The organism is Thermobifida halotolerans (assembly GCF_003574835.2).
In the GTDB taxonomy this organism is placed as follows: domain Bacteria; phylum Actinomycetota; class Actinomycetes; order Streptosporangiales; family Streptosporangiaceae; genus Thermobifida; species Thermobifida halotolerans.
Window position 1 is genome coordinate 229,933 of sequence record NZ_CP063196.1, and the last position, 115,343, is coordinate 345,275.

101 protein-coding genes and 2 pseudogenes (2 of these 103 only partly in view) are annotated in these 115,343 nt (G+C 71.0%); 61 read left to right on the forward strand and 42 right to left on the reverse strand.

Features of this window, described 5'->3' with window-relative positions:
• From infB to dapB, 9 genes are all read left to right on the forward strand, one after another.
• On the forward strand, positions 1 to 2,963 hold the 3' portion of the coding sequence (gene infB, locus NI17_RS00980; protein ID WP_068687781.1) for a translation initiation factor IF-2. It extends 52 nt beyond the left edge of the window; the window shows 2,963 of its 3,015 coding nt (coding positions 53-3,015); its start codon lies beyond the left edge, outside the window; its stop codon occupies positions 2,961 to 2,963.
• 119 nt (positions 2,964 to 3,082) lie between these two features.
• Positions 3,083 to 3,376, forward strand: coding sequence for a DUF503 domain-containing protein (locus NI17_RS00985; protein WP_068687782.1), 294 nt, complete (start codon positions 3,083 to 3,085; stop codon positions 3,374 to 3,376).
• 4 nt (positions 3,377 to 3,380) lie between these two features.
• Complete coding sequence (rbfA, locus tag NI17_RS00990; RefSeq protein WP_068687783.1) at positions 3,381 to 3,827, forward strand: 30S ribosome-binding factor RbfA; 447 nt, start codon at positions 3,381 to 3,383, stop codon at positions 3,825 to 3,827.
• Positions 3,828 to 3,830: 3 nt separating this feature from the next.
• Positions 3,831 to 4,712: a tRNA pseudouridine(55) synthase TruB gene (gene truB, locus NI17_RS00995; protein WP_068687784.1), complete on the forward strand. Its 882-nt coding sequence runs from the start codon at positions 3,831 to 3,833 to the stop codon at positions 4,710 to 4,712.
• Positions 4,713 to 4,838: 126 nt separating this feature from the next.
• Positions 4,839 to 5,786, forward strand: a complete 948-nt coding sequence (locus NI17_RS01000) for a bifunctional riboflavin kinase/FAD synthetase (protein WP_068687960.1) — start codon at positions 4,839 to 4,841, stop codon at positions 5,784 to 5,786.
• A gap of 249 nt (positions 5,787 to 6,035) precedes the next feature.
• Positions 6,036 to 6,305: a 30S ribosomal protein S15 gene (gene rpsO, locus NI17_RS01005; RefSeq protein ID WP_068687785.1), complete on the forward strand. Its 270-nt coding sequence runs from the start codon at positions 6,036 to 6,038 to the stop codon at positions 6,303 to 6,305.
• Positions 6,306 to 6,721: 416 nt separating this feature from the next.
• Entirely contained in the window at positions 6,722 to 9,016 is a 2,295-nt protein-coding gene (locus NI17_RS01010) for a polyribonucleotide nucleotidyltransferase (RefSeq protein ID WP_068687786.1), read from the forward strand.
• 124 nt (positions 9,017 to 9,140) lie between these two features.
• A complete protein-coding gene (locus NI17_RS01015; protein ID WP_068687787.1) occupies positions 9,141 to 10,478 on the forward strand; it encodes a M16 family metallopeptidase in 1,338 nt (445 codons plus the stop codon).
• A 57-nt stretch (positions 10,479 to 10,535) separates the two neighbouring features.
• Positions 10,536 to 11,276 (forward strand): 4-hydroxy-tetrahydrodipicolinate reductase, encoded by a 741-nt coding sequence (gene dapB, locus NI17_RS01020; protein ID WP_199859899.1) that lies wholly within the window; start codon positions 10,536 to 10,538, stop codon positions 11,274 to 11,276.
• A 48-nt stretch (positions 11,277 to 11,324) separates the two neighbouring features.
• Here dapB and glpK read toward each other — a convergent pair whose 3' ends face one another.
• From glpK to NI17_RS01035, 3 genes are all read right to left on the reverse strand, one after another.
• On the reverse strand, positions 11,325 to 12,827 hold the full coding sequence (gene glpK, locus NI17_RS01025; protein WP_068687788.1) for a glycerol kinase GlpK: 1,503 nt from the start codon (positions 12,825 to 12,827) through the stop codon (positions 11,325 to 11,327).
• Between the two features lie 231 nt (positions 12,828 to 13,058).
• On the reverse strand, positions 13,059 to 13,928 hold the full coding sequence (locus NI17_RS01030) for a 1,4-dihydroxy-2-naphthoate polyprenyltransferase (RefSeq protein WP_068687789.1): 870 nt from the start codon (positions 13,926 to 13,928) through the stop codon (positions 13,059 to 13,061).
• A 99-nt stretch (positions 13,929 to 14,027) separates the two neighbouring features.
• The gene (locus NI17_RS01035) at positions 14,028 to 14,570 is read right to left on the reverse strand and encodes a GNAT family N-acetyltransferase (protein ID WP_068687790.1); all 543 of its coding nucleotides are present in this window, start codon (positions 14,568 to 14,570) and stop codon (positions 14,028 to 14,030) included.
• 165 nt (positions 14,571 to 14,735) lie between these two features.
• Here NI17_RS01035 and NI17_RS01040 point away from each other — a divergent pair, with 165 nt between their 5' ends.
• The 10 genes from NI17_RS01040 (at position 14,736) to NI17_RS01085 (ending at position 25,219) form a co-directional block, all read left to right on the forward strand.
• Entirely contained in the window at positions 14,736 to 15,113 is a 378-nt protein-coding gene (locus NI17_RS01040; protein WP_068687791.1) for a phage holin family protein, read from the forward strand.
• A gap of 123 nt (positions 15,114 to 15,236) precedes the next feature.
• Positions 15,237 to 16,214: a 4-hydroxy-tetrahydrodipicolinate synthase gene (gene dapA / locus NI17_RS01045; RefSeq protein WP_084012353.1), complete on the forward strand. Its 978-nt coding sequence runs from the start codon at positions 15,237 to 15,239 to the stop codon at positions 16,212 to 16,214.
• Entirely contained in the window at positions 16,211 to 17,896 is a 1,686-nt protein-coding gene (locus NI17_RS01050; protein WP_068687793.1) for a ribonuclease J, read from the forward strand. The genes dapA and NI17_RS01050 overlap by 4 nt, the downstream gene beginning before the upstream one ends.
• Positions 17,897 to 17,981: 85 nt before the next feature.
• Complete coding sequence (locus tag NI17_RS01055) at positions 17,982 to 20,480, forward strand: DNA translocase FtsK (protein WP_068687794.1); 2,499 nt, start codon at positions 17,982 to 17,984, stop codon at positions 20,478 to 20,480.
• Positions 20,481 to 20,627: 147 nt separating this feature from the next.
• A complete protein-coding gene (locus NI17_RS01060; RefSeq protein ID WP_068687795.1) occupies positions 20,628 to 21,386 on the forward strand; it encodes a helix-turn-helix domain-containing protein in 759 nt (252 codons plus the stop codon).
• A 119-nt stretch (positions 21,387 to 21,505) separates the two neighbouring features.
• Positions 21,506 to 22,957, forward strand: coding sequence for a 30S ribosomal protein S12 methylthiotransferase RimO (gene rimO / locus NI17_RS01065; RefSeq protein WP_068687796.1), 1,452 nt, complete (start codon positions 21,506 to 21,508; stop codon positions 22,955 to 22,957).
• Positions 22,954 to 23,565, forward strand: a complete 612-nt coding sequence (gene pgsA / locus NI17_RS01070; protein ID WP_068687797.1) for a CDP-diacylglycerol--glycerol-3-phosphate 3-phosphatidyltransferase — start codon at positions 22,954 to 22,956, stop codon at positions 23,563 to 23,565. Before rimO ends, pgsA begins: the two co-directional genes overlap by 4 nt.
• A 5-nt stretch (positions 23,566 to 23,570) precedes the next feature.
• Positions 23,571 to 24,068, forward strand: coding sequence for a CinA family protein (locus tag NI17_RS01075; RefSeq protein ID WP_068687798.1), 498 nt, complete (start codon positions 23,571 to 23,573; stop codon positions 24,066 to 24,068).
• 158 nt (positions 24,069 to 24,226) lie between these two features.
• On the forward strand, positions 24,227 to 24,583 hold the full coding sequence (locus tag NI17_RS01080) for a helix-turn-helix domain-containing protein (protein ID WP_068687799.1): 357 nt from the start codon (positions 24,227 to 24,229) through the stop codon (positions 24,581 to 24,583).
• Positions 24,584 to 24,751: 168 nt separating this feature from the next.
• A complete protein-coding gene (locus tag NI17_RS01085) occupies positions 24,752 to 25,219 on the forward strand; it encodes a Dps family protein (protein WP_068687800.1) in 468 nt (155 codons plus the stop codon).
• Positions 25,220 to 25,289: 70 nt separating this feature from the next.
• Here the strand turns inward: NI17_RS01085 and NI17_RS01090 are convergent, their stop codons facing one another.
• Together NI17_RS01090 and NI17_RS01095 are read right to left on the reverse strand one after the other, a co-directional pair.
• Positions 25,290 to 25,742, reverse strand: a complete 453-nt coding sequence (locus NI17_RS01090) for an RrF2 family transcriptional regulator (RefSeq protein WP_068687801.1) — start codon at positions 25,740 to 25,742, stop codon at positions 25,290 to 25,292.
• A 233-nt stretch (positions 25,743 to 25,975) separates the two neighbouring features.
• On the reverse strand, positions 25,976 to 26,443 hold the full coding sequence (locus NI17_RS01095; RefSeq protein WP_234401573.1) for a GNAT family N-acetyltransferase: 468 nt from the start codon (positions 26,441 to 26,443) through the stop codon (positions 25,976 to 25,978).
• 89 nt (positions 26,444 to 26,532) lie between these two features.
• On the opposite strand from NI17_RS01095, the gene NI17_RS01100 reads away from it, so the two are divergent.
• The 6 genes and pseudogenes from NI17_RS01100 to rny all read left to right on the forward strand — a co-directional run bounded on the left by NI17_RS01100 (position 26,533) and on the right by rny (position 32,815).
• On the forward strand, positions 26,533 to 26,727 hold the full coding sequence (locus NI17_RS01100; protein ID WP_068687803.1) for a DUF3046 domain-containing protein: 195 nt from the start codon (positions 26,533 to 26,535) through the stop codon (positions 26,725 to 26,727).
• A 244-nt stretch (positions 26,728 to 26,971) separates the two neighbouring features.
• Positions 26,972 to 28,480, forward strand: a pseudogene (locus tag NI17_RS24585) (LAGLIDADG family homing endonuclease); the annotation flags it as partial.
• 6 nt (positions 28,481 to 28,486) lie between these two features.
• Positions 28,487 to 29,743: pseudogene (locus tag NI17_RS24590) on the forward strand (intein-containing recombinase RecA); the annotation flags it as partial.
• A gap of 45 nt (positions 29,744 to 29,788) precedes the next feature.
• Positions 29,789 to 30,535, forward strand: a complete 747-nt coding sequence (locus NI17_RS24595; RefSeq protein ID WP_424565561.1) for a hypothetical protein — start codon at positions 29,789 to 29,791, stop codon at positions 30,533 to 30,535.
• The gene (gene recX, locus NI17_RS01110; protein WP_068687805.1) at positions 30,528 to 31,097 is read left to right on the forward strand and encodes a recombination regulator RecX; all 570 of its coding nucleotides are present in this window, start codon (positions 30,528 to 30,530) and stop codon (positions 31,095 to 31,097) included. The genes NI17_RS24595 and recX overlap by 8 nt, the downstream gene beginning before the upstream one ends.
• A gap of 203 nt (positions 31,098 to 31,300) precedes the next feature.
• Complete coding sequence (gene rny / locus NI17_RS01115) at positions 31,301 to 32,815, forward strand: ribonuclease Y (RefSeq protein WP_369974929.1); 1,515 nt, start codon at positions 31,301 to 31,303, stop codon at positions 32,813 to 32,815.
• A gap of 43 nt (positions 32,816 to 32,858) precedes the next feature.
• On the opposite strand, the gene NI17_RS01120 is transcribed toward rny, so the two are convergent.
• From NI17_RS01120 to NI17_RS01140, 5 genes are all read right to left on the reverse strand, one after another.
• Positions 32,859 to 34,844 carry a S9 family peptidase gene (locus NI17_RS01120; RefSeq protein WP_068687807.1) on the reverse strand — a complete coding sequence of 662 codons (1,986 nt, stop codon included), beginning with the start codon at positions 34,842 to 34,844 and terminating at the stop codon, positions 32,859 to 32,861.
• Between the two features lie 155 nt (positions 34,845 to 34,999).
• Positions 35,000 to 36,010, reverse strand: a complete 1,011-nt coding sequence (locus NI17_RS01125; protein WP_084012354.1) for an amino acid ABC transporter permease — start codon at positions 36,008 to 36,010, stop codon at positions 35,000 to 35,002.
• Positions 36,007 to 36,681 carry an amino acid ABC transporter permease gene (locus NI17_RS01130; RefSeq protein WP_068687808.1) on the reverse strand — a complete coding sequence of 225 codons (675 nt, stop codon included), beginning with the start codon at positions 36,679 to 36,681 and terminating at the stop codon, positions 36,007 to 36,009. The genes NI17_RS01125 and NI17_RS01130 overlap by 4 nt, the downstream gene beginning before the upstream one ends.
• Before the next feature lie 69 nt (positions 36,682 to 36,750).
• Positions 36,751 to 37,617 (reverse strand): glutamate ABC transporter substrate-binding protein, encoded by an 867-nt coding sequence (locus tag NI17_RS01135; RefSeq protein WP_068687962.1) that lies wholly within the window; start codon positions 37,615 to 37,617, stop codon positions 36,751 to 36,753.
• A gap of 57 nt (positions 37,618 to 37,674) precedes the next feature.
• Positions 37,675 to 38,418, reverse strand: coding sequence for an amino acid ABC transporter ATP-binding protein (locus NI17_RS01140; protein WP_068687809.1), 744 nt, complete (start codon positions 38,416 to 38,418; stop codon positions 37,675 to 37,677).
• Positions 38,419 to 38,671: 253 nt separating this feature from the next.
• Here NI17_RS01140 and miaB point away from each other — a divergent pair, with 253 nt between their 5' ends.
• The gene (gene miaB, locus NI17_RS01145; protein ID WP_267887159.1) at positions 38,672 to 40,132 is read left to right on the forward strand and encodes a tRNA (N6-isopentenyl adenosine(37)-C2)-methylthiotransferase MiaB; all 1,461 of its coding nucleotides are present in this window, start codon (positions 38,672 to 38,674) and stop codon (positions 40,130 to 40,132) included.
• A gap of 61 nt (positions 40,133 to 40,193) precedes the next feature.
• On the opposite strand, the gene NI17_RS01150 is transcribed toward miaB, so the two are convergent.
• The 6 genes from NI17_RS01150 to miaA all read right to left on the reverse strand — a co-directional run bounded on the left by NI17_RS01150 (position 40,194) and on the right by miaA (position 45,938).
• The gene (locus tag NI17_RS01150; protein WP_068687810.1) at positions 40,194 to 40,823 is read right to left on the reverse strand and encodes an ATP-binding cassette domain-containing protein; all 630 of its coding nucleotides are present in this window, start codon (positions 40,821 to 40,823) and stop codon (positions 40,194 to 40,196) included.
• A gap of 17 nt (positions 40,824 to 40,840) precedes the next feature.
• Positions 40,841 to 42,907: a bacteriocin-associated integral membrane family protein gene (locus NI17_RS01155; RefSeq protein ID WP_068687811.1), complete on the reverse strand. Its 2,067-nt coding sequence runs from the start codon at positions 42,905 to 42,907 to the stop codon at positions 40,841 to 40,843.
• A 77-nt stretch (positions 42,908 to 42,984) separates the two neighbouring features.
• The gene (locus NI17_RS01160; protein ID WP_119267965.1) at positions 42,985 to 43,287 is read right to left on the reverse strand and encodes a lactococcin 972 family bacteriocin; all 303 of its coding nucleotides are present in this window, start codon (positions 43,285 to 43,287) and stop codon (positions 42,985 to 42,987) included.
• Between the two features lie 21 nt (positions 43,288 to 43,308).
• The gene (locus NI17_RS01165; RefSeq protein ID WP_084012357.1) at positions 43,309 to 43,575 is read right to left on the reverse strand and encodes a lactococcin 972 family bacteriocin; all 267 of its coding nucleotides are present in this window, start codon (positions 43,573 to 43,575) and stop codon (positions 43,309 to 43,311) included.
• Between the two features lie 584 nt (positions 43,576 to 44,159).
• Positions 44,160 to 44,909, reverse strand: coding sequence for a VOC family protein (locus tag NI17_RS01170; protein WP_068687812.1), 750 nt, complete (start codon positions 44,907 to 44,909; stop codon positions 44,160 to 44,162).
• A 99-nt stretch (positions 44,910 to 45,008) separates the two neighbouring features.
• On the reverse strand, positions 45,009 to 45,938 hold the full coding sequence (gene miaA, locus NI17_RS01175; RefSeq protein ID WP_119267966.1) for a tRNA (adenosine(37)-N6)-dimethylallyltransferase MiaA: 930 nt from the start codon (positions 45,936 to 45,938) through the stop codon (positions 45,009 to 45,011).
• An 86-nt stretch (positions 45,939 to 46,024) separates the two neighbouring features.
• Between miaA and dapF the strand changes: the two genes are divergently transcribed.
• The 4 genes from dapF to NI17_RS01195 all read left to right on the forward strand — a co-directional run bounded on the left by dapF (position 46,025) and on the right by NI17_RS01195 (position 51,215).
• On the forward strand, positions 46,025 to 46,849 hold the full coding sequence (dapF, locus tag NI17_RS01180) for a diaminopimelate epimerase (RefSeq protein ID WP_068687814.1): 825 nt from the start codon (positions 46,025 to 46,027) through the stop codon (positions 46,847 to 46,849).
• Positions 46,846 to 47,856, forward strand: a complete 1,011-nt coding sequence (locus NI17_RS01185) for an ABC transporter permease (protein WP_211329472.1) — start codon at positions 46,846 to 46,848, stop codon at positions 47,854 to 47,856. Before dapF ends, NI17_RS01185 begins: the two co-directional genes overlap by 4 nt.
• A 167-nt stretch (positions 47,857 to 48,023) precedes the next feature.
• Entirely contained in the window at positions 48,024 to 49,730 is a 1,707-nt protein-coding gene (locus tag NI17_RS01190) for an ABC transporter family substrate-binding protein (protein WP_234401576.1), read from the forward strand.
• An 834-nt stretch (positions 49,731 to 50,564) separates the two neighbouring features.
• Positions 50,565 to 51,215 (forward strand): hypothetical protein, encoded by a 651-nt coding sequence (locus NI17_RS01195; RefSeq protein WP_068687816.1) that lies wholly within the window; start codon positions 50,565 to 50,567, stop codon positions 51,213 to 51,215.
• 49 nt (positions 51,216 to 51,264) lie between these two features.
• Here NI17_RS01195 and aceB read toward each other — a convergent pair whose 3' ends face one another.
• Positions 51,265 to 52,863: a malate synthase A gene (gene aceB / locus NI17_RS01200; protein WP_068687817.1), complete on the reverse strand. Its 1,599-nt coding sequence runs from the start codon at positions 52,861 to 52,863 to the stop codon at positions 51,265 to 51,267.
• 304 nt (positions 52,864 to 53,167) lie between these two features.
• Here aceB and hflX point away from each other — a divergent pair, with 304 nt between their 5' ends.
• Together hflX and NI17_RS01210 are read left to right on the forward strand one after the other, a co-directional pair.
• Entirely contained in the window at positions 53,168 to 54,634 is a 1,467-nt protein-coding gene (hflX, locus tag NI17_RS01205; RefSeq protein ID WP_243597584.1) for a GTPase HflX, read from the forward strand.
• A gap of 275 nt (positions 54,635 to 54,909) precedes the next feature.
• The gene (locus NI17_RS01210; RefSeq protein ID WP_068687819.1) at positions 54,910 to 56,115 is read left to right on the forward strand and encodes an amidohydrolase family protein; all 1,206 of its coding nucleotides are present in this window, start codon (positions 54,910 to 54,912) and stop codon (positions 56,113 to 56,115) included.
• A 358-nt stretch (positions 56,116 to 56,473) separates the two neighbouring features.
• Here the strand turns inward: NI17_RS01210 and NI17_RS01215 are convergent, their stop codons facing one another.
• The 7 genes from NI17_RS01215 to NI17_RS01245 all read right to left on the reverse strand — a co-directional run bounded on the left by NI17_RS01215 (position 56,474) and on the right by NI17_RS01245 (position 65,014).
• Positions 56,474 to 57,259: a phosphotransferase gene (locus tag NI17_RS01215; protein WP_068687820.1), complete on the reverse strand. Its 786-nt coding sequence runs from the start codon at positions 57,257 to 57,259 to the stop codon at positions 56,474 to 56,476.
• Between the two features lie 250 nt (positions 57,260 to 57,509).
• Positions 57,510 to 58,478 carry a DNA polymerase III subunit delta gene (holA, locus tag NI17_RS01220; RefSeq protein WP_068687965.1) on the reverse strand — a complete coding sequence of 323 codons (969 nt, stop codon included), beginning with the start codon at positions 58,476 to 58,478 and terminating at the stop codon, positions 57,510 to 57,512.
• Between the two features lie 58 nt (positions 58,479 to 58,536).
• Complete coding sequence (locus NI17_RS01225) at positions 58,537 to 59,394, reverse strand: oxygenase MpaB family protein (RefSeq protein ID WP_068687821.1); 858 nt, start codon at positions 59,392 to 59,394, stop codon at positions 58,537 to 58,539.
• A gap of 69 nt (positions 59,395 to 59,463) precedes the next feature.
• Positions 59,464 to 61,821, reverse strand: coding sequence for a ComEC/Rec2 family competence protein (locus NI17_RS01230; protein WP_068687822.1), 2,358 nt, complete (start codon positions 61,819 to 61,821; stop codon positions 59,464 to 59,466).
• Entirely contained in the window at positions 61,818 to 62,972 is a 1,155-nt protein-coding gene (locus NI17_RS01235; protein WP_234401577.1) for a ComEA family DNA-binding protein, read from the reverse strand. Before NI17_RS01235 ends, NI17_RS01230 begins: the two co-directional genes overlap by 4 nt.
• A 605-nt stretch (positions 62,973 to 63,577) precedes the next feature.
• Positions 63,578 to 63,847 (reverse strand): 30S ribosomal protein S20, encoded by a 270-nt coding sequence (gene rpsT, locus NI17_RS01240; protein ID WP_068687823.1) that lies wholly within the window; start codon positions 63,845 to 63,847, stop codon positions 63,578 to 63,580.
• Positions 63,848 to 64,042: 195 nt separating this feature from the next.
• A complete protein-coding gene (locus NI17_RS01245) occupies positions 64,043 to 65,014 on the reverse strand; it encodes a hypothetical protein (protein WP_068687824.1) in 972 nt (323 codons plus the stop codon).
• Between the two features lie 181 nt (positions 65,015 to 65,195).
• Between NI17_RS01245 and lepA the strand changes: the two genes are divergently transcribed.
• Entirely contained in the window at positions 65,196 to 67,040 is a 1,845-nt protein-coding gene (gene lepA / locus NI17_RS01250) for a translation elongation factor 4 (RefSeq protein WP_068687825.1), read from the forward strand.
• Positions 67,041 to 67,124: 84 nt separating this feature from the next.
• Here lepA and NI17_RS01255 read toward each other — a convergent pair whose 3' ends face one another.
• From NI17_RS01255 to NI17_RS01270, 4 genes are all read right to left on the reverse strand, one after another.
• The gene (locus NI17_RS01255) at positions 67,125 to 68,000 is read right to left on the reverse strand and encodes a sugar ABC transporter permease (protein ID WP_068687826.1); all 876 of its coding nucleotides are present in this window, start codon (positions 67,998 to 68,000) and stop codon (positions 67,125 to 67,127) included.
• Positions 68,000 to 69,607: an ABC transporter permease subunit gene (locus tag NI17_RS01260; RefSeq protein ID WP_068687827.1), complete on the reverse strand. Its 1,608-nt coding sequence runs from the start codon at positions 69,605 to 69,607 to the stop codon at positions 68,000 to 68,002. Before NI17_RS01260 ends, NI17_RS01255 begins: the two co-directional genes overlap by 1 nt.
• Positions 69,608 to 69,613: 6 nt before the next feature.
• Positions 69,614 to 70,858 carry a sugar ABC transporter substrate-binding protein gene (locus tag NI17_RS01265; RefSeq protein ID WP_068687828.1) on the reverse strand — a complete coding sequence of 415 codons (1,245 nt, stop codon included), beginning with the start codon at positions 70,856 to 70,858 and terminating at the stop codon, positions 69,614 to 69,616.
• A gap of 230 nt (positions 70,859 to 71,088) precedes the next feature.
• Complete coding sequence (locus tag NI17_RS01270; protein ID WP_119267852.1) at positions 71,089 to 72,720, reverse strand: glycoside hydrolase family 13 protein; 1,632 nt, start codon at positions 72,718 to 72,720, stop codon at positions 71,089 to 71,091.
• A 103-nt stretch (positions 72,721 to 72,823) separates the two neighbouring features.
• On the opposite strand from NI17_RS01270, the gene NI17_RS01275 reads away from it, so the two are divergent.
• The 3 genes from NI17_RS01275 (at position 72,824) to hemW (ending at position 75,837) form a co-directional block, all read left to right on the forward strand.
• Positions 72,824 to 73,867 carry a LacI family DNA-binding transcriptional regulator gene (locus tag NI17_RS01275; RefSeq protein WP_199859900.1) on the forward strand — a complete coding sequence of 348 codons (1,044 nt, stop codon included), beginning with the start codon at positions 72,824 to 72,826 and terminating at the stop codon, positions 73,865 to 73,867.
• A 10-nt stretch (positions 73,868 to 73,877) separates the two neighbouring features.
• Complete coding sequence (locus tag NI17_RS01280; protein WP_068687967.1) at positions 73,878 to 74,534, forward strand: MOSC domain-containing protein; 657 nt, start codon at positions 73,878 to 73,880, stop codon at positions 74,532 to 74,534.
• A gap of 70 nt (positions 74,535 to 74,604) precedes the next feature.
• Positions 74,605 to 75,837 carry a radical SAM family heme chaperone HemW gene (gene hemW, locus NI17_RS01285; protein ID WP_068687831.1) on the forward strand — a complete coding sequence of 411 codons (1,233 nt, stop codon included), beginning with the start codon at positions 74,605 to 74,607 and terminating at the stop codon, positions 75,835 to 75,837.
• Between the two features lie 59 nt (positions 75,838 to 75,896).
• On the opposite strand, the gene NI17_RS01290 is transcribed toward hemW, so the two are convergent.
• From NI17_RS01290 to NI17_RS01300, 3 genes are all read right to left on the reverse strand, one after another.
• Entirely contained in the window at positions 75,897 to 76,421 is a 525-nt protein-coding gene (locus tag NI17_RS01290; RefSeq protein ID WP_068687832.1) for a DUF4870 domain-containing protein, read from the reverse strand.
• A 172-nt stretch (positions 76,422 to 76,593) separates the two neighbouring features.
• Positions 76,594 to 77,214 (reverse strand): DUF4870 domain-containing protein, encoded by a 621-nt coding sequence (locus NI17_RS01295; RefSeq protein WP_234401578.1) that lies wholly within the window; start codon positions 77,212 to 77,214, stop codon positions 76,594 to 76,596.
• Between the two features lie 60 nt (positions 77,215 to 77,274).
• Positions 77,275 to 78,111: a DUF3097 domain-containing protein gene (locus NI17_RS01300; protein ID WP_068687834.1), complete on the reverse strand. Its 837-nt coding sequence runs from the start codon at positions 78,109 to 78,111 to the stop codon at positions 77,275 to 77,277.
• Between the two features lie 227 nt (positions 78,112 to 78,338).
• Between NI17_RS01300 and hrcA the strand changes: the two genes are divergently transcribed.
• Genes hrcA through NI17_RS01315 form a run of 3 tightly spaced genes read left to right on the forward strand, consistent with a single transcriptional unit; the run spans position 78,339 to position 81,241 of the window.
• Positions 78,339 to 79,352, forward strand: coding sequence for a heat-inducible transcriptional repressor HrcA (gene hrcA, locus NI17_RS01305; RefSeq protein WP_068687835.1), 1,014 nt, complete (start codon positions 78,339 to 78,341; stop codon positions 79,350 to 79,352).
• On the forward strand, positions 79,353 to 80,498 hold the full coding sequence (dnaJ, locus tag NI17_RS01310; protein WP_068687836.1) for a molecular chaperone DnaJ: 1,146 nt from the start codon (positions 79,353 to 79,355) through the stop codon (positions 80,496 to 80,498).
• The gene (locus tag NI17_RS01315; RefSeq protein ID WP_068687837.1) at positions 80,495 to 81,241 is read left to right on the forward strand and encodes a 16S rRNA (uracil(1498)-N(3))-methyltransferase; all 747 of its coding nucleotides are present in this window, start codon (positions 80,495 to 80,497) and stop codon (positions 81,239 to 81,241) included. Before dnaJ ends, NI17_RS01315 begins: the two co-directional genes overlap by 4 nt.
• A 356-nt stretch (positions 81,242 to 81,597) precedes the next feature.
• Here NI17_RS01315 and NI17_RS01320 read toward each other — a convergent pair whose 3' ends face one another.
• Positions 81,598 to 82,269: a hypothetical protein gene (locus NI17_RS01320; protein WP_068687838.1), complete on the reverse strand. Its 672-nt coding sequence runs from the start codon at positions 82,267 to 82,269 to the stop codon at positions 81,598 to 81,600.
• Positions 82,266 to 82,796, reverse strand: coding sequence for a SigE family RNA polymerase sigma factor (locus NI17_RS01325; protein WP_068687839.1), 531 nt, complete (start codon positions 82,794 to 82,796; stop codon positions 82,266 to 82,268). Before NI17_RS01325 ends, NI17_RS01320 begins: the two co-directional genes overlap by 4 nt.
• Positions 82,797 to 83,146: 350 nt before the next feature.
• On the opposite strand from NI17_RS01325, the gene NI17_RS01330 reads away from it, so the two are divergent.
• The 6 genes from NI17_RS01330 to era all read left to right on the forward strand — a co-directional run bounded on the left by NI17_RS01330 (position 83,147) and on the right by era (position 88,015).
• Positions 83,147 to 83,551, forward strand: a complete 405-nt coding sequence (locus tag NI17_RS01330) for a histidine triad nucleotide-binding protein (RefSeq protein WP_084012375.1) — start codon at positions 83,147 to 83,149, stop codon at positions 83,549 to 83,551.
• Positions 83,552 to 83,744: 193 nt separating this feature from the next.
• Positions 83,745 to 84,791: a PhoH family protein gene (locus NI17_RS01335; protein ID WP_068687841.1), complete on the forward strand. Its 1,047-nt coding sequence runs from the start codon at positions 83,745 to 83,747 to the stop codon at positions 84,789 to 84,791.
• A 68-nt stretch (positions 84,792 to 84,859) separates the two neighbouring features.
• Positions 84,860 to 85,324 carry an rRNA maturation RNase YbeY gene (gene ybeY, locus NI17_RS01340; protein ID WP_068687842.1) on the forward strand — a complete coding sequence of 155 codons (465 nt, stop codon included), beginning with the start codon at positions 84,860 to 84,862 and terminating at the stop codon, positions 85,322 to 85,324.
• The gene (locus tag NI17_RS01345; RefSeq protein ID WP_068687843.1) at positions 85,321 to 86,643 is read left to right on the forward strand and encodes a hemolysin family protein; all 1,323 of its coding nucleotides are present in this window, start codon (positions 85,321 to 85,323) and stop codon (positions 86,641 to 86,643) included. Before ybeY ends, NI17_RS01345 begins: the two co-directional genes overlap by 4 nt.
• Positions 86,644 to 86,664: 21 nt before the next feature.
• On the forward strand, positions 86,665 to 87,015 hold the full coding sequence (locus tag NI17_RS01350) for a cytidine deaminase (protein ID WP_068687844.1): 351 nt from the start codon (positions 86,665 to 86,667) through the stop codon (positions 87,013 to 87,015).
• A gap of 31 nt (positions 87,016 to 87,046) precedes the next feature.
• Complete coding sequence (era, locus tag NI17_RS01355; RefSeq protein ID WP_068687845.1) at positions 87,047 to 88,015, forward strand: GTPase Era; 969 nt, start codon at positions 87,047 to 87,049, stop codon at positions 88,013 to 88,015.
• Positions 88,016 to 88,332: 317 nt separating this feature from the next.
• Here era and NI17_RS01360 read toward each other — a convergent pair whose 3' ends face one another.
• Positions 88,333 to 89,121, reverse strand: coding sequence for an IclR family transcriptional regulator (locus tag NI17_RS01360; RefSeq protein WP_170163040.1), 789 nt, complete (start codon positions 89,119 to 89,121; stop codon positions 88,333 to 88,335).
• Positions 89,122 to 89,660: 539 nt separating this feature from the next.
• On the opposite strand from NI17_RS01360, the gene NI17_RS01365 reads away from it, so the two are divergent.
• Entirely contained in the window at positions 89,661 to 89,984 is a 324-nt protein-coding gene (locus tag NI17_RS01365; protein WP_068687846.1) for a hypothetical protein, read from the forward strand.
• Positions 89,985 to 90,008: 24 nt separating this feature from the next.
• Here NI17_RS01365 and NI17_RS01370 read toward each other — a convergent pair whose 3' ends face one another.
• Positions 90,009 to 90,941 (reverse strand): DMT family transporter, encoded by a 933-nt coding sequence (locus NI17_RS01370; RefSeq protein ID WP_068687847.1) that lies wholly within the window; start codon positions 90,939 to 90,941, stop codon positions 90,009 to 90,011.
• 67 nt (positions 90,942 to 91,008) lie between these two features.
• On the opposite strand from NI17_RS01370, the gene NI17_RS01375 reads away from it, so the two are divergent.
• Both NI17_RS01375 and leuA read left to right on the forward strand, forming a co-directional pair.
• Positions 91,009 to 91,632, forward strand: coding sequence for a TetR/AcrR family transcriptional regulator (locus NI17_RS01375; protein ID WP_068687848.1), 624 nt, complete (start codon positions 91,009 to 91,011; stop codon positions 91,630 to 91,632).
• A 272-nt stretch (positions 91,633 to 91,904) separates the two neighbouring features.
• Positions 91,905 to 93,608, forward strand: coding sequence for a 2-isopropylmalate synthase (leuA, locus tag NI17_RS01380; protein WP_068687849.1), 1,704 nt, complete (start codon positions 91,905 to 91,907; stop codon positions 93,606 to 93,608).
• 73 nt (positions 93,609 to 93,681) lie between these two features.
• Here leuA and NI17_RS01385 read toward each other — a convergent pair whose 3' ends face one another.
• Positions 93,682 to 94,539 carry a CAP domain-containing protein gene (locus NI17_RS01385; protein ID WP_068687850.1) on the reverse strand — a complete coding sequence of 286 codons (858 nt, stop codon included), beginning with the start codon at positions 94,537 to 94,539 and terminating at the stop codon, positions 93,682 to 93,684.
• A 187-nt stretch (positions 94,540 to 94,726) separates the two neighbouring features.
• Here NI17_RS01385 and recO point away from each other — a divergent pair, with 187 nt between their 5' ends.
• From recO to NI17_RS01405, 4 genes are all read left to right on the forward strand, one after another.
• A complete protein-coding gene (gene recO, locus NI17_RS01390; RefSeq protein WP_068687851.1) occupies positions 94,727 to 95,458 on the forward strand; it encodes a DNA repair protein RecO in 732 nt (243 codons plus the stop codon).
• Complete coding sequence (locus NI17_RS01395; RefSeq protein ID WP_068687852.1) at positions 95,455 to 96,306, forward strand: isoprenyl transferase; 852 nt, start codon at positions 95,455 to 95,457, stop codon at positions 96,304 to 96,306. The genes recO and NI17_RS01395 overlap by 4 nt, the downstream gene beginning before the upstream one ends.
• Entirely contained in the window at positions 96,306 to 97,106 is an 801-nt protein-coding gene (locus NI17_RS01400; RefSeq protein WP_068687853.1) for an SGNH/GDSL hydrolase family protein, read from the forward strand. Before NI17_RS01395 ends, NI17_RS01400 begins: the two co-directional genes overlap by 1 nt.
• 157 nt (positions 97,107 to 97,263) lie before the next feature.
• The gene (locus tag NI17_RS01405; protein ID WP_068687854.1) at positions 97,264 to 98,061 is read left to right on the forward strand and encodes an SGNH/GDSL hydrolase family protein; all 798 of its coding nucleotides are present in this window, start codon (positions 97,264 to 97,266) and stop codon (positions 98,059 to 98,061) included.
• Between the two features lie 18 nt (positions 98,062 to 98,079).
• Here the strand turns inward: NI17_RS01405 and NI17_RS01410 are convergent, their stop codons facing one another.
• From NI17_RS01410 to NI17_RS01425, 4 genes are read right to left on the reverse strand one after another with little or no spacing between them, the layout of a single operon-like run.
• Positions 98,080 to 98,469, reverse strand: coding sequence for a Fur family transcriptional regulator (locus NI17_RS01410; protein WP_068687855.1), 390 nt, complete (start codon positions 98,467 to 98,469; stop codon positions 98,080 to 98,082).
• Positions 98,466 to 99,359 (reverse strand): metal ABC transporter permease, encoded by an 894-nt coding sequence (locus NI17_RS01415; RefSeq protein WP_068687856.1) that lies wholly within the window; start codon positions 99,357 to 99,359, stop codon positions 98,466 to 98,468. The genes NI17_RS01410 and NI17_RS01415 overlap by 4 nt, the downstream gene beginning before the upstream one ends.
• Positions 99,352 to 100,158 (reverse strand): metal ABC transporter ATP-binding protein, encoded by an 807-nt coding sequence (locus tag NI17_RS01420; RefSeq protein ID WP_199859901.1) that lies wholly within the window; start codon positions 100,156 to 100,158, stop codon positions 99,352 to 99,354. The genes NI17_RS01415 and NI17_RS01420 overlap by 8 nt, the downstream gene beginning before the upstream one ends.
• A gap of 34 nt (positions 100,159 to 100,192) precedes the next feature.
• The gene (locus NI17_RS01425; protein WP_068687858.1) at positions 100,193 to 100,552 is read right to left on the reverse strand and encodes a DUF6703 family protein; all 360 of its coding nucleotides are present in this window, start codon (positions 100,550 to 100,552) and stop codon (positions 100,193 to 100,195) included.
• A 143-nt stretch (positions 100,553 to 100,695) separates the two neighbouring features.
• Between NI17_RS01425 and NI17_RS01430 the strand changes: the two genes are divergently transcribed.
• Positions 100,696 to 100,995 carry an antibiotic biosynthesis monooxygenase family protein gene (locus NI17_RS01430; protein ID WP_068687859.1) on the forward strand — a complete coding sequence of 100 codons (300 nt, stop codon included), beginning with the start codon at positions 100,696 to 100,698 and terminating at the stop codon, positions 100,993 to 100,995.
• 160 nt (positions 100,996 to 101,155) lie between these two features.
• Positions 101,156 to 102,544: a glycine--tRNA ligase gene (locus tag NI17_RS01435; protein WP_199859902.1), complete on the forward strand. Its 1,389-nt coding sequence runs from the start codon at positions 101,156 to 101,158 to the stop codon at positions 102,542 to 102,544.
• Between the two features lie 74 nt (positions 102,545 to 102,618).
• Here the strand turns inward: NI17_RS01435 and trhA are convergent, their stop codons facing one another.
• Positions 102,619 to 103,263, reverse strand: a complete 645-nt coding sequence (trhA, locus tag NI17_RS01440) for a PAQR family membrane homeostasis protein TrhA (protein WP_369975113.1) — start codon at positions 103,261 to 103,263, stop codon at positions 102,619 to 102,621.
• A 493-nt stretch (positions 103,264 to 103,756) separates the two neighbouring features.
• On the opposite strand from trhA, the gene ppdK reads away from it, so the two are divergent.
• The 7 genes from ppdK (at position 103,757) to NI17_RS01475 (ending at position 114,901) form a co-directional block, all read left to right on the forward strand.
• Positions 103,757 to 106,432 (forward strand): pyruvate, phosphate dikinase, encoded by a 2,676-nt coding sequence (gene ppdK / locus NI17_RS01445; RefSeq protein WP_068687862.1) that lies wholly within the window; start codon positions 103,757 to 103,759, stop codon positions 106,430 to 106,432.
• Positions 106,433 to 106,743: 311 nt separating this feature from the next.
• A complete protein-coding gene (locus NI17_RS01450; RefSeq protein ID WP_119267840.1) occupies positions 106,744 to 107,742 on the forward strand; it encodes a YdcF family protein in 999 nt (332 codons plus the stop codon).
• Between the two features lie 95 nt (positions 107,743 to 107,837).
• On the forward strand, positions 107,838 to 109,070 hold the full coding sequence (locus NI17_RS01455) for a deoxyguanosinetriphosphate triphosphohydrolase (RefSeq protein ID WP_119267841.1): 1,233 nt from the start codon (positions 107,838 to 107,840) through the stop codon (positions 109,068 to 109,070).
• Positions 109,071 to 109,292: 222 nt separating this feature from the next.
• The gene (locus NI17_RS01460; protein ID WP_243597585.1) at positions 109,293 to 110,309 is read left to right on the forward strand and encodes an arabinan endo-1,5-alpha-L-arabinosidase; all 1,017 of its coding nucleotides are present in this window, start codon (positions 109,293 to 109,295) and stop codon (positions 110,307 to 110,309) included.
• A 93-nt stretch (positions 110,310 to 110,402) separates the two neighbouring features.
• Positions 110,403 to 112,265 (forward strand): DNA primase, encoded by a 1,863-nt coding sequence (gene dnaG, locus NI17_RS01465; RefSeq protein ID WP_119267843.1) that lies wholly within the window; start codon positions 110,403 to 110,405, stop codon positions 112,263 to 112,265.
• 71 nt (positions 112,266 to 112,336) lie between these two features.
• The gene (gene rpoD / locus NI17_RS01470) at positions 112,337 to 113,455 is read left to right on the forward strand and encodes an RNA polymerase sigma factor RpoD (RefSeq protein ID WP_068687866.1); all 1,119 of its coding nucleotides are present in this window, start codon (positions 112,337 to 112,339) and stop codon (positions 113,453 to 113,455) included.
• 102 nt (positions 113,456 to 113,557) lie between these two features.
• Positions 113,558 to 114,901 carry a glycoside hydrolase family 18 protein gene (locus tag NI17_RS01475; protein WP_068687867.1) on the forward strand — a complete coding sequence of 448 codons (1,344 nt, stop codon included), beginning with the start codon at positions 113,558 to 113,560 and terminating at the stop codon, positions 114,899 to 114,901.
• Between the two features lie 13 nt (positions 114,902 to 114,914).
• Here the strand turns inward: NI17_RS01475 and NI17_RS01480 are convergent, their stop codons facing one another.
• Positions 114,915 to 115,343: the 3' portion of a pyridoxamine 5'-phosphate oxidase family protein gene (locus tag NI17_RS01480; RefSeq protein ID WP_068687868.1), read on the reverse strand. Its footprint extends 36 nt past the window's final position; only the last 429 of its 465 coding nucleotides appear in the window; its start codon lies off the right edge, out of view; the stop codon is at positions 114,915 to 114,917.

Consider the following 115,343-nt stretch of genomic DNA (forward strand, 5'->3'; position numbering starts at 1 on the left):
AGGCTGTCCTGGCCAAGCTCCAGGAGATGGGCGAATTCGTACGTTCGGCGTCCTCGACGATCGAGGCGCCGGTGGTTCGTCGACTCAAAGAGGCTTTCAACGACAACAACGGCTCCGGCGGAGCGAAGGGCGGTGGGGCGAAGAGCGGCCCCAGGCCGCGTCCCCGTCCCGAGCCCTCCAGGGCCCCGGCGTCGGCCGGTGGCGACACAGCACGTCCGGCGGCTCCCAAGCCCGGCCCCAAGCCGGGACCGCGTCCCGCCGTCAACGCGCCCGGCGGTTTCCGGGCGCCCACCACCCCTGAGGGCAACACGCCGCGTCCTGCGGCTCCCAAGCCGGGCCCCCGCCCGGGACCCCGTCCCGGTGGCGGTGCCGGCAAGACCGGCCAGTCCGGTGACCGCGGCCCCCGCCCCGACCGCGGGCAGCGCGCCGACCGCTCGGAGCGCCAGCCCCGACCCGAGTCGGGCAAGGGGTCCCGTTCCGGCCCCCGTCCCGGCCCGCGTCCGGGGAACAACCCGTTCACCTCGACCGCGACCGGCATGGGCGCCAAGCCCGCGCCCCGTCCGGGACCCCGCCCCGGCGGAGCCCAGGGCGGCGGAAACACCGGTGGGGCCCGTCCCGGCCCGCGTCCGGGTCCCGGTGGTGCGGGTGGACCGCGCCCCGGTCCCAACGCCGGCGGCCCGCCGCGTCCCCAGGCCCCCCGTCCGCAGGCGCCCCGTCCGGGTCCCGGTGGTGCGGGTGGACCGCGCCCCGGCCCCAACGCCGGCGGCCCGCGTCCCGGTCCGCGCCCCGGCCCGCGTCCCGGCGGTCCGCGGCCCAGCCCGATGAACATGCCCGCGTCCCGGCCGACCCCGCCCGGTGGCGGTGGCGGTGGCGGCGGCCGCGGTGGCACCGGCGGTCGCGGTGGCGGCGGCCGTTCCGGTCGCGGCGGCCCGGTCGGCGCCGGACCGCGCAGCGGTGGCGCGCCCGGTGGCGGCGGCCCGCGTCCCGGCGGCTTCGGCGGCCGTCCCGGCGGCGGTGGTCGCGGTCGCGGCGGCACCGCGGGTGCCTTCGGCCGTCCCGGCGGCCGTCCGGGTCGTGCCCGCAAGTCCAAGAAGCAGCGCCGCCAGGAGTTCAACGACATGCAGGCGCCGTCGTTCGGCGGCGTCAAGATCCCCAGTGGCAACGGCAAGGTGATCCGGCTGTCCCGCGGGGCCTCGCTGTCGGACTTCGGTGACCGCATCGACGTCAACCCGGCGTCGCTGGTCCAGGTCGTCATGATGCAGCTGGGCGAGATGGTCACGGCCACGCAGTCGCTGCCGGACGAGACGCTGCAGCTGCTGGGCGAGGAGCTCAACTACACGGTTGAGGTCGTCAGCCCCGAGGACGAGGACCGCGAGCTGCTGGAGTCCTTCTCGATCGAGTTCGGTGAGGACGAGGGCGGCGAGGAGGACCTCAGGGCGCGTCCGCCGGTCGTGACCGTCATGGGTCACGTCGACCACGGTAAGACGCGACTGCTCGACGCGATCCGCAACACCAACGTGGCCAGCGGCGAGGCGGGCGGCATCACCCAGCACATCGGCGCCTACCAGGTGTCGACCACGGTGGACGGTGAGGACCGCAAGATCACCTTCATCGACACCCCGGGTCACGAGGCGTTCACCGCCATGCGTGCCCGCGGTGCGCAGGCCACCGACATCGCGGTGCTGGTGGTCGCGGCCGACGACGGCGTCAAGCCGCAGACGGCCGAGGCCATCGACCACGCCAAGGCGGCCGACGTGCCGATCGTGGTGGCGGTCAACAAGATCGACGTCGAGGGCGCCGACCCGCAGAAGGTGCGGGCCCAGCTCACCGAGTACGGTCTGGTCGCCGAGGAGTACGGCGGCGACGTCCAGTTCGTGGACATCTCCGCCAAGCAGAACATCAACATCGACGGCCTTCTCGAAGCCGTGGTCCTGACCTCCGACGCGGCGCTGGACCTGCGGGCCAACCCCGACATGCCGGCACAGGGCCTGGCCATCGAGGCCTACCTCGACCGGGGCCGCGGCTCCATGGCCACCGTGCTGGTGCAGCGCGGGACGCTGCGCGTCGGCGACTCGATCGTCTGCGGCGACGCCTACGGGCGCGTCCGCGCGATGCTCGACGAGAACGGCAAGCAGGTCAAGGAGGCCGAGCCGTCGCGGCCGGTCCAGGTCCTCGGACTGACCAACGTGCCCAGCGCGGGCGACAACTTCCTGGTGGTCAAGGACGACCGGGTGGCCCGCCAGATCGCGCAGCAGCGCGAGGCGCGGGAGCGGTTCGCGCAGCAGGCCAAGGCCAGCCGCCGCGTCACCCTCGACAACTGGCAGAAGACCCTGGAGGAGGGCAAGCGCGACGAGCTGCTCCTCATCATCAAGGGCGACATGTCCGGTTCCGTCGAGGCTCTGGAGGAGTCCCTCCTCAAGATCGACGCGGGCGGCGACGAGGTCGCCATCCGGGTCATCGGCCGCGGTGTCGGAGCGATCACGCAGAACGACATCAACCTGGCCGCCTCGGCGGGCGCGATCATCATCGGCTTCAACGTTCGGCCCGAGGGCAAGAACAGCGAACTGGCCGACCGCATGGGCGTGGACATCCGCTACTACTCGGTCATCTACCAGGCCATCGACGAGGTGGAGGCGGCCCTCAAGGGCATGCTCAAGCCCGAGTACGAGGAGGTCCAGCTCGGTACCGCGCAGATCCGCGAGGTCTTCAAGGTGCCGCGCATCGGCAACGTCGCCGGTGTGATCGTCCGCGACGGCATCATGAAGCGCAACGCCAAGGCCCGGCTCATCCGCGACGGAGTGGTTGTCTCCGACAACCTCAACGTCGACTCGCTGCGCCGGTTCAAGGACGATGTCACCGAGGTCCGCGAGGGCTTCGAGTGCGGTGTCGGCGTCGGGTACAACGATCTGCGCGTCGACGACGTCATCGAGACGTTCGAGATGCGGGAGAAGCCGCGCGACTGACCCCTCCGGTCCGTTCCGGGCCCCGGCGCGCCGCGCCGGGGCCCGGTTCCCCGGTTCCACGGTCGGCCGCACCGAGAAGCGGCATCCGAGAACTACACAGACATCCACGGGGTGAGTACGTGTTCGTCGGCGCCTTGACGCTGGACCTGCTGTTGGGGGACATCCGTTCCCTGAAACAGAAGCGTTCCGTGGTGCGGCCCATCGTGGCCGAACTCCAGCGCAAGCACAGTGTCTCGGTCGCCGAGACCGGCAACCACGACCTGTATCGGCGCTGCGAGATCGGAGTCGCGGTGGTCGCCACCACCGCGGCGCACTGCACGGCTCTGATGAACTCCTGCGAGCGCCTGGTCGCCGACCACCCCGAGGTCGAGTTGCTGTCCGCCCGACAGCGGCTCTTCAACGACGAGGAATAGAGCGATGGTTGACGCCGCACGCGCGAGCAAACTCGCCGACCGCATCCAGCGGATCGTGGCCGAAATGCTGGAGCGCCGCATCAAGGATCCGCGTCTGGGGTTCGTGACCGTCACCGACGCGCGGCTCACCAACGACCTGCGCGACGCCACCGTCTACTACACGGTGTTCGGCAGCGACGTGGAGAAGGCCGAGACCGCGGCGGCACTGGAGAGCGCCAAGGGGCTGATCCGCTCCGAGGTCGGCCGCCGCACCGGACTGCGGCACACCCCCAGCCTGACCTTCGTCTCCGACGAGGTGCAGGCCAACGCCCAGCACATCGAGGAGTTGCTGGCCAAGGCCAAGATGGCCGACGCCGAGGTGGCACGTGCCGCGGCCAACGCCCGCCCCGCCGGTGACGCCGACCCCTACCGGACGGCGCACGACCGCGAGGACGAGGGCGAGGACGACTGACCCATGACCGACGGCGTCGTCATCGTCGACAAACCGGCCGACTGGACCTCCCACGACGTGGTCGCCCGGGTGCGCCGCCTGGCCAAGACCCGCAGGGTCGGCCACGCGGGCACCCTCGACCCGATGGCCACCGGGGTGCTGGTGCTGGGCGTCGGCAGGGCCACCAGACTGCTGGGGCACCTCGCCCTCACCGAGAAGGTCTACACGGCGACGATCCGGCTGGGACAGACCACCACCACCGACGACGCCGAGGGAGAGCCGCTGGAGCGCCGCGGCGCCGACCAGGTCGACGAGGCGGCGGTCCACGCCGGGACCAAAGCGCTCACCGGCGTGATCCGGCAGGTTCCACCGCAGGTCAGCGCGATCAAGGTGAACGGTCAGCGCGCCTACCGGAAGGCCCGCGCGGGGGAGGCGGTCGATCTCAAGGCGCGCGAGGTGACGGTCCACGAGTTCGCCGTCACCGGGCTTCGCCGCATCCCCGACCCCGACGGCGGCTTCGTCGACGTCGACGCCCGGGTCACCTGCTCCAGCGGCACCTACATCCGTTCCCTGGCCCGCGACCTCGGCGCGGATCTCGGTGTGGGCGGGCACCTCACGGCGCTGCGCCGCACCCGGGTCGGCCCCTACGGACTGGACCGGGCCGCGACCCTGGACGAGCTGGCCGCCGAGTTCACCCTGATGCCGCTGGCGGACGCGGTCGCCGCAGCCTTCCCGGTCCGCCGCCTCACCGAGGCGGAGGCCCGCAGGGTGGCCCACGGCAACCGGATCTCCCCGAGCGGAAGCCCCGGACCGGTCGGCCTGTTCGCCCCGGACGGCAGCGTGCTGGCCCTGGCCGAGGACCGTCCCGGCTACGGCAAACCCATCGTGGTCTTCGCCGGGAACTGAACCGGACAGGAGCGGGGCGGTCCCGGCCCCCTCCTCCGGAGGGGTGCGGCGGCGAGTAGCATGGCGCGGGGCGGCCCCTGACCCGTCGTCCCGTCCTCGGCGGCCACTTTGATGGGAGCGGTGAGCGTGCGGTTGTGGCGCGGACTGGACGAGGTGCCCCCCGACCTGGGACGCTCGGTCGTGGTCGTCGGAACCTTCGACGGCGTCCACCGCGGCCACCAGCGCGTCCTGGAACGGGCGCGGGAGCACGCGGACCGGCTGGACCTGCCGCTGGTCGCGGTCACCTTCGATCCGCCTCCCGAACTGGTGCCGGGAGCGCCCGAGCCCGCCGTGGTCCTCACCGGAGCCGACCGCAGGGCCGAACTGCTCTCCGAGCACGGCGCGGACGCGGTGTGCGTGCTGCCGTTCACCCCCGAACTCTCCCGCTGGTCCGCTGAGGACCTCGTCGGCCGGGCCCTGGTCGGCAGGATGCGTGCCGCGGCGGTCGTGACCGCCCCGGACCTCCACCTCGGACACGGCACGGACGCGGACGTCGACACACTGCGCGCCCTCGGCAAGGAGTACGACTTCACGGTCGAGGAGGTGCAACCGCCCGCCGACGCCGAACCGGTCACCACCGCCCGGGTGCGCTCCCTCGTCACCGCGGGAGACATCGCCGGGGCCAACGCCGCGCTGGGACGGGCGCACCGCGTCGAAGGCGTGGTCGTCCACGGAGCCGCCCGGGGACGGGAGCTGCTCGGCTTCCCCACCGCGAACCTGGAGTGCCCGCCGAACGCGGCCGTCCCCGCCGACGGCGTCTACGCGGGCTGGCTGCTGCGGCTCGACGGCACCGAGGGGGAGTCCAGGTGGGCGGCGGCGATCTCGGTGGGCACCAACCCCACCTTCGAGGCAAGCGCCCGCACCGTCGAGGCCTACGCCCTGGACCGCGACGACCTGGAGCTGTACGGGCTGCGCATGGCGGTGGAGTTCGTCCACCGCATCCGCCCGATGCTGCGCTTCGACGGAGTCGAGGCGCTGATCGAGGCCATGGGCCGCGACGTCGAACGCTGCCGGGAACTGCTGCTGGGCGGGTGAACCGGACGCGCGGCCGAAAGACGGCCGGAGTCGCCGCGTACGGGTAGTAAGCTTTCCTGGGTGGTCGGCCGCAGCGCCGGCCAACGGTCGTGCGCACACACCGTGTCGCGGGGTCCGCGACACGTCCGACCGCACAGCAACCCGAGACGACTGTGGGCGCGCATGGTTGTCGGCTTTCGACGGCCCCACCGGGCCGCTCCTCGAAAGAAACCCAAAGGTCCGCGCGCCGAGAACGTGAGAAGGAGCGTCGTGTCGATCGACACCGCCACCAAGAACAAGATCATCGCCGAGTACGCCACCACGGAAGGCGACACCGGCTCTCCCGACGTCCAGGTCGCGCTGTTGACGCACCGCATCATCCAGCTCACCGAGCACCTCAAGGAGCACAAGCACGACCACCACAGCCGCCGTGGTCTGCTGCTGCTGGTCGGTCGTCGGCGCCGTCTCCTCCAGTACATCGCGAGGAAGGACATCAACCGCTACCGTCGGCTGATCGAGCGTCTCGGTCTGCGTCGCTAGCCGGTTTCCACGGCTCGGGGGAGTGGCCGCCGCCGCTCCCTTTTTCTTAGTAGTGTGGAGCCGTTACCGACCGCCGGGACAGGGTAGTACCCCGTCACGGCGGTCGGACGACAACTGAAAGAGCAGGTACTTCCCGCGCCCCTACCCTCGACTGCTTCCGGTCATGGTGGCGCCTTCCGGTGGGCGGAGCAACCGGTCCGCCCCACGGTGTCGAGGCCGGTCCTCGGTAGTGGTTCTCCGACACACCCTCGTCCGGGTTCTTCGGAGGACTTCGATCGATGGCCGGCCGTCAGAGCCATCGCAGCGCGGACGTGTGCCACGCACGTCGTGCCGCGGAGTCGCGGCGACTCCCATGGCGGGAACTCTCATACGGGGCACGGACGCGGGAGCTTCGTTATCCGTGTAGGAGGTCGCCCATGGAGGGCGTGTATTCCGCCGAGGCCGTCATCGACAACGGCCGCTTCGGCACCCGTACCATCCGCTTCGAGACCGGTCGACTGGCGCGCCAGGCAGCCGGATCGGCCACCGCTTTCCTCGACGACGAGACCATGGTCCTGTCGGCGACGACCGCGTCGAAGCGACCCAAGGAGACACTCGACTTCTTCCCGCTGACCGTCGACGTCGAAGAACGCATGTACGCCGCGGGGCGCATCCCCGGCTCGTTCTTCCGCCGTGAGGGCCGTCCCTCCGAGGACGCCATCCTCACCTGTCGACTGATCGACCGGCCGCTGCGGCCGTCCTTCCAGAAGGGGCTGCGCAACGAGATCCAGATCGTCGAGACGATCCTGGCGCTGCACCCCGAGCACCTCTACGACGTGGTCGCCATCAACGCCGCCTCGATGTCCACCCAGCTCGCCGGGCTACCGTTCTCCGGCCCCATCGGCGGCGTGCGCGTGGCGCTCATCGAAGGCCAGTGGGTGGCGTTTCCCACCCACAGCGAACTGTCCAACGCCACCTTCGACATGGTCGTGGCCGGCCGGGTGCTGGACAGCGGCGACGTCGCGATCATGATGGTCGAGGCCGAGTCCACCTCAAACACCCTCAAGCTCGTCCGGGAAGGCGCCGTCGGCCCCAACGAGCAGACCGTCGCCGAGGGCCTGGAGGCCGCCAAGCCGTTCATCAAGGTGCTGTGCCGGGCGCAGCAGACGGTGGCCGACGCCGCGGCCAAGGAGACCGCCGAGTACCCGATCTTCCTCGACTACCAGGACGACGCCTACACCGCCGTCGAGGGAGCGATCCGCTCCGAACTGGCCTCCGCGCTCACCATCGCCGACAAGCAGGAGCGGGAGACCGAACTCGACCGGGTCAAGGCGCTGGCCGCCGAGAAGCTCGCCGAGGATTTCGAAGGGCGCGAGAAGGAGCTCGCCGCCGCGTTCCGCGCGCTCACCAAGAAACTGGTGCGTGAACGCATCATCAACGAGAAGGTCCGCATCGACGGCCGCGGCACCAAGGACATCCGCTCCCTGACCGCCGAGGTCAACGTCGTACCCCGGGTGCACGGCTCGGCCCTGTTCGAGCGCGGCGAGACCCAGATCCTGGGCGTCACCACGCTGAACATGCTGCGCATGGAGCAGACCATCGACACGCTCAACCCCGAGCGGACCAAGCGCTACATGCACAACTACAACTTCCCGCCGTACTCCACCGGCGAGACCGGCCGGGTGGGCTCGCCCAAGCGCCGCGAGATCGGCCACGGCGCGCTCGCCGAACGCGCCCTCATCCCGGTGCTGCCCTCGCGCGAGGAGTTCCCCTACGCCATCCGCCAGGTGTCGGAGGCCATCGGCTCCAACGGCTCCACCTCCATGGGCTCGGTGTGCGCCTCCACGATGTCGCTGATGGCGGCGGGCGTGCCGCTCAAGGACATGGTCGCGGGCATCGCCATGGGACTGATCAGCGAGGGCGGCGAGTACGTCACCCTCACCGACATCCTCGGCGCCGAGGACGCCTACGGCGACATGGACTTCAAGGTCGCCGGCACCCGCGAACTCATCACCGCGCTGCAGTTGGACACCAAACTCGACGGCATCCCCGCCGAGGTGCTGGCCGCCGCGCTGCAGCAGGCCCGCGGGGCGCGCCTGGCCATCCTCGACGTCATGGCCGAAGCCATCGAGCGTCCCGCCGAGATGAGCCCGCACGCGCCGCGCATCCTCACCGTCAAGGTGCCCGTCGACAAGATCGGCGAGGTCATCGGCCCCAAGGGCAAGATGATCAACTCGATCCAGGACGACACCGGCGCCGAGATCACCATCGAGGACGACGGCACCATCTACATCGGCGCCACCGACGGTCCCTCCGCCGAGGCCGCCCGCGACACGATCAACAGCATCGCCAACCCGACGATGCCCGAGGTCGGCGACCGCTACCTCGGCACGGTCGTCAAGACCACCGCGTTCGGCGCGTTCGTGTCGCTGCTGCCCGGCAAGGACGGCCTGCTGCACATCTCGCAGATCCGCAAACTGCACGGCGGCCAGCGGATCGAGAACGTCGAAGACGTCATCAGCATCGGCGACAAGATCCAGGTCGAGATCCGCGAGGTCGACGACCGCGGCAAGCTCTCCCTCGTCCCGGTCGAGGTCGTCGAGGCCGAGAACGCCAGCGGTGAGGAGTCCGGGAACGGAGCCAGGAAGCCGGAGGGCGAGGGAGGCGGAAACGAGCAGCCGCGCCGTCGCCGCCGCACCCGCTCCTCCAGTCGCTCCAACGAGAACACCTGAGTGATCCGCCCGGGACGCTTCCGGGACTGAGAACTCGTCGGGCGGCCGTACCGTGGGGACGGCCGCCCCTCCCGTCTGCGGACGGGGCGACCACACCGTTTCCGTTCTCGCTGAAGAAGGAGCCATGACGACAGTTCCGATCGCGGCCGAGCAGGAACCAGGCACCACCGTCACCCTGCTGCAACCGCAGGGCGGCAGCGGCCTGGTGCGCCGCACCGTGCTGCCGGGCGGCCTGCGGGTGGTCACCGAGACCATGCCGGGGGTGCGCTCCGTGGCCTTCGGGATCTCGGCCACCACCGGGTCACGCGACGAGGACGCGGCGCACGCGGGCTCCGCGCACTTCCTGGAACACCTGCTGTTCAAGGGAACCGAGCGGCGCACCGCCCTGGACATCTCCGCGCTGCTCGACGGGGTGGGCGCCGACTACAACGCCTACACCACCAAGGAGCAGACCACCTACTACGCCAAGGTCCTCGACCGCGACCTGCCGCTGGCGATCGACGTCATCAGCGACATGGTCGCCAACTCGGTGCTCGCCCCCGCCGAGGTGGAGACCGAACGCGGCGTGATCCTCGAAGAGATCGCCATGTACGAGGACGAGCCCGCCGACGTGGTCGACGACGTGTTCGCCGCCCACTTCTTCCGGGGCTCCCCGCTCAGCCGTCCCATCCTGGGCACCAACGACACCATCCGCGCGCTGCCCCGGGACCGGATCTTCGAGCAGTACCGGAGCGGCTACGTGCCCTCCGAACTCGTCGTGGCCGCGGCGGGCAACCTCGACCACGACCTGGTGGTGCGCAGAGTCGCCGAGGCGTTCCGCGACAAACTCGACGCCGCCGGGGACGCGCGCCCCTCCCCGCCCCGCATCGGCACCGAAGCGCCCGCCACCACCCCGGGAACGGCACTGGTCAGCCGCGACACCGAACAGGCCCACCTGATCCTGGGCCGCGAAGGCGTCAAACGCACCGACCCGCGCTGGTACGCCCTGCGGGTGCTCGGCGCGGTCCTCGGCGGCGGCATGTCGTCCCGCCTGTTCCAGGAGGTGCGGGAGAAGCGCGGCCTGGCCTACGCCGTGCACGGCTACTCCTCCAGCTACTCCGACACCGGCCTGTTCCAGGTGTACGTGGGCTGCCTCCCCGACAAGATCGACGAGGTTCTCGACGTCTGCCGCGGCGAACTGGCCAGGGCCGCCGCCCACGGCGTCGACGCCGACGAGCTGGCCCGCGCCAAGGGACAGATCCGCGGCTCCTGGGTGCTGGGCACCGAGGGGACCAACTCGCGCATGAGCCGCCTGACCGGGCACGAACTCGGCCGGACCCGGCACCTGTCCCTCGACGAGGACCTCGCGCTGTTCGACGCCGTCACCTCCGACGACGTCAGCGAGGTCGCCGCCGACGTGCTCAACCGCCCCGAAACCCTGGCGGTGGTCGGCCCCTACGAGGAGGACCGCGCCTTCGACTGACCCGTCCCGCGGCCCGGCACGGTCCGGGCCGCGGACACTTCCGGTACGGTGAGACCCGTGATCAAGGTAGGAGTGTTCGGCGCCCTCGGGCGCATGGGGTCGGAAGTCGTCAGGGCCGTCGAAGCGGAGGCCGACACCGAACTGGTGGCCGGAATCGACAGCGCGGACGAGCGCGAGAAGGTGCTCGGAGCCGACGTGGTGGTCGACTTCACCCACCCCGACGTGGTGATGGACAACCTGCGCTGGCTCGTCGACCACGGCATCCACGCCGTCGTCGGCACCAGCGGCTTCGACGAGGCCAGACTGGCCGAGGTGCGCGCACTGCTCGACGCGCGCCCGGGCGCCAACGTCCTCATCGCCCCCAACTTCGGCATCGCGGCCGTACTCATGATGAACTTCGCGGCCAAGGCCGCGCCCCACTTCGAGTCGGCCGAGATCATCGAACTGCACCACCCGAACAAGGCCGACGCGCCCAGCGGAACCGCCTACCGCACCGCCGAACTGATCGGTGCGGCGCGCGCCGAAGCCGGTCTGGACGCCGCACCCGACGCCACCACCTCCGAACTGCCCGGCGCCCGCGGCACCCAGGTCGAGGGGGTGCGGGTGCACGCGCTGCGGATCACCGGAATGATCGCCCACCAGGAGGTGGTCTTCGGCACCCACGGCGAGACGCTGACCATCCGCCACGACTCGATGAACCGCGAGTCGTTCATGCCGGGCGTGCTGCTGGGCATCCGCAGGGTCGCCGCCCTGCCCGACCGTCTCACCCTCGGCCTGGAGTCCCTGCTCGGCCTCTGACGCGCGGAGGCCTCCGGGGCGGCCTCCGGGGGCCTCCCGGTTCGGGACCTAGTCCCGCGCCTCGTCGGAGTCCACCCAGCCGAGGGTGCGCCGCACCGCCTTGGTCCAGTGGCGGTACTCGCGGTCACGCACCTCCGGGTCGATCTTCGGGGTCCACGCGGCGTCCCGCCTCCAGTTGGCGCGCAGGCTGTCCAGGTCGGGCCAGTACCCCACCGCCAGCCCCGCCGCGTAGGCCGCGCCCAGGCAGGTGGTCTCCGACACCATCGGCCGCACCACCTCCAGATCCAGGACGTCGGCCAGCGTCTGGTCCAGCAGCGCGTTGGCGACCATGCCGCCGTCCACCTTCAACGAGGTCAGCGGGATGCCCGAGTCGCTGTTCATCGCGTCCACCACCTCGCGGGTCTGCCACGCGGTGGCCTCCAGCACGGCACGGGCCAGGTGCGCCCTGGTGACGTAGGAGGTCAGACCGGCGATCACCCCGCGGGCGTCGCTGCGCCAGTGCGGTGCGAACAGCCCCGAGAACGCGGGAACGATGTAGCAGCCCCCGTTGTCGGTCACGGTCGACGCCAACTCCTCGATCTCGGCCGCGTGGGAGATCATGCCCAGGTTGTCGCGCAGCCACTGCACCAGGGAGCCCGCCATCGCGATGGACCCCTCCAACGCGTACACCGCGGGCTCCTCGCCGATCTGGTAGCCCAGCGTGGTCAGCAGCCCGTTCGCGGAGACCACCGGCTCGGTCCCGGTGTTGAGCACCAGGAACGCGCCCGTGCCGTAGGTGCCCTTCACATCCCCGGGGGCGAAGCAGGTCTGCCCGAACAGCGCGGCGTGCTGGTCGCCCAGCGCGGCGGCCACGGGCACCCCCTCCAGGGGGCCGGTGGCCGTGCCGTACACCTCGGAACTGGACCGGATCTTCGGCAGCATCACCTCGGGGATGCCCATGGCGTCCAGGATCTCCGGATCCCAGCGCAGCGTGCGCAGGTTCATCAGCATGGTGCGGCTGGCGTTGGTGACGTCGGTGACGTGCCGCCCGGTGAGGTTCCACACCAGCCACGAGTCCACGGTGCCGAACAGCACCTCGCCGCGTTCGGCGCGCTGGCGCAGCCCCGGCACCCGGTCCAGCAGCCAGCGCAGCTTCGGACCGGAGAAGTAGGTCGCCAGCGGCAGCCCGCAGCGCTCCCGGAACCGGTCCTGGCCCCGCTCCCCGCCGAGTTCGGCCAGCAGGCGGTCGGTGCGGGTGTCCTGCCACACGATCGCGTTGTGCACCGGCTCACCGGTCTCCCGGTCCCACACCACGGTGGTCTCACGCTGGTTGGTGATGCCGACCGCGGCCAACCGGTCCGGGGACAGCCCGCCCGCCGCGAGCGCCTCGCCGACCACCGCGACCACGTTGGTCCAGATCTCCGCGGCGTCGTGCTCCACCCAGCCGGGACGGGGGAAGATCTGGCGGTGCTCGCGCTGCCCGACGGAGACGACCTCCCCGCGCCGGTCGAAGACGATGCAACGGCTCGACGTGGTGCCCTGGTCGATCGCCGCCACGTACTGTTCGGTCACCGGACCCCGCCCTTCCACTCGCATGGCACGTTCCACGGTCGCTTCCGACGTTAGCGGGATCACACCCACAGGGGGAGTCCGGCGACTCCGGAAGCGGTGAAGGAGACCCCGGTGAAGGGGGTGTGCCGGCGGCGGAGGCCCTTCGACAGCGTCCCGTCCTCCCCTCGGGGCCGGGAGTTCACGCCCCCCGGGCAGGGAGCCGTGGGAACCCCCGACCCCCCGGCAGCGCACTCACCCCAGGGCGAGCCCCACCGTGAACAGCGCGCCGAAGACCAACTGGAGCCGCCCCGTCTCACCCAGGCCGCGGACCAGGTCCGCCCCGACCTCGCCCCGCAGCACCCGAGCGCACGGCCGCACCGCCAGCGGCGCGGCCAGCAGCACCAGCAGCACCCACCAGGAGCCCGCCGCCGCGGCCAGCGCGGCGGCGAACGCGCCCACGACACACCCGACGAACAGCAGCCGGGCCCGCCGGTCCCCCAGCACCACCGCCAGCGTCCGCTTGCCGCTGACCGCGTCGGTGGGCAGGTCACGGATGTTGTTGACCACCAGCATCGAACACGACAGCGCCCCCACCGCCGCCGCCGCGGCCCACCCCCGCCACGGCACCGACCCCGCCTGCACGAACACCGTCCCGGCCACCGCCACCAGACCGAAGAACACGAACACCGAGACCTCGCCCAGCGCCCGGTAGCCGTACGGGTTCGACCCCCCGGTGTAGAACCAGGCGGCGGCGATCGCGACCGCCCCCACCAGCAGCAGCCACCAGGAGGACACGGCCGCCAGCACCAGCCCGACGACCGCGGCCACCGCGAAACACGCCCACGCCGCCGCGAACACCCGCCGGGGCGCGGCCAACCGGGTCCCGGTCAACCGCAGCGGCCCCACCCGGTTCTCGTCGGTGCCGCGCACCCCGTCGCTGTAGTCGTTGGCGTAGTTCACCCCGACCTGCAACGCCACCGCCACCAGCAGTGCCAGCAGCGCCTTCCACCACACGGCGGCGCCCAGACCGAAGGCCACCCCGGTGCCCACCGCCACCGGGACGACCGAGTTCGGCAGGGTACGCGGACGGGCACCCGCCACCCACTGGCTGACCGTGGCCACCTGTCGGCCTCACTTCCCCACCCCGCCCGCCACCGCGGACGGGAGCCACACACGTCCTCTTGCTCGGCTCCACCGTATCGCCGCCCGCCGCGGCACCGGTCAGCGGCTGATGGCCGCGTGCAGCCGCACCATGGGCACCAGCACCCCCGTGTCCAACTCCCGGCGCGCCCCGTCCGCCGCCCAGCCCGCCCGCTCCACGAACGCGCGCAACGGGTTGTCCCGCTCCAACGTCCACACGTACACCGCCTGGAAACCGTCGTCGAGCAGGTGGTCCACCACCGCGTGCAGCAGGCGGCTGCCGTGCCCGCGCCGCGCGAACACCGGAGCCACGTGCAGCGCGTAGATCTCGGCGTCGGTGCCCGGCCAGCGGTCGTCGTCCTGCGCCGGGCCGATCGCCGCGAACCCCGCCACCGTCCCCTCGTCGGTGGCCACCAGCAGCCGGTGCCGCGACGTCGGAGGCGCGGCCACCGCCGCCCGCCACCGCTCCACGAACGCCGCCCGCGCCTCGGCGCCCGACATCTCCGCCAGCACCTCCTCGGGCAGCGCCCCCCGGTACATCTCCCGCCACGCCGCCACCTGGACGTCCACGATCGCTTCGACGTCCCCTTCACGGGCGGGCCGGACAAACCGCTGTGTCGACACGGCAGGTTCCCTCTTCACTCGACGTCCTGTGGTGCGCGCCCATCGTCCCAGCCCCACCGGGAACCGCACACCCCGGAGGCGGCACCGGGGTGCGGCCTTGAGAATCCCCCGAATATTCGTTCCAGGGCTGCAACCGGACCGGGTCGGCATGGCAGCATCGAAGACGTGAGCATCATCCTTAGAGTCATCGTCAACGCCATCGCGCTGTGGGCCGCGGTGCTCCTGGTCGACGGGATCGACGTCACCACCGACGACACGGTCACCATGATCCTGACCTACCTGGGCATCGGCGCGCTCTTCGGCATCGTCAACGCCGTCATCAAACCGATCGTCAAAACGGTCGGCTGCGTCTTCTACATCGTCACCCTCGGCCTGGTCGCCCTGGTCGTCAACGCCCTGCTGCTGTGGCTCACCGGATGGTTGGCCGGAGTGATGGGCATTCCCTTCGTCATCGACGGCTTCTGGGCGGCGTTCTGGGGATCGATCATCGTCGCGGTCGTCAGTTGGCTGCTCAGCCTGTTCGTCGGAGGAGACGACGACTGACCCGCCGGCCGCGGCGGCCCACGCGGCACCGCACCCGGCCCCACGGACCGGAGCGCGCCACGTCCACCCCCTGAACGGGGAGGTTGGCGCGCTCTGTCCGCCTTTCACGGTACCGTTTGCAATATGGTAGGCAGTACTACGCCGAACGCGCCCTTCGGCCAGATGTTGACCGCGATGATCACCCCCATGCACGACAACGGGGACGTCGACTACGACGGGGTAGCCCGACTCGCGGCCTACCTGGTCGACGAGCAGCGCAACGACGGCCTCGTCATCAGCGGAACCACGGGGGAGTCCGCCACCACCAGCGATGACGAGAAGGATCGCATCCTGCGCACCGTCGTCGAGGCGGTCGGCGACCGCGCCACCATCGTCGCCGGGGTGGGCACCAACGACACCCGACACAGCATCAGGCTGGCCAGGGCCGCCGAACGCGCCGGAGCCGACGGACTGCTGGTCGTCACCCCCTACTACAACCGGCCGCCCCAGGAGGGGCTGCTGCGGCACTTCACCGCCGTCGCCGACGCCACCGAACTGCCGGTCATGCTCTACGACATCCCCGGCCGCACCGGCACCCCCATCGCCTCCGAGACGCTGGTCCGCCTCGCCGAGCACCCCCGCATCGTCGCCAACAAGGACGCCAAGGACGACCTCGGCGCCAGCTCCTGGGTGATGGAGCGCACCGGTCTCGCCTACTACTGCGGCACCGACATGCTCAACCTGCCGCTGCTGTCCGTCGGCGCGGTCGGCTTCGTCAGCGTGGTGGGACACATCGTCGGCGGGGACCTGCACGACATGATCGACGCCTACCACTCCGGCGACGTCGCCCGCGCCCTGGCCATCCACCGCCGCCTGACCCCCGTCTACACCGGCATCTTCCGCACCCAGGGCGTCATCACCACCAAGGCCGTCCTCACCATGTTCGGCCTGCCCGGCGGAGCGGTGCGCACCCCGCTGGCCGACGCCTCCCCCGAACTGCAGGCACTGCTGCGCGAAGACCTCGCCGCGGCCGGGGTGAAGGGCCCCATCGGCCTCGCCCCGCACCAGGCCGTCCCGGCCAGCGCGGTGGGAGTGGAACGACTCACGGAGGGATCGGCATGAGCCACCCGCACCCCGAACTCGGACCCCCGCCGCCGCTGCCCCGCGACGCCCTGCGGATCGTGCCCCTGGGCGGCCTGGGGGAGATCGGCCGCAACATGACCGTCTTCGAGTACGACGGCAGACTCCTCGTCATCGACTGCGGCGTGCTCTTCCCCGAAGAGGAGCAGCCCGGCGTCGACCTGATCCTCCCCGACTTCGAGTACATCCGGGACCGCCTCGACGACGTCGAGGCCATCGTGCTCACCCACGGACACGAGGACCACATCGGCGGCGTCCCGTTCCTGCTGCGCGAACGCAACGACATCCCGCTGGTGGGCTCCCGCCTCACCCTGGCGTTCCTCTCCGCCAAACTCGGCGAGCACCGCATCAAACCCGAACTGGTGCAGGTCGCCGAAGGGGAACGGCACACCTTCGGCGCCTTCGACCTCGAATTCTTCGCGGTCAACCACTCCATCCCCGACGCGCTCGCGATCGGCATGCGCACCCCCGCCGGAAACCTGCTGCACACCGGCGACTTCAAGATGGACCAGCTGCCCCTGGACAACCGCATCACCGACCTCGGCGGATTCGCGCGCTTCGGAACCGAGGGCGTCGACCTGCTGCTGTCGGACTCCACCAACGCCGAAGTGCCCGGCTTCGTCACCAGCGAACGCGACATCGCCTCCGTCGTCGACAACGTCTTCGCCAAAGCCGAGAAACGCGTCATCGTCGCCTGCTTCGCCTCCCACATCCACCGGGTGCAGCAGGTCCTCGACGCCGCCCAGGCCCACAACCGCAAGGTCGCCTTCGTGGGCCGCTCCATGGTCCGCAACATGAACATCGCGCGGGAACTCGGCTACCTGAAGGTCCCCGGCGGCCTGCTCGTCGACTCGCGCGACCTCGACGAACTGCCCTCCGACGAGGTCGTGCTGGTGTGCACCGGCTCCCAGGGCGAACCCATGGCCGCCCTCAGCCGCATGGCCAACCGCGACCACCAGATCCACATCGAACCCGGCGACACGGTCATCCTGGCCTCCTCGCTCATCCCCGGCAACGAGAACTCGGTCAACCGGGTCATCAACGGCCTCACCCGATGGGGCGCCAAAGTCGTGCACAAGGGCAACGCCCTGGTGCACGTCTCCGGGCACGCCCCCGCCGGAGAACTGCTGTACGTGCTCAACATGGTCCGGCCCCGCAACATCATGCCGATCCACGGCGAATGGCGGCACCTGCGCGCCCACGCCCAACTCGCCGTACTCAGCGGAATCCCCGAGGACCGTGTCGTCATCGCCGAGGACGGCGTCGTCGTCGACCTCCACCAGGGCAGGGCCCGCGTCTCCGGCTTCGTGCAGGCCGGATACGTCTACGTCGACGGCACCTCCGTCGGCGACGTCACCGAAGCCGCCCTCAAGGACCGCCGCATCCTCGGCGAGGAGGGCTTCATCTCCGTGATCATCGTGGTGGAGTCCACCACCGGCAAACTCATCGGAGAACCGCAGATCCACACCCGCGGAGCGGGCATCGACGCCGAGGCCTACGACGACGTCATCCCCAAGATCCAGGAAGCCCTGGAACGGGCCGCCGCCGAAGGAGTCAACGACACCACCCAACTGCGCCAGCTGGTCCGCCGCAGCATCGGACGCTGGGTCAGCGCGAGCTACCGGCGCAGGCCCATGCTGGTCCCCGTGGTGATCGAGGTCTGACCCCGCCCCACGCCCCCCGGGCCCGGCCGCGACACGCCCCGGCCGGTGCCTGAAGTCGCCGTGCCTCCCTTAGTAGGCTGCGCCCATGGCCACCCGCGCGCCCAAACCCTCCCAACGTTCGGGCGGCGGATCGGGCAGGAAACCCCCGGCCCGCCGTCCCACGAGCCAGTCGTCCCGCCCCCGCCAGCCCGCCAAACGGACCCCGCCCCCACGCCAGCAGCCCTCCGAAGGACCCATCGCGCTGCTGTTCACCTGGCTTGGGCGCGCTCTGCTGCTGGTGTGGCGGCTGCTGGCGCACACCGTCGGATTCCTGGTCCGCGCCGTCGGACGCGGAGCCCGCGACCTCGACCCCGACCTGCGCCGCGACGGAATCGGAATGATCCTGCTCGCGGTGGGCCTCCTCATCGCCGCCGCCGTGTGGTGGGACAGCGAGGGCCCCCTCCTGGAGGTCACCCGCCTGGTGGTCGTCGGCGCCGTCGGCGTCTTCTCCCCGGTGATCCCCCTGCTGTGCCTGCCGTTCGCATGGCGCCTCATGCGCACCCCCGGCGCCCGGACCGCCGACACCGGCCGCATCGTCATCGGCTCCGCGGCACTGCTCACCGGGCTCCTCGGCCTCCTCCACATCGGACGCGGCGTCCCCTGGCCCTCCCAGGGCATGGAACGGATCCAGAACGCGGGCGGACTCATCGGATTCGCCGCCTCGGGCCCCCTCAGCGTGCTCATCACGCCCTGGCTCACCGGCGCACTGCTGTTCCTGCTCATGGTGTTCGGCCTGCTCGTCGTCACCGCCACACCCATCCGCCGCATCCCCGAACGGTTCCACCAACTCCTCGACAGCCTCATGAGCGGCGACGACGGCCCCTCCGCCGGCATCGACATCCTCGACAAGCCCGGCGAGGCAGCCCCGCGCAAACGCCGTCGCGCCCCCAGAACCAGGTCCGGTGGCACCGCCACCGAACCCCGCACCCACGCCGGAGACCACGAGCGCCCCTACGACACCCCCGTGGTCGAAGCGGCCCAGGACGAGCAGACCGCACCCGACCACGAACCCACCGTCCCCGACCCCACCCCCGCGCCCGCCACCGCCGAACAACTGTCCATCCCCACCCGGGTGGTCGACGGCGACTACGCGCTGCCGCCCCCGCAACTGCTGAACCCCGGAAGCCCTCCCAAACAGCGCACCAAGGCCAACGAGACCGTGGTCGAGGCACTCACCGGCGTCATGGAGCAGTTCGCCATCGACGCCCACGTCACCGGCTTCACCCGCGGACCCACAGTCACCCGCTACGAGATCGAACTCGGCCCCGCCGTCAAGGTCGAGAAGGTCACCGCCCTCGCCAAGAACATCTCACTCGCCGTGAAAAGCGCCGACGTGCGCATCCTCTCGCCGATCCCCGGCAAGTCCGCGATCGGCGTGGAGATCCCCAACACCGACAAGGACCTCGTCAGCCTCGGAGACGTCCTGCGCTCACCCGCCGCCACCTCCGACGACCACCCCATGCTGGTCGGCCTCGGCAAGGACGTCGAAGGCGCCGACGTCGTCGCCAACCTCGCCAGGATGCCGCACGTCCTCGTCGCGGGCGCCACCGGCGCGGGCAAGTCCACCTGCATCAACGGGCTCATCACCTCGGTCATGATGCGCGCCCTCCCCGACGAGGTACGCCTCATCCTCATCGACCCCAAACGGGTCGAACTGACCATGTACGAGGGCATCCCCCACCTCATCACCCCCATCATCACCAACCCCAAGAAGGCGGCCGACGCCCTGCAGTGGGTCGTCGGCGAGATGGACCGCCGCTACGACGACCTCGCCACCTCCGGCTTCCGCCACATCGACGACTTCAACGCGGCCGTGCGCTCCGGCGAACTCACCGCGCCCCCCGGCAGCGAACGCGTCTACGAGCCCTACCCCTACCTGCTCGTCGTCGTCGACGAACTCGCCGACCTCATGATGGTCGCCCCACGCGACGTCGAAGACGCCGTCGTGCGCATCACCCAACTGGCCCGCGCCGCGGGCATCCACCTCGTCCTGGCCACCCAACGCCCCAGCGTCGACGTGGTCACCGGCCTCATCAAGGCCAACGTGCCCTCACGCCTGGCCTTCGCCACCTCCAGCCTCTCCGACAGCCGCGTCATCCTCGACCAGCCCGGCGCGGAGAAACTCGTCGGCAAGGGCGACGCGCTGTTCCTCCCCATGGGCTCCTCCAAACCCATCCGCCTGCAGAACGCCTGGGTGTCGGAGAAGGAGATCCGCGCCGTCGTCGACCACTGCAAGAAACAGGCCGAACCCACCTACCGCGAGGACGTCGGAGTCGCCGAGGCCAAGAAGAAGGAGGTCGACGAGGAGATCGGCGACGACCTCGACCTGCTCCTGCAGGCCATCGAACTGGTCGTCACCACCCAGTTCGGCTCCACGTCCATGCTGCAACGCAAACTCCGCGTCGGCTTCGCCAAGGCCGGACGGCTCATGGACCTCATGGAGAGCCGCGACATCGTCGGCCCCAGCGAAGGCTCCAAGGCCCGCGACGTCCTGGTGAAACCGGAGGAGCTCCCCCAGGTGCTCGCCGCCCTGCGCGCCTCCTGAGCACGGGTGTGCGGCGCCCCGACCGCCGCACGCCCCACCGCCCCTGACCGTTTTTTGACCCCGCGCACGGGCGCGCCCGCCCTCCTCCGACCCCGAACGCCGACACAGTAAGCAGTGGGCAAACAACGTTGCGCAGGGGAGGTGGGCATGGCGACGATCGGTCAGGGCCTCGTGGACGCCCGGAGGAGACGCGGACGCTCGGTCCACCAACTCAGCGAGGCCACCCGCATCCCCCCGACCGTCATCCACGCCATGGAACGCGACGACTTCACCGCCTGCGGCGGAGACTTCTACGCGCGCGGACACCTGCGCACCCTCTGCGCGGTCCTCGACATCGACCCCGACCCCCTGCTGCGCCGCTTCGACGCCGAACACGCCGAAGCCCCGCCGCAGCCCCGAGACGTCACCGAGATCCTCGCCCCGCCCCACGACCGCACCGAAGGACGCCAGTGGGGCTGGACCGCCGTCGTGGCCTCCGCCGTCGTCGCCCTGGCCGTCTCCGCCTGGCCCGGTCCCGACCGACCGGCCGACCGGGACACCGCCCCAGCGGCCCACCACGCCGACACGGCCACGGACCGGACCCGCCCCGCCGAACACGACCAACCGCCGACACACGACACCGACCGGGCCACCGCGGCCCCGCACGGCACCCCGGTCACCCTCCGCGTCACCGCCCACCGACGCACCTGGATCAGCGTGACCGACGCCTCCGGAACCAACCTCTTCACCGGAGTCCTCACCCGAGGACAGACCCGCGACTGGACCGCACCCCGGCAACTGCGCCTGCACCTCAGCGACGCGGGCGGCGTACGCCTGTGGGCCAACGGCGAAGCACTCGGCACGCCCGGAACCAGCGGCGAGGTGACCCGACTCACCTTCACCGCCGACAACCGCCGCCGCGACTGACCACCCGCACCCCACGGCGGAACCCGACCCGACTCCCGGAGCCACCCGTACCGGACAAACACCTAGGCTGGAAGCAGGCGGCACCGCCGCACCCGCGTCTTCCCCTAATCTTGGAAGCTATGTCATCGCGCCGTACTGTCTCGCTCGTCACCCTCGGGTGCGCGCGCAACGAGGTCGACTCCGAAGAACTCGCCGGACGGCTGGCCGCCGACGGCTGGACCCTGGTCGACCCCGACGACGGAGAGAACGCCGACGTCGTCGTCGTCAACACCTGCGGCTTCATCGAGGCCGCCAAACAGGACTCCATCGAGACGCTGCTCAACGCGGCCGAGGACGGCACCAAGGTCGTCGCCGCGGGCTGCATGGCCGAACGGTACGGGGCGGAACTGGCCGAAGCCATGCCCGAAGCACAGGTCATCAGCTTCGACGACTACACCCAGATCAGCCGGCGCCTCGACGACGTCCTCGCCGGACGCCCACTCGTCCCCCACACCCCCCGCGACCGCCGCACCCTGCTGCCCATCTCCCCGGCCGAACGCCCCGCCACACCCGACACCCACGTCCCCGGCCACCTGTCGTTCCACGACGACATCACCCCCCTGCCCGAAGGCGTCGCCCCCGCCTCCGGACCCACCGTCCCCCGCCTCCGCCTCACCGGAGGCCCCGTCGCCAACCTCAAGATCGCCTCCGGCTGCGACCGCCGCTGCGCCTTCTGCGCCATCCCCGCCTTCCGCGGCGCCTACATCTCGCGCCGACCCGACGACGTCCTCCGCGAGGCCGAATGGCTCGCCGACCAGGGCGTCCGCGAACTGTTCCTGGTCAGCGAGAACTCCACCTCCTACGGCAAGGACCTCGGCGACCTGCGCGCCCTGGAGAAACTGCTGCCCCGCCTCGCCGAGGTGCCCGGCATCGAACGCGTCCGGGTCAGCTACCTGCAACCCGCCGAAGTCCGCCCCGGACTCGTCGACGTACTCACCGGCACCCCCAAGGTCGTGCCCTACTTCGACCTGTCCTTCCAGCACGCCAGCGGCCCCCTGCTGCGCCGCATGCGCCGCTTCGGCGACCGCCCGCGCTTCCTGGAACTGCTCGACACCATCCGCTCCCGTACCCCCGAGGCGGGCGTCCGCTCCAACTTCATCGTCGGCTTCCCCGGCGAGACCGAGGCCGACTTCGCCGAACTGGTGGCCTTCCTGGAGCAGGCCCGCCTCGACGCCATCGGAGTCTTCGGCTACTCCGACGAGGACGGCACCGAAGCGGCCGGACACGACGGCAAACTCCCCGAAGAGGTCATCACCGCCCGAGTCGAACACCTCACCCAGCTCGCCGAGGAACTGATGGCCCAACGCGCCGAGGAACGCGTCGGCTCCACCGTCGACGTGCTCATCGAAACCGAACTGGACGAAGGCGCCTACGAAGGACGCTCCGCCCACCAGGCTCCCGAGGTGGACGGCAGCACCATCGTCTACGCCGACACCCGACCGCGCGTGGGCGACATCGTCCCCGCCACCGTGCTCACCGCCATGGGAGTCGACCTCGTCGCCGAACACCAGGAAGACACCGATACCCCGTGAGTAAGCCGGACCCCGCTGCGCCCACCGGCCGTGTCCCGGTGCTGAACATCGCCAACATCCTGACGATCAGCAGGATCGCCATGGTGCCGCTGTTCGTCGCCCTCATGCTCCAGGACGGCGTCTGGTGGCGCCTGGCGGCCTTCGCCGTCTTCGTCGTCGCCGCGATCACCGACCGCGTCGACGGCGAACTGGCCCGCCGCCGCAACCTGGTCACCAACTTCGGCAAGGTCGCCGACCCCATCGCCGACAAGGCCCTCACCGGAGCCGCGCTCGTGCTCCTGTCCTGGACCGGCGACCTGTGGTGGTGGGTCACCATCGTCATCCTCGCCCGCGAATGGGGCATCACCGCACTGCGGTTCGCCGTGATCAGACACGGAGTCATCCCGGCCAGCCGCGGCGGGAAACTCAAGACGGTACTCCAGATCGTCGCGATCAGCGTCTACCTGTTCCCCCTGCCCGACCAGTGGTACCTCCAGTACCCCGCACACGCCGTCATGGCCGCCGCGGTGGCGGTCACCCTGTGGACCGGCGCCGACTACGTCGCCAAGGCCCTGCGACTGCGCAGACAGGCCCGCGCCGGACACCCCGACGGCTCCGGGGAGGGCTGAACCCGATGCCCGACCACGCGCCCCACCTCGCCGCCCGCCTCCAGACCCTGCTCGCCCACCACGGCCACACCCTCGCCGTCGCCGAGTCGCTCACCGGCGGAATGATCGGCGCCACCCTCACCGCGGTCCCCGGAGCCTCCGCCGTCTTCCGCGGCGGAGCCGTCGTCTACGCCACCGACACCAAAACCAGCCTGCTCGGAGTTTCGGCCACCCTCCTGGCCGAACACGGGGCCGTCCACCCCGACGTCGCCGAGGCCATGGCCCGGGGCGCGCGCCGGGTGTTCACGGCCACATTCGGCCTCGCCGTCACCGGCGTCGCCGGACCCGACCCCCAGGACGGGCAGCCCGTCGGCACCGTCTACGCCGCCACAGCCCTTCCCGACAACCGCTGCAACCTGCGAAAACTCCAACTCCACGGGGACCGTGCGGCCATCCGGGACCAGACCGTCACGGCGGCGCTCACCCTCCTGCTGGACGACGTGTCACAAACCACCGTGAATTAACGGCCGCCAACCCGTTCAAGCCGTCGATCTCGGGGAACAAAACCTCACCAAGATCGTGTTATCCCTCCAGCGAACAAGGAAGCTATGAGGTGCGACGATCGGGCTTCGGGCAGGTACGGTGTTTTTATGAAGGTCGCTACCGGTAGGAGGGAGCGCGAATGATGGTCCTGCTTCGTCACCTGCTTGGTGACGTGCTACGGCAGCTTCGGCAGCGGCAGGGCCGCACTCTCCGCGAGGTGTCGGCCGATGCCCGGGTGTCGTTGGGTTATCTGTCAGAGGTCGAACGCGGACAGAAGGAGGCTTCCTCCGAACTGCTCGCCTCGATCTGCGGCGCGCTGGGGGTTCCCCTCTCCCAAGTTCTTCGAGAGGTCTCCGACCAGTTGGCGCTCGCCGAACTCCAGGAGGCGGCGCTCAGCGGATCGGTCCCCGCCGGATCCACTCCCAGCCCCGACCGTCTCGGCATCGACCCCATCCCCGATCGCGTTCCAGAGGTTGTCGACATGGTGGGCGTGTAGCACACGCCCACACGGAAAGAACGGGTCGGCCGCACACCGCGGCCGGCCCGTTCGCGTCACCCCCCACCAGGCACGATCCCGTCACCCAGGCGCGCCCACCGGGTTTTCCCGCGACGCCTCCGGGCAGTGGACCCCCAGCCGTCCCACGACAGACAAGGGGGATCAACCATGGCGAAGATCCACGGAGCGCTCAGCGAAGACGCCCGCAAGGTCACCGGCCAGGCGCTCCAGGCCGCGATCGTCGACCTGATCGACCTGTCGCTGCTGGGCAAGCAGACGCACTGGAACGTCATCGGCCGCAACTTCCGCTCCATCCACCTGCAGCTCGACGAACTCGTCGAGGCCGCCCGCAACCACACCGACATCCTCGCCGAACGCGCCATCGCCATCGGAGTCAACCCGGACGGACGCTCCCGCAGGGTCGCCGAGGACACCCGCCTCCCCCAACCCGACCCCGGCTACCTCCATGACGACAAGGTCATCGCGCTCGCCGTCGAAGCGCTCAGCGGCGCGGTCGACCGCTTCCGCGAGCACATCAGGGCCACCGAGGACGCCGACCCCGTCACCCAGGACCTCCTCATCGCGGCAGCCCAGGACCTCGAACAGCAGCACTGGATGTTCGAGGCGATGCGCTGAGGCAGCGCACCCGCCGAAACAACCGCGGCCCCCGCTCTGCGGGGGCCGCGCCGTGTGTTCGCGGGACGGGTCAGCTCATCCACGCCTCGGGGTTCTCCGCCAACGAGCGGACCGAGTCCGGAAGCGTCGACGTGGACACGTGCTCCAGGGTCACCGACTCCAGGATGGCCCGCTCACTGGCCCGCAACGCGATCCACACCTGCTGCAGACTGCGCGCGGCGCCGCCGTAGTCGACATGCTCGGGGCGCTCACCCCGCACGTTCGCCAACGGCCCGTCCACCGCGCGAATGATGTCGGCCAGCGAGATCTCCGCGGCCGGACGCGCCAGCCAGTACCCGCCGACAGGACCCCGCTGGCTGCGCACCAGACCGGCGCGCCGCAGCTGGGTCAGGATGTTCTCCAGGAATTTTCCGGGTATGGCTTGGGCACGCGCGAGCTGCTCGGCCGTGACGGGACCCCCACTGGCGGCCGCGAGCTCGGCCGCGGCACGCAGCGCGTAATCAACCCGGGCGGAAAGGCGCATGCTGCGATTATGCCGTGAACCGCAGAGGGCTCGGGCCAAGAGGACGGCCGGAACCCGGCCGTACGGCGTCGTCGTGTCTCATCGCCAGTTCTCCCACCGGAAATCTCGGCATCCGACGCGCCTGCCGCCACTGACCACCACAGAGCCGAGGAGGCGGACACGTCACCGTCCGCTTCCAGACTACCGACGCCGCCGACCGCTCCCACCGCCCGGACCGCGACACGAGGCCCCGCTCAGCGGAGGTCCCGCCGCATCACCACCCGGGGCACCACCGCGATCCCGGTCTTTGCCTCCGACCGCCACTGCTCGGCCAGTTGCGGCCCCCACTCCGCCTCGGGAAGCTCCGCGAAGCCGTGCCGCGCATACCAGGGCGCGTTCCAGGGCAGGTCCCGGAAGGTGGTCAACGTGATGCGCCGGTGGCCCAGCCGCCGCGCCTCCGCGCAGGCCGCCTCCAGCAGGGCGGTCCCGATCCCGCGCCGCCCGTGGTCGGGACGGACCGCGATCTGCTCCAGGTGGGCGTCGCCGTCCAGCACGGTCAGCGCCGCCAGTCCCACCGGGGGGCGTCCCGCCACCAGCACGGGCGAGCAGTGCTCCAGCATCAGCGTCGGATCGTCGGGCGGCAGCCGCAGTCCCACCGATTCGAACAGCCGGTCGGCGGCCAGACTCACCTCGACCAGCCGCCGCCGATCTTCCGGTTCCATCGGCCGTATCGTGAATTCCATCCCGTCAGCATGCCCCGTCCCGCTCCCGAGTGGTAGCGGATTCGGCGGGGACCGATACTGGAGGAGAGATGAGACTCTCCCACTTCTGGCAGCGCATGGGCGAGCAGTTCGGCGAGACCTACGCCGAGAGCCTGGCGCGCGACTACGTCATCGAGGAACTCGGCTCCCGAACCGTCCGTCAGGCCCTCGACGACGGCGTCGACGCCAAGGAGGTGTGGCGCGCCGTGTGCCGGACCTTCGACCTGCCCGCCAACGTCCACTGACCCCGGGCCGAACCCGAACGGAACACGCAATCGAACAGAGGTTCGGGTAGGATGGTGGGGTACCCGAGCCTGGAGTGGTTCTGGAGCGGTGCTGCCGCTCCGGGAGGACAGCCGCGACCGCCCGGGGAGGGGACGGCCCGGAGGTTGTCCACAGCGGGGGAGAACACGTCGCCGGATGTCACTGCCGCGACATAGTGTCACCCTCACCATGAAGAAGAAGGCACCGACCCAACAGGGGTTTCCCGTGGCAGCTGCTGATCGAGACAAGGCTCTTGAGACCGCACTCGCGCAGATCGAGCGCCAGTTCGGCAAGGGCACCATCATGCGCCTCGGCGACGACAACCGCCCGCCCATCGAGTCGATCCCCAGCGGGTCCATCTCCCTGGACGTGGCTTTGGGAATCGGCGGCATCCCGCGCGGCCGGATCGTGGAGATCTACGGTCCGGAGTCGTCAGGGAAGTGCCTCACCGCCGACACCTACGTCTGGACCGACCGCGGTCTTGAGACCGTCGCCGAGATCTTCGAACGGGCCGGGCTGCCGGTCTCCTGCACCAGCCGCGTCACCGACGTGCGCGACAGCGGCATCCGGGTCGTCAACGAGAGGGGTGAACTGGAGCAGGTCGCCGCGCTCACCCACAACGGGCGCAAGCCGGTGCTGCGCGTCACCGTCTCCTCCGGACGCCAGGTCACGGTCACCCACAACCACCCGCTGCGCGTCATGAACGACGACGGCCACATCGTCTGGCGCGAGGCCGGGGAGCTCCGCGAGGGCGACGTGCTCGTCTCCGCCGGATTCGGCGCGGTGCAGGCCGCCAGCGGCGGCGGCCTCAGCGAGGACGAAGCGGTCTTCCTCGGCTACCTCACCGCCGAGGGCAGCCTCGGCTCGCAGACCTCCATCCGCTTCACCAACGGCGACCCCGAGGTCGGCGCGGAGTTCACCGCCCTGGCCGAGTGGCTCCTGGGTGCTGAGGTCAAGACCTACCAGGGCAGAAACCGCGTCGAGTACGTCATCCCGGGCAAGGCGGTCCGCGCCGGACTCGCCGAACGCTACGGCCTCGACTACGTCGGCGCCGCCGCCAAGCGGGTCCCGCACGCCGTGCGCACCGCGGGCGACAAGATGCAGCGCGCGTTCCTGTCCGCCCTCTACGAGGGCGACGGCTGGATCGACGACTCCTCCTCCATCGGCCTGGGGACCGCCTCGGAGCAGTTGGCCCGCGACGTCCAGCAACTGCTCTACGGACTGGGCATCCCCGCCGCCCTCTACCGCGAGTACAACCAGACCTACGAACGGAACCACTGGAGCGTCATCGTCAATCCCTCGGCGGCGCACCGGTTCCTCAACGAGATCGGCTTCCGCTCCGCACGCCGGAAGGCCCAGGTCGAGAAGAACTTCCGGCTCTCGGTCGGCGGCCCGCGCGTCGAGGACATCCCGAACATCACCGGACTGGTCCGCGCGCTGCGCGACACCGTCGGCGGCGACCGCGACTTCGACGAGATCGCCGGAGACCTGTTCGGCGACACCGGCCTGTCATGCAGCCGCGACCGGCTGTTCCAGATCATCCGCTGGGCCGAGAACCGCCCGCACGAGGTCTCCGCGGCCGCCGAGGCGCTCCTCACCCACCTCAGACAGCTCGCCGCCGCACGTTACAGCTACGAGCCGATCACCGCCGTCGAGGACGCCGGGCGCCAGCCCACCTTCGACCTCATGGTGCCGCGCACCCACAGTTTCCTGGCCAACGGCATCCTGTCGCACAACACCACGGTCGCACTGCACGCCGTGGCCAACGCGCAGCGGGCCGGGGGAATCGCCGCCTTCGTCGACGCCGAGCACGCGCTCGACCCCTCCTACGCCCGCAAGATCGGCGTCAACACCGACGACCTGCTGCTGTCCCAGCCCGACACCGGCGAGCAGGCGCTGGAGATCGTCGACATGCTGGTCCGCTCCGGCGCGATCTCCATCATCGTCATCGACTCGGTGGCCGCGCTCGTGCCGCGCGCCGAGATCGAGGGCGAGATGGGCGACAGCCACGTCGGCCTCCAGGCCCGCCTGATGTCCCAGGCCCTGCGCAAGATCGCCGGTGCGCTCAGCCAGACGAAGACCACCGCGATCTTCATCAACCAGCTCCGTGAGAAGGTCGGCGTCATGTTCGGCTGCGCTTCCTGGGATACCCGGGTGACGCTGGCCGATGGTACGCAGGAGAAGATCGGGAAAATCGTCAGCCAGAAGATGGACGTCGAGGTCCTCTCCTACGACCCCGATCTGGGCAAGATCGTCCCCAAGCGGGTGACGAACTGGTTTGACAATGGTCCAGCGGAAGAGTTCCTGCACTTCAGGGTGGAACGTGCCGGAGGCGGGACCGGACGCGGTGAGGCCTCGATGGACTTGACGCCCAATCACCTGGTTCGCACTCCTGGAGGATGGCGAGAAGCCCAGGAGATCATGGTTGGTGATCGAGTCATGCTCGCCCAGCCTCACCTGCTGAGCCGGACGCAGCAACAGGTGGTCCTGGGGTCCCTCCTGGGAGACGGGAATCTCTCCGCTCCGATCCGCTCCGAGGCCGAGAGCGCGAGGTTCCGTATGGGGCATGGAGCCCAACAGGTCGACTACCTGGCCTGGAAGGTCTCTATGCTGGAGAACATCCCCCACTCCCTGACGGAGGACAAGAAGGATGCCGTCTTCGCGGATTTCACTCCTCTTGCTGAGTTGGGTGAACTGCGCAAGACGGTCTACTTCGGTGATGGAAAGAAGCACATCACTTCTGAGTACCTGAAGGCGCTAACCCCGCTGGCGCTGGCCGTGTGGTACATGGACGGCGGTTGCTTCGCCCTTCGCTCCGGGGAGGGCCAGGAGCGTACCAGGGGAGGGACCGGACGCATCGAGATCTGTGTGGAGGCGCTGAGCCCAGGGTCTCGGCAGCGAATCGCTGAGTACCTGAGGGATGAGCATGGCCTCGATGTGAAGCTCACCGAGCGCGGTGCACAGAAGACCAGTGTCCTCAGCTTCAACACTCGTGCAACCGAGGAATTCCAGGAGTTGGTCGCTCCTTATGTCCATCCCTCCATGGAGTACAAGCTCCTTCCGAGGTTCCGAGGGAAATTCAAGGTGGAGCCTGAGTTCGTCGAGCCCGAACTCCACCCGGTGCCCGCCAGGGTGCTGAGCGTCACGAGGAAGGCCGACCACCAACGGAGGGGGCGGTTCGACATCGAGGTCGAGGGCTCCCACAACTATCTGGCTGACGGAATCGTCGTCCACAACAGCCCTGAGACCACTTCCGGCGGGCGGGCACTGAAGTTCTACGCCTCCGTGAGAATGGACGTCCGCAGGATCGAAACCCTGAAGGACGGTACGGAAGCCGTTGGAAACAGAACTAGGGTGAAGGTTGTAAAGAACAAGGTGGCGCCGCCGTTCAAACAAGCGGAATTCGATATTTTGTACGGTGTCGGAATTTCCCGTGAAGGCGGTCTGATCGACCTCGGGGTCGAGCACGGCATCGTGCGCAAGTCCGGGGCCTGGTACACCTACGAGGGAACCCAGCTCGGCCAGGGTAAGGAGAACGCGCGCAACTTCCTGCGCGCCAACCCCGACATGGCCAACGAGATCGAGAAGCGGATCAAGGAGAAGCTGGGCGTGCCCACGGGCGACGACAGCGCCGCCGGTGGGGCCGCGAAGGACGACGCCAAGGACGCCAAGGACACGAAGGCGGCCGCGCCGACCGCGACCGCGGCCAAGCGCACCACCCGCAAGGCCGCCGCCGCTGCCGCCACCACCGCCGAGCCGAAACCGACGACCCCGGGTGCGAATGCCTGACGGGCACGGTCGGCACGCAGCGGAGCAGACGGGTCCTCCGGAGGGCGGCGACGCCCGCCCGGAGGACCCCGAGGCCCGGGCGCGGGCGATCTGCCTGCGGCTGCTCACCCACGCCCCGCGCACCAGGGCGCAGCTCGCCGAGGCGCTGCGGCGGCGGGGGATTCCCGACGAGACGGCCGAGGCGGTGCTGGGCCGGTTCGGTGAGGTCGGCATCGTCGACGATGCCGCCTTCGCCGGGGCGTGGGTGGACTCCCGGCACGCCGGACGCGGGCTGGCGCGCCGTGCCCTGGCGGTGGAACTGCGGCAGCGCGGCGTCCACGAGGACACGGTGCGCGAGGCGGTGGCGGAGCTCACCCCGGAGCAGGAGGAGGCCACCGCGCGCCGCCTGGTGCGCCGCAGGCTCGCGGCGACGCGGGGCAGGAGCACCGAGGTGCGGGTGCGCAGGCTCATGGGGATGCTGGCGCGCAAGGGGTACCCGGCTGGTCTGGCCTATCGGCTGGTCCGTGAGGAGTTGGAGGCCGAGGGCGTCGAGGTGGAGTTCGACGTCCCGGACGACGTGTGAGCGGGGTTCCTCCCCGTCCGGTGCGGTTGCCCGAGTATCACCATTCCCTTTAATCCCGCGCGGGGTGAGTTAACCCGCCTGTTCGACGGGTAGCCCTATCCAGACGGACGAGGCGCGGAAAACGCGCGCTGGAGCTGTTCGGTCGGCCGCGGTCGGTGGTCGGACCGGACCGGGCGCGGTGGGGGGGTAGCTCCATGGACGGCGTGGCCGACCTTGTGGTCGTGGCACTCCTCGTGGCGCTGATCGGTCTCCTCGTCGGTGGTTTCCTCCTGTCCAGGACGCGGGTTCGCGAGATCGTGGAGGAGGCGCGGCACCAGGCCGACCGCATCCGCGCCGACGCCGAGCAGGAGGCAGCGCGCCGCGCCGACGCGGCGGCGGCCGAACAGGAGCGGATCCGGACGGGGCTGGAGGAGCGCCAGGCCGAGCTGGAGCGCCGGGAGCAGCGCATCGCCGTCCGGGAGCGCCGTTTCGACGGGGAGCTGCGCCGGTTGGACGAGGCGCGCCGCCAGGCCGACGAGCGGGCGGCCCGCCTGGACCGGCGGGAGGCCGAGTTGTCGCGGCTCGCCGAGGAACGGCGGGCCGTTCTCGAACGGACCGCGGCGTTGAGCGCGGAGGACGCCAGAGCCGCCCTGGTCGCCGAGGTGGAGAACCAGGCGAAGCGGGAGGCGGCCATCCTGGCGCGGGACATCGAGAGGGACGCCCGGAAGAACGGTGAGGCGCGTGCCCGCAAGATCATCACGTTGGCGATCCAGCGGTTGGCGAGTGAGCAGACGAGCGAGTCGGTGATCTCGGTGGTCCACCTGCCGGGGGACGACATGAAGGGGCGGATCATCGGCCGTGAGGGCCGCAACATCCGGGCGTTCGAGATGGTCACCGGGGTCAACCTGATCATCGACGACACTCCGGGGGCGGTGCTGCTGTCGTGTTTCGATCCGGTGCGTCGGGAGGTGGCGCGGCTCACCCTGGAGCGGCTGGTCCTGGACGGGCGGATCCATCCGCACCGGATCGAGGAGGCCTACGAGGTCAGCCGTCGCGAGGTGGACCAGTTGTGTGTGCGGGCGGGTGAGGACGCTCTGGTGGAGGTCGGTGTCTCCGACATGCACCCGGAGTTGGTCACGTTGCTGGGGCAGTTGCGGTACCGCACCTCCTACGGGCAGAACGTGCTGGCGCACCTGGTGGAGAGCGCCCACCTGGCGGGGATGATGGCGGCCGAGTTGGGCATGGACGTGCGGCTGCTGAAGCGGTGCGCGCTGCTGCACGACATCGGCAAGGCGTTGACGCACGAGGTCGAGGGCAGCCACGCGATGATCGGGGCGGAGATCGCGCGTCGGTACGGCGAGTGCGAGGACGTGGTGCACGCGATCGAGGCGCATCACAACGAGGTCGAGGTGCGCACGGTGGAGGCGGTGCTGACGCAGGCCGCGGACGCGATCAGCGGGGGGCGGCCGGGGGCGCGGCGCGCGTCGCTGGAGTCGTACGTGGAGCGGTTGCAGCGGATGGAGGAGATCGCCTACGCCAACGAGGGCGTGGAGAAGGTCTTCGCGATGCAGGCGGGGCGGGAGATCCGGGTGATGGTGCGGCCCGAGGCGGTGGATGACGTGCAGGCGCAGGTGATCGCGCGGGACATCGCCAAGCGGGTGGAGGAGGAGCTCACCTATCCGGGGCAGATCCGGGTGACGGTGATCCGGGAGTCCCGCGCGACCGAGACGGCTCGCTGAGTTGTCCGGGTCCGGTCCCGGCGGGGCGGGACCGGCGGGGCGGTCAGGAGTCGCCGGTGGGGTCGGTGATGTCGATGGGGGGTACTCCGGGCGGGGTGAAGCCGAAGAACACCTTGCAGTAGAAGGCGAGTTCCTTCTCCAGGGCGGTGGTGACGGTGTCGGCTCTGCGGAAGCCGTGGCTCTCCCCTTCGAACTCCACGAGGGCGTGGGGGATCTTCTGTTCGTGGAGTGTGGCGGCGAGGGCGCGGGCCTGCTCGGGGGGCACCACGGGGTCGTCCGTGCCCTGCAGGAGGAGTACGGGGACGGTGATCTCGGCGGCCCGGTTGATGGGGGAGCGTTCCCGGTAGGTGGAGGCGTATCCGGGGAGCGCGCCGATGAGGGTGTCGAGGTAGTGCGATTCGAAGTCGTGGGTTTCCTGGGCGAGGCGGAGCAGGTCGGTGACGCCGTAGTAGGAGACGCCGCAGGCGAAGACGTCCTGGGTGAGGGCGAGGAGGGTGGTGAGTCCGCCCGCGCTGCCGCCGCGGATGGCGAGTCGGGTGGGGTCGGCGATGCCCTGGTCGACGAGGGATCGGGCGGCGGCGACGGCGTCTTCGACGTCCACGACGCCCCACTGGCCGTTGAGGCGCTCCCGGTAGGAGCGTCCGTAGCCGGTGGAGCCGCCGTAGTTGACGTCGACGATGCCGATGCCCCTGCTGGTGAAGTAGGCCTTGTGGAGGTCGAGGGCGCTGGTGGCCGCGCCGGTGGGGCCGCCGTGGACCCAGACCACGTAGGGGGCGGGGCCTTCGCCTTCGACTTCGGGGTTGGTGGGCGGGTGGACGAGGGCGTGCACGGTGGTGCCGTAGCGGCCGGACAGGGTGGTGGCCCGGGGGCGGGGGAGGTGGTCGACGGTGGGGACGCGGTCGAGGGAGCGGCGGAGGACGGTGGTGGCTCCGGTTTCGGGGTTGAGGCGGACCAGGCTGGCCGGTTCGGTGGGGGACGCGGCGATGCCCACCACGGTGGTGCCGTCGCTGGCGAGGGTGTGCCAGGTGGTGTAGGGGGTGGTGAGGGGGGTGAGGTCGGCGGTGGCGGGGTCGTGGCGACCGACGGTGAGGTCGGCGTGGCCGTGGAGGGTGACGATCTGGCCGTTGTCGAGGACGCAGAACGGGGTGAGGCCCAGTTGCCAGGGGGCGGGGGTGAACTCGGCCTCGTCGGGGAAGAGTGCCAGGGCCTGGCCGTGGAGCCTGGTTTCGTACAGGTTCCACCAGCCGGGCCAGTCGGACAGGAAGTAGAGGGTGTCGTTGTCGCGCCAGCGGGGGGCGAGCACGGATTCCTTGATGCCGCCGCGGAGGATGTGGGGCCCGGTGACCGGTCCGGTGTCGGGGAGGTCGCCCACGCGCAGTTGGGTGCCGGTCCAGGGCATGCGGGGGTGGTCCCAGGAGATCCAGGCGAGTTTGGTGCCGTCCGGTGAGGGGGCGGGGGAGGCGAAGAAGTCGGCTCCGGTGACGAGGACGCGTATCGCGGTGGGGCTGTCGGCGGCGCGGCCGGACAGGGGGACGGAGACGATGTCGCGGGTGACGGTGGTGTCGCCGTGGCTTTCGCGGACGCAGATGAGGTGCTTGCGGTCGGGGGCGAGGACGGGGTCGGCGTAGCGCAGGGCGGCGGGGGCGGCCGGTTCGGGGGTGAGGGGGCGGGGTTCGCGGGCGTCTTTTTCCAGCAGGTAGAGGCGCTGGTCGGTGAAGTTGGCGAAGACGACGCCCCAGCGGGTGAGTGCCTTGTCGTCGCGGCGCGGTACGGGCAGGTGGGAGCGTCCTCCGTATTCGTGGACGCGGGTGCGGGCGTTCCAGGGGGCGGGCAGCAGGTCGGTGACGGTGCCGTCGGCTGCGCGGTGCATGACGGTGGTGCGGCCGTCTTCGTCGGGGCGGGATTCCTCCCACCAGGTCTCGTCTCCGACCACGGAGGGGAAGCCCAGGCGGTTGGCGCCGCGGGCGGTGTCGGCTGCGGCGATGGGGGAGGACCAGCTGCCGTAGGGCAGGATCACACGTTCGGTCATGGTGTGCTTGCTTCCCGGGCGTTGGGTGGGGAGGTGAAGGTTAACAAGACCTTAGTGGCAGGTGGAGGGTGGTGGCGGCGATCAGGGCGGGGGGAAGAGGACGAGCCCCGCCGTCCACGGGGAGGGCGAGGCTCGTCGTGCCGGACCGGGGCCGGTCAGGGGGTTTTGTCGGGGACGTCCGGGTCGCCGGGGGCGGTGTGCCGGGCGGACAGGAGGGCGGAGTTGGCGACGGGCGGGGAGGTGCGCTCCCGCGGTTTCCTCCTGCCCTGGGCGTTGCGCCGTTCCAGCCAGATCGCCAGGCGGCTCAACGAGATGTTGATGGCGATGTAGATGAGCGCGCAGATGATCGCCGCGGGGATCACGTTGCTGTAGCGGGTGCCGATCAGGGAGAAGCTGCGCAGCAGTTCGGGGAAGGCGACGATGTAGCCGAGCGCGGAGTCCTTGAGCAGGACGACCAGTTGGGCGACGATCGCGGGCATCATGGAGCTGACGGCCTGGGGGATCAGGATCAGCCACATGACCTTGGTCTTGGTCATGCCCAGTGAGTAGGCGGCCTCGGCCTGGCCCTTGGGCACGGCGTTGATGCCGGCGCGGAACACCTCGGCGAGCACCGATCCGTTGTACAGGGTGAGGCCGGTGACGACCGCGGCCAGCGCGGAGACCTGGAAGGTGCCCGGTGTCATCAGGGGGAGGCCGAGCATGGTGCGGACCTGGTTGACCGCGAGGGGTAGCGCCATGGTGAAGAAGATCAGCATGAGCAGCGGGATGCCGCGGAAGAACTCCACGACGGCGCCCGCGGCGACGCGGATCCACGCGTGTTCGGAGAGCCGGGCGATGCCGAAGAACAGGCCGAACACGATGGCCAGGACCGAGGCGGTCAGTGCGGCGGTCAGCGTGTTCTGCAGACCGGGGATGACGTAGTCGGTCCAGGTGGCGGGGTCGAGGAAGGGCTGCCACTTGTCCGCGGCCCACTGGCCGTCCGGGTTGACCGCCCACGCCTGGGGGCTGGTCAGCGGGGGCGCGCCCGCGCCGAGGGTGCGGTTGAAGCCCAGGTAGACCACGGCCAGCACGGTGAGGAAGCCCAGCACCGTGAGGGCGGTGTAGACGGAGTGGCGGACGCGGGCTCTGGGACCGGGAGCGTCGAAGAGGACCTGCTGCGCGCTCATCGGACCACCGCCATTCGCTTGCTGAGCCAGCCGAAGAAGTATCCGATTGGCAGGGTCAGGACGAGGAAGCCGACCGCGAAGCCGACGAAGGTCGGCAGGACCGGTGCGATGCCCTGGTCGAACATCAGCTTCATCTGCCGGGAGGCCTCTTGGACGCCGAGTCCGGCGACGGACGCGACGGTGGTGTTCTTGGTGAGGGCGATGAGGACGCTGCCGAGCGGTCCGATGACGGTGCGCAGTGCCTGCGGGATGATGATGAGGCGCAGGCTCTGGGTGAAGGTGAGGCCGAGGGAGCGGGCGGCTTCGGCCTGGCCCGGGGGAATGGTGTTGATTCCCGCGCGCAGCGATTCGGAGACGAAGCAGGAGGTGTAGGCGGACAGTCCGATGACCGCCCACCAGAACACGTCCCAGGCCACGGTGCCGGAGAGGCTGAGTCCGAGGGCGCTGTTGAGGCCCAGTCCGCAGAAGAGCAGGACGAGGGTGAGGGGGGAGTTGCGGATCGTCTCCACGTAGGCGGTGGATATGCCGCGGAGCAGGGGGATGGGGGAGACCCGCATCCCGGTCAGCAGGACGCCCAGGACGAAGGAGAAGAGGGCGCTGAAGAAGGTGAGCCGGACGGTCCAGGAGAAACCGTCGAGGACTTTGTCGATGTTGTCGAAGAAGGCTTCCATCGATCCCAGCCGGTTGGGGCCCGGGCCGACGGGGCGGTGTGCCCCGTCGGCCGGGACGGGCGTTCAGGGCTACGCGCAGCCGTCGAGTTCGGGCTGCTCCTCGGCGTAGGCGAAGCCGGTCTCGCCGAAGGCCGTGTCGAGGTACTCCAGGGTCTTGCCCTCTTCCCACATCTTGGTGATGGCCTCGTTGACCTGCTCACACATCTCGGTGGAGCCCTTGGGCAGGCCCACGCCGTAGCGTTCCTCACCGAAGGGGTTGTTCACCATCCGGTAGGACTCGGGGTTCTGGGCGGCGAATCCGGCGAGGATGGTGTTGTCGGTGGTGACGGCGTCGACGGTGCCGTCGGCGAGCAGTTGCATGCACTCGGAGTAGTTGCCCGCCTCGCGGAGCTCGGCGCCGATGCCCAGGCCGCCGTCCTCCTCGCTGTCGACGATGTTGTTGGCGGAGCGGGAGCCCGAGGCGGAGCACAGCACCTTGCCTTCGAGGTCCTCGGGACCGTTGATGTCGGTGCTGTCGGAGGCGACGATGATGTCCTGCTGGGCGACGTAGTAGGGGCCGGCGAAGTCGACCACGTTCTTGCGCTCGTCGGTGATGGAGTAGGTGGCGACGACCATGTCGACGGTGCCCTGCTGGAGGAACGTCTCGCGGTTGGCGGAGGCGGCCTCGGTCCATTCGATCTGGTCGGGGGAGTAGCCGAGTTCACCGGCGATGTAGGTGGCGACATCCACGTCGAAGCCGACCGGGGCGTCGCCTTCGAGCAGGCCCAGGCCGGGCTGGTCGTACTTGACGCCGATGGTGATGGTGTCGCCGCCGCCTTCGCCCCCTCCTTCGCCTCCTCCGCCGCCGCCGCCGACGTCGGCGGTGCCGCATGCGGTGAGGGAGAGGGCCAGGGCGGACGCCCCCGCGAGGGCGATGCTGGTGCGACGGATTCGCATGGTGGTCAACCTCTTCTTCTTTTTTCGGGTGCGGAGAATCTTCGATGGCTGGTGGGGCTAGTGGGTGAGGATCTTGGAGAGGAAGTCCTGGGCCCGCTCGGAGCGGGGGTTGGTGAAGAACTCGTCGGGGGTGTTCTCCTCGACGATCTGGCCGTCGGCCATGAACACGACCCGGTTGGCGGCGCGGCGGGCGAAGCCCATCTCGTGGGTGACCACGATCATGGTCATGCCTTCCCGGGCCAGGTCGGTCATGACGTCGAGGACCTCCTGCACCATTTCGGGGTCGAGGGCGGAGGTCGGCTCGTCGAAGAGGATCACCTTGGGATTCATCGCCAGGGAGCGGGCGATGGCCACGCGCTGCTGCTGTCCGCCGGAGAGCTGGGCGGGGTACTTGTTGGCCTGTTCGGCGATGCGGACCCGTTCCAGAAGTTCCAGGGCGCGCACGGTGGCCTCGGCCTTGGGGACGCCGAGGACCCTGGTGGGACCGAGGGTGATGTTCTCCAGCACGGTCTTGTGCGAGAACAGGTTGAACGACTGGAACACCATGCCGACGTCACTGCGCAGTCGGGCCAGGGCGCGTCCTTCGGCGGGGAGTGGCTGGCCGTCCAGGAGGATGCGGCCGCTGTCGACGGTTTCCAGTCGGTTGATCGTGCGGCACAGCGTGGACTTGCCCGATCCCGAGGGACCGATGATGACGACCACCTCGCCGGCGTTGACGGAGAGATTGATGTCGCGAAGTACGTGGAGTTCGCCGAAGTGCTTGTTGATGTTCTCCAGCACGACGAGAGGAGTATCGGTCATGGGATCGGAACCTAGTGCGCCCGGGGGGGTTTGTCACCAGGGAAGGGGTGCGGATCAGACGGAGTGGCAGACTTGTTATCCCCAAATCCGCAGAAATGTTACGTTTGAAACCTGGAATCGGTGGTCTCTGTCGCGCCGGTCACATGATCGGTGGTCGTCGTGGCCGGTTCCGGTCACCCGGTGAGGTCGGCGGTTCTGCGGGGTAGGAGTTAACGACTAGCCTGGACGGGTGAGCCAGAGTCGTACTTACCAGGTGCGGACCTACGGCTGCCAGATGAACGTCCACGACTCCGAGCGGCTCTCCGGCCTGCTGGAGGACGCGGGGTACCAGCGGGCAGCCGAGGACGCCACGCCGGACGTCGTCGTCTTCAACACCTGTGCGGTGCGTGAGAACGCGGACAACCGCCTCTACGGCAATCTGGGCCATCTGCGGCCGGTCAAGGATTCCCATCCGGGGATGCAGATCGCGGTGGGCGGGTGCCTGGCGCAGAAGGACCGAGGGGAGATCGTGCGCCGCGCTCCCTGGGTGGACGTGGTCTTCGGCACGCACAACATCGGCTCGCTGCCCGTGCTGCTGGAGCGTGCCCGTGTGCGGCGCGAGGCGCAGGTGGAGATCGCCGAGTCGCTGGAGACCTTCCCCTCGACGCTGCCGACGCGGCGCGAGTCGGTCTACGCGGCCTGGGTGTCCATCTCGGTGGGCTGCAACAACACCTGCACCTTCTGCATCGTGCCGGCGCTGCGCGGCAAGGAGAAGGACCGCCGTCCCGGGGACATCCTGGCCGAGGTGCGCGCGGTGGTGGCCGAGGGCGCGATCGAGGTCACGCTGCTGGGGCAGAACGTCAACGCCTACGGGTCGGAGTTCGGTGACCGGCAGGCGTTCTCCAAGCTGCTGCGGGCCTGCGGTGAGGTGGAGGGCCTGGAGCGGGTGCGGTTCACCTCCCCGCATCCGCGCGACTTCACCGACGACGTGATCGCGGCGATGGCGGAGACCCCCAACGTGATGCCGCAGCTGCACATGCCGTTGCAGTCGGGTTCGGACCGGGTGCTGCGGGCCATGCGCCGCTCCTACCGGTCCGACCGGTTCCTGCGGATCGTGGAGAAGGTGCGGGAGGCCATGCCGGAGGCGGCCATCAGCACCGACATCATCGTGGGATTCCCGGGGGAGACCGAGGAGGACTTCGCCGAGACGTTGAAGGTGGTGGAACAGGCGCGGTTCGCGCACGCCTACACCTTCCAGTACTCCAAGCGTCCGGGTACTCCGGCGGCGTCGATGGACGACCAGGTGCCCGCGGAGGTGGTGAAGGAGCGCTACCAGCGGCTGCTGGAACTCCAGGAGCGCGTCTCCGAGGAGGAGAACGCCAAGCAGGTGGGCCGCGAGGTGGAGGTGCTGGTCGCCGAGGGCGAGGGCCGCAAGGACGACGTGCACCGCCGCATGTCGGGGCGGGCCCGCGACAACCGGCTGGTGCACTTCGCGGTGGACGAGGGCCTCGCGGTGCGCCCCGGCGACATGGTGACGGTGGAGGTGACCTACGCGGCGCCGCACCACCTGGTGGCCGACTCGGGGGTGCGTGCGGTGCGGCGGACCCGCGCGGGCGACGCCTGGGAGGCGCGCAACGCTCCCGCCGAGCACTCCTCGGGCGTGCTGCTGGGCATGCCGAAGCTGGGCGCGCCCGATCCGCTGCCGGCGGCGACGGGCGGCTGCTGCGACGCCTGACCCCTGGTGACGTGGGGGTGGTTCCGGCGAGGCCGGAGCCACCCTTTCTGCCTTCTCGGGGTCAGACCTCCCGCTGCCGGTGCACGTCGAAGGCGGCGTCGCAGGCGTCGCGCACGTCGTCGTCGTGGGTGGCGATGACCACCGTGCAGCCCTGCCGGCTCATCTGGCGCAGCACGTCCACCACCATCGCGCCGTTGTCGCTGTCCAGGGCGCCGGTGGGTTCGTCGGCCAGCACCAGGGAGGGCTGTTTGACCATGAGGCGGGCCAGGGCGACGCGCTGCTGCTCGCCGCCGGACAGGTGGTGCACCTTCTCCCGTTCGCGTCCGGCCAGGCCGACCCGTTCCAGGATCCGGGTGTGGTCGGGGCGGGTGCCGCGCCTGCGGGCGACGTCGAGGTTGGCGTGCACGGTGGCGTTCTCGATGAGCGCGTAGTCCTGGAACAGGTAGCCGAGTCGGTCGCGGCGGAAGCGGCGCCGTCCGCCGGGGCCCAGGCGGGTGAGGTCGGTGTCCTCGTACAGGATCTGGCCGCCGCTGGGCCGTTCCAGCAGCCCCATGCAGTTGAGCAGGGTGGTCTTGCCCGATCCGCTGGCGCCGACCAGGGCGAGCATCCGCCCGGCGGGAACGGTCAGGTCGAGGCCCCGCCACAGGGTGCGCGGTCCGAAGGACTTGGTGAGGTTCTTGACGGTGATCATGGTGCTTTCCGGAGGGGTCAGGCCTGCGAGGTGCCTTCGCGGACGATGCGGCGGTGGAAGAGGGCGAGTGCGGCGACGGTGATCGCCAGGGAGGCCGCCGCGATGCCCAGGGCGTAGAACGGTTCGACGCCGGTGGTCTCCGTGCCGGGGATGAGGGCGCGGGCAGGGTCGTTCTGGACGGCCAGCGCGGTGAGAGTGTCCCAGGTGGCCCAGCCCACGAATCCCACCGCGACGGCTGCCTCGGCCGCGAGCAGTCGCCGGTGGGTGGCGAGGAAGGTCCAGCCGCTGATGTGCCGGGCGAAGATGGTCTGCGCGCGGGTGCGCACGTAGACGATGCACGCGGCCGCGGCGGTCAGCAGCAGTACGGCGCCGGCTCCGGCGAGGTTGAACAGTTCGCTGCGCAGGATGGTCAGGGTGGTGGCGTGTTCCTGCAGCGCGCTGGTGGTGAGGGTTTCGACCATGGAGATGTACCGGGAGGCCTGCGGGTTCTCGGCGCGGAACGCCTCGACCACCTCCGGGTCGGGGAAGACCGTCGCACGGGTGGACATGTGGGTGACGTAGGCCTTCTCGGAGAGGGCCTGCCCGTTGGGGAGGACGACGAGGACCGGTTCGTGCAGCAGGGGCAGGAACAGGGGGCCTTCGGGCCGTGTCGTGCCGTAGGTGAACAGGGTCTGGTCGGCGGCGGTCAGCACCTCGACGTCGAAGGCGCGGTCCGGTTCACCGTGGAGTTCGAGCCATTGGTCCACAGCCTTGACGAGGTGGTCGGTGGGGACGGAGACGGATTCGGGCACGATGACGCGGACGGTCTCGCCCGGGCCGTGGCGTTCCCCGGAAGGGGCGAGGACTTCCTGTTCGGCCAGGTAGGTGTCGTTGACGATGAGGACGGGGGTGTTCCCGTCGGGCGGGGCGGGGCTGTTCGGGTCGACGGGGAAAAGGTACTTCAGGCTGGAGTGGATCGCCAGCACCATGTCGCCGTCGGTGTCGACCCGGCGCAGCCACGGACCGAGTGCGTCGTTGACAGCCTGCTCGTCCGACCAGCCGTAGTTGGCGCTCAGTGCGGGCCGTGAGGTGTCGCCGTACTGTTCGTACAGTTCCAGGCCGATCCGCTGGTCGCGGGCGTTCTGCGCGGTGAGGACCACCGAACCGAGGATGGCCAGGGTCAGTACCAGCACGGGGACGCGGACCAGGTAGACGGCGGCGGTGGTGCTGTGCACCGGAAGGCGGCCCTTGAGCGCGGGCAGGATGCCGGTGGTGTGCACCAGGCCGAGCACGGCGGCGTGCGCGGCCAGGCAGGGGAGGGCGAGGATCGCCAGGAACACCAGTGCGAGCGGCGTGTAGAAGCCGAGCTGGTTCCACCCGTTGTAGACGCCGAGGAACGCCAGGGTGGCGGCGGCCACCGCGGGCAGGGCGATCGCCCACAGACGGGCGATCTTGGTCAGGTCTTTGAGCAGGATGCCCGGATAGGAGTGGCCCTGCAGACGCATGACGGCGTAGTCGCGGGCGGAGAGCAGGACGCCGGCGCCGACCGCGGCGACGGTGGCGAGCAGGGCGACGGCCAGGAGGTTGAACAGGTGGCCGCCCGTGAAGTAGTGCCACAGTTCGGTGACCTGCATGCCCGGGGCTTCGTACAGACCGTGGGCGGCGAGCGCGTCGAGGAGGACGGGGCGGACGTCCGAAGCACCGAGGACGAGGTAGTAGCCGTTGGGGCCGACCTCGCCGAACTCGGTGATGGGGTGGGTCTCGACAGTGAAGCCGCGACCGAAGGCCGGATATCCGTCCCGCAACCAGTGGGCGTAGTGGGAGTCGGGGTCGGAGACCGCCAGGTACAAGTGGGCTCGTGATGACGGCTCGTGGACGTCGAGAACGGCGTAGCCGATGGTGGCGCCGTGGTCGTCGGCGACCTGCTGCACGGTGCGCGCGACCTCGTCGATGTCGTGGGTCCCCTCGTTCTCGGTGATCCACACCATCTCCGAGTCCTCAAGGACGAACATGGTCTGCTCGGCCGTGGCGGCGAGGAGGAAGGCGACGAGCGCGGCGAAGGCGGCGCACGCCGTGTAGGCGAAGGAAAGCGTTCGGTTCGGCACCTGGTGGTCCTGTCGGGAACGGCTGTAGTGGACCCGCCGGCGAAACTGTACCGGCGGGCCCGCAGCACAGTTAAAGGTCAGCAGCTGGTGCGCCAGTACGTCTGGTTGTTGCCCGCAGCACGTGGAGCGGTGGCTCTGGCCCAGGAGCCAGCAGCGGCGGAAGCACGGACCACGGTAGTGCCTACGGCGGTGGACCCATGGCAGACGGAGCCGTGGTAGTAGTGCGAGTAAACGGTGCCAGCGCCGGGAAGGCCTGTAACTCCATGATTCCAGGTGCCTCCACCGACGTAGCTGGTCGCGGCTGCGGCGACGCCGGTGATTCCTACGGTGATACCAGCAGCGATGAGCACGGTGATGGAGAGACGTTTGAGAACGCTCATAAAGGGCTCCTAGTAGGGGAATCAGCAGCTGGTGCGCCAGTAGGTCTGGTTGTTTGTTCTTGCCTTGGGAACTCGGGCAACAGAGGTTTTGCCAGCCGGAGCGGAGGCACGGAGGGTATAGGTGCCTACGGCGGTGGACCCGTGGCAGACGGTCTCGTGGTAGTAGTTCGAGTACACGTAGCCGTTGGCGATGCCGTGGTCCCACCAACCACCGCCGACTCTCTCGACCACGGCGAAAGCGGTTCCAGCCGTCCCGAAGATGAATCCTGCGGCGATCATCAAGGACATCGCAGCCTTTTTCGCCTTGTTTACTTCTGTCCTCTCTGATTGGTCCTGTGTGCTATGTGGCCACGGCAGAGGAGATTAACAGTCTTGCTTTGAAAGGGCCAATGGATGTTGGGTTGTCGATCCGGCGGTGTTCCTCTTTACGGGGATTTCGGATCTGAGCTGGGATTTCGCTGCTCTTTTGGGGTTTCGAACCTCCTGGCCTGCGGTTTCTTGATGGTGGCGGTAATTTCGCAGATCAGGGTGCTGGTGATGGGGGTTTGGTGGATTGTGGAAGTGCGACCGAATATCATGTCCGACGAAGTGTGTCCATGGTTTCATGGTGGCCGGAAGTGGCCACCGAGATCGTACTAATGATTGAAAAATGAACGTGGAGGAAAAGTGAAGGTTGCCGTGGAATAACTTCGGGATTGCTGGGGAAGTGAATTTCCTTCGGGATAACGTGAGGAAATGTCTTGCTTCTTCAGAGAAGAAGGCCACCGGCGGTGGTCTCCCTAACGAAGGAGTCGTGTCCCGGTGGCGCCCCGGGGCATGGTGCGGCCGCGCGTCCGGGGCGGTTCGGGCGCGCGGCCGGGGGTGCGGGCGGCTCAGTCGACGGGTTGGACGACGGCGAAGTGGGCGCCCAGGTGGTCGGTGAGCATCGCCCAGCGGCCGTAGGGGGAGTCGGCGGGGGCGCGCAGTACCGCTCCGCCGGCGTGCTCGGCCAGCAGACTGGCCTTGTCGGTGCTGTCGACCAGGAAGTAGGGCAGCCAGGCGCCGTGGCCCCGGTGGACGCGGTCGTCGGCGCCGTAGACCCCGAACACCGGTTCCCCGTCGTTGGACAGGGTGGTGAAGTCGATACCGGGAAGGCGTTCGGCGGTCAGGCCGAAGACGGTGGCGAAGAAGTCCGCCGTGGCGGAGTCAGGACTGGTGACCTCAGCCCAGACGGGGGCGCCGGGGACGCCGGAGATCTCCGAACCGGGCAGCCCGTCGCCCTGCCAGAGTCCGCAGACGGTGCCGGCGGGGTCGCGGACGAGCGCCATCGAACCGGCTCCGGGAATGTCGGTGCGGTCGGTGACCACGGTGCCGCCCGCGGCGCGTACCGCGGTCAGGGTGGCGCCGATGTCGCCGGTGGCCAGGTACACCGTCCAGTTGGACTGTTCCGGGGGCGGTGCGTCGTCCCAGGGCTCGGCCATTCCGGCGATTCGTCGGCTGCCGAGCAGGGCCATGCGGTAGGGGCCCTCGTCGAACTCCCAGCCCAGGACGGCCGCGTAGAAGCGTTGGGCGGCGGGCAGGTCGGGGACGGTCATGTCGAGCCAGGCGGGTGCGCCGGACGCGTAGGCGATGGTGTTCTCCATACTCCGATCGTACGAGTGTTCGAACGGGTTGGAGTGGTTTCCGTGCGGCCCGGCCGGGGTTTTTGCCGGTGTTTTGACATGTGCGTACCGGTGGCGGAATCAGTGGCCGCCGGGCTGCCGCGTGGCCAGGGCGAACGCCCGGTCGAGCAGGTCCGGGGCGTCGTAGGGCAGCCAGTCCACGCGCGGGTCGCGGCGGAACCACGACTCCTGGCGGCGGGCGAAGCGGCGGGTGGCCCGCACGGTCTCCTCCTTCGCCTCCTCCTCGGTGTACTCTCCGGCGAGGAAGCGCAGCACCTGGGCGTAGCCGAGGGCGCGCGAGGCGGTGAAGCCGTCGCGCAGTCCCGCCTTCTCCAGCGCGCGCACCTCGTCGACCAGTCCGGCCTCCCACATCCGCGCCACGCGCAGTTCGATGCGCTCGTCCAGTTCGGGGCGGGGCGCGCTCAACCCGATCTGCACGCACGGGTAGCGGGAGACGTGTTCGGGCATGGTGGCGGTGAACGGACCCCCGGTGATCTCGATGACCTCCAGGGCGCGCACGATGCGCCGCCCGTTGCTGGGCAGGATCGCCGCGGCCGCGGCGGGGTCGAGCCGGGCGAGCCGCTGGTGCAGGGCGAGCGGTCCCCGTTCGGCGAGTTCGGCCTCCAGGCGGGCGCGCACCTTCGGGTCGGTGCCGGGGAAGTCGAGTTCGTCCAGCGCGGCGCGCACGTACAGTCCCGAGCCGCCGACGAGGATCGGGGTACGGCCGGAAGCGTGGAGTTCGTCGATGACCGCGCGGGCCGTCCGCTGGTAGTCGGCCACGTTCGCGGTCTGGGTGATGTCCCAGACGTCGAGCAGGTGGTGGGGGACGCCGCGCCGCTCGGGCACGGTGAGCTTGGCGGTGCCGATGTCCATGCCCCGGTACAGCTGCATGGAGTCGGCGTTGACGATCTCGGCGGGGGCGCCGTGTTCGGTCAGGCGCAGCGCCAGCTCGACGGCCAGGTCGGACTTGCCCACTGCGGTCGCTCCGACAACCGCGATCACTGTGCTCATGTCTCAAGTGTGGCAGCGCGGCGCGGCCGGGAAGGCCGGTTCGTCCCGTCCGCCATCGCGGTGGCCGGGGACTCTAGGATGAACGCATGCGTTTCGCCAAGGGCCACGGCACCGAGAACGACTTCGTCATCCTCCCCGACCCCGACGGGGAGTTGGACCTGGACGCGGCGACGGTCGCCGCGCTGTGCGACCGTCGCGCCGGGATCGGCGGCGACGGGGTGCTGCGGGTCGTGCGGACCAAGGTGCTGGGTGAGCCGTTGGAGGGGGAGGCCGCCTCGGCGCTGCGGTGCGAGTGGTTCATGGACTACCGCAACGCCGACGGCAGCGTCGCCGAGATGTGCGGCAACGGGGTGCGGGTGTTCACGCGCTACCTGCGCGAGGCGGGGCTGGTCGGCGACACGGTGTTCGAGGTGGGCACCCGGGCCGGTGCGCGTCGGGTGACGGTCGAGGAGGACGGGGACGTCACCGTCGACATGGGGCCGGTGCGGGTTCTCGGGTCGGGCAGCGCGGAGTTGGCCGACGGGACCGTGCGCGGAGTGCGGATCTCGGTGGGCAACCCGCATCTGGCCTGCCGGGTGGCGCGTCCGGTGGCGGAGGTCGACCTGGGGCGGGCGCCGGTGCTGCGGGACGAGGAGTTTCCCGAGGGGGCCAACGTCGAGGTGTTCCGTGAGGTCGCTCCCGGGGTGCTGGAGATGCGCGTCTACGAGCGCGGCGCCGCCGAGACCCGTTCGTGCGGGACGGGGATCGTGGCCGCCGCGGCGGCGGCCACTCCGGGGGGCGGGGACGCCGAGTGGACGGTGCGGGTGCCCGGGGGAGTGTGCGCGGTGGCCCTGGAGGGGGGATCGGCCCGGCTGCGTGGGCCCGCGGTGATCGTCGCCGAGGGTGACGTGCGGCTGCCGCTCGTGCGGTGAGCGTTGTCGCGGCGGGGCGCGCGGCGGCGCGTCCGCTGCTCCGGCGGGTGCTGGAGCGGCTGCTGCTGCTGTTCGTCGCGGTCAGTTGCGCCTATCTGCTCGCGGCCGTCGCGTTGAATCCGCGGGAGAACTACGAGGGGCAGCGTCCGCCGCCGTCGGCCGAGGCGGTCGACGCCGCGCTGGACGCCTACAACCTCAACGACGAGACGCCGCTGGCGCGTCGGTACGCGGTCTGGGTCCTTGGGGTGGTGGTCGGCGACTTCGGGCGCACGTGGGACGGCGCGTCGGTCACCGAGGAGCTGTCCCGGCGGGTCGGGGTCAGCGTACGGCTGCTGGCCGCGGGAGCGGTGCTCGGCTGTGTCGGCGGTGTGCTGTTGGGCACGTGGACGGGAAGCCGCCGGGGCGGGACGGTCGACCGGGTCGTCACCGGGGTGTCCTTCGTGCTGATCTCGGTTCCGGTGGTGGTGGTCGCGGTGTCGTTGCAGAACGCGGCGCTGTGGGCGAACCAGGTGACGGGGCTGGAGTTGTTGCGGGTCACCGGTGAGGCCACCCCGGGGCTGGCCGGAGGGGCGGGGGAGCGGTTGGCCGACCGGTTGCGGCATCTGGTGCTGCCGACGCTCGCCGTGGCGTTGCCGCAGATCGCTCTGTACAGCCGGTACCAGCGCACGCTTGTGGCGGACCAGATCGGCGCGGACTACCTGCGGACGGCGCGGGCCAAGGGGCTGACCCGTTCGCGGGCGGTGGTGCGGCACGCGCTGCGCATCACGCTGGTTCCGGCCTCCGCCTATTTCGGATACTCGCTGGCGCTGTTGTTGACCAGTACGGTTTTCACCGAGCAGGTGTTCGGCTGGCACGGGGTGGGGGAGTACCTGTTCGAGTCGATCGGACAGGGGGATGTCAACGCGGTCGCGGCGGTCTGCTGTTTCGGGGCGGTGTGTGTGACCGCGGCGGGGGTGGTGTCCGACGCCGCGCGGGCGCTGTTGGACCCGCGGACCAGGACCGGATGAGCCGCCTGTGGACGGCGGCAGCTTCCCACCCCGGGAAGCGGAGTACTATTTTCCCCAATTGTTCCATTGGTGCCTTTTGTTAAGGCGATCATGGCGTGTCGGTCCGGCGGGGATTCGGCGTGTCCGCAACTCCTCACCGGAGTCGACCCATGACATTTGGGGGACAAGTGCGAATAGGGAAACGGCGTGCCATTCCGGCGGGAGCGTTCCTGCTGGCCCTGGTCACCGCACTGGCGGGCTGCCAGACGACGGTTTCGGGGCCCTCGGCGGCTCCCGAGCCCGCCACGGCCTCGATCAACGCCGCGGACCGCGCCCGGATCGCCGACGGTGGCACGGTGACCTGGGGGGTCAACGACTTCCCCACCCAGTGGAACCCGCACCACCAGGCAGGCAACCTCACCACCGCGCACACCGTCCTGAAGGCGCTGCTGCCCGCGCCGTTCCGCACCGACGAGCAGGGGCGGGCCCACCCCGACCCCGACTACGTGACGGACGTGTCGGTCACCACCGAACCGGAACAGGTCGTCACGCTCACCCTCAACCCCGAGGCCCGGTGGTCCACCGGGAAGCCCATCACCTGGCGCGACTACGCGGCCATGGCCGAGGCGCTGTCCGGAGCCGACCCCGACTACCAGGTGCTCGGAGCGGTCGGCTACGACCGCATCAGCGAGGTGAGCGCGGGCGAGGACAGGTACCAGGTGGTCATCACCTTCGACCGGCCCTTCGCCGACTACCGGGCGCTGTTCTCCCCGCTGCTGCCCGCGGAGTACACCGGGACCGCCGAGGCGTTCAACGCGGGATACCTGGAGCAGATCCCGGTCACCGCGGGACCGTTCGAGGTGGAGGAGATCGACCCCACCGCCCAGACCGTCACCCTGCGCCGCGACGGCGACTGGTGGGGGCAGCCCGCCAAGCTCGACCGGATCGTCTTTCGCGCACTGGCCCCCGAGGCGCTGGACGCGGCCTTCCTCGACGGCGGCGTCGACCTGTACGCGCTCTCCCTCGACTCCGGGTCCTACGAACGGGTCCGCTCCGCGCCCGACAGCGAGATCCGCACCGCCCTGGCCCCCGACTACCGGCACATCACCCTCAACGGGCAGAGTCCGATCCTGCGGGACGTGGACGTGCGGCACGCGATCTTCCTCGGCATCGACCGCGAGGTCGTGACCGACGCGGCGTTCCGCGCCCTCGGTTGGCGGCCCGAGGTGCTCGGCAACCGCTTCCTCATGCCCGACCAGCCGGGATACACCGACAACAGCGGCGAGTGGGGCGGTTACGACCCCGAGCGCGCGGCGCGCCTGCTGGAGGAGGCGGGATGGACCGCCGAGGAGCCCGGTGAGGTACGCACCAGGGACGGCGAGCCGCTGACCCTGCGGTTCGTGGTGCCGCAGGGGTACGCCCCCGCGCACGACGAGGCCGAACTGGTGCAGGCGATGCTCGCCGAGATCGGCGTGGAGATCGAGATCAAGAGCGTGCCGGGCAACCAGTTGTTCGGCGGGTACGTGCAGCCCGGCAACTACGACCTGGTCGCCTTCGTCAACAGCGGGGGCGGTTTCCCGGTGTCGGAGTCGCTGTACCAGTGGGCCGACGCGGTCGACGGCCCCGACGGGGAGCCGCAGTGGCGCGCCAACGTCGGCCGCATCGGCGCGAAGGAGATCGACGAGGCGCTGTTCGGGGCGCTGGAGACCCTGGACGCCGACACCGCGGTCGAGCGGATCAACGAGGCCGACCGACTGCTGTGGGAGGCGGGACACACCCTGCCTCTCTACCAGCGGCCCCAGGTCTACGCGGTCCGCGACGCCCTGGCCAACGTGGGCGCCTACGGCCTCGGCACGCTCGACTACGCCGACATCGGCTACCTCGCCGAGGACTAGGTGTGCTGTCCCGGAGGGGGTCCGCCGCGCGGTGGTCCCCACCAGGACGGCCCCGCCGCCGCGGCCAGCACTCGGCCGCGGCGAGGGTCGCGGCGTCGGGCCGCAGCAGCGGCTGGCCCCGCAGCGCCTGCCAGGTGAGGAGCGCGGTCACTCCCGCGTACCCCAGGCGGGCCACCACGACCAGACCGGTCCGGGCCGCCTCGGCGCGCAGCGACGGCACCCGCCCTGTCAGCGCGCCGAGCCCCGGCGCGAACAGCGGAAGGACCTGGAGCGCGTGCAGTCCGACGAAGTGCGCGATCCGCGGGTCCCCGCCGGTTGTGCTCCACGAGGCCACCGGTATGCCCGCGCCGCCGTCCGGCGCGCCCACGATGGTCACCTCCGCCCCGTTCTCCAGGGCCTGCGCCCGCTCAGGAGTGGGCCGGCTCATCAGCGGGCCGGGGTGAGGACGCCCGGCAGCAGGGCGAGGAACACCAGCGGCCGGTGTCACCGGAGCACCGGGGCGGATCCGGAGCGGTTCGGCGGGGAGGGTGCGGTGCGGTGGGAGCGGTGGTTCGGCGGAGGCGTGATCATCGGGAACCCCTCAGACGCGCGGTGATGAGGAGAAGTCCGCCGGGCGGCCGGCCGGATGCCGGTCGTGCCACCGGGTGTTCCGGACGGGGCCCGCACCCGTCTGCGCGGTGGTGCGGGCACCACGCTCCGCGGGGCCGCGCCCCGGAGAGCGTCGGACGCGCCAGTCGGAAGCAGACGCCGACGTGTTGCGCCGCCGCTGCCGGGAGGGATACTGCTGGAGGTCCGCGTGACGGACACGGGGAAAGGCGAGGGAAGGGGCGGAACATGCTTGCCTTCACCATGGCGCTCATCGACGTCGCGGCGCGGGCGGCGGCGCTGCCCGACGCGGGTGCGGACGGACACCGGAGCGACCTGGTGGCCGTCTGCGCCCGGCTGGACGGGGCCGTGCGCGCGGCGGAGGAGGTGACCGCGCTCCTCGCCGCCCGGGTCGGCGCGAGGACGACGGAGGCGGTCCCTGAGGCGCGTGCCGCCGCGGCCCTGGAGGAGCAGATGACCGCCCTCACCGGGGCCGGACGGCTGCTGCGCGGCTTCGTCCAGGATTTCGGGGCTGTGGACGGGGACCTGTACGCCCGGGCGTCGGCTCTGGTCGGTTCCGGGGTGAACGTGCTGGACTCGCTGGCGGACGTGGTGGGGCAGGGACGGCTGCCGCTGGGGCCGTCCGGGGACGAGATCGCCGGCCTCGCCTGGCGGTCGCGCGGCCCGGACACCGCCTCCCGGCTGTCGCGCCAGTCCCGGATGGTGGCGGGCGCCAGGGAGCGGTGGCGGCGTGCCGCGCCGCCCGTGCGGGGTGAGTGGGGGCCTCTGCACCGCGACGAGGCGGCCCGTTACCTGCGGTTGTGCTGCACCCGGGAGAGTCTCGCCGACGGCCGCGGCGCCTTGGCGGCACTGCGCGCCGGGCTGGGGGAGAGCTCCTAGGGTGTCCCGGCCGGGGGCGGCTCGCCCCCGGCCGGGAACCTTCCGTGGGTTACGGCATCCGCTCGTAGGCGGGCAGGGTGAGGAACTCGGCGTAGTCGTCGGCCAGGGCGACCTCCTTGAACAGCGTGGTGGCGCGGTCCAGCAGGTCGGCGTCGAGGGACGTGGTCTCGCGGATCGTGGCCAGCTCCTCGCCGATCAGGCGCTCCACGAGTTCGGCGGTGACCTGGGCGCCGTTGTCCAGGGTGACGCCGTTGTGCAGCCACTGCCAGATCTGGGAGCGGGAGATCTCCGCGGTGGCGGCGTCCTCCATCAGGTTGTGGATGGCCACCGCGCCGCTGCCGCCCAGCCACGCGGCCAGGTACTGGACGGCGACGTTGATGTTGTTGCGCAGGCCCGCCTCGGTGACGCCGCCCTCGGCGCTGGAGACGTCCAGCAGGTCGGCGGCGGTCACGGTGACGTCGTCGCGCTGCCGGTCGATCTGGTTGGGCCGCTCGCCCAGGACGCCGTCGAAGACCTCCATGGCGACCGGGACGAGGTCGGGGTGGGCGACCCAGGAGCCGTCGAACCCGTCGCCCGCCTCGCGGGTCTTGTCGTCGCGGACCTTGGCGAGCGCCGTCTTGTTGACCTCGGGGTCGCGGCGGCTGGGGATGAACGCGGCCATGCCGCCGATCGCGTGTGCGCCGCGCCTGTGGCAGGTCTTGACCAGCAGTTCGGTGTAGGCGCGCATGAACGGCGCGGTCATCGTGACGGCGTTGCGTTCGGGCATGAGGAACCGGCGGCCGCGGGTGCGGTGCGTCTTGATGATGCTGAACAGGTAGTCCCAGCGGCCCGCGTTGAGACCGGCGGAGTGCTCGCGCAGCTCGTAGAGGATCTCCTCCATCTCGAACGCGGCCGGGATGGTCTCGATGAGCACGGTGGCGCGGATGGTGCCGCGTTCGATGCCCAGCGACTCCTGGGCGCGCACGAAGATGTCGTTCCACAGCCGAGCCTCGAGGTGGCTCTGCATCTTGGGCAGGTAGAAGTAGGGACCCTTGCCCTTGGCGAGCTGGCGGCGCGCGCAGTGGAAGAAGTACAGCGCGAAGTCGACGATGCCGCCGGAGGTGCGCTGGCCGTCGACGAGGATGTGCTTTTCGTCCAGGTGCCAGCCGCGCGGGCGGACCACGATGGTGGCCAGTTCCGAGTCGTCCTTCAGCGCGTAGCTCCTGCCCTCCGGGGTGGTGAAGTCGATGGTGCGGTCCAGCGCGTCACGCAGGTTGAGCTGGCCCTCGATCATGTTCTCCCACAGGGGGGTGTTGGCGTCCTCGAAGTCGGCCAGCCACACCCTCGCTCCGGAGTTGAGCGCGTTGATGGTCATCTTGCGGTCGGTGGGGCCGGTGATCTCGACACGGCGGTCGACGATGCCGGGCGCGGGGGGAGCGACGCGCCAGGTCGGGTCCTCGCGCACGGCCTTGGTCTCGGCGAGGAAGTCCAGGTCGGCGCCTGCGGAGATCTCCTCCTGGCGGCGCCTGCGGGCGGCGAGGAGCTCCTGGCGGCGGGACTCGAACCTGCGGTGCAGGTCGGCGATGAGCGCGAGGGCGTCGTCGGTCAGGATCTCGTCGTACCTGCCGTTGATCGGGCCGGTGATCTCGACTCCGGTGGGAGCACCCATGAAACCAAACCTTCCGCATCGCGAAACTTGCTTCTGTTATGTGGAATATGACGCTACTCTGCCCGCAGGGGGCGGTCAACGCGGTCTCCACTCCGTGTGACCTGGAATTTCGCTCTATCGAAAAGATCTGTGTTTTTTCCGGAACAAGGATGGGTAAGACAAGCTCCTCTTCACCGCCGACGGGGATCGGCGGGGGTACCGGTTCCCCCGTTCCACGCGAAAAAACAGCTGACGTTCCGTGGTACGCGTGGGACGATCGGGGAAGAAACCGCGGTGATCCCGCGTTGACACTCCCTGGATGGATATGACACGTACTTCTCTCAACGGCCACGCTCTCAACGGCGCGAGCGCCGCGGCGGCGGCCCCCGTCGACACCCGGCCGGGCGTCGACGACGAACTCGACCGGGGACAGCTCGAACTCCAGGACCGCCACGCACTGCGCCGCGTCCAGGGACTGTCCACCGAACTCCACGACATCACCGAGGTCGAGTACCGGTCGCTGCGCCTGGAGCGCGTCGTGCTCATCGGGGTGTGGACCACCGGAACCCAACAGGACGCCGACAACTCGCTGCTCGAACTCAAGCAGCTCGCCGAGACCGCGGGCGCCCTGGTGCTGGAAGGGCTCACCCAGCGCCGCTCCAGGCCCGACCCCGCCACCTACGTCGGCAGCGGCAAGGCCGCCGAACTCCACGACATCGTCGAGAGCACCGGAGCCGACACCGTCATCTGCGACGGTGAACTGGCCCCCGGCCAGCTGCGTCAACTGGAAGACATCGTCAAGGTCAAGGTGATCGACCGCACCGCCCTCATCCTCGACATCTTCGCCCAGCACGCCCGCAGCAAGGAGGGCAAGGCCCAGGTCGAACTGGCCCAGCTCACCTACCTGCTGCCGCGGCTGCGCGGATGGGGTGAGGCGCTGTCCCGCCAGGCCGGCACCTCCGGCGGCGGCAACGGCGGCGTGGGACTGCGCGGCCCCGGTGAGACCAAGCTGGAGACCGACCGGCGCCGCATCAACACCCGCATGGCCAAACTCCGCCGCCAACTGTCGCACATGGCGGTGGCCCGCGACGTCAAACGCGACCGGCGCCGCACCCGCCAGGTGCCCGCCGTGGCCATCGCCGGATACACCAACGCGGGCAAGTCCAGCCTGCTCAACCGGCTCACCGGAGCGGGCGTACTGGTGGAGGACGCGCTGTTCGCCACCCTGGACCCGACCGTGCGCCGGGCGCGCACCCCCGACGGCCGGGGATTCACCCTCAGCGACACCGTCGGCTTCGTGCGCCACCTGCCGCACCAGCTCGTCGAGGCGTTCCGCTCCACCCTGGAGGAGGTCACCGACGCCGACCTGATCCTGCACGTCGTGGACGGGGCCCACCCCGATCCCGAACAGCAGATCGCGTCGGTGCGCCAGGTCTTCGCCGAGATCGGAGCCTCCGACATTCCCGAACTGATCGTCGTCAACAAGGTCGACGCGGCCGATCCGCTCCTGCTCAGGCAGCTGCGCACCAGGTACCCCGACGCCGTCGAGGTCTCCGCGCACACCGGCGCGGGCGTCGACGCACTCCTGCGGGCCATCGCCGGGGCGCTGCCCACCTTCGACCGCGAGGTCTCCGTGCTGCTGCCCTACGACCGCGGCGACCTGGTCTCCAGGGTGCACCAGGAAGGACGGATCCTCAGCGAGGAGCACACCGGGGAGGGAACGGCCCTGCACGCCTGGGTGCCCCCGCTTCTCGCGGGTCAGCTCGACCGGTACGTGACCGCGATGCGGTAATCTGCGACCACCGAAAGCGAATACGGCGGAACCTCTTTCCGGGTTCCGCCGTTTACTGTTCGGTCGCAGAGGTGTACATCCCAGCGCCCGATGAACTACGGTTGCCTTCACCGAAGTGAGATGCTGCTGCCCGGCCCGTTCCGGCCGCGTCGACCCCCCTAGCTAGGCCAAGGCATCGATATGAAGTCGTGTGAGGACTGTTCGTGCGGCGTGGTCGTCCCCTGCGCACCGGATGATGGCGGCTGTGACGGCGTGGACGGGCAAGCGGTGAGACAATGACGGTACGACTGCTGACGAACATCGGACGACTGTGGACCGGCGTCGAGCTCATCAGCAACGCCGCCATCGTCATGCATGACGGGCTCGTCGCCTGGGTCGGTCCGGCAGCCGAACTCCCCCAGAGCATTCCCGGGGTCATCGACCACATCGTCGACGCCCACATCGACAACGCCGGCGGCGCCCTCGTCACCCCCGGACTCATCGACGCCCACACCCATCCCGTCTACGCCGGGAACCGGTTCGCCGAGATCTCGGCGCGCACCGACGGGGCCTCGCAGGGCGACATCGTCGCGGCGGGCGGCGGCGTCGCCTCCACCGTCACGGTGACCCGGGGGACCGACCCGTGGACGCTCTGCAACGACGTGCGCGACCGACTCCGGCACTGGCTGCTGTGGGGCACCACGACGGTCGAGGCCAAAACCGGATACCACCTGACCCGCGACGGCGAACTCGCCGACGTGCGCCTGCTGCGCTCCCTGGAGGAGGAGCCGGGCATGCCCCGACTGCACGTCACCTTCTTCGCCGCGCACGCGGTGCCGCCCGAGTACTTCGGTCGGCCGAGCGACTACGTGCAGGCCGTCGGCTCCTGGCTGGGCGACGCCGCCCAGGCGGGTGCCGACGGTGTGGACGTCTACTGCGACAGCCGCCAGTTCACCACCGAGGACGCGCGCTGGCTGCTGTCCCTGGGACGCTCCGCCGGACTCAAGACCCGCATGCACGCCTGCTCCAAGCCACGGCACGGCTCGGTGCGCATGGCCGCCGACCTGCAGTGCGACTCGGTGGACCTGCTGCACGAGACCGACGAGGACGACGTGCTGGCGCTGGCCAAGTCCAAGACCCCGGTGGTCATCTGCCCCACCGCGTCGCTGTACGAACGCCGCACCCCGCCGGTGCGCACCCTCCTCGACCACGGTGTTCCCGTGGCTCTGGGCACCGACCACAATCCCGCCCAGTCGGGGACGACCATGATGTCGCTGATCGTCTGCATGGCCGTCGCCCTGTACGGGATCAGCGTGCACGAGGCGCTGCGCGCCGCGACCGTCGGCGGGGCCTGCGCGCTGGGCGCGGCCGACCGGGGCATCATCGCTCCCGGACGGGTCGCCGACGTCGTCCAGTGGGACGCCGACCACGAGGGCGCGTTCGCGTGGGCCTACGGCCTGAAGGCGATGCGCGTGTGGCGCGGCGGCGACGTGATCCGCTGATCCCGCCCCTGGAGATCCAGGCGGACTCAACCTGAGGGGCCTGGGAGCACCGGCCCCGGGGGAGGACGGGACATCGTCGGGGGGCGCTCCGCCGAAGGGGTGTGCTGGCAGCGGAGGGGAGGCGTCCCGGCGCCGACTCCACCTTCCCGCGCCTTGCGGGTGATCCCGCACCACAGCACCCCAGCCCCGTGGTGTGGGATGTTCCTCCAACCCGTCCGTCTGTGCGGGCGCGGGCGGACGCGGCGCTGGCGCGCCTCGACCGCTCCGCTGCCAACCCGTGGCAGCCCGCTCCGAACCATCACCTCGAATGCCCCGCCGTGCCCCGACTTCTCGAGATCGGTCACAAGACCCCCTCGGATCAGGGCTGTCCCGGCCCCTCCAGACCCGCCGCCAGTTCCTCCCGGTGCGCGCGGATGTGGGCGATGCCGGTCCGGTAGATCGCGTCGTGGCCCTCGGCGAGATGGCGGGCGAACGCCGCGTCGCCCGCGGCGGCCCGCGCGGTCATGAACGCCACCAGCGCCTCCAGACGTGCACACGCGGTCTCCAGCAGGACGCTCCGGCCCGCCCCGTCCAGCCCGTAGGCGTCGACCATCAGTCGCAGCCGCCGGGCCTGCTCGGCCACCGGGACGTGCTCGCCGTTGCTGCCGGGCGCGCCCAGCGGCACGAACCGGTAGGCGGTGTAGGCCAAGTCCCACACGCGCGGCCCCGGATGGGCGGTGTCGAAATCGATGAGGGCCACCGGCAGGCCGTCGCGGAACACGGTGTTGTAGCCGGCGGCGTCGCCGTGGCAGACCACCTCCCGCGGCTCGCGCGGTGGAAGCTGCCAGACCGCGTCCTCGTGCGGGACGAAGCCGACCGTGGCGTCGTGGTAGCGGCGCAGCAGCCCGCCCGTCGCGGCCAGCGCCGCGTCACTTCGCACGTGGTCGGGGACCGGGTAGTCCGCCACCTCGCCGGAGACGAAGTCGAGGACCTCGCGGCCCTGCTCGTCCACGCCGTGCACCCGGGGCGCCCCGGTGAACCCGACGGCCTCCAGGTGCCGCAGCAGCGCGTGCACGGCGGGCGTCCACGGCCCCGTGGGCCTGCGCACGGTCGCCCCCGTGCGCACCACCCGGTTCACCCCGCCGCTGAGGATCTCGTCGGTCACGCGGGAAAGGGTAGGGCGCGCGGGGACGTGCTGTCCGGTGGTTTTCCGGAGGGCCGGGACGCCCCGCCGCAGCGCTGTGCCCCGCGCGGGCCGACACCGCTGCGGTCCCGGTCCCTCTGTCCTCCCGCGGCAGGGGGCGGAGGGGGTCCGGTGGCGCGCACTCCCCGTGAGGAACGGGGATGTGGGCGGCCACGGTACCCGGGAGGCGCGGCCTCCGCCGTACGCCGTCCATACTCCCCGGACGGGCGGCTCACCGCCTCCCCCGCGCCGTGGCGATCTCGATGACGGCGCGCTCCAGGGCGTAGGCGGGGTCGCGGCCCGCGCCCTTGATCAGGGCGTCGGTCTCGGCGACCACGCGCATCGCGTGCGCCACCCCCCGCGGACTCCACCCGCGGGCCTGCTGGCGGATGGTGCGCAGCTTCCACGGCGGCACCCTGGCGCGCTTGGCGAGTTCGGCGTCGGAGACCCCGCGCGTGGGCTGCACGGCGACCGCGATTCCGCGCACCGCGCCCGCCAGCGCGCTGTTGATCAGTACCGGGGCCATGCCCACCGCCAGTGCCCAGCGCAACTGCTCCAGCGCCTCGGGCAGACGGCCCTCCACCGTGCGGTCGGCGACGGTGAACCCGGACGCCTCCGCCCTGCCCCTGTGGTAGCGGGCCACGGCCGCGGCGTCCACTCTGCCCTCGGTGTCGGCGATCAACTGGGTGCAGGCCGCCGCGATCTCCCGCAGGTCGGTGCCGACCGCGTCCAGCAGCGCCTGCGCGGCGTCCGGGGCGATCTGCCGCCCGGCGCGGGAGAACTCGCCCCGGATGAACTTCACCCGTTCGGCGTCCTTGGTCGGTTTGGCGCAGTCGATCCGGTGCGCCCCCGCCTTCAGCGCGGTCTGCAGCAGCGCCTTGCCCTTGGCGCCGCCCGCGTGCGCCAGCACCAGAACCACGTCGTCGGCTGGGTCCTTCAGGTAGTCGGTGACCACCCCGGCGGGCTCCTTGGTGAGGTCCTGCGCCGAGCGCAGCACCACCACCCGGCGCTCCCCGAACAGCGACGGCGAGGTGACCTCGACCAGTTTCCCGGCACTGACCTGGGAGGGCACCAGGTCGTGCACGTCCACGTCGGGGTCGTCGGCACGCACCGCGGCCACGAGTTCGGCGACGGCGCGGTCGACGAGCAGTTCCTCGTCGCCGACGACGACGGACAGCGGCGGAACGGAGGTGGAGTCCATGGACGTCAGCATGCCACGCGGTGGTGACCGGCGGGCCCGCTCCGCCGGTTGCGTAGCCTCACGCGGAACGCTGCCGCGTCCCGGCCGCCGCACCCCGCAGCACCGGCTGCCAGCCCCTGGGGCGGTGGTACAGCCGGTTCCGGGCGATCCGGCGGCGGATGTCCCACAGGAAACCGTCCCGCACCGAGGTGCGCAGCCGCAGTGGAAGCCGCGGATAGACCGCCCGCACCACGGCGCACGTCCGGTCGAAACGGCGCTGGCGGCGCGCGTCCCAGGCCAGTCCCAACTCCTCGCGCAGCCGGGGCGGCAGCAGTCCGGCGGCGACGAACCCCTGCAACCGCATGGCGGGACGCAGCAGCGGGGAGGCGGGGTGCAACAGTTCGTGGGCCACGGTACGGGCGGCCGGGGTGACCCGCAGGGTGTCCAGCATCCGCGCCCAGTAGCGGTCGAAGTCGGCGCGGGAGGGCGGCCAGTACTCGGGCGGGCAGCCCAGCGCCGTGGCGAGTACCGCCGAGTGCTCGTACGCCTCGTCCTTCTCCGCGTCGGTGAGGCCGCCCACCGCCAGTTCGTACATCACCTCCGACGACCGGCACAGGGTGGCGGCGACCCACAGTTGCAGTTCCGGGTCGAGTGCGTGGTAGCCGGGGCCGGTGACCTTCGTGTGCATGGCGCGCACGATCGCGCTGATCCGCTCGGCCTCGGCCGGGGTGCCGAACACCACGCCGTAGACGAAGGTGAGGGTGCCGCGCAGCCGGTTGAGGGGGCGGGAGGCGAAGTCGCTGTGGTCGTGGACCCCCTGTCCCACGGCGGGGTGGGCGATCTGCAGCAGGATCGCGTATCCGGCGCCGCCGAGGGCCGCGGCCTCGCGGGCGATCCGGTGCAGGGGGGAGTCCTCGGGGGGAGGAGCTTTTTCCATGGTCACCAGCCTAGGTTTGCGTTGTGCCGACCATGACCCGGGAGCCGTCCGTCCCCGCGCGGTGTCGGCTCACCGCGGCCGGGGGCCGCGCCAGTGCACCGAGGGGCCGTCGGGGCCGGGGACCACCGCGATGTCGCCGTGCCGGTCGGTGCGGTAGGAGGCCGGGGTCAGTCCGGTCAGCAGCGTCCAGGTGACCGCGGAGGGGTGGCCGTAGCGGTTGTCGGCGCCCACCGAGGTGAGCGTCACCCGGGGGCGGGTGGCGGTCAGGAACGCGGCCTCCTGGGTGGCCGCGCCGTGGTGCGGGGTCTTGAGGACATCGACGCCGCGGAGGGCGGGCTCGGCCAGCAGCGCGCGCTGCGCCCGCTCCTCGATGTCGCCGGTGAGCAGCACCGACAGCGGTTCGGCGGTCCCCTCGGACCGAGCCAACCGGGCCAGCAGCACCACGCTGCCCTCGTTGGGCTCGTCCCCGGCGAAGTCGGACGGCGGCCACAGCACGGACAACCGCCACGGCCCCACGGCGAGGCGCTGCCCGGCGTGCACCGTCCGCCGGCCCACCCCGGCGTGCGCCAGCGCCTCGGCGGCGACGGGCGAGTCGAAGCCGGGTGGCACGGCCGCCCCGTCCACCGCGCGGCCGCGCAGCACTCCGCGGACGCCGCCCGCGTGGTCGAGATCATGGTGGGTGAGCACCAGCAGCGCCACCCGCCGCACCCGCAGCCCGCCCAGGCAGCGGTCGACCGCCCGCGGGGCGACGCCCGCGTCCACCACGACCGCCGTACCGCGGCGGCCCGCCGCCAACGCCAGCGCGTCGCCCTGGCCGACGTCGCAGGCCACCACCGCCCACCCGGACGGCGGCCAGGGCGGGGCCAGGCAGGTGACCGCGGTCGCCGCCACCACGGCCGAGGCGGTCACCGCCGCGACCACCCGCCGCGCCCTGCCGCGCAGCACCAGCAGCGCCGCGAGCAGCACGGCCAGCAGCAGCGCTCCGAGCGCGTCGGACCGCCACGGCAGCGCCCCGTGGGGGACTCGCGCGCCCGCCTCGGCGACCACGCGGATCCAGTACACGGCCGTGCCCGGCACCCACACGGCCACCCGCGCCACCGGTAGCGCCACCGTGCCCAGCGCGGCGACCGCGAACCCGCCCACGGTCGCCACGGGAACGAACAGTCCGGCCAGCACGTTCGCCGGTACCGACACCCAACTGACCTCGGTGGACAGCACCACCAGCAGCGGCGCGCACGACACCTGGGCGGCGAGCGTCACCGCGACGGCCTCGGCCAGCCACACCGGGAGCCGCCTCGCCCAGGCGTCGCGCCAGCGCGGCGCGAGCACCAGGATTCCGCCGGTGGCCAGCACCGACAGCGCGAACCCGTAGGAGGCGGCCAGGCCCGGGTCGAACAACAGCAGTCCGATCACCGCCGCGGCGAGGGTGGCGACACCGATGCGGGGACGGCCCGCCGCCAGCGACACCAGGGCGATCGCGCCCATGAACGCCGCGCGCAGCACGCTCGGCTCGGGTCGGGCCAGCAGTACGAATCCGGCGATGGTGACCGCGCCCGAGACGGTCGCGGCCCACGGGGGCAGACGGCACCAGCGTGCGGCGGCCAGTGCGGCACCGGTCATCACCGCGAGGTTCGCACCGGAGACGGTCAACAGGTGGGTCATGCCGGTGGTGCGGAAGGTCTCGGCGGTCTCGGCGTCGAGTTCGGAGGTGTCGCCGACCACGAGCGCGGGTAGCAGGCCGCGCTCCGGTCGGGGCAGCGCCGCGCAGGCCTGACGCAGCCGCGCGCGCACCCACCCGGCCCAGGCGTGTGCCGCGGACGGCGGACCGACCTCGCGGGGCGGGCCGCGCACCAGCAGCAGTGCGGCCCCGAAGCCGCCGTCGGCGGGCACGAGCCTGCCCCTCACCCGGACCGACCGGCTCGGCACCAGGTGCCGCCAGTCCTCGCCGTGGACGAGGAGCACCACCGGGACCCGGGTGCGCACCCGTCGGCCGCCGTCGACGGCGACCCACTCGGTGCGGGCGTCCACGACGAACTCGGCGCGGCCCGGAATCGACGGGTTCGCGCGGGGACGCGGATCGGAGGAGATCACCGCGGACAGTTCCGTGTGCTGTTCCGCCTCGGCCAGCGCGGTCACCGGGCTGGCGGCCACCGCCGCACCGCGCCCCGCCACCGCCAGGGCGCCGCCCGCCGCGCAGACCAGGGCGGCGGCGAGCAGAGCGGCCGCGGCCTCGCCGCGCGGGTGGCGCAGCAGCGGCAGCGTCGCCGCGGCGAGGAGCCCCGCCGCCACCGCGACCAGCAGCGCGGTGCGCGCCGACGAGCCCAGCAGCGCCAGCACGGTCAGCCACAGTCCCACCGCCGGGGCGGCCAGTCGCAGGTCCAGCGGTGCGCGTCCGCCGGGCAGCGGGGAGCCGTCGAGCACGCTCATGACGCGCCTCCCACGTGGACCAGGTCGCGCAGCTCGGCGAAGCGGCGCTCGCCGATACCGGTGACGTCGTGCAGTTGCTCCACCGAGGTGAAGCCGCCGTTGGACTCGCGGTGGTCGATGATGCGCTGGGCCAGCACCGGGCCGACGCCCGGCAGGGTCTGCAGTTGCTCGGCCGTGGCGGTGTTGAGGTCGACGCGGCCGGTCGTGTCGGATGGGGCGGCCCCGGCCTGGGGGACGGGCTCGGGTGAGGGGGTGACGCCCACGAGGACCTGTTCTCCGTCGACGAGCGGGCGGGCCAGGTTGAGCAGTCCGGGGTCGGCGTCGGAGCGGAGCCCGCCCGCGGCCTCGATGGCGTCGGCCACCCGCGCCCCGGCGGGCAGGGTGACCACACCTGGCGACTCGACCTCGCCGCCGACGTGCACCACCACCGTGCCGGACGGGCTCGTCGACGCGGACGGCGCCGCGCCGGACGGGGAAGCGGCGTGCGGCGGCGCGGGCGCGGACTCGGGGCGGGCGTTGAGCATGAACCATCCGGTGACCCCCGCCGCCAGCAGGCACACCGCGGCCAGTGCCGAGACCCCGGAGCGTCCCAGCCGGGGACGGTCGTCCCACTCCTGGGGGAGCAGGCGGTCCAGCAGCGCCCCGAGCAGCGGGGTGGAACGCCGGTCGGCGGCCGGTTCGTCGGGGAACACCTCCACGTATCCGGGCGGAGGAGCGTCGTCTCGGAGCCGGGGCGGAGGGGAGTCCGGGGTGCCGTGGGCGGCGCGGGACGTCCGGTCCTGAGGTGACGGCTCGGGCGGGCCGGTGCCGCCGGGCTCCGGAGCGGCGGCGCCGTCACCGGAGTCGGGGGCCTCCCGGGGCAGGGGCGCCCGGGGTGCGGCGTAGGGCGGCGGTGGCGGCGGATCGACGTCGGGGGCGTCCTCGTCGGGCGGTGGGGCGCCGAGGAGGCCGTCGTCACCGGTCGGGAGGCCGGCCGCGGCGTAGGGCGGCGGTGGCGGCTCGGCGGGGACGGGGGCCGAGGTGGTGGACCGCGCGTGGTCGGGGACGTCCTCCGGTGCCGGGGCGGGGCCGGAGGACACGGCGGGTCGGGGCAGCGCCCGCAGTCGCCGCTCCGGGACGCCGGAGGGATCGGGAGGGGTGTGTCGTGCCATACCGACGAAGGTAGGCACGCGCCCCAAGACGTCGGCGAGGAGATTCGCCGCCTGTGGACAACGCCGGTGCCCCTGCCGGAAAGGACGTACCACCTGCGGCCCCGGTACCGGGGCCGGGAGGTTCCGGAGAACCTCGGCCCCTGGGGTCGTGTGGCCCCGGCCCAGGGGGAGGGCCCCGGACCACCTCGGCTCCGGGGGGGCGTGGAACCTCGACCCCGAGGATGGGCGGGAGGCGGTGCGGGGATGCCCCGTTCCAGGGGGTGGGCGGGAAGCGGTGTGGAGGACGCCCACCGGAGGGGGCTGGCGACGGAGCGGGGAGGCGCCCCGCCTCCGCGCGCCCCGGGGCGGTCCCGCACCACGGACGTCCCCGGCCCCGGTGGCGCGGCCCGTCCTCCCCGCCGGTCCGCCGGTGGCAGAGACAGACCGCGGCGTCTCGCGCCCCTGCCCCTTCCGCCGCCCACGCGGGGCCGCCCCGGGCCGTCCCTCCGAACGCCTCGCCGTGCCCTTGACCCCCGGCGCGGCTCACGGGTCCCGGGGGCCGGGCGCCCGGAAACGCCGAGGGCCGGACACCCCTCGGGGGCCGGCCCTCGCGGAACGCGGTGGGATCAGGCGTTCTGCAGCTCGTGCAGCCGCTTCGCGATCGCGCTCTTGCGGTTCGCGGCCTGGTTCTTGTGGATGACGCCCTTGCTGACGGCCTTGTCCAGCTGGCGCGCGGCGGCGCGCTGGAGGACGACGGCCTCTTCGCTGTTCCCGGCCTCGGCAGCTTCGCGGAACTTGCGGATGGCCGTCTTCAGGGACGACTTGACCGCCTTGTTGCGCAGACGGGCCTTCTCGTTCTGCCGGATGCGCTTCTTCTGCGACTTGATGTTCGCCATGCGAAAACGTGCTCCAGTTGCTGTCAGGGTGTGCGCCGGAGCCTCCGGACCGCGGTTGTGGGCAGCCGATCCACAAGGAGGTCCGCGGAGGTCGACGCGGGTATTGAGACCAAGGGCTCAAATCGAACGTGGAACGTCCGAGACACGGACTTCCATTATGCCTTGGAAGATCGGCTGCTCGCACCGCGGCGTCGCTCAGCGCTCCGGATCGAGCCAGCCCTCCTCGACGGCCGCCCAGTCCTCCTCGGCCATGCCGTCCGGCGAGTGCACCGCCATCCCGAAGTCGTCCCGCCCGCCGTGCTCGGTCAGCGCGATGCGCACCGCCTCGGCCGCCGTGGCCGCGTCACCGCCCCCGGCGCCGGCCGGTGGCGCGCCGATCCGCAGGCCTACGTCCTCGGGGACCGCTTCCAGGGCCAGCGCGGTCTGGCGCACCATGAAACCGCCGTAGAGGGAGCCGCCGGGCATGCCCGTGTCGTGGCCGGGCACCACGACCACGTCGGCCGGTTCCGCGACCTGCCGCAGGTACCCGGTGGACCAGTAGCGTTCGCCCCGGCTGGCGAGGAACACCGGCATCCGCGCCCCCGGGACCGGCTCCAGGGGCAGGGCCCGCACCGACAGCACCGCGTCCTCCCCGATCGCCTCACGGGTGCCCTCCAGCAGGTCGACGAAGCCGGGGTCGTTGACGGTGACCGGGGTGACGGCGTAGTGCACCCCGTCGAAGCCCGCGTCCACCACCGCGGCGGCCTCCTCCACCAGGCGGGCGCGGGCCTCCCCGGGCACGCGGTCCTCCAGCAGCGAGGAGCCGTCGGCGGTGCTGCTCAGCCAGCCCAGCACCCGCACCTCGGGCAGTTCCCGCCGCATCAGGCCCAAAAAGGCGTCCGCCTCGGCGTAGCCGTCCCGGTCGACCGAGCCGTCGTCGGCGATCTCCCCCACGTGCACGTACACCTCGGAGAAGACGCCCAGCCGGGGCAGCGCCGCCGCGAAGTCGGCCCCGTCGAACTCCCCGTCGACCCAGGAGCCGCTCAGCCACGCCGCGTCCGCGCCGGTGGAGGCGGCCCACGCCGCCTTCTCCCCGGAGAACTGCGCGGCCAGCAGCGTTCCCGCGCCGACCGCCACCACCAGCACCGCGGCCAGTCCCGCGAGAAGACGTTTGAGCAACCAGCGCACCGTTGGTCTCCCGGTTCTGTCCGTTCGCATAGCCTGGTAGGGGTCGCGTGTCCCATTCTGACCCGTGGTACCGCCCGATGTCGCGCCCGTGGGACCATGGGGACACCGCCCATCCAAGGCCGCGCGTGCGACCCCGCCGCGTCGTGCCCCACCCGACCTCGACGAATGTGAACGGACCACGGTGCCACAGCCAACTCGGACCGATCCCGCGCTGATCCGGAACTTCTGCATCATCGCGCACATCGACCATGGCAAGTCGACACTGGCCGACCGCATGCTGCAACTGACCGGTGTGGTCGAGGAACGCCAGATGCGGGCCCAGTACCTCGACCGCATGGACATCGAACGTGAGCGTGGCATCACCATCAAGTCGCAGGCGGTGCGGCTGCCCTTCACCGCGCTCGACGACGTGACCTACGTGCTCAACCTCATCGACACGCCCGGTCACGTGGACTTCAGCTACGAGGTCTCCCGGTCGCTGGCCGCCTGCGAGGGTGCGGTCCTGCTGGTCGACGCCGCCCAGGGCATCGAGGCCCAGACACTGGCCAACCTGTACCTGGCGATGGAGAACGACCTCGCGATCATCCCGGTGCTGAACAAGATCGACCTGCCGGCCGCCCAACCGGACAAGTACGCCGAGGAACTGGCGGGCATCATCGGCTGCGAGCCGTCGGACGTGCTCCGGGTCAGCGCCAAGACCGGTGCGGGCGTGGAGGAGCTGCTCAACGAGATCGTCGCCAAGGTCCCGCCGCCCGTCGGCGACGCCGACGCCCCCGCGCGCGCCATGATCTTCGACTCCGTCTACGACACCTACCGCGGCGTGGTCACCTACGTGCGGGTCGTGGACGGGCGGCTGGGCGCCCGCGAACGCATCCAGATGATGTCGACCGGGGCCACCCACGAGGCACTGGAGATCGGGGTCAGCGCACCCGAGCCCACCAAGGTCGACTCCCTGGGGGTGGGCGAGGTCGGCTACCTCATCACGGGCGTCAAGGACGTGCGCCAGTCCAAGGTCGGCGACACCGTCACCTCCGCCGCCTCTCCCGCGAAGGAGGGGCTGCCCGGCTACCGCGACCCCAAGCCGATGGTGTTCTCCGGGCTGTACCCGATCGAGGGCACCGACTATCCGGTGCTGCGCGACGCTCTGGAGAAGTTGCAGCTCAACGACGCGGCTCTGGTGTTCGAGCCGGAGACCTCCGCCGCGCTGGGCTTCGGGTTCCGCTGCGGGTTCCTGGGGCTGCTGCACCTGGAGATCACCCGGGACCGGCTGGAGCGCGAGTTCGACCTGGCGCTCATCTCCACCGCGCCCAACGTGGTCTACCAGGTGTTCATGGAGGACGGCACCGAGCACACGGTGACCAACCCCAGCGAGTTCCCCGAGGGCAAGATCGCCGAGGTCCGCGAGCCCGTGGTCCGGGCCACCCTGCTGGCCCCCTCCGACTTCGTCGGCCCCATCATGGAGCTGTGCCAGGGGCGGCGCGGCACCCTGAACGGGATGGACTACCTGTCCGAGGACCGCGTGGAGATGCGCTACACCCTGCCGCTCGCCGAGATCGTCTTCGACTTCTTCGACCAGTTGAAGTCCCGCACCAAGGGCTACGCCTCGCTCGACTACGAGCCCTCCGGCGACCAGGCCGCCAACCTGGTCAAGGTCGACATCCTGCTGCAGGGGCAGACGGTCGACGCGTTCTCGGCGATCGTGCACCGCGACAACGCCTACTCCTACGGTCTGGAGATGACCAGGAAACTGCGGGAGCTCATCCCCCGGCAGCAGTTCGAGGTGCCCATCCAGGCCGCCATCGGCTCCCGGGTGATCGCCCGCGAGAACATCCGCGCCATCCGCAAGGACGTGCTCTCCAAGTGCTACGGCGGCGACATCAGCCGCAAGCGCAAGCTGCTGGAGAAGCAGAAGGAGGGCAAGAAGCGCATGAAGATGGTCGGCCGGGTCGAGGTGCCTCAGGAGGCGTTCATCTCCGCGCTGTCCACCGACTCCGGCGGTGAGGGCAGGGAGGCCAGGAAGAAGTGACGCGCTCCCCGGCCCGCACACCGGGGAGCGCGTCGGTGAGGGTCCGGTGCGGGACGGGAGGGGCCGCCGCACCGGACCGCGGCTTCAGCCCTTGACCGCGCCGGAGGTCAGCCCCTCCACGATGTAGCGCTGCAGGAACCAGAACACCGCCATGGTCGGCAGCGCGATGAGCAGGGTGCCCACCGCGAAGAGTCCGAAGTTGGCGTTGCGTTCGTCGGCGACCAGGCCGTACAGGCCCAGCGCGACCGTCTTGGCCTCGGGGTCGCGCAGGAACACGCTGGCGATCAGGAACTCGTTGACGGTGGCGATGAACACCAGCAGTCCCACGATCGCCAGCACCGGCGTCACCAGCGGCAGCATGATGCGGAAGAACGTCTGGGCGTGGCTGGCGCCGTCGACCTTGGCGGACTCGTCCAGTTCCGCGGGGACGGTGTCGAAGAAGCCCTTCATCAGCCAGGTGTTCACGCTCAGCGCGCCGCCCAGGTAGACCAGCAGCAGTCCCCACCGGGTGTCGAACCCGACGGCGGGCCAGTAGTCGGTGATCGTGTTGAACATCAGGTAGATGGCCACGATCGCCAGGAACTGCGGGAACATCTGGATCAGCAGGATGCCGAGCAGGCCCGGGCGGCGCCCGGCGAACCGGAACCGGCTGAAGGCGTAGGCCGCCAGCGCGGACAGGAACACCGTCACCGCGGCGTTGCTCAGGGCGAGCGCCATGGAGTTGGCGTACCAGGAGCCGAACGGGGTGGTGGCGAACAGTTCCCGGGCGTTGGCCAGGCTGGCGCCGCTGGGCAGGAGGTGGCTGGAGCTGAGCGTTCCCAGCGGGTTGAGCGCGGCCGAGACCACGAACAGGATCGGAAACAGCGAGAACGCCAGGGCCAGCCACAGCAGCAGGTGCCGCCAGGAGTTCTCCCTCAGCCACCGTCCGGCCCGTCGGCGGGAGGGTGTCGTCGCGGTCATCAGCGCATCTCCTCCAGGGAACGGCTCTGTCTGAGGCTCAGCAGCGACAGCAGCGCCACGATCAGGAAGATGAGGACCGACACCGCCGAGGCGAATCCGTACTGGGCGCCCTGGCCGCCGAAGGCCAGCCGGAAGGTGTAGGTGATGAGCAGGTCGGTGGATCCGGCCAGCGGGTTGTCGGGACTGAACGGGCCGCCCGCGGTGGTCAGCCAGACCGCGTTGAAGTTGTTGAAGTTGAACGCGAAGGTCGAGACCAGGATGGGCATCATCGAGACCATCAGCAGCGGCAGGGTGACGTGGCGGAGCGCCTGCCAGGCGCTCGCACCGTCGATGCGGGCGGCCTGGCCCAGCTCCCGGGGGATGGCCTGGAGTGCTCCGGTGGCCACCAGGAACATGTACGGGAAGCCGAGCCAGGTGTTGACCAGCAGGATCGAGCCGCGCGCGGTCCAGGTGTTGCCCAGCCAGTTCACGTCCAGCCCCAGGACCCGGTTGATCAGTCCGAAGTCGGTGTTGAACATGTCACGCCACAGCAGCAGCATCGCGAACGAGGGCATCGCGTAGGGCAGGACCAGCAGGACGCGGTACAGGGTCCGACCGCGCAGCGGCCGGTTGGTGTGCATGAGCAGGGCCAGGCCCAGGCCCACGACGAAGACCAGGAGGGTGGTGCCCGCGGCGAAGCCGATGTTCCAGGTGAGGATGGACAGGAAGGACGAGGCGACGTCCGGGTTGGTCACGAACCGCAGGAAGTTGTCGAAGCCGACGTTGACCTGCCAGCCCTGGAGGAGCCGCTGCCCGTCTGCGGAGACGAAGACGCCGTTGTCGGGGTCGGCGACGTACTCCACGCCGGTGGCGGAGTCCACGACGCAGTCGCAGTCCTCCTGGTAGGTGCGGGTGGCCCGCCCCTCGTAGGCCGTGGACAGGCCGCTTGAGCGGATGCCCGTGCCGTCGCCGGTGGGCACCGCGAACTCCGCGATCTCGCCGCTGCGCTCGTTGATCTGGGCTGGGGTGAGGACCGTGTAGTCCTCGGCGGCGGTGATCCTGCCGGAGGGGTCGGTGGTGACGTCGTCGGGGGTGAGTTCGGTGAGCCCTTCGGCGCCGCCCGCGTACGTCGTTCCGTCGGCGGCGGTCAGCAGGAACACCAGGTCGCCGCTGCTCGGGTCGCCGTCGGCGGCCACCGTGAGCGTGTAGTTGGGGGAGTCGGGGGTGCGCACCACGGAGTAGGCCTCGATCGCGGCGACGGCCTGTTCCTTGTCGCCGCGGTGCCCGTCGCCGAAGTTCGTCACCGAGGTGCTGACGGTGTACAGCACCGGCAGGATCTGGAAGGCGACGAGCAGCAGCGTGCCGGGCAGCAGGTACTTCAGGGGTACGCGCCGGGGGGACAGGTACGCGTAGAAGATCAGGGCGGTCACCGCGGCGACGACGCCCACTCCGATCCAGTTGGCCGCGTCGACCAGCGGGACGGCCGCCCAGACCGCCAGGGCCGAGGCCAGGCCCAGCGCGCCGGTCTTGACGGTCAGGCCGAGCAGCGACGCGGTGGGCTCACCGCGGACGCGAGACGGGGAAGTGGACGCCCCCTCGGAGGCGTCCACGACGGTGTTGCGGGTCAAGGCGGATCAGCCGATCTGCTCGGCGATGGTCTTGCCCGCGGCCTCGACGGCGGTGGCGACGTCGTCACCGGCGACGACGGCGGCCTCGGCCTGTCCGAACGGTCCCCAGATGGCGGCCATCTCGGGAATCGCGGGCAGGGGGTCGCCGCCCGCGCCCGCCTCGACGATCCTGGCCAGGTCGGGGTCGGATTCGGCGACGGTCTCCAGGGCGGCGGTCAGCGCCGGGGGACGCGGGTCGGCCTCGTACAGTGCCACGGCCAGTTCCGGTTCGGCCACGTAGTTGGTCACGAACTCCTGGGCGAACACCTTGTTGGCGCCGCTGGAGGCGACGAAGAACGCCTGGACGCCGATGAAGGGGCGGGCCTCCTCGCCGTCGGCGAAGCCGGGGACGGGGCTGATCTCGTAGGGGATGCCCGCGGTCTTCATGTCGGAGATCGCCCAGGGGCCGGAGACGTAGAAGGCGCTCTGGCCCTCGTTGAACAGCGGCCCGGCGTTCTGGCTGTCGATGGAGCGTTTGAGGGCGCCCTCGCCCTCCTCGCCGAGTTCGGCGATCCTCTCGAACGCCTCAACGGAGGACTCGGTGCCCACCCCCAGGTCGGAGGGGTCCAGGTTGCCCTCGTCGTCCCGGCCGAACAGGTAGCCGCCCGCGGAGGTGTACAGCGGGTAGATGTGGTAGGCGTCGCCCTCCGCGCCCACCTGGAGGCTCAGGATCTCCTCGACCTCGCCCGCGTCCTTGAGTTCCCTGCCCTTCTCGACGAGTTCCTCGATGCTCTCCGGGGCGTCGGGGGCCAGGTCGGTGTTGCGGAACAGCACCAGGTTCTCCATGGCGTAGGGCACGCCGTAGAGCTGGCCGTCGAAGGTCAGCGCGTCGAGGGCGACCTGCTCGAAGCCGTCGGCCTTGTCCTGGGGGAGCTGGACGGGGTCGACCGCTCCGTTGCGGACCAGGTTGCCGGTCCAGTCGTGGGCGCCGACGACCAGGTCGGGGGGAGAGCCCGCCTGGTGCGCGGTGACGAAGTTCTCCTGGAGGTCCTCGTTGGGGACGGACTCGACCTCCACGGTGACGCCGTGGGTCTCCCCGAACTTCTCGGCGTAGGGGATCAGCACCTCTGTGCGTTCGGGGTCGGCCCAGATGACCATGGTGCCCCCGGAGTCCTCCTCCGAGGCCGCGGTGTCGTCGCCTCCGCCGCACGCGGTCGCGAGCAGCGCGACGGCCGCCACGCCCGACAGCACGCTGATGCTACGGAACTTCATTCCTTCTCCTTCGAGCATGCCGCGACGGCGCCCCCCTACGCCTCCGCGGCTTTCGAGTGCGGTGGCGAGAGACGTTAGCAACTTTTTGCAAAACTTGGAAGACTTTTCTGTTTCTTGCTGGAAGACAGGTAACCCAATCGAAAGGTCCGGGTGACAAAAAGGGGGGGTCTGGACGCCCCCGTGCGTCCAGACCCCCACCGGCGCGGCGCCTCCGGGCGCCACTCGTCCGGTCAGCGGCGCAGCCACACCGCGGTGTCGGCGGGCAGCACCAGGTGCTGCCCCGCCCGCTCCACGGGGCCGCTGGACAGCAGGACCTCACCGTCCAGGGGCAGCTCGACCGGTGCTGAGCCGAGGTTCACCGCGCATCCGAAACCCGGCTCGCGGAACAGCACCAGCACGTCCTGGGGGGACTCCCCCCAGGTCAGCGAACCGTCGCCCAGTGCCTCCAGCTCCCGGCGCAGTCGCAGGGCCGCGGTGTAGAGCGCCAGGGTGGAGTCGGGGTCGCGCTCCTGGGCCTCCCGGGTGAGCGAACGCCACCGCTCGGGCACCGGAAGCCAACTGCGCTCGGCGGTGCAGCCGAAGCCGAACGGCGGCTCCGTGCCCTCCCAGGGCAGCGGCACCCGGCAGCCGTCGCGGCCCCGCTCGGTGTGCCCCGAACGCTCCCAGGTGGGGTCCTGCAACGCGTCCTCGGGCAGGTCGGTGACCTCGGGCAGCCCCAGTTCCTCACCCTGGTAGAGATAGACCGACCCGGGCAGGGCCAGCATCAGCAGGGTCGCGGCCCGGGCGCGGGCCAGCCCCTTCTCACCGCCGCCGAACCGGGTGACGTGCCTGGTCACGTCGTGGTTGGACAGTACCCAGGTGGTGGGTGCGCCGACCGCGCCGTTGGCGGCCAGGGAGCGGTCCACGACCGAGCGCAGCCCGGCGGCGTCCCACTCGGCGGTGAGGTACTCGAAGTTGAACGCCTGGTGCAGCTCGTCGGGGCGCAGGTAGCGGGCCACCCGCTCGGCGTCCTCCACCCACGCCTCGGCCACCAGTGCGCGCTCGCCCGGGTAGCTGTCGACGATGGCCCGCCACTCCCGGTAGATCTCGTGCACGCCGTCCTGGTCGAAGTAGGGCAGCCGGGTGTGGCCGTCCAGCAGGTCGGCCTTCTGCCCCTCGGCGAGGTCGGGCAGCGCGGGGTCCTTGACCATCCCGTGCGCCACGTCGATGCGGAAACCGTCCACGCCCCGGTCCAGCCAGAACCGCAGGATGTCGGCGAACTCCGTCTGCACCTCGGGGTTCTCCCAGTTCAGGTCGGGCTGTTCGACGTCGAACAGGTGCAGGTACCACTCCTCCGCCTGGCCGTCGGACGCCTTGACGCGGGTCCATGCGGGACCGCCGAAGATCGACTGCCAGTTGTTCGGCGGCAGTTCGCCGTCCTCTCCCCGCCCCGGGCGGAAGACGTACCGGTCGCGTTCGGGGCTGCCCGGCCCGGCCGCCAGCGCCTCGCGGAACCAGGCGTGCGCCGAGGAGGTGTGGTTGGGGACGATGTCGATGATGACCCGGATACCCAGGTCGTGGGCCGTGGCCAGCAGGGCGTCGAAGTCGGCGAGGGTGCCGAACCGGGGGTCGACGTCGCGGTAGTCGGCCACGTCGTAGCCGCCGTCGGCCAGCGGTGAGACGTAGAAGGGGGTGAGCCAGACGGCGTCCACGCCGAGGGAGGCCAGCGCGGGCAGGCGCTCGCGGATGCCGTTCAGGTCACCCTCGCCGTCGCCGTTGGAGTCGGCGAAGCTGCGGACGTAGACCTGGTAGATGACCGCGTCACGCCACCAGCGGGTGTGCGCGGTCGGCGCCGTGATGTGGGCGTCAGGGGTCTGCTGCATGGTGCGTCTCCGTAACACGGACAGGAAAGACGGCTGCAATTACTTGCGCAAGGTTACCGACTTCTTGCAGCCGTGGAAGGGGTTTTTCGATTAGAGTGCTGGCATGGGTCCACCACGATTGGCCGACATCGCCCGCCAGGCGGGCGTGAGCGAGGCGACGGTTTCCCGGGTGCTCAACGACAAGCCGGGGGTCGGCCCGGCCACGCGCAAGGCCGTGCTGACCGCGCTCGACGTGCTCGGCTACGAGCGTCCGGCCCGCCTGCGACAGCGCTCGGCGGGACTGGTCGGGATGGTCGTCCCCGAACTGGAGAACCCGATATTCCCGATGTTCGCCCAGGCGGCCGAGGGAGTGCTGGCCCAACACGGCTACACGCCGGTGCTGTGCACCCAGACCCCCGGCGGGATCGCCGAGGACGAGTACGTGGAGATGCTGCTGGAGCGCAACGTCTCGGGCATCATCTTCGTGTCCGGCCTCCACGCCGACACCACCGCCGACCACGACCGCTACCGCGCGCTGCTGGCCCGGCGCCTGCCCATCGTGCTGGTCAACGGCTACGTCGAAGGGCTTCCCGCCTCGTTCGTCTCCCCCGACGACCGGGCCGCGGCCCGACTCGCGGTCAACCACCTGGCGGCCCTGGGCCACACCAGCATCGGGTTCGCCAGCGGCCCGTACCGCTACGTCCCCGTGCAACGCAAGATGGCGGGCTTCCGGGCCGCGCTCGTCGAGAACGGCCTGGAGTACCGCGACGACCTCGTGGAACTCTCCCTGTTCGGGGTCGAGGGCGGCCACGCGGCGGCCAGTCGGCTGCTGGACCGCGGCGTCACCGCCATCGTGTGCGGCTCCGACCTCATGGCGCTGGGCGCGGTCCGCGCGGCCCGCCAGCGGGGGCTGTCGGTGCCGGGAGGGCTGTCGGTGGTCGGCTACGACGACTCCCAGCTCATCGCGTTCACCGACCCGCCGCTGACCACCGTGCGCCAGCCGGTCCAGGCGATGGCGCTGGCCGCGGTCCGGGCGCTGTGCGACGAGATCGCCGGGCACTCCCCGGCGCGCACCGAGTACGTGTTCGACCCCGAGCTCGTCGTCCGCGGCTCCACCGGCGTACACCGGGCAGCCCTCGACGAAAGGGTCAGCCCGGGCGGAGGGTAGCGTGCTGCCCATGCACACCGGAACCGTCCTGTCGGTCAACGTCGGCCTGCCCGTGCCCGCCGAGTGGGCGGGCAGACTCAGACGCACCGCCATCGACAAGCGCCCCGTCACCGGCCGCCGCCGCGTCCACCCCCTGGGCCTGGACGGGGACGGCCAGGCGGACACGGCCAACCACGGCGGTCGCGACCAGGCCGTCTACGCCTACGCCCGGGAGGAGCTCGACCTGTGGCAGGAGCGACTGGGCCGACCGCTGCGCGACGGGATGTTCGGTGAGAACCTCACCACACGCGGAGTCGAGGTCAGCCGCGCGCTGATCGGGGAGCGGTGGCGGGTCGGCACCGCGCTGCTGGAGGTGACGCTGCCGCGCGTCCCGTGCGGCACCTTCCAGAACTGGCTGGGGGAGCGCGGCTGGGTCAGGCGCTTCACGGAGGAGGCGCGCACCGGCGCCTACCTGCGGGTGGTCGAGGAGGGCGACCTGGCCGCCGGGGACCGGGTGGTCGTGGAGCACCGCCCCGACCACGGCATCGACCTCGCCAGCGCCTTCCGGGCACGCCGCGAACGCGACGTCGCCCTGCTGCGCCGCGTCGTCGAACTCCCCGGAAGCGCCGCCGAGTGGCGCGAACGGCTGGCCGCCACCGAAGTGCAGCTCGGGGACGCGTCGAAGTGACGGGACGGCGACGCCACGTCCGGCGGGCGCGGCGGGCCGAGCACCATCGGACATCACCGAGACTGAAGACATGCCCTCAGTCCCACTCGACGGCGTCCCCGTCCCCGACGACGGCGCACTGCCCGACTCCGCGTTGACAGGGGTCGGCACACGGCCGTTCGGGATCTACGTACACGTGCCGTTCTGCGCCACCCGCTGCGGCTACTGCGACTTCAACACCTACACCGCGGCGGAACTGCGCTCCCGGGACGGCTCGGCGGTCGCGTCCACGCTGACCTACGCCGACCAGGCCGTCGCCGAGGTGGACCTGGCCCGACGGGTGCTGGGCGACCGCGACGTCCCGGTGCGCACCGTCTTCGTCGGCGGAGGCACCCCCACCCTGCTGTCCCCCGAGCACCTGGGGCGGATCCTCGCGGCGATCGACGACCGGTTCGGCCTCGCGCCGGACGCCGAGGTCACCACCGAGGCCAATCCCGAGACCGTGGACCGCGGCTCCCTGCTGCGGCTGCGCGACGCCGGATTCACCCGGGTGTCCTTCGGCATGCAGAGCGCCCGCCCGCACGTGCTGGCGGTCCTGGAGCGCACGCACACCCCGGGACGGCCCGAACAGTGCGTGGCCTGGGCCCGGGAGGCCGGGTTCGCGCACGTCAACCTCGACCTCATCTACGGGACTCCCGGCGAGAGCGACGCCGACTGGAAGGAGTCCCTCAGCGCCGCGGTCGCGGCCGGTCCCGACCACGTCTCCGCCTACTCGCTCATCGTCGAGGAGGGCACCCGGCTCGCCGCGCGGGTGCGTCGCGGCGAACTCGCACGGCCCGACGACGACGTCATGGCCGACCGCTACCTGATGGCCGACGAGATGCTGTCCGCCGCGGGACTGCACTGGTACGAGGTCTCCAACTGGGCGGCCGACGCCTCCGCGCGCAGCGCGCACAACCTGCTGTACTGGACCGGCGGCGACTGGTGGGGGATCGGCCCCGGCGCGCACAGCCACGTCGGCGGCACCCGCTGGTGGAACGTCAGGCACCCCGCCGCCTACGCCGCCCGCCTGGCCGCGGGCCGCACCCCGGCGCAGGCCCGCGAGATCCTCGGCGCCGAGGACCGCCGCTTCGAACGCGTCCTGCTGGAGCTGCGGATCGCCGAGGGCTGCCCGCTGGACCTGCTCGACGACTCCGGGCGCGCCGCGGCCGCCCGCGCCGCCGCGGACGGACTGCTGGACGCAGACGCGCACGCCCGGGGACGCGCGGTGCTCACCCTCCGGGGCAGGCTGCTCGCCGACGCCCTGGTGCTCGACCTCACCTGACCCGGACAACGGGAACGGGCCCGGTCGAGTGCTCGTCCGGGCCCGTCGGCTGTGCGGGGTTACTTGACCAGCCGGGTGCTGACCGGGTAGCGGTACCACTCGCCCCTGTTGGCGGCCATGCCGGCGAGGATGCAGAAGACCAGGCTGAAGATCCAGACGACCATCGGCACGAAGAACAGCAGGCCGAAGGTGATGACCGACAGGATCCAGGCGGCCACCTGGGCGATGGCGATCATGATCTGGAAGTTCAGCGCCTCCAGCAGGTGGTGCCTGAGGTAGGGGGAGGAGGTGTCCTTCTTGACCAGGTACATGATGAGCGGGCCGAGGAACCCGGTGATGATGCCGAGAAGGTGCGTCAGCATCGAGAACATGTTGTCGTCGCTGCCGCCGTAGCCGGGCTGCTGCCCGTGACCCGGCTGCTGCGGGTAGCCCGGCTGCTGCCCGTAGCCCGGCTGCTGCGGGTAGCCGGGAGGGGGCGGGGGAGCACCGTAGCCGGGCTGCTGACCGCCCGTCGCGGAGGGGTCGGGACCGTAGCCTCCCTGACCGTGGTCCTCGGGGCCGTTGGGCTGGTAGGGGTTGCTCATGATCGTCCTCGTGTTCAGTCGGTGTGGGAGACGCGGGGCCGAGCCACCGCGGCGTCGGGGTGCGGAGGCGGTCTCCTCCCGACCCCGGAGGGTCGGCGTTGACTGTCCGTTGTCTCAGGTCGGCGTGGACCGTCCGATGATTCCGACGGACTCACCGTAGGGGAGGTTCCCGTCATTTGACCAGATGGACGGCGATCGGGTAGCGGTACCAGGCGTCCCTGGCCGCCGCGGTCGCGGCCAGTGCCCCGAAGACGAGGGAGAACAGCCACACGGCGACGATCAGCACCGATCCGGTCCAGGAGAGGTCCGGGACGAACACCCCGAACCCAACGAAGACCCCGACACCGATGACGTACGGGACGAACAGGGTCAGTTGGAGGTTCAGCGCCTCGGCCGCGTGGTGTCGCACGAAGGGTGAACGGCCTTTCACCGCCAGGTAGACGACCAGCGCGGGCAGCCATCCCGCGCACGCGAAGACCATTCCCACCAGGTGCGCGACCATCGCCCAGGAACTCCCGTCGGCGACCGGCGGCCCCGCCGCGGGCCCCGGGCCGAATCCCGGTTGCGCGTAGCCCGGGGGTGCGGGCGCGCCCGCGGGGGGTTGGGGGTGGGCGGGGTGCGGTCCCGTGGCGGGCCGGGCGGGACCCGGGGGCGCGAAATGCGGCGGAGAGGCGGCGGGCTGCGGTCCGGACGGCCCGAGACCCGACTGTCCCCCGGAGGGGGTGTGCTCCCGGGGCGGCTGCCATCCGGGAGGCGGGTCCTGGGGAGGAGGGGTGGGCGGCGTCTGGCTCATGTTCTCCCTTGACTGTGCCGATGGTCACGGACCCGGAACGCACGGTCCACACCGCGCAGCCTAGCCTCCGGAAGAGTACGGTGCGGTCACGAAGTCGATCAGTTCTTCGACACGTCCCAGCAGTCCGGGTTCCAGGTCGGCGTAGGAGCGCACCGAGCCCAGGATCCGCCGCCACGCCTCCTGGGGGTCGGCCCGCCAGCCGAGCGCGGCCAGCACCCCCTCCTTCCAGGGGGTCCCGCGCGGCACCGGGGGCCAGGCGGGGATGCCGACGGCCGACGGACGCACCGCCTGCCAGATGTCGACGTAGGGGTGTCCCAGGACCAGGACGTCCGGGGAGCGGACCTGTTCGGCGATCCGGCTCTCCTTGGAGCCGGGAACGAGGTGGTCCACGAGCACGCCGAGCCGCCGCCGGGGGGAGGGGGCGAACTCCGCGACGACCTCCACGAGGCGGTCCACCCCCTCCAGGCACTCCACGACCACGCCTTCCACCCGCAGGTCGTGTCCCCAGACCCGCTCCACGAGTTCGGCGTCCTGCACGCCCTCGACGAAGATCCGGCTCTCCCTGGCGGTCCGCGCCCGGTGGCCGGTCACCATGACCGAGCCCGAGGCGCTGCGCGGCGGGGCGTCGGGCGCGGTCGCGGGACGCACCACGGTCACCGGTCGACCGTCGACCAGAAAGGCCGCGGGGGTCATCTCGAACACCCGCCGCCGACCGTGGCGGTCCTCCAGGGTGAGGGTGGTGCGGTCCCAGGCGACCACCGCGCCGCAGAAGTCCTCGTCCGCGGTCTCGACGACCAGTCCGCGTTCGGCGGTGACGGTCGGAACGCTCCGGCGCTCCCGGCGCCACCGGTCGCCGGAGAGGACGTCGTCTCCGTACCGCCTGGAATGAGGGCGCATGCGGCGGATTGTAGCGGCCGGGGCGGTCGCCTCCGGGGATCGTGGGACGCCGGTCGCGGGTGGGGCGGAGGAGGTGACATGGTGAGAAGGGTTCCGTTCCGGGGAGTGAGGACGGGTCCGCTTCGGGGCAGACTTCGGTTGATACCGTGCTCGAACGGACATAACGCCGCTTGGTGTCCCCGCGTAGAATTAGCACTTAGGACCACGGAGTGCCAGGAGGTGAGCGCGTGCTCGACGACCGTAAACTCGCGGTGCTGCGTGCCATCGTCGAAGACTACGTGTCCACGAACGAGCCCGTGGGCTCCAAGGCGCTGGTCGAACGGCACAGGCTCGGGGTCTCTCCGGCGACCATCCGCAACGACATGGTGGCACTCGAGGAGCAGGGCTACATCGCCCAGCCGCACACCAGTGCGGGCCGGGTGCCCACCGACAAGGGGTACCGGCTCTTCGTGGACCGGCTCTCCACGGTCAAACCCCTGTCCAGGGCCGAGCGGCGGGCCATCGAGACGTTCCTGTCCGGCGCGGTCGACCTCGACGAGATCGTCTCCCGCACGGTGCGACTGCTGTCGCAGCTGACCCGGCAGGTGGCGATCATGCAGTATCCGTCGCTGACACGATCGTGCGTGCAGCACATCGAACTCGTGCCGCTGGGAACCCAGCGTGTCATGATGGTGCTGATCACCAACACGGGCCGGGTCGAGCAGCGCGTCATCGACGGTCTCGCGGAGGTCTCCGACGACGTGGTCGACAATCTGCGCGGGGTGCTCAACCGCGCTCTCGTCGGCAAGTGGCTCACCGACGCGCCCGAGGCGCTCTCGGGGGTCACGGTCCAGCTTCCGGCGGACGACCGTCCGATGGCGGAGTCGGTGCTGTCGGTCCTGATGGAGAGTCTCGTCGAGAAGCACGAGGAGAAGATCGTCTTCGGTGGTACCGCGAACCTCGCCGCGATGGGTTTCTCGGCCGACCTCCGGGACGTTCTCGAGGCCCTGGAAGAAAACGTCGTGCTCATCCGTTTGCTCGGTGAGATAGGCGACGCTTCGATGCTGACGGTGCGCATCGGCGCGGAGAACGCCCACGAGGGCCTGCACACCACGTCGATCGTCGCGGCGGGATACGGGATCGGCGACCAGACGCTGGCCAAGCTCGGGGTCGTCGGCCCGACCCGGATGGACTACCCAGGAACGATGGGAGCGGTACGCGCAGTGGCAAGGTACGTCGGTCAGATCTTGGCGGGGCAGTAAGTGGCCAGAGACTATTACGAGATCCTCGGCGTTCGCCGGGACGCGACCCAGGACGAGATCAAGAAGGCATATCGCCGTCTCGCGCGTGAGCTCCACCCGGACGTCAACCCCGATCCGGAGACCCAGGAGCGGTTCAAGGAGGTCGCCCAGGCCTACGAGGTGCTCTCCAACCCGGAGAAGCGCCGCATGTTCGACATGGGCGTCGACCCCTTCGCGCGCGGCGGCGCCGCCGGCGGCGGAGCGGGCGGCTTCGGCGGGGCGGGCTTCCCGTTCGACGACCTCATGAACGCGTTCTTCGGGGGAGGCACCGGAGGGCCCAGGACGGCGCGCGAACGCATGCGCCGGGGACGCAGTATCAAGGTGCGGGTCGAACTCGACCTCGCCGAGACCGCGTTCGGGGTCACCAAGGACATCACCTTCCCCACGGCGGTGGTGTGCGACACCTGCCAGGGCGAGGGAACGGCGCACGGAAGCCACCGCGAGACCTGCGACATGTGCGGCGGCCGGGGCGAGGTCTCCCAGGTCACCCGCTCCTTCCTCGGCCAGGTCATGACCACCCGGCCGTGTCCGCAGTGCTCGGGACAGGGCACCGTCATCCGCAACCCCTGCCCCGACTGCGCCGGTGAGGGCCGGGTGCGCGAGCGCGTCACCCGCAAGGTCCAGATTCCCGCGGGAGTCGAGGACGGCACCCAGATCCAACTGGCGGGCGAGGGCGAGGTCGGTCCGAACGGCGGACCGCGCGGCGACATCTACCTGGAGATCGTCCAGCGCCCGCACCCGATCTTCGAGCGGCGCGGCGACGACCTGCACTGCACGGTCACGGTGCCGATGACGGCGGCGGCCCTGGGCGCGTCGCTGACCATCGACACCCTCGACGGCCCCGAGGAGATCGACCTGCGCCCCGGCACCAACTCCGGGCAGGTCATCACCCTGGAGTCGAAGGGCTGCCACCACCTCAACGCCACGGGCCGCGGCGACCTGCTGATCCACGTCACCGTCGAAACACCCAGCCGGTTGGACGAGGAACAGGAGGCGCTGCTGCGCAAGCTCGCGGAGCTGCGTGGTGAGGACCGTCCGCCGGGCAAGTTCAGCCCCGGCCACGGCAACCTCTTCTCCCGGCTGCGCGACGCGTTCGGCGCGCGGTGACGCCTCCGGTCTTCCTGGTCGGGCCCGAGGACCTGGATACCGACTCCGTGCTGGTGGCGGGGGCCGAGGGACGGCACGCCGCCACCGTGCGCAGGATCACCGCGGGTGAGACCGTCGACCTTGTCGACGGCGTCGGGACACGGGCGCGCTGCGTGGTCACCGCCGTCGGCAAGGACACGGTGACCTGCGCGGTCCGCGAACGCGTCCGTGAGGCGGAACCCGTCCCCCGCATCACCGTCGTGCAGGCGCTGCCCAAGGGCGACCGCGGGGAGCTGGCCGTGGAGGTCATGACGGAGGCGGGAGTCGACACCGTTGTGCCCTGGCAGGCGGAACGCTGCGTCACCCGGTGGCGGGGCGACCGAGTGGCCAGGTCGCTGGCCAAGTGGCGGGCGGCGGCCCGAGCGGCGGCCAAGCAGGCCCGGCGCAGCCGTGTTCCCGAGATCGCCGAACCGGTGCGGGAGGCGGGAGTCGCCGAACTGCTCGCCTCGGCCTCACTCGGGATCGTGCTGCACGAGGAGGGCGCGGTGCGGCTGTCCGCGCTCGGACTTCCCGAGGCGGTGTCGGCTCCCGGCGGGCACGTCGTGCTCGTCGTCGGCCCCGAGGGCGGTTTCACCGACGCCGAACTGGTGGCCTTCGAGGCCGCCGGAGCGGTGCGGGCACTGCTCGGTCCGACCGTGCTGCGCACCTCCACGGCGGGAGTGGCCGCGCTGGCCGTCCTGCAGACCCGCTGCGGTCGCTGGTAGGGCCACCACAGCCAGGACCGGCGGCGAACGGTCGCCGCGGGGCGACGGCAGAGCGGCCGATGCGCGCAGCGCCTCGGGTCACCCGCGCCCTCCCCGACGATCAGCAAGAGGAGCCTCCGGCGCCCCAGCGCCTGAGCTCGTGGTGTCTTCACCTCGAAGACGCGGGAAGGCGCGGGCGGACGCGGCGCCGGGGGCGCCCTGACCGCTCCACAGTCGGCACACCCCCTGGGGCGCGGGTCCTTTCGAGAGCTTCCCGTCCTCTTCTGGGGCCGGTGTTCCACGCCCCCGGGTACCGAGGCCGCCCGGAACACCTCCCCCGTCTCCTGGCGCCGGTTCCAGGAGTCCCGGCGCCGAGATCACGGGGAGTCGTCCCTGCGGGGCGAGGAGGAGGGAGCCTCCTCTTCCGGGCTCGGGGACGAGGAGGCGGTCGCGTCGCCGGAGCCGTCCTCCTCCTCGGGGGAGGAGGACGGCCTGTCGGGAGTGGGCTCCTCGGACTCGGCATCGGACGGGCAGGGCTGCGCGGCGGAACGGTCCTCGTCCTCGGAGGGGGACGCCTCCTCGTCCGTCGCCTCGGGGGCGGCGGAAGCGCAGGAGTCGGGCGCGGACTCCTCCGAGGAGGGGGAGGAGTCCGAGACGGACGGCTCCGGGGAGGGGGGAACCGCCTCGGGGACCGGTGGGACGCCGCCGGCCGGCGCGTCGGCCCCGTCGTCCTCGCCGACGGGGTCCTCGACCGGACTCGGCGCGCTCTCCTCCGCTCTCTGGGAGTCCGCGGCGGAGACGAACGACTCCGGCAGCACGTGGTCGCGGATCTGCGGGGTGCCCAGCAGAACCGATCCGGCGATCAGCGCGGCGGCGCCGACGGCGACGACGGGACGGAACCAGACCAGCCCCAACCAGGGGAACAGACGTTTGCGTTCGGTGCGGGCCCGGATGCGCTCCAGCGCGTCGTGTGAGACGGGGATGTCGTCGGCCTCGGCGCGCAGGGCCGCCCGAAGCCGCTCTTCGAAGTCGTCGAATTCTTCGGTCATGTCGTCTGCTCCAGGAGCTTGCGGAGCGTGGAGATGCCGCGTGCCGTGTGGCTCTTGACCGCGCCGCGGCTGATGCCCATGGCATCGGCGATCTGGGCTTCGGAAAGATCCCCGTAGTACCGCAGAACGATGGCCTCCCGCTGCCGCGTCGGCAGCGCGCGCAGGGCGTTGACCACTTCGGCGCGCTCCAGCTCGCCGAGGGCGCCGTGCTCGGCGCTGGGGGCGTCGGGAAGCGCCTTGGGGGCGTGCTTCTCGACGACGGCCCGGTGACGCAGGACGGACCGGGCCTTGTTGACCACCGACTGGCGCAGATAGGAGAGCGCCTTGTTGGGGTCGCGCAACCGTCGCCAGGCGCCGTGCATGGCGACGAACGCGTCCTGCACGACTTCTTCGGCGGTGGCGACGTCACGGACGAGGAGGGCGGCGAGCCGCACCAGGGGACGGTAGTGGGCCGAATACAGCTGCGTCACCGCCTGGTCGGCGTCCCACCCGACCGACACCGTCGCTGCGGGCGCTCCCGCCACCATGGTTTCAGTCACGTGGTTAGGACGCGGCCCCTTCTCGCCGGGTTTACGAAAGGCCATGCCGTTCTTCTCGTTCGGTTGGGGTCTGATGTCTGCTGGAGAAGGCGTCCATGACCCCCTTCGGTCTTCTCGGCGCACGGACAGCGCACGTCGCGGCCCTCGCCGCGGTCGACGGGGCGGGAGATGCGGGCAACGACGCGAAGAACCAGGATAGTGCGCACGGCGGTGCCTCGGAGCGTTTCCGGGACGCGGGGCGGGCCGCCGGGGTTCCGCACGGGGGGTTCCGGGAAGAGGTGACTCCCGGACACGGCGACCGGCGGACCGGGGACCGTGCGGCGGCGGGCTCCGGCATGATGGGGACCGGAAGAGCACCCCGCGTTCTTCGAGGAAGGGAGGAGTCGGTGACCGACAGCCGGTCCGACTGCCTGTTCTGCAAGATCGTCACCGGAGAGGTGCCCGCCGAGGTCGTCCGTGAGGGCGAGCGCACGGTCGCCTTCCGCGACATCAACCCGCAGGCACCCACGCACGTGCTGATCATCCCGCGCGAGCACTACCGCGACGTGGTCAGCGCCGGAGCCGCCGAGGTCGGCATTCTCGACGAGATCGCCCGGGAGGCCGGTGAGATCGCGCGGGCCGAGGGCGTCGCGGAGAGCGGATACCGCCTGGTCTTCAACACCGGCCCCGCGGCCGGGCAGACGGTCTTCCACCTGCACGGCCACCTGCTGGGCGGACGCGGCCTGGAATGGCCTCCGGGGTGAGCGGGAGCGGCGCCGTCCCGGCCGGGGGAGGCCGGACGCCTCCGCGGCCCCCGGCCGGGGCGGGGGAAAATCCTGGGGGGACACGACCGCCGGTTGGTAGAATCGCAGATGAAGCACAGTGGCGGCAGGTGCTGCTGTGACATGGCCTCCGGACACGCGAAAGGCAGGGGCGAGACGGCCGCAAGGCCACATCATGGTCGAATCAACGTACGCACACACCCAGGTCAAGGTCGTCGTCCCCGAAGAGCAGATGATGGTCCATCTGCTGGGTTCCGGAGACGAACTGCTCCGAGTGGTCGAGAACTCCTTCGACAGCGACATCCACGTCCGGGGCAACGAGATCACCATCAGTGGCCGCCCCGAGGACAACGCCTTGGTGGTCCGGCTCATCGAGGAACTTCTGCGGTTCGTGGAGAACGGGACCCAGATCACCCCCGACGCGATCGAACGGGTGCTGGGCATGCTCCACGCTCCCGGTGGAGAGCGCCCCGCCGACGTGCTGACGATGAACATCCTGTCGGCCCGCGGACGCACCATCCGGCCCAAGACGCTGAACCAGAAGCGCTACGTCGACGCGATCGACAGGCACACCGTCGTCTTCGGGATCGGTCCGGCGGGCACCGGGAAGACCTACCTGGCCATGGCCAAGGCCGTCAAGGCGCTCCAGGCCAAGGAGGTCAATCGGATCATCCTCACCCGTCCCGCGGTCGAGGCGGGGGAGCGGCTGGGCTTCCTGCCCGGCACCCTCTACGAGAAGATCGACCCCTACCTGCGGCCGCTCTACGACGCGCTGCACGACATGCTCGACCCCGACTCCATCCCCAAGCTGATGGCGGCGGGGACGATCGAGGTCGCGCCGCTGGCCTACATGCGGGGCCGCACCCTCAACGACGCCTTCATCATCCTGGACGAGGCGCAGAACACCTCGCCGGAGCAGATGAAGATGTTCCTCACCCGGCTGGGCTTCGGCTCCAAGATCGTGGTCACCGGCGACGTCACCCAGGTCGACCTGCCCACCGGCCAGTCGAGCGGACTGAGCGTCGTCGAGACCATCCTGGACGGTATCGACGACATCAGCTTCTGCCGCCTCACCAGCAACGATGTGGTCCGGCACAAGCTGGTCGGAAAGATCGTGGACGCCTACGGCAAGCACGAGGCCAGACAACGGCAGAGGCAGGACAACGGTTCTCCGGGGCGCAGGCAGGTCCGTTCCAACGGATCGGACAGCGGCGCCAGGTGACCGGCGGCGCTGACCGCACCGCGGCGCGCCCTCCCGAGACGGCACACGGAATAGGGCTGGTAACAGCTATGAGTATCGACGTCGCGAACGAATCCGGCGTCCCCGCCGACGAGGAGCGGCTGTCCCGCCTGGCGCAGTACGTTCTGGACGCCATGCGGGTCCACCCGTTGGCGGAGCTGTCGGTGCTCCTCGTGGACGAGGAACCGATGACGGACCTGCACGTGCGGTGGATGAACGAGCCGGGACCGACCGACGTGCTGTCCTTTCCCATGGACGAGCTACGCCCGGGGGCGCCCGGCCGCACCTCGGAACCGGGAGTCCTGGGTGACGTGATCATCTGCCCGCAGGTCGCCGCCCGCCAGGCGGAGAAGGCCGGGCACAGCACCCAGGACGAGATCGACCTGCTGTGCACCCACGGCATCCTGCACCTCCTGGGCTACGACCACGCCGAGCCCGAGGAGCACAAGGAGATGTTCGGCATCCAGGACGAGCTTCTGGCGGGCTGGCGCCGAAGTCTGGAAGAAGCGCGGTGAGCGGGACCGCCGGCACGGGGATCGCCTTCGGCCTGGCGGTCCTGTTCTCTTTCGGCGCGGCCTTCCTGGTGGGCGCCGAGACCGCGCTCGGCCGGGTGCTGCGGCTGGGCGCGGAGACATCCGACCGCGACGGTCCGGCCGTGCGCAGGCTGGATCGGATCGTCGCCGACCCCGCCCGCCACCTCAACACGGCGCTGCTGCTACGGGTCTGCTGCGAGGTGCTGGCCGTCCTCGCGCTGGCGGTCGGCTTCTTCGGCCTGCTCGGCCTGAACCGGCTCGCGACCGTCCTCACCGCAGGGGTGATGATCCTGGTCAGCTACGTGCTGATCGGGGTGGTGCCGCGTGTCCTGGCACGGCGGTTCCCCACCCCGGTGGCCCTGGCCGGCGCCACCGTCGTCCACCCGGTGACGCCGGTGCTGGGACCGCTGGCCCAGCTCCTGGTGTCCGCGGGGCAGGCCCTCGTCCCGAGTGCGGGGACCGACCGGGAGGGGCCCTTCTCCACCGAGGAGGAACTGCGCCACCTGGTGGACCTGGCCGAACGGGGACAGGTCATCGACGCCGAGGAACGGCAGATGATCCACTCGGTGTTCCAACTCGACGACACCACCGTGCGCGAGGTGATGATCCCCCGCACCGACATCGTCTTCCTCGACGGCGACGTCTCCGTCGAGGACGCCCTGGAGAAGGCGCTGAGCAGCGGCTACTCCCGCATTCCGGTGATCGGTGAGAGTCTCGACGACGTCATCGGCGTCGTCTACCTCAAGGACATCGTGGCGCGGCTGCACGACGTCTGGGCCACCGAGGGCTCCGGGGCGCCCGACCCGGGACGCACGGTCCGCGACATCATGCGCGAACCCACCTACGTGCCCGACTCCCAACCCGTCGACGAACTGCTGCGGGAGATGCAGCAGCAGCGCATTCACCTGGCGGTGGTGATCGACGAGTACGGCGGCACCGCCGGGATCGTCACGATCGAGGACATCGTCGAGGAGATCGTCGGGGAGATCACCGACGAGTACGATGACGAGGTCCCGCCGATCGAACGCCTGGGCGACAACCGTGCCCGGGTCACCGCGCGGCTGCCGGTGGGGGAACTCGCCGAGCTGTTCGACGTGGAGATCGACGCGCCCGACGTGGACACCGTCGGCGGTCTGCTCGCCTACGCGCTCGGCCGGGTCCCGCAACCCGGTTCCCGGGCCGAGTACGCGGGGCTGCGGCTGGTGTCGGAGGATCCCGCGCGCCGCCGCCGCAAGATCGCCACGGTCCTGGTGGAGCGGCTGCCCGAGCCCGCGGAGTCGGCGGACGCGAACCACACCTGACCGCAGGAGAGGCAGTTTTCCGTGAGCGACACCATCCACGACGTCCACAATCCCGAGGACGTCAAGCTGATCACCCTGGCCCGGTCCTCGCGCGCCCGCAACGGCGCGGCCGAGGGCGCGGCGGTGCGCGACGAGACGGGCCGCACCTACGTGGCCACGACCGTCGCCCTGCCGTCGCTGGACCTGAGCGCCCTGCAGGCCGCCGTGGCCGCCGCGGTCTCCAGCGGCGCGGCACGTCTGGAGGCGGCCGTGGTGGTGAGCGAGGCCTCCGCGCTGGCCGACGCCGACCGCGCGGCGGCGGGCGACCTGAAGGCCGCGGTGGTCGTGCTGGCCGCGCCCGACGGCACGCCCGTCCGCGTCGAACGGGCCTGAGCAGCCGCGCGAACCGGCGAAACTGGAGAACATGGACGACCGCGACAGCACCACGCCGCTTCCGCCACTGCCGATGCCCACCTATCGGGAGGGCTACCGCAGCGGTTTCGCCTGCTTCGTCGGCAGGCCCAACGTGGGCAAGTCGACGCTGATGAACGCCCTCGTCGGCCAGAAGGTGGCGATCACCAGCAACCAGCCGCAGACCACGCGACGCACGGTGCGCGGAATCGTGCACCGCGACGACGCGCAGCTCATCATCGTGGACACCCCCGGCCTGCACAAGCCGCGCACGCTGCTGGGGGAGCGGCTGGACAGCCTGGTGCGCTCCACCCTGGTCGAGGTCGACGTGATCGGGTTCTGCGTTCCCGCCAACGAGCCGATCGGGCGCGGCGACACCTACATCGCCCGGGAGCTCGCCCAGCAGCGGGAGACCCCGGTCGTGGCGATCGTCACCAAGACCGACACGGTCGACCGCAAGCAGGTCGCCGAACAGTTGCTGGCGGTGTCCCAGCTCGGGGAGTGGGCCGACATCGTCCCGGTCTCGGCCGCCGGCGGCTTCCAACTGGGCGAGCTGACCGACGTGCTCTGCGGCCACCTGCCGGAGGGGCCGCCGCTCTACCCGGACGGCGACCTCACCGACGAGCCCGACGAGATGCTGGTGGCGGAGCTGATCCGGGAGGCGTCCCTGGAGGGGGTGCGCGACGAGCTGCCGCACTCCATCGCGGTGGTGGTGGAGGAGATGGGACCGCGTGAGGGCGCCCGCCCGGGGCGGGAGCTCATCGACATCCACGCCTCCCTCTACGTGGAGCGGCCCAGCCAGAAGGCGATCGTCATCGGCGCGAAGGGCTCCCGGCTGCGCGAGGTCGGCACCCGGGCGCGCAGGCAGATCGAGGCGCTGCTGGGCAGCCGCGTCTATCTGGACCTGCGGGTGAAGGTCGCCAAGGACTGGCAGCGCGACCCCAAGCAACTGCGCCGCCTCGGTTTCGACCAGCAGACCTGAGTCCGAAGCGGGGAAGTCGGGGGACGGGTTTCCGGATCACCTCGACCCCGGGGACCATGCGGCCCCGACACCGGGGGAGGTGCCAGACCAGTACCGGAAAGTCGGGGCGGGGGTGCGGTATTCCAGGTAAGCGTCCGGGGCGGGCCGTCTCGGGTGCTTCGGTGGAATGCCCTGCCCGCCTGACTTCCCGGCGTTGGTCTCCAGGTGGCCTCGACCCGAGGGGGTCGTGGAACCTCAGGAAGTTCTGAGGTGGTCCTCCTCGGGGCGAGGCCGCCTGGAAACTCTTCTGGGGCGGGGCCGTCCTTGCCCCGCCGGGCTCAGCCGGAGGACTGCTGGTTGAGGTCGTCGGCCAGGTCGTGGGCCGCCTGGCGGACCACGGGGGCGGCCTTGGCCACGAAGTCCCAGGTCATCCGGGACTCGGGGCCGGAGATGGACATGGCCATCATCGCCGGGCCACCCAGGACCGGAACGGCCAGGCAGCGCACGCCGACCTCCTGCTCCCCGTCGTCGACGGCGTATCCGCGTTTGCGGACGCGGGCCAGTTCGGCGGCGAACTCCTCCGGGGCGGTGATGGTGCGGTCGGTGGCCGGAGGCATCCCGGTGCGGCGTACCACGGCCAGCGCCTCGGCCTCGGGAAGCTGCGCCAGCAGCGCCTTGCCCACGCCCGCCGAATGCGGGAGCACCCGGCGGCCGACCTCGGTGAACATGCGCATCGCGTGGGGTGAGGGCACCTGCGCCACGTAGACGACCTGGTCGCCGTCGAGCATGGCCAGGTTCGCGGTCTCGCCGAGTTCGTCCACCAGGTGCGCCAGATGCGGACGCGCCCAGGCGCCCAGCATGCGCGAGGCGCTCTCGCCCAGACCGATCAGCCGCGGCCCCAGGGCGTAGCGGCGCGACGGCAGTTGCCGGACGTAGCCGTTGCCGACCAGGGAGCGGATGATGCGGTGGATCGTGGGCAGCGGCAGCCCCGACGAGTGCGCGAGCTGGCTGAGCGAGATCTCCCCGCCCGCCTCGGCCATGATCTCCAGGAGGGTGAACGCGCGGTCGAGCGACTGCACTCCGCCGGAGCGTTCCCGTTTGCCCGCGGTGACGGCGGCGCCGTTCATGTCGTCGAGTCCGGCGCCACCGGTCGCTGTCTGTGACGTTGTCAAAGGATTCAGCTCCCATCGCCGTGACCGACCGGGCTGACGGCCACATGAGTTCTCGGGCTCCTCATTCTGCGGCACACGAAGCCGCGCTCGCGGGCGCTTCACCCGTGTTGCGCGGGTAAAACCCCGCTGATCCGCGCCGTGATGCGTCCTGCGGGTCGCCGTCTCGGAAGGGGAGACCCGTATCTCCCGCCCGTCTTCTCGCCGTTTCGAATTGTAGAAGTTGATATTCGTTATGCAGAAGTACTCGGACATGGAGCTTTTCTGTCAGCGCGTCGTGGCACCGGGGGACGGTGCGCGCGTCGGTGAAATCCGTGGCCGCTTTCGGACAAGGGAAAACCGGGGTTCTGGAGATCCGCAGGTGGGAAGCGTCTGCCGCCCGCGGTCGCGCGCGCCGGGCGGGGCGGTCGCGGAAGAGTTGCGCTCCCCGGGAAGACACGGTGAGTAGGATGCCCGTCGCGATCACGCGATCCCCCCAACCATGAGGAGTGAACACATTGATCATCTGGCGCGGCTGGGGAATCCTTGTTGTCCTGATGGCCGCGATCCCGGCGGTGCTGGGCGCTGTCTCCGTTCAGGCGCTGCTGGGTGAGGCGATGGCGCCGCTCGGCGCCGGTATCGGACTCGTCGTGGGCGGTGTCGCCTCCTTCCTGGTCGGGCAGCGGCTCAACGCCCCCGTCCAGGGCTACCACCCGGCGACCGGACAGCCGGTGCTCTACAAGAACCGGCACACGCTCTTCTTCATCCCCATGCAGTACTGCGGTGTCCTGCTGCTGGTCCTCGGAGCGGTCCTGGGCGTCGTGGGCCTGTCGGGGGTGTAGCCCTCCCCCTCCGCCCGGACGTGCTCAGGCGGCCGCGTCCGGGCGGGGGCGTCCGGGACGGGGTCCGGTCCCCGTTCTCCTCTTCGGGGGCCGGGATCCGTCCCGATGGACGACGAGGACCGCGGCGAGTCCGGTGGCCAGGCCCAGGAGGGTCAGCGGGCCGAAGGGCTCGCCGAAGGCGAGGGCGCCCCACAGCGCGGTGACGGGGGCCATGAGGAACATGAGCGTGTTGACCCTGGTGACTCCCGAACGCCGCAGGATCACCCAGTACAGTCCGTAGCCGCCGAAGGTGGGCAGGGCGACGAGCCAGGCGATGGCGACCCAGAAGGAGGCGTCGGCCGGGGGCGTCGCGGCTCCGGTGCCCACGGCCAGCGCGGTGAAGACGACGGCGCTGGTGGAGCAGTGGATGGTCAGCGACACCGCGGGAGTCGCCCGGGTCGGGGACCGGCTCTCCAGGAAGGTCGCCGCGACCAGCGACAGCATCCCGAGGAACGGGACCAGGTAGGCCCACCAGACCACCCCGGAGGCGGCCAGGGCGTCGGCGGAGGTGACGGCGACGGTTCCGAGCAGCCCGAGGCACAGGCCGAGCCACTGCCGGGGCGAGACGTACTGGCCGAGGAGGGGCCCGGCCAGTGCCCCGGCGACCAGCGGTTGGATGCCGTCGATGAGGGCGGTGGTCCCGCTGGAGACCCCGAGATGGATGGCGTGGTAGACGGCGACCAGGTAGCCGCTCTGCGACAGCAGGCCCGTCACCGCCTGCCTGGCCGCGTCCCGTGCGGTGAGGCTGCGCCACGCCCCTCTGTCGAGGACCGCGGCGAGGGCGGCCAGGGCGAGGGCCAGCGGTACGAAGCGCCACATCAGGACGGTGACCGCAGGCGCGCTTCCCGCGCCCAGCTTGGCTCCGATGAACCCGGCGCTCCAGCAGAGGACGAACGCCGCCGAGAGCGCGAGATTCATGCGACCACCAACTAAACAGATCTGTATACCTCTCTCGTGACTATACAGATCGGTATAGAGTGGGGCAATGAGCAGTACGCAGGCACCTCGCCGCATCACGATGACCCCGGGCGCGCGCCGTGTCCTCCGGGCGGCCGAGCGGCTGTTCTACGAGCGCGGCATCCACGCCGTCGGGGTGGACCTCATCGCCGCCGAGGCGGGAGTCACGAAGAAGACCCTCTACGACAGGTTCGGCTCCAAGGAGCAGGTCGTCGTGGAGTACCTCGCGGACCGCGACGAGCGCTGGCGCGCATTCCTCGACCGCCGCCTCGACCTGGCCGGACCGGACGCGCGGCGGCGGGTCCTCGCCGTCTTCGACGCCTCCCGGGAGTGGTCCGGGGAGAACAGCGCCAGAGGATGCAGCATGGTCAACGCCCACGCGGAGATCAGCGACCCGTCCCACCCGGCGGGCGCGATCATCGCCGGCCAGAAGGAGTGGATGCTCGCCCTGTTCACCGGCCTGTGCGAGGAGATCGACCCGGACGGGGCGGCTGCGCTGGGCCGGACACTCATGCTGCTGCACGAGGGGTCGCTCGTCGCCCACGGCCTGCGGATCTTCCCCGACCCGATCGCCCACGCCCGCGATCGGGCGCGGACCCTCCTGGAGGACGCCGGGCGAGGGGGCGGCCGACCGCCGGACGTGCGGAGGTGACCCCGGCCCGCGGCGGCGGGGCGCGGCGACCCGGAAACGCCGCGTGGCAACCGTGCGCGGCGCTGCGGGAGGCGCCCGGGTGGCCTCGAACGGCGGGGTCCCCGCCACGTGCGGTGCGAACGGTCTGCTAACGTGGCTCCTGTCATGCTGCGCGAGCTGCTCCTGCTTAGCGGCCGCGGCGGGGGCCGATAGGCCGGCTCCCTCGCCGCGGAGGTTCGACCTGTCCGCTGTCGGCCGCATCGACCGCAAGAATCCTTCCGGGAGCTTCTTCCATGATTCCGCAGCAACAGCCCAGTGGCATGCCCTTCCAGCGTTATCAGCCGTTCAGACCGGTTGACCTGCCGGACAGAACCTGGCCCTCCAAGACCATCACCAGGGCCCCCCGGTGGCTCTCCACCGACCTGCGCGACGGCAACCAGGCGCTGATCGAGCCGATGGACGCCGACCGCAAGAGCGAGATCTTCGACCTGCTGGTCCGCATGGGCTACAAGGAGATCGAGGTCGGCTTCCCCGCGGCCAGCCAGACCGACTACGACTTCGTGCGCTACCTCGTCGAAGAGGACCGCATCCCCGACGACGTGCAGATCTCCGTGCTGACCCAGGCGCGCGAGGAGCTGATCGAACGCACCGTGCAGAGCCTGGTCGGCGCCAGGCGGGCCACCGTGCACCTGTACAACGCCACCGCGCCGGAGTTCCGCCGGGTGGTGTTCGGCGTGGACCGCGAGGAGTGCAAGGCCATCGCGGTCGAGGGCACCCGGCACGTCATGAAGTTCGCCGAGCAGTACCTCGGCGACACCGAGTACTTCGGCTACGAGTACTCGCCGGAGATCTTCGTCGACACCGAGCTGGACTTCGCACTGGAGGTGTGCGAAGCCGTCATGGACGTCTACCAGCCCGGCCCCGGCCGCGAGATCATCCTGAACCTGCCCGCCACGGTCGAGCGCGCCACCCCCAACGTCTACGCCGACCAGATCGAGTGGATGAGCCGCAACCTGTCGCGCCGCGAGTACGTGTGCCTGTCGGTGCACCCGCACAACGACCGCGGCACCGGCGTGGCCTCGGCGGAGCTGGCCGTGATGGCGGGCGCCGACCGTGTCGAGGGCTGCCTGTTCGGGCACGGCGAGCGCACCGGCAACGTGTGCCTGGTGACGCTGGGCATGAACCTGTTCAGCCAGGGCGTGGATCCGATGGTCGACTTCTCCGACATCGACGAGATCCGCCGCATCGTCGAACACTGCACCCAGCTGCCGGTCGCCCCCCGCCACCCCTACGGCGGCGACCTGGTGTACACGGCGTTCTCCGGCTCCCACCAGGACGCCATCAAGAAGGGCTTCCACGCCCTGGAGGCCGACGCCCAGGCGGCGGGCGTCCCCGTGGACGAGTACCGGTGGAGCGTGCCGTACCTGCCGATCGACCCCAAGGACGTCGGTCGCAACTACGAGGCCGTCATCCGGGTCAACAGCCAGTCCGGCAAGGGCGGCGTCTCCTACGTCCTGCAGCGCGACCACTCCATCGACCTGCCGCGTCGGCTGCAGATCGAGTTCTCCAGGGTCGTCCAGGAGTTCACCGACGCCGAGGGCGGCGAGTTCAGCGGCGAACGCATCTGGGAGATCTTCGCCGAAACCTACCTGTCCGAGGGAGTGACCGGCGTCATGGCGCACCGCTCCCAGAGCACCGACGACGGCACCTACCGCATCAGCGCCGACGTGCGGCTGCGCGGCGAGATCCGGGAGATCACCGGAACCGGCAACGGTCCGATCTCCGCCTTCGTGGACGCGCTGGCCGGTGTGGGCATCAAGGTCCGCGTCCTCGACTACAGCGAGCACGCCATGAGTGAGGGCGGCGACGCGCGCGCCGCCGCCTACGTCGAGGCCGAGGTCGACGGCCGGGTCCTGTGGGGCGTCGGCATCAACAGCAACATCACCACCGCCTCGCTGAAGGCGGTGTGCAGCGCGGTCAACCGCGCACAGAGCTGACGCGGGGACCGGGCGGGGTGCGGGACGGTGTTCCGCCCCCGCCCGGCACGTCGGCGGGGAAGGGCCGGGGAGGTCACTCCCGGCCGAACATCTGGGTCCAGGCGCCGTTGGACTCGCCCACGCCCAGCGCCCGGTTGCCGCAGTTGAGGATGTTGCGGCGGTGGCCCGGGCTGTTCATCCAGTCGTCCATGACCTGTTCGGCGGTCCGCTGCCCCTTGGCGACGTTCTCACCGGACCAGGCGTGGTAGCCCTGCGCGTCGGCGCGGTCGGCCGGGGAACGGCCGTCGAGGCTGGTGTGCGATATGTAGTTGTTGCGGTCCATGTCCTCGCTGTGCAGTTGCGCGGCGGCGGTCAGCCGCTCGTCCGCGTGGACCGGCGGACAGCCCGCGTCCGCGCGTTCCTCGTTGACCAGGTCGAAGACCTGCGCGCTCAGCGTGTTCATGGAACCGGTGGACCCACCGCCCCCGCCGGAGGACGACCCCCCTCCGGAACCGCCTCCGCTGCCGCCGCTGCCTCCGCCGGAGCCGCCACCGCCGCCCGAGGACGAACCGCCGCCGGAATCGCTCTCCTCGGCGCGGGTCTCCACACCGCCGAGCTGCTGCGTGGCCTCCCCGGCGGGGGAGAGCGAAGGAGCGGGCGGTGCGGCACTCTGCCCCGGCTCGGGGCTGGGAAAGAACGGGGTGGGCACCGAGGCGTCGTCGGGAAGCAGCGAGTCGGGCGCGTAGGCGATCGGGTCGCCGCCGGGCCACGCGACCGAACCGAACACCAGCACCGCAGCCAACCCCAGCCCCACCGGCACGGACAGCAGCGCGGCGAGCAGCGGGCCGCGCCAACGGCGTCGCGGACGGGACACCTTCCGAGCCCGGGACCGGGTGCGGCGCCGTCGACGGTGCGACCGGGAGCCGCGCGAGGGCTGGTCGTCCTCAGACATTCGCCCTGCCTCCGTTCTGTGGGTGACTGGGGGTCGGGATGTCGGTTTTTCTCCGTTGGGGGATGATCGTAGACGAAAGTAGCGCCTGAAGCGTTATTCAGTCGAGATGTGTCCGATGGTTGTGGATGGCGGGAAACGGGAAGGAGGGGGGTCGCCCTCCGGGTGACACGTCGGCGACAATGGGGGAGTGAGCCTCTACCGCGACGAAGGCATCGTCCTTCGCACCCAGAAACTGGGAGAGGCCGACCGCATCGTGACCCTGCTGACCCGACGCACCGGGCTGGTCCGCGCGGTCGGCAAAGGCGTCCGACGCACCAAGTCCCGATTCGGCGCGCGGCTGGAACCGTTCAGCCACGTCGACCTGCAGCTCTACACCGGTCGGACGTTGGACGTGGTCACCCAGGCCGACACCCTGCACGCCTACGGCGGCGCCCTGGTCGCCGACTATCCGCGCTACACGGCCGGAACGGCGATGCTGGAGACCGCGGAGAAGATCGTGAGCGTGGAGAAGGATCCGGCGCTGCGGCAGTTCCTGCTGCTGTGGGGCGGGCTGCGCTCCCTCGCCGAGGGCGAGCACGATCCCCGCCTGGTCCTCGACGCCTACCTGCTGCGCTCTCTCGCCGTCGCCGGGTACGCCCCGGCCCTGGAAGAATGTGCCCGTTGCGGTTCGCAGGGCCCGAACCGCGAGTTCGCGGTGCACGCCGGAGGTATGGTGTGCTCGCTGTGCCGTCCCGCGGGCTCGGTCAAGCCCGCTCCCGCGGCGGTGGCGCTGATGACCGCGCTGCTGCGCGGCGACTGGGAGAGCGCCGACGCCAGCGCCGAGCGTGACCGCACCGAGTGCAGCGGCCTGGTGGCCGCCTACCTCCAGTGGCACCTGGAGAACGGAATCCGATCTTTGCGCCTTGTGGAGCGTGCGTGAGTCCCAACACCGCCTTCTCGTCCAAGTCCGCCCGGCGGGAGCCGGTCCCGCCGCGGCCGCACCCCAGCGGCGCCCGGCCGCCCGAGCTGCCCCGGGAACTCGTCCCACGGCACGTGGCCGTCGTCATGGACGGCAACGGCCGCTGGGCCAAACAGCGCGGCCTGCCCCGCACCGAAGGACACAGGGCGGGTGAGTCCTCGCTGTTCGACGTGATCGAGGGAGCGCTGGAACTGGGCGTGCCCCACCTGTCCGCCTACGCCTTCTCCACCGAGAACTGGAAGCGCTCGCCCGACGAGGTGCGCTTCCTGATGGGTTTCAACCGCGACGTGATCCGCCGCCGCCGCGACGAGCTGCACGCGCGCGGCGTCCGGGTGCGCTGGTCGGGACGGCACGGACGGCTGTGGAAGAGCGTCATCAGGGAACTCGCCGAAGCCGAGGAGCTCACCAGGCACAACACCAAGCTCACCCTCCAGTTCTGCGTGAACTACGGAGGGCGCGCAGAGATCGCCGACGCCGCCGCGGCGCTGGCACGCGACGTCGCCGCGGGCCGCGTCAACCCCAACCGGGTCACCGAGGCCACGCTCGCCCGGTACCTGTACCAGCCGGACATCCCCGAGGTGGACCTGTTCGTGCGCTCCTCCGGCGAGCAGCGGTTCTCCAACTTCCTGCTCTGGCAGTCCTCCTACGCGGAGTTCGTGTTCCTCGACACGCTCTGGCCCGACTTCGACCGGCGGCACTTCTGGCACGCCTGCGAGATCTACGCCAGCCGGGACCGCCGCTACGGAGGGGCCGAACCCAACCCGGTGGAGCCGCCGCCGTCGTCCGCCGACCCGGAGGGGGAGCGCTGATGAGGGCGGTCGAACCCGGGGTCCCGGTCGACTACGTGGCCGTCGGCGACAGCTTCACCGAGGGGGTGGGCGACTGGTACGCCGACGGCACGCCGCGCGGCTGGGCCGACCGCCTCGCCGCGCACCTGGCCGGGTACGCGGGGCAGGTCCGCTACGCCAACCTCGCCGTGCGCGGCAAGCTGCTGCGGCAGGTGATGGAGGAGCAGTTGCCCCGCGCGGTGGAGCTGCGCCCCACCCTGGTGACGTTCAGCGCGGGCGGCAACGACCTGCTGCGGCCGGGCAGCGACCCCGACCGGCTGGCACGCGCCCTGGAGATCGGGGTGCGCAGACTGCGCGCGGTCGGCGCCGAGGTGGTGCTGTTCACCGGCGTCAACGTCTCCACCGGGTACATGCGGGGGCTCATCGGCCGGTTCGCCCGCTACTACCTCAACATCCGCTCCATCGCCGACCGCCACGGCTGCCACCTGGCCGACCAGTGGTCCATGCCGGTGCTGACCGATCCGCGCGCCTGGGACGTCGACCGGCTGCACATGTCCGCCGAGGGGCACCGCAGGCTCGCGCTGAAGGTGTGCGAGGTGCTCGGGGTGCCCACCGCGCAACGCTGGGACGACCCCTGGCCCGAGGCGGAGCCGGTGCCCCGGGGGCAGGCGCTGCGCGAGGACGCGCGCTGGGCGCGGCAGCACCTGGTGCCGTGGGTCCACCGTCGGCTGACCGGCCGCTCCTCCGGCGACACCGTCACCGCCAAACGGCCCGAACTGGAGAAGTACTCGCCCGAGGCGCAGATCCGGGCGGAGGACTGAGACGGCAGCCCGGGGGAGTTCCGGGCGGCCCGGCTCCGAGGGGCGAGGCCGTCTGGGACGTCTCCGGGGCCGTGCCGCGTGAGGACCGTTACAAAAATCGGCGATCCCGAAACCTACTGTCGCGTAACCGTGGATCCGCAGTGCATCATCGTCTGCCATGAGCGGCTTTCAGATCGGGAAGGACATCATCTCCTACGTGGCGCTCGGTGACAGCTTCACCGAAGGGCTCGACGACCCCCACCCGGACGGCGGGAACCTGCCGCAGGGCCGCTACCGGGGGTGGGCGGACCGCTTCGCCGAACACCTGGCGGGACACGTGGGGGAGTTGCGGTACGCCAACCTCGCCGTGCGCGGCAAGCTGCTGCGGCAGATCTTCACCGAACAACTGCCCAGGGCGGTGGAACTCCGCCCCGACCTGGTCACCCTCTGCGCGGGCGGCAACGACATCCTCCGGCCGGGCAGCGACCCCGACACGCTCGCCGAGGCCTTCGAGGCCGGGGTGGACAGACTGCGCGGCGCCGGAGCGGACGTGGTGGTCTTCACCGGTTTCGACACCGGGTTCCAACCGGTCATGAAGCACCTGCGGGGCAAGGTCGCCACCTACAACATGCACCTGCGCGCCATCGCCGACCGCCACGGCTGCTCGGTGGTGGACCTGTGGAGCATGAAGGTCCTCCAGGACCGCCGGGCCTGGAGCGCCGACCGGCTGCACCTGTCGTCGGAGGGGCATCGCAGGCTGGCGCTGCGGGTCTGCGAGGTGCTGGGCGTCCCCGTCGAGGGCGACTGGAGCGAGCCGTGGCCCCAGGTGCCGCCGCTGCCCTGGCGGGAGGCCAGGCAGGAGGACCTGCAGTGGGCGCGGCAGCACCTGGTGCCGTGGATCCACCGTCGGCTGACCGGCCGCTCCTCCGGTGACGGGATCAGGCCCAAGCGCCCCGACCTGGAGCCGCTGGGCTGAGAGCGGCCCCCGGCGGAGTCACCGCCGCCGGGCGGCCGCCGCGCAGTCGGAGCAGGTGCCGAACAGTTCCAGCGTGTGCGTGAGGTCGACGAAGCCGTGCTGGGCGGCCAGGTTGTCCGCCCAGCTCTCCACCGCGGGGCCCTCGATCTCCACGGCCTTGCCGCAGGACCGGCAGACCAGGTGGTGGTGGTGGGTGGGGGTGGCGCAGGCCCGGTAGACGGCCTCGCCCTCGTCGGTCATCAGGACGTCGACCTCACCGGCGTCGCTCAGCGCCTGGAGGGCGCGGTAGACCGTGGTCAGGCCGATCTTGGACCCGTCGGCCCGCAGAGTTGCGTACAGGTCCTGGGCGCTGCGGAAGCCGGAACTCCTGTGCAGCGCCTGGCGGACTGTCTCGCGACGTGTGCTCATGACGAAACGCTCCCCGGATCGGTCCCGGAAATCGTACCCACCACAGGCTCGGGGCGCTTCTCGGGGGCGGGGCGCGAGCGCCTGCCCCGCAGGAGGAGACCGGTTCCCGTCGCCACCACGAACAGCGCGATCGCGACCAGCACGATGGAGGCGCCGGGAGCGGTGTCGGTGTGGAACGCGGTGGTCAGCCCGGTCAGGGCGGCGAGTACGCCGAGGAGCACGGCCAGCCGCACGGTGGCCCCGAAGCTGCGGGTGAGCTGCTGGGCCGCGGCCACCGGCACCACCATCAGCGCGCTGACCAGCAGCACGCCGACGACCCGCATGGCCAGGACCACGGTGACCGCCGCGACGACCGCGATCACCATGCTCAGGAAGCGGACCGGAAGCCCGTGCGCGCGGGCCACCTCCTCGTCCTGGCAGAGGACGAACAGTTCCCGTCCGAAGTAGCCCATCACCGCGAGGACGGCCACGGTCAGCGCGGCGACCGTGTACACGTCCTCCTCGCTCACGGTGCTGACCGAGCCGAACAGGAAGCCGGTGAGGTCGGCGCTGTTGACGCCCGGGGCCAGCCCGGTCAGGAACACGCCCCCGGCGATGCCGCCGTAGAACAGCAGGGCCAGGGCGAGGTCGCCGCTGGTGCGGGTGTGCACGCGCACCAGTTCGATGAGGACGGCTCCGGCGGCGGAGACGACCAGCGCGGTCAGCACCGGCGAGCTGTTGGTGAGGAACCCCAGGCCCACGCCGGTCAGCGCCACGTGTCCGATGCCGTCGCCCAGCAGGGCCAGGCGGCGCTGTACGAGGAAGACCCCGATGATCGGGGCGGTGAGGCCCACCAGCGCGGAGGCGATGAGGGCGCGGACCATGAAGTCGAGCTGGAGCATCTCAGTCACGGCGGGAGACCTCGATGACGGGGACGGCCAGCGGGGTCCGGTCGGCGTCGGCGTGCGGATGGACGTGGTCGTGACCGGGGCGGGCGCAGGCGCCCTCGGGGCGGGGCGGGGCGCCGTCGCCGACCAGGGCGCCCTGGTCCAGGGTGAGGGCGCGGCCGATCAGCGGCTCCAGGGGGCCGAGTTCGTGCAGGACCAGCACGACGGTGGCGCCCTGGCGGGACAGCTCCTCGATGGTGTGGGCCAGCGCCCGCTGGCTGGCCGCGTCCACTCCCGCCATGGGTTCGTCCATGACGAAGATGTCGGGTTCGCCCGCCAGGGCGCGCGCGATGAGCACGCGCTGCTGCTGGCCGCCCGACAGGTCGTGGACGGAGTCGTCGGCGCGGTCGAGCAGTCCCACGGAGGCCAGCGCCCCGGTGACGGCCGCGCGGTCGTGCGCCGAGGCGGGGCGGAACCGGCGGCGCCGGTTGATCCGGCCGGAGGCCACGATCTCGCGTACGGTCGCGGGCACCCCGCCGCCCGCGGAGAGCCGCTGCGGCACGTATCCGATGCGCGCCCAGTCGCGGAAGCGGCGCGGGGGGACCCCGCAGATCTCGACGTGTCCGGAGGAGAGCGGCACCAGGCCGAGCAGGGCGCGGGTCAGGGTGGACTTGCCCGATCCGTTGGCGCCCAGGAAGGCGACGGTCTCGCCCCGGGCGATCTCGAAGGAGACGCCGTGCACCACGGGCCTGCGGTCGTAGGACACGACGGCGTCGTGCGCGGAGAACGCGGGTGCGGTTTCGGCGGACGAGGTGGGTGACAACACTTCTACAGTGTGCCGGAAATGAAAATGATTGTCAAAATATCCCGGATTGGAGCATGCCCAGGCCGAACAGGACCGCCACCACCACGCACCGCATCGCCCGCTCGGAACGGGACAGCCGCGGCCAGGCCAGGTAGGCCAGCCAGCCGAAGAACGCGGCCAGCGCCGTCAGCAGCAGCGCGCCCGCGATCCCGGAGAGCAGCAGCCCGGAGAAGAACACCCCGACCATGGCCACGGGCAGCGCCCACCGGGGCGCGTTGTGCAGGAGGAGCAGGGGGACCGCGCTGCGCTCCTCGACCGCGCGGCGCAGGCGGGACGCGCCGGGGGTGAAGAACGGCTCCCCCTCGGGGGAGCGGCGGTCGGCGGGCTCGGGTCGGTGCTGTTCGGGGGACACCCGGCTCTCCTCCACGGCGTTCGGGGCGACCCTCCAAGATTACTGAGTCCGTCGCCGCCCTCCTTCCCGGCGCGGACCGGTCCGCCACCCCCGGGCGCACCACCGCGGAGCCGCCCCGCGCGCCGGTGTGGCAGCATGGCCGGGTGATCGTCATCACCAGGCACACCGTCACCCCCGAGGACGCCGACGACTTCGCCGCCCGCGCCGCGACCGCGCTGGAGGTCCTGTCCCGCAGGCCCGGATACCGCAGGGGGTCGCTGGCCCGCGCCGTGGACGACCCCCGGCTGTGGACGGTCGTCACCGAGTGGGACGGGCCGGGCTTCTACCGCCGGGCGCTGTCGGACTTCGACGTCAAGATCTCCGCGGTGCCGCTGCTGTCCACCGCCCACGACGAGGCCAGCGCCTTCGAGATCCTGGCCGAGCAGTCCCCCTCGACGGGCTGAGCAGCGTCGGACGCCGTTCCCGGAGGGCGCGGACCGGCCCGGCGCGTCCTTTGTGCCCGCGCCGTCCGCCGGTCCAATAGGCTTGGTGACCGTACTCGTTCGAGCATCGCGCCTTTCCGCGATCCGCCGACCGCCAGCCGGATGGATGGAGTCAACCACTATGGCCGCCAAGTCAGAGGCAATGGACACCCTGGTCAGTCTCGCCAAGCGTCGGGGACTGGTCTACCCGTCCAGCGAGATCTACGGGGGTCTGCGCGCCTCATGGGACTACGGCCCCCTGGGCGTGGAGTTGAAGAACAACATCAAGCGCCAGTGGTGGCGTTCGATGGTCCAGGAGCGCGAGGACGTCGTCGGCATCGATTCCAGCGTCATCCTGGCCCGCGAGGTCTGGGAGGCCTCCGGCCACGTCACCGCCTTCGTGGACCCGCTCACCGAGTGCCAGTCCTGCCACAAGCGCTTCCGCGCCGACCACCTCACCGAGGCCTACGAGGCCAAGCACGGCAGGGAGCCCGAGAACGGCCTGGCCGACCTCAACTGCCCCAACTGCGGGGCCAAGGGCTCCTTCACCGAGCCGCGGATGTTCAACGGCCTGCTGCGCACCTACCTCGGCCCGGTCCAGGACGAGAGCGGGCTGGCGTTCCTGCGCCCCGAGACCGCCCAGGGCATCTTCATCAACTACAAGAACGTCGAGCAGTCGGCCCGCCGCAAGGTCCCGTTCGGCATCGGCCAGATCGGCAAGTCGTTCCGCAACGAGATCACCCCCGGCAACTTCATCTTCCGCACCCGCGAGTTCGAGCAGATGGAGATGGAGTTCTTCGTCCGGCCCGGCACCGACGAGGAGTGGCACCAGTACTGGATCGACACCCGCATGCAGTGGTACGTCGACCTGGGCATCAACAAGGACAACCTGCGGCTGTACGAGCACCCGAAGGAGAAGCTGTCCCACTACTCCAAGCGCACCGTCGACATCGAGTACCGCTTCAACTTCGTCGGCAGCGAGTGGGGCGAGCTGGAGGGCATCGCCAACCGGACCGACTACGACCTGTCCACGCACTCGGAGAAGTCGGGCAGCGACCTGTCCTACTTCGACCAGGAGAACAACGAGCGCTTCGTCCCCTACGTGATCGAGCCCGCGGCCGGCGTCGACCGGACGCTGCTCACCTTCATGCTGGACGCCTACACCGAGGACGAGGCGCCCAACGCCAAGGGCAAGATGGAGAAGCGCGCCGTCATGCGGCTCGACCCGCGGCTGGCCCCGGTCAAGGCGGCGGTGCTGCCGCTGTCGCGCAACGCCGACCTGTCGCCGAAGGCCCGCGACCTGGCCGCGAAGCTGCGTAGGCGGTGGAACGTGGAGTTCGACGACGCCGGGGCGATCGGTCGCCGCTACCGCCGCCAGGACGAGATCGGCACCCCGTTCTGCGTCACGGTCGACTTCGACACCCTCGAGGACAACGCGGTGACCGTCCGCGAGCGCGACTCCATGGCCCAGGAGCGCGTCTCCCTGGACCGGGTCGAGCAGTACCTGTGGGAGCGGCTGCCCGGCTGCTGACCCGCTTCCCGCCGTGCGCCGCGGCCCCGGACCACCTCACCGGTCCGGGGCCGCGCCCGTTCGCGGCCCGTGGGTCAGCCGGTCGTGCGGACGACGAAGAACACCGCGATGTACTGGCAGACGAAGGCCGCGATGGTCAGGACGTGGAAGATCTCGTGGAAACCGAACCAGCGCGGCGCGGGGTCGGGGCGCTTCAGGGCGTAGACCAGCGCGCCCAGGCTGTAGAGGACGCCGCCGACGAGCACCAGGACCAGTGGGGCGGTGTCGACGCCGCGGACCAGGTCGGGGAGGAACAGCAGCGCCACCCAGCCCAGCGCCAGGTACAGCACGGTGGACAGCCAGCGCGGCGCGGTGAGCCAGAACATCTTGAACAGCACACCGGCCGCGGCGCAGCCCCAGATCAGCGCGAGCATCGCGGTGCGCAGCGGGCCGTCGAGCACCAGCAGCACGAACGGCGTGTAGGTTCCGGCGATGATCAGGTAGATGTTCGAGTGGTCCGCCCGGCGCAGGGCCGCCGCCGTGCGCCTTGACCACCGGCCCACGTGGTAGGTCGCCGAGGTGCTGAACAGCAGGACCGCGCTGATCGCGTAGATCGCGCTGGCGAAGCGGGCCGCCGCGGTGGGCGCGAGCCACACCAGGACGACGCCCGCGATCAGGGCCAGCGGGGCCGTGCCCAGGTGCAGCCAGCCGCGCAGGCGGGGCTTGGCCGCGTGCAGCAGGTCGGAGGCCGCCGCCTCGACCCGGTCGAGCGGTTGTGCGGGGGGGCGGGAGGAGGCGTGCCGGCTCTCCGGGCGGGATCGGTCCTCAGACTGCACGGTCACGCTCTTCTTCGCCGCCTCTGTTCTGTGGTCGCCGCATCGGGCACCTCCTTCGGAGACTAACTTACGGGAACGTAGGTTACTTGATGGTAGTGGTGTGGCACTGGGCACGTTCCGGTCCGGTTGTCCTGTGTGGTGGACCAATTTTCCGGGTGGTGTCGGCGGCCGGTGGTCTCAACAGGCTGTGAGCTGCTGTTCTGACGGTACGAATCAGTAGCTTTCCCGGGAGGAGGCAGAGTAATCCCGGCGAAACAGACAGACCATTGGTATAAACCATTCAAATGCTTCTGACCTGCATAAACGCTAGAATGGGGGGTGTGCTGGCGAAAGTTGCTGGACGGCTTCGGGTAGAGTCGCGCCATCTCAGGTCGCCCGGCCGTGAAAAGGAGTTCCCGTGCCCAAGTACGTCTACGAATTCACCGAGGGGAACAAGGACCTCAAGGACCTTCTCGGGGGTAAGGGGGCGAACCTCGCGGAGATGACCAATCTCGGTCTTCCGGTGCCGCCGGGGTTCACCATCACCACCGAGGCGTGCCGGCACTACCTGGAGCACGGGGCCACGCCTCCGGGGCTGGACGCCGAGATCGAGGAGAAGCTCACCGCGCTCGAGGCGAAGATGGGCAAGCGCCTGGGCCAGCCCGACGACCCGCTGCTGGTGAGCGTACGGTCGGGAGCCAGGTTCTCGATGCCCGGGATGATGGAGACCGTCCTCAACATCGGCCTCAACGACGAGTCGGTCAGGGGCCTGGCCGCCCAGTCCGGCAACGAGCGGTTCGCCTGGGACTCCTACCGTCGCCTGGTCCAGATGTTCGGCAGGACCGTGCTGGACATCGACGGCGAACTGTTCGAGGACGCCATCGACGAGGCCAAGGCGCGCAAGGGGGTCACCAGCGACCTCGACCTCGACGCCGACGACCTCGCCGGTCTCGTCGAGACCTTCAGGAGCATCGTGCACGAGGCGACCGGCTCCGAGTTCCCCACCGACCCGCGCGAGCAGATGCGCCGGGCCATCGAGGCCGTCTTCCAGTCCTGGAACGCGCCCCGCGCCATCCTCTACCGCCGCCAGGAGCGCATCCCCGGAGACCTGGGCACCGCCGTCAACGTCTGCTCCATGGTCTTCGGCAACCTCGGCATGGACTCGGGAACCGGCGTCGCCTTCACCCGCGACCCCGCCACCGGCCAGCAGGGCGTCTACGGCGACTACCTGCAGAACGCGCAGGGCGAGGACGTCGTCGCGGGCATCCGCAACACCGTCCCGCTCGCCGAACTGGAGCGGATCGACCCCGGGAGCTACGCCGAGCTGCTGACGATCATGGAGAAGCTCGAGACGCACTACCGGGACCTGTGCGACATCGAGTTCACCATCGAACGCGGCAAGCTGTGGATGCTGCAGACCCGCGTCGGCAAGCGCACCGCCGCGGCGGCCTTCCGCATCGCCAACCAGCTCGTCGACCAGGGGCTGATCACCCTGGACGAGGCGGTCAACCGGGTCACCGGTGACCAGCTCGCCCAACTGATGTTCCCCCGCTTCGACGAGCGGGCCGGACGCGACCTGCTGGGCCGGGGCATGAACGCCTCCCCCGGCGCGGCCGTGGGCCGCGCGGTGTTCGACTCCTACACCGCCATCAAGTGGTCCCGCAGCGGTGAGGACGTCATCCTGTGCCGCCGTGAGACCAACCCCGACGACCTGGAGGGCATGATCGCCGCGCGCGGCATCCTCACCAGCAGGGGCGGCAAGACCTCGCACGCCGCCGTGGTCGCCCGCGGCATGGGCAAGACCTGCGTGTGCGGCGCCGAGGAACTCGACGTCGACACCAAGAACCGCCGCATGGTCGCACCCGGCGGCCGGGTCGTCGAGGAGGGCGACGTCATCTCCATCGACGGCACCACCGGCGAGGTGTTCCTCGGCGAGGTGCCCGTCGTCGCCTCCCCGGTCGTGCGCTACTTCGAGGGCGAGATCGACCCCGCCTCCGACGAGGCCGACGAACTGGTGCGCGCGGTGCACCGCTTCATGCAGTACGCCGACGCCGCACGCCGCATGAACGTGCGGGCCAACGCCGACACCCCCGAGGACGCCGCCCGCGCCCGCCGCATGGGCGCCCAGGGAGTCGGACTGTGCCGTACCGAGCACATGTTCCTCGGCGACCGCCGGACCCTGGTGGAGCGGCTCATCCTCGCCGACACCGACAAGGAGCGCGAGGAGGCGCTGGCCGCCCTGCTGCCGCTGCAGCGGGAGGACTTCGTCGGCATCTTCGCGGCCATGGACGGCCTGCCCGTCACCGTGCGCCTGCTGGACCCGCCGCTGCACGAGTTCCTGCCCGACATCACCGAGCTGTCGGTGCGCGTGGCGGTGGCCGAGGCCCGCGGTGAGGCACACGAGGGTGACCTGCGGCTGCTCCAGGCCGTGCACCGCCTGCACGAGCAGAATCCGATGCTGGGCCTGCGCGGCGTGCGCCTCGGCCTGGTGGTCCCGGGACTGTTCACCATGCAGGTGCGCGCGATCGCCCAGGCCGCCGCCGAGCGGGTCAAGCAGGGCGGACGCCCCCGCCCCGAGATCATGATCCCGCTGGTCGGCACCGTCCAGGAGTTGGAGATCATCCGCGACGAGGCGGTCCGGGCGGTGCGGGAGGTCGCCGAGGACAACGGGGTGGAACTCGACTTCCCGATCGGCACCATGATCGAACTGCCCCGCGCGGCGCTGACCGCCGGGCAGATCGCCGAGAGCGCCGAGTTCTTCTCCTTCGGCACCAACGACCTCACCCAGACGGTGTGGGGCTTCTCCCGGGACGACGTGGAGGCGTCCTTCTTCTCCAACTACCTGGAGAAGGGCGTGTTCGGCGTCTCCCCGTTCGAGACGCTGGACACCGACGGCGTGGGGCGGCTGGTCAGGACCGCCGCGGAGGAGGGCCGCGCCACCCGTCCGGGCCTCAAGCTGGGTGTCTGCGGCGAGCACGGCGGCGACCCGGCCTCGGTGCACTTCTTCCACGAGGCGGGGCTGGACTACGTCTCCTGCTCCCCGTTCCGGGTGCCCGTCGCCCGGCTGGAGGCGGGACGCGCGGCGGCCCGGTAGGACAGCGCTCGTGACCGCTTGGACGACCGGATCGCGTCCCGGGTTCGCCCTCCGGGGCGCGATCTTCGCAAATGGCTGATACTGGACATTCAGCTGTTTTGTCCGTGACCTTCTCGTAGCATTGTCCGTGGGACGCGCGTGCACGAGCCGGACCCGGCCCGGGTTCGCGCGGCCCCGGTCAGGGTGTCGTCAACCGCACGGTGCGCCGCCGTGGCCGTCCGCCCCCCCGCGGTCGACACGAGGTCCGACCACCGCGGTCTCCGGGTCCGGGGGAGTGGCCACCACGCAGACCGTGCTCGATCGGCCAGGGGGTGAGGGTGCGCACGACCGGCGACGAACCCGAGAGGGGGACGAACGGCGTGTCGGGGGACGAAGCCACCCGGGTGTTCGCCCGAACCTCCGCCGACCCCGAACCGACCGCCCGGTTCGTCCGCCACGAGGAGGACGAACCCGTCGAGCCTCCCGAGGACGACCGGGCCCGGACGTTCGTCCGACCCAGCGGGGGATTCGGGGCCGCCCCGGCCCACTCCGAGGCCACCCGGCAGTTCACCCGGGCACCGGAACCGGCCGTGCCGCGGGAGCCGCGCCACCGCTCCGCCGCCGAGGAGGACGACGGCGGGCTCGACGGCCTGTTCGGCGGCGACGACGACACCCCCACCACGCGGCGCCCCTCCCGCGGGCGGCCGCGCGGCCCGGGACGGCTGCTGTTACGGGCCCTCGCCCTGCTCGTCCTGGTCGCCGTCGCGCTGCCGTTCGCCACCTGGGGCTGGGTCTGGTACACCGCCCGCCAGGACGAGCGGCCCCCCTCCGACGCGATCGTGGTACTGGGCGCCAGCCAGTACAACGGCCGCCCCTCACCGGTCTTCGAGGCCCGCCTCCGGCACGCCGCCGAACTCTACGAGGAGGGGGTGGCGCCCGCCGTGGTCACCGTCGGCGGCAACCAGCCGGGGGACAACTTCACCGAGGGCGGCAGCGGCGCCCGGTGGCTGGTCGAACAGGGCGTCCCCGAGGGCAGCGTCGTCGCCATCGAGGAGGGCAGCGACACCCTGGAGAGTCTGGAACTCGTGGCGATGGCCTTCGAGGAGCAGGGCTGGCGCACCGCCGTGATCGTCAGCGACCCCTGGCACTCGCTGCGTTCCCGGGAGATGGCCGAGGACTTCGGCATCGAGGCCGCCACCTCCCCCGCGCGGTCGGGCCCCGCCGTCCTGGAACGCGAGACCCAGTTGTGGTACATCACCCGCGAGACCGCCTCGCTGTGGCACTACTGGATCTTCGGCGAGAGCGCCACGGTCCGCGTCGACGCGCTCTGAACGCAAAGCCCCGCCGCGCCGCGGGGAACACGTGTGTCCCCTGCGCGAACGTCCCTAAAGTGGGCGCAGTACACGAACACGTCGTTGGGACACCCATGGCCGACACCCCGAACGGCGGCTACGGCGAGCACGACCGGCGCAGGTGGGTCGCGGAGCCGCCCAAGAGGCGGTCCCGGGGCGACTTCGAGCGGGACCGCGCCCGCGTCCTGCACAGTTTCGCGCTGCGCCGACTCGCCGCCAAGACCCAGGTGGTCCAGCCGGGGGTCAGCGACTTCCCGCGCACCCGGCTCACCCACTCGCTGGAGTGCGCCCAGATCGGACGGGAACTCGGCGGCTCCCTCGGCTGCGATCCCGACCTGGTCGAGGCGGCCTGCCTGGCGCACGACCTCGGACATCCGCCGTTCGGACACAACGGCGAGGCCGCGCTGGACGCCGTCGCGCGCCCCTGCGGCGGTTTCGAGGGCAACGCCCAGAGCCTGAGACTGCTCACCCGCCTGGAGGGCAAGGTCAGCGCACCCGACGGGCGCAGCGCCGGACTCAACCTGACCCGCGCGGCGCTGGACGCCACCCTCAAGTACCCGTGGCAGCGCGGCCGGGGACCGGCGACCCGCAAGTTCAACGCCTACACCGACGACGTCGACGTCTTCCGCTGGGTGCGCGAGGGCGCGCCGGAGGGGCGCACCTGCTTCGAGGCGCAGGTCATGGACTGGTCCGACGACGTCGCCTACTCCGTGCACGACCTGGAGGACGGACTGTACTCCGGGCAGATCCGGCTGGCGGCGCTGCACAGCCCGGTCGAACGCGTCCAGGTGTGCAAGACCGCGGCCGCGCACTACTGCGACGCCGAACCGGCGGAACTGGAGGAGGTCTTCGACCACCTGCTGGCCCTGGACTTCTGGCCCCGCTCCCTCAACGGCGACCTGCGTTCGCTGGCGGCGCTGAAGAACCTCACCAGCGAGCTGATCGGACGGTTCTGCCGTGCGGCGGAACGGGCCACCCGGGCCGTCCACGGAGACGCGCCGCTGACCCGCTACGCCGCCGAACTGGTGGTGCCGCGCCGCCAGGCGCTGGAGTGCGCGCTGCTCAAGGCGGTGACCGCGCACTACGTGTTCCCCCGGGACGAGAGCCGCCGCTACGAACGGGAGCGGCAGGTGATCACCGACCTGGTCGAGGCGGTCGCCGCGGGCGCGCCCGACACCCTGGAGCCGCCGTTTCGGGCCGACCACGCGGCGGCCCGCGACGCCGCCGCCGAGCTGCGGGTGGTCGTCGACCAGGTCGCCTCGCTCACCGACACCTCCGCCCTGGCCTGGCACGCCCGCCTGTGCTGAGCGCCGCCCTCCCGGTGGAGGGAGCGCCGACGCCCGGGAAGCGGCTGCCCGGCCCGGGAAGGGAAGGTGTGCTCCGCGCCTCCGCGAGCCCTTGACCGTCCACGGGAGTGAGTTCAGAATGTGGCGTCCACGCTACGAAAAGTGACGAAACGTGTGCCCGTGGCTTATGGAAAGCCCTTTCTGGAAAGTCTCGGGAGCCGTCACGCACAGATGGGGAGAGACATGCCCATACGCGCGCTGGCCGCGCTCCTGGCCCTGACCGGGACGGCGGCGCTCACCACGGCGCTCGCCTCCGCTCCGGCGGCGGCCGCCACCGAACCGCCCAACAACCCCGGCCGGCCCGTCTCGGGCGACCTGCGGGTCCACGACCCCGGACTCGTCCGCGGCGAAGCCGGTGAACCCTGGTACGTCTTCGGCACCGGCGACGGCGCCCACCGGGACGGCACCATCCAGATCCGCTCCTCCTCCGACGGCCACGAGTGGCGGCTCGCCGGAACCGTCTGGGACCGCAAACCCGACTGGATCACCCGGGAGATCCCCGGTGTGGACAACCTGTGGGCGCCGGAGGTCCACGAGGAGAACGGCACCTACTACCTGTACTACTCCGCCTCCACCTTCGGCTCCAACCGGTCGCTCGTCGCCCTGGCGACCAACACCACTCTCGACCCGGAGGACCCCGACTACCGGTGGGTCGACCGGGGCAAGGTCTTCGAGAGCTTCCCGGGCGACCCCTACAACGCCATCGACCCGGGCATCGTGGTCGGCGCCGACGGCAGGCACTGGATGACCTTCGGGTCCTTCTGGAGCGGCATCCGCATGGTCGAACTGGACTGGCCGAGCGGGAAGGCGAAGCCGGGCGCGCCGGTGCTGCACCTGGCCGACCGGCAGCAGCCGCCCAACGCGATCGAGGCGCCCCACATCATGGCGCGCGGCGGCTGGTACTACCTGTTCGTCTCCCTCGACAGCTGCTGCCGGGGCGCCGACAGCACCTACAAGATCGCCGTGGGCCGCTCCCGCGACGTCACCGGCCCCTACCGCGACCGCCGGGGACAGCCCCTGCTCCGGGGCGGCGGCACCGTCATCGCCTCCCGCAGCGGCTCGATCGTCGGCGCCGGCGGCCAGTCGGCCTCCGGTGGCCTGCTCGCCTACCACTACTACGACACGGCGCTGGGCGGCGACTTCCGGCTGGCGCTGCACCCGATCTCCTGGACCTGGGACGGCTGGCCGCGACTGGACTGACCGCCGGGCCGGAACCGCACGAAACCCCCCGCGCTCCGCGGGGCCGCCGCCCCCGCGGCCCCGCGCGGCCGGAACGAACTACCCTGATCTGTTGTGGCAGGCCGAATCAGAGACGAAGACGTCGCCCTGGTAAGGGAGCGCTCCCCCATCGCCGACGTCGTCGGCGAGTACCTCCAGCTCCGCAGCGCCGGCGGCGGCTCCCTGAAGGGACTGTGCCCCTTCCACGACGAGAAGAGCCCCTCGTTCAACGTCACCCCGGCGCGCAACCTCTGGTACTGCTTCGGCTGCGGCGAGGGCGGCGACGTCATCGCCTTCGTGCAGCGAATCGAGCACCTGGGATTCGTGGAGGCCGTCGAGCACCTGGCGCGCGCGGCGGGCATCCAACTCCGCTACGAGCAGGGCGGATACGTGCCCCGCAACGAGCAGGGGCAGCGGCAGCGGCTGGTCGAGGCGCACCGGGCCGCCGCGGAGTTCTACGCCGAGCAACTGCTGAGCCCGCAGGCGCAGGCGGGACGGCGGTTCCTCACCGAACGCGGGTTCACCCGCGCCGACGCCGAGCACTTCGGTGTCGGCTACGCCCCCGGCGGGTGGGAGGCGCTCACCGCGCACCTGCGCAAGAAGGGCTTCACCGACAAGGAGATCGTCCTCGGCGGACTGGCCAGCCAGGGGCGGCGCGGCCCCTACGACCGGTTCCGCGGCCGACTCGTGTGGCCGGTGCGCGACGTCACCGGCGAGGTCGTGGGGTTCGGCGCGCGCAAACTCGACCCCGACGACGACGGACCCAAGTACCTCAACACCCCCGAGACCCCGCTGTTCAAGAAGGGCAGCCTGCTGTACGGGCTGGACCTGGCCAAGAAGGAGATCGCCCGGCAGCGCCAGGCCGTGGTCGTCGAGGGCTACACCGACGTGATGGCCTGCCACCTGGCCGGGGTCACCACCGCCATCGCCACCTGCGGCACCTCCTTCGGCGAGGAGCACCTGAAGATCCTGCGGCGGCTGCTGCTGGGACGCTCGGAGTTCGGCGGCGAGGTCGTCTTCACCTTCGACGGAGACAAGGCCGGACGCAACGCCGCCCTGCGCGCCTTCGCCGAGGAGCACGGGTTCGCCTCGGAGACCTTCGTCGCGGTGCAGCCCGACGGACTCGACCCGTGCGACCTGCGCGTGCAGCGCGGCGACGGCGCGGTGCGGGACCTGGTCGCCGCCAAGCAGCCGCTCTACGAGTTCATGATCCGCAGCAGGTTCGAGGGGCACAACCTCGACACCCCCGAGGGGCGGCTGGCCGCACTGGACGCGGCGGCGCCCATCGTGGCGAGCATCCGCAACGCCGGGGTGCGCAAACTCTACGGGGTCAGCCTCGACCGCTGGCTCGGCATCATGGACGAGGAGTTCGTCAGCAGGCGGGTCCGCGAGCACATGCGGCACGCCCAGCACGGAGGGCGGCCGTCCCCGCGGCCCGCCGCCTCCGCCCAAGCCGACCACGACCCGCGCGACCCCTCGGTGCAGCGGGAGCGGCTCGCGCTCAAACTCGCGGTGCAGCACCCCCTGCTGTGCACCGAGTTCGACCAGCTCGACGCCGAGATGTTCACCGTCGAGCAGCACCGGTCCGTGTTCCGGCTCGTCCAGGAGCAGGGCGGGGTGGCCGCGGTGGAGGACCCTGCGAGGTGGGCCGGGCAGTTGCGCGAGGCCGCCCGCACCGACGCGCAGCGCGCGTTCCTCACCCAGTTGGCGGTGGAACCGATCGAGGTTTACGGAGAACTCGACGAACACCGGGCCCAGGAGATCATCGGCACAATCAGAATTCATTCCATCAACCGCCAGATCACAAACCTCAAATCGCGACTGGGGCGGCTCGACCCGATGGCCGAAGCCGAGGAATACCAGCGGGTATTTGCCGAACTTATGGCCGTTGAGCAGCGTAAACGGATGATGCGGGAGCGCTTCGGCGGTGCTGTGTGACACAAAGGTGACAAAAATCGATCTCTCACCGACCGGGGAAAGGCGGGCACACTGTAGGGGTGGCTTTTTCGGTGTTACCCAACGGAAGGCAGTCGGTGCGGCGCACGGTGTCCCGGGCCGCGGGCGCGGGAGGTGGGGGAACGGTCCCGGTGCGCGGCCCGAACCATTTCGACCCTGCGGTGGAGGCGGTCGACCCGGCACCGGAGCCCCCGGAACGGTACGGCGGTGACGTCGCCGGCCAGGAGGAGCACCCCGGAGCCCGCACGTCCTCCGGCGACCTCGTCCGCGTCTACCTGCGCGAGATCGGCCGGGTCCCCCTGCTCACGGCGGCGGAGGAGGTGGAACTCGCCAAGGCGATCGAGATCGGACTCTACGCCGAGCAGAAGCTGCGTGCCGCGCGTGCCGGGACCGTCCCCCGGCAGTACGACCCCGACAGGGTCGCCGACCTGCGGCAACTGGTCCACGAGGGCGAGGTCGCCAAACGGCGGCTCATCGAGGCCAACCTGCGTCTGGTGGTCTCCATCGCCAAACGCTACCTGGGGCGCGGCCTGCTGCTGCTCGACCTGGTCCAGGAGGGCAACCTCGGCCTGATCCGCGCGGTCGAGAAGTTCGACTACGCCAGGGGCTACAAGTTCTCCACCTACGCCACCTGGTGGATCCGCCAGGCCATCACCCGCGCCATCGCCGACCAGGCGCGCACCATCCGCGTCCCGGTGCACATGGTGGAGAGCATCAACAAGCTCGCCCGGACCCGCCGCCGCATGCACCAGGAGCTGGGGCGTGAGCCGACGCTGGAGGAGCTCTCCCGCGAGCTGAACGTCGACGACGAGCGCGTCGTGGAGATCCAGCGCGTCTCCCAGGAGCCGATCTCCCTGTACACGCCGGTCGGAGAGGAGGACTCCGCCTTCGGCGACTTCATCGAGGACTCCGACGTGGTCCCGCCGGTGGAGGCGGCGGCGTTCGTCATGCTCCAGGACCAGTTGGCCCGGGTGCTGAACGGACTCTCCGAGCGGGAGCAGCGCGTCATCGCCCTCCGCTACGGCCTGGCCGACGGAAAACCGCACACCCTGGAGGAGGTCGGCAGGGAGTTCGGAGTCACCCGGGAGCGCATCCGGCAGATCGAGTCCAAAACGCTCGCCAAACTGCGCCAGCCCTCGTGCGCCCAGATACTCCGCGACTATCTGGAATGAGTCGTCCGCAATGGTGGGCGGTTGTGCCCTAGCCGCACAAAGAACACGTCCATCCGAGTTTTCTGCGGGGACGGCCGAGGACCGGGCGGATACCTTGGGAACATGTCAGGTCGGCACCGGATTCTCGTAGCACGACGGCGTCCGACCGCGCTCACGTGGGTCGCCGTCCTCCTGGCCGTCGGCGTCGCCCTTCTCGGCGGGGTCGTCGCGGTCACCACGGGGGGCCCGCGCAACGCGCCCCCCATGCAGAGCATGGCCTACTTCGCGGACTGGAACACCGCCAACCGGGGCTACTCGATCAAGGACGTCGACGACAGCGGCGCCGCCGCCCGCCTGGACCGGTTGATCTGGGCGTTCGGTGACGTCAGCGACGAGGGGCTGTGCCACGTTCCGCCCGACGCCGACCAGCCGTGGCAGATCTTCCAGCGCCGCTACTCCGCCGAGGAGAGCGTGGACGGACAGGCCGACGCCTACGAGCAGCCGCTCGCCGGAAGCCTCAACCAGCTGCGCAAACTCCAGGAGAAGTATCCCGGCCTGCGGGCGAGCATCTCGCTGGGCGGCTGGAACTGGTCGACGCACTTCTCCGAGGCGGTGCGCACCGAGGAGTCGCGCGAGCGCTTCGTCGCCTCCTGCGTCGACCTGTGGCTGCGCGGGAACCTGCCGCGCCTGGAGGGGGAGCCCCAGGGCGGCGAGGGGGTCGCCGCGGGCATCTTCGACGGCATCGACCTGGACTGGGAGTGGCCGGGCGGAAACGGGCACCCCGACAACGTGGAGCACCCCGACGACAGGCGGAACTTCACCCTCGTGGTGGCCGAGTTCCGGGAGCAGTTGGACGCCCTGGGACGCGAGACCGGCCAGCACTACACTCTCTCGGCGTCGCTGACCCACGACGAGCAGATCATGCGGGACAGCTACGAGCCGGAGGTGTTCGAACACCTGGACTTCGCGGTGGTCCAGGGCTACGACTTCACCGGGTCGTGGGCGGAGACCACCGGTCACCACTCCCAGTTGTACGCGCCCGAGGACGGCCCCGACCAGACCAGCGTCGACCGGGTGGTGCGCCAGTACCTCGACCACGGGCTGCCCGCGGACAAGCTGGTGCTGGGGATTCCGGGCTACGGCCGCGGATGGAGCGGCGTGGCCCCCGGCCCGGACGGCGACGGGCGCTTCACCCGGGCCGAGGACGGCGCCGACGGCGACTACGGGGAGTCGACCGACGCCTACGAGACCCTGGAGCGGCTCGACGGCGAACGCTTCTTCGACCGCGCCACCGGGGCCTACTGGATCTACGACGGCGACGAGTGGTGGTCCTACGACACCCCCGAGGTGGTCCGGCTCAAGGGCGACTACGCCGCCGACCACGGGCTGCGCGGCCTCGTGCTGTGGAACCTGGACATGGACCCCGAGGGGGAACTCGTCGCCGCGATGGCCGAATCGCTGGACTGAGCGCCGTCCGCCGTCACGTCCGCCGGAACCGGCGGAGGCCCGCCCCCTCCCGCCAGGTGTCGATCACCAGCGTGTCGTCGGCGACCGAGGTCAGCACGGCCTCCCGGAGGTCCAGCCGGAACAGGTGGAACGGTCCGGGCGGGACGCCGTGTGTACGGAACGCCTCGAGTTCGCCGGGGTCGGTCACCTCCACGGCGATCCCCGAGAGCTTGGCGTCGCCGCCCTCCATCGAGGAGTCGCCGGGGTTGGCGTGCAGCGCGAACCGGCCGTCACGTCGCAGGTCGAGGGCCTTGACCGCGCCGGGCATCGAGCCGAGTGTCAGGTCGGCGCCGTGGAAGGCCACCTCGGTGCCGCTGACGCGGGGTGAGCCGTCCCGGCGGAGTGTGGCCAGGACGTGGTGCTTGTTCGCCTCGAAGCGGGCGCGCACGGCCGCGGCGAGTCC

Bases quoted from the DNA above. Each gene is read 5' to 3' on its own strand.
- rbfA (WP_068687783.1), top strand. From the start codon at position 3,381: ATGGTTGACGCCGCACGCGCGAGCAAACTCGCCGACCGCATCCAGCGG.
- truB (WP_068687784.1), top strand. From the start codon at position 3,831: ATGACCGACGGCGTCGTCATCGTCGACAAACCGGCCGACTGGACCTCC.
- NI17_RS01010 (WP_068687786.1), top strand. From the start codon at position 6,722: ATGGAGGGCGTGTATTCCGCCGAGGCCGTCATCGACAACGGCCGCTTC.
- NI17_RS01015 (WP_068687787.1), top strand. From the start codon at position 9,141: ATGACGACAGTTCCGATCGCGGCCGAGCAGGAACCAGGCACCACCGTC.
- dapA (WP_084012353.1), top strand. From the start codon at position 15,237: ATGGTAGGCAGTACTACGCCGAACGCGCCCTTCGGCCAGATGTTGACC.
- NI17_RS01050 (WP_068687793.1), top strand. From the start codon at position 16,211: ATGAGCCACCCGCACCCCGAACTCGGACCCCCGCCGCCGCTGCCCCGC.
- NI17_RS01055 (WP_068687794.1), top strand. From the start codon at position 17,982: ATGGCCACCCGCGCGCCCAAACCCTCCCAACGTTCGGGCGGCGGATCG.
- NI17_RS01060 (WP_068687795.1), top strand. From the start codon at position 20,628: ATGGCGACGATCGGTCAGGGCCTCGTGGACGCCCGGAGGAGACGCGGA.
- rimO (WP_068687796.1), top strand. From the start codon at position 21,506: ATGTCATCGCGCCGTACTGTCTCGCTCGTCACCCTCGGGTGCGCGCGC.
- NI17_RS01075 (WP_068687798.1), top strand. From the start codon at position 23,571: ATGCCCGACCACGCGCCCCACCTCGCCGCCCGCCTCCAGACCCTGCTC.
- NI17_RS01080 (WP_068687799.1), top strand. From the start codon at position 24,227: ATGATGGTCCTGCTTCGTCACCTGCTTGGTGACGTGCTACGGCAGCTT.
- NI17_RS01085 (WP_068687800.1), top strand. From the start codon at position 24,752: ATGGCGAAGATCCACGGAGCGCTCAGCGAAGACGCCCGCAAGGTCACC.
- NI17_RS01090 (WP_068687801.1), bottom strand. From the start codon at position 25,742: ATGCGCCTTTCCGCCCGGGTTGATTACGCGCTGCGTGCCGCGGCCGAG.
- NI17_RS01095 (WP_234401573.1), bottom strand. From the start codon at position 26,443: ATGGAACCGGAAGATCGGCGGCGGCTGGTCGAGGTGAGTCTGGCCGCC.
- NI17_RS01100 (WP_068687803.1), top strand. From the start codon at position 26,533: ATGAGACTCTCCCACTTCTGGCAGCGCATGGGCGAGCAGTTCGGCGAG.
- NI17_RS24595 (WP_424565561.1), top strand. From the start codon at position 29,789: ATGGAGTACAAGCTCCTTCCGAGGTTCCGAGGGAAATTCAAGGTGGAG.
- recX (WP_068687805.1), top strand. From the start codon at position 30,528: ATGCCTGACGGGCACGGTCGGCACGCAGCGGAGCAGACGGGTCCTCCG.
- NI17_RS01120 (WP_068687807.1), bottom strand. From the start codon at position 34,844: ATGACCGAACGTGTGATCCTGCCCTACGGCAGCTGGTCCTCCCCCATC.
- NI17_RS01125 (WP_084012354.1), bottom strand. From the start codon at position 36,010: ATGAGCGCGCAGCAGGTCCTCTTCGACGCTCCCGGTCCCAGAGCCCGC.
- NI17_RS01130 (WP_068687808.1), bottom strand. From the start codon at position 36,681: ATGGAAGCCTTCTTCGACAACATCGACAAAGTCCTCGACGGTTTCTCC.
- NI17_RS01135 (WP_068687962.1), bottom strand. From the start codon at position 37,617: ATGCGAATCCGTCGCACCAGCATCGCCCTCGCGGGGGCGTCCGCCCTG.
- NI17_RS01140 (WP_068687809.1), bottom strand. From the start codon at position 38,418: ATGACCGATACTCCTCTCGTCGTGCTGGAGAACATCAACAAGCACTTC.
- NI17_RS01150 (WP_068687810.1), bottom strand. From the start codon at position 40,823: ATGATCACCGTCAAGAACCTCACCAAGTCCTTCGGACCGCGCACCCTG.
- NI17_RS01160 (WP_119267965.1), bottom strand. From the start codon at position 43,287: ATGAGCGTTCTCAAACGTCTCTCCATCACCGTGCTCATCGCTGCTGGT.
- NI17_RS01165 (WP_084012357.1), bottom strand. From the start codon at position 43,575: ATGTCCTTGATGATCGCCGCAGGATTCATCTTCGGGACGGCTGGAACC.
- NI17_RS01170 (WP_068687812.1), bottom strand. From the start codon at position 44,909: ATGGAGAACACCATCGCCTACGCGTCCGGCGCACCCGCCTGGCTCGAC.
- miaA (WP_119267966.1), bottom strand. From the start codon at position 45,938: ATGAGCACAGTGATCGCGGTTGTCGGAGCGACCGCAGTGGGCAAGTCC.
- dapF (WP_068687814.1), top strand. From the start codon at position 46,025: ATGCGTTTCGCCAAGGGCCACGGCACCGAGAACGACTTCGTCATCCTC.
- NI17_RS01195 (WP_068687816.1), top strand. From the start codon at position 50,565: ATGCTTGCCTTCACCATGGCGCTCATCGACGTCGCGGCGCGGGCGGCG.
- aceB (WP_068687817.1), bottom strand. From the start codon at position 52,863: ATGGGTGCTCCCACCGGAGTCGAGATCACCGGCCCGATCAACGGCAGG.
- hflX (WP_243597584.1), top strand. From the start codon at position 53,168: ATGACACGTACTTCTCTCAACGGCCACGCTCTCAACGGCGCGAGCGCC.
- NI17_RS01210 (WP_068687819.1), top strand. From the start codon at position 54,910: ATGACGGTACGACTGCTGACGAACATCGGACGACTGTGGACCGGCGTC.
- holA (WP_068687965.1), bottom strand. From the start codon at position 58,478: ATGGACTCCACCTCCGTTCCGCCGCTGTCCGTCGTCGTCGGCGACGAG.
- NI17_RS01225 (WP_068687821.1), bottom strand. From the start codon at position 59,394: ATGGAAAAAGCTCCTCCCCCCGAGGACTCCCCCCTGCACCGGATCGCC.
- NI17_RS01230 (WP_068687822.1), bottom strand. From the start codon at position 61,821: ATGAGCGTGCTCGACGGCTCCCCGCTGCCCGGCGGACGCGCACCGCTG.
- NI17_RS01235 (WP_234401577.1), bottom strand. From the start codon at position 62,972: ATGGCACGACACACCCCTCCCGATCCCTCCGGCGTCCCGGAGCGGCGA.
- rpsT (WP_068687823.1), bottom strand. From the start codon at position 63,847: ATGGCGAACATCAAGTCGCAGAAGAAGCGCATCCGGCAGAACGAGAAG.
- NI17_RS01255 (WP_068687826.1), bottom strand. From the start codon at position 68,000: ATGACCGCGACGACACCCTCCCGCCGACGGGCCGGACGGTGGCTGAGG.
- NI17_RS01265 (WP_068687828.1), bottom strand. From the start codon at position 70,858: ATGAAGTTCCGTAGCATCAGCGTGCTGTCGGGCGTGGCGGCCGTCGCG.
- NI17_RS01270 (WP_119267852.1), bottom strand. From the start codon at position 72,720: ATGCAGCAGACCCCTGACGCCCACATCACGGCGCCGACCGCGCACACC.
- NI17_RS01275 (WP_199859900.1), top strand. From the start codon at position 72,824: ATGGGTCCACCACGATTGGCCGACATCGCCCGCCAGGCGGGCGTGAGC.
- NI17_RS01280 (WP_068687967.1), top strand. From the start codon at position 73,878: ATGCACACCGGAACCGTCCTGTCGGTCAACGTCGGCCTGCCCGTGCCC.
- hemW (WP_068687831.1), top strand. From the start codon at position 74,605: ATGCCCTCAGTCCCACTCGACGGCGTCCCCGTCCCCGACGACGGCGCA.
- NI17_RS01290 (WP_068687832.1), bottom strand. From the start codon at position 76,421: ATGAGCAACCCCTACCAGCCCAACGGCCCCGAGGACCACGGTCAGGGA.
- NI17_RS01295 (WP_234401578.1), bottom strand. From the start codon at position 77,214: ATGAGCCAGACGCCGCCCACCCCTCCTCCCCAGGACCCGCCTCCCGGA.
- NI17_RS01300 (WP_068687834.1), bottom strand. From the start codon at position 78,111: ATGCGCCCTCATTCCAGGCGGTACGGAGACGACGTCCTCTCCGGCGAC.
- NI17_RS01320 (WP_068687838.1), bottom strand. From the start codon at position 82,269: ATGACCGAAGAATTCGACGACTTCGAAGAGCGGCTTCGGGCGGCCCTG.
- NI17_RS01325 (WP_068687839.1), bottom strand. From the start codon at position 82,796: ATGGTGGCGGGAGCGCCCGCAGCGACGGTGTCGGTCGGGTGGGACGCC.
- NI17_RS01330 (WP_084012375.1), top strand. From the start codon at position 83,147: ATGGGGACCGGAAGAGCACCCCGCGTTCTTCGAGGAAGGGAGGAGTCG.
- NI17_RS01335 (WP_068687841.1), top strand. From the start codon at position 83,745: ATGGTCGAATCAACGTACGCACACACCCAGGTCAAGGTCGTCGTCCCC.
- ybeY (WP_068687842.1), top strand. From the start codon at position 84,860: ATGAGTATCGACGTCGCGAACGAATCCGGCGTCCCCGCCGACGAGGAG.
- era (WP_068687845.1), top strand. From the start codon at position 87,047: ATGGACGACCGCGACAGCACCACGCCGCTTCCGCCACTGCCGATGCCC.
- NI17_RS01360 (WP_170163040.1), bottom strand. From the start codon at position 89,121: ATGAACGGCGCCGCCGTCACCGCGGGCAAACGGGAACGCTCCGGCGGA.
- NI17_RS01370 (WP_068687847.1), bottom strand. From the start codon at position 90,941: ATGAATCTCGCGCTCTCGGCGGCGTTCGTCCTCTGCTGGAGCGCCGGG.
- NI17_RS01375 (WP_068687848.1), top strand. From the start codon at position 91,009: ATGAGCAGTACGCAGGCACCTCGCCGCATCACGATGACCCCGGGCGCG.
- leuA (WP_068687849.1), top strand. From the start codon at position 91,905: ATGATTCCGCAGCAACAGCCCAGTGGCATGCCCTTCCAGCGTTATCAG.
- NI17_RS01385 (WP_068687850.1), bottom strand. From the start codon at position 94,539: ATGTCTGAGGACGACCAGCCCTCGCGCGGCTCCCGGTCGCACCGTCGA.
- NI17_RS01400 (WP_068687853.1), top strand. From the start codon at position 96,306: ATGAGGGCGGTCGAACCCGGGGTCCCGGTCGACTACGTGGCCGTCGGC.
- NI17_RS01405 (WP_068687854.1), top strand. From the start codon at position 97,264: ATGAGCGGCTTTCAGATCGGGAAGGACATCATCTCCTACGTGGCGCTC.
- NI17_RS01410 (WP_068687855.1), bottom strand. From the start codon at position 98,469: ATGAGCACACGTCGCGAGACAGTCCGCCAGGCGCTGCACAGGAGTTCC.
- NI17_RS01435 (WP_199859902.1), top strand. From the start codon at position 101,156: ATGGCCGCCAAGTCAGAGGCAATGGACACCCTGGTCAGTCTCGCCAAG.
- NI17_RS01455 (WP_119267841.1), top strand. From the start codon at position 107,838: ATGGCCGACACCCCGAACGGCGGCTACGGCGAGCACGACCGGCGCAGG.
- NI17_RS01460 (WP_243597585.1), top strand. From the start codon at position 109,293: ATGCCCATACGCGCGCTGGCCGCGCTCCTGGCCCTGACCGGGACGGCG.
- NI17_RS01475 (WP_068687867.1), top strand. From the start codon at position 113,558: ATGTCAGGTCGGCACCGGATTCTCGTAGCACGACGGCGTCCGACCGCG.